Origin of the sequence: Reichenbachiella sp., from assembly GCF_039969095.1 — a bacterium.
GTDB lineage: Bacteria > Bacteroidota > Bacteroidia > Cytophagales > Cyclobacteriaceae > Reichenbachiella.
In genome coordinates this window covers 1-115,343 of the sequence record NZ_JBDVOL010000008.1, presented here as the reverse complement: position 1 = coordinate 115,343, position 115,343 = coordinate 1, and the positions used below count along the sequence as shown (strand labels likewise).

Annotated in this window: 88 protein-coding genes and 1 tRNA gene (1 of these 89 running past the window's edge); 60 read left to right on the top strand and 29 right to left on the bottom strand. The window is 39.8% G+C overall.

Features of this window, described 5'->3' with window-relative positions; genetic code table 11:
* The 3 genes in view from bioA to ABJH98_RS01710 are tightly spaced (each overlapping or abutting the next) and all read right to left on the bottom strand, a layout consistent with a single transcriptional unit that may run on beyond the window.
* Positions 1-479, bottom strand: partial view of an adenosylmethionine--8-amino-7-oxononanoate transaminase gene (gene bioA, locus ABJH98_RS01720; RefSeq protein ID WP_348305884.1) — the beginning only. The gene continues 805 nt to the left of window position 1, outside the view; the window shows 479 of its 1,284 coding nt (coding positions 1-479); it begins with the start codon at positions 477-479; its stop codon lies beyond the left edge, outside the window.
* The gene (bioD, locus tag ABJH98_RS01715) at positions 476-1,075 is read right to left on the bottom strand and encodes a dethiobiotin synthase (RefSeq protein ID WP_348305883.1); all 600 of its coding nucleotides are present in this window, start codon (positions 1,073-1,075) and stop codon (positions 476-478) included. The genes bioA and bioD overlap by 4 nt, the downstream gene beginning before the upstream one ends.
* Positions 1,072-2,205, bottom strand: a complete 1,134-nt coding sequence (locus ABJH98_RS01710) for an 8-amino-7-oxononanoate synthase (RefSeq protein ID WP_348305882.1) — start codon at positions 2,203-2,205, stop codon at positions 1,072-1,074. Before ABJH98_RS01710 ends, bioD begins: the two co-directional genes overlap by 4 nt.
* 112 nt (positions 2,206-2,317) lie before the next feature.
* On the opposite strand from ABJH98_RS01710, the gene ABJH98_RS01705 reads away from it, so the two are divergent.
* The gene (locus ABJH98_RS01705) at positions 2,318-2,875 is read left to right on the top strand and encodes a porin family protein (protein ID WP_348305881.1); all 558 of its coding nucleotides are present in this window, start codon (positions 2,318-2,320) and stop codon (positions 2,873-2,875) included.
* 55 nt (positions 2,876-2,930) lie between these two features.
* Here the strand turns inward: ABJH98_RS01705 and ABJH98_RS01700 are convergent, their stop codons facing one another.
* On the bottom strand, positions 2,931-3,908 hold the full coding sequence (locus tag ABJH98_RS01700; RefSeq protein WP_348305880.1) for a YitT family protein: 978 nt from the start codon (positions 3,906-3,908) through the stop codon (positions 2,931-2,933).
* A gap of 10 nt (positions 3,909-3,918) precedes the next feature.
* Between ABJH98_RS01700 and ABJH98_RS01695 the strand changes: the two genes are divergently transcribed.
* Both ABJH98_RS01695 and ABJH98_RS01690 read left to right on the top strand, forming a co-directional pair.
* Positions 3,919-4,053, top strand: a complete 135-nt coding sequence (locus tag ABJH98_RS01695) for a hypothetical protein (RefSeq protein WP_348305879.1) — start codon at positions 3,919-3,921, stop codon at positions 4,051-4,053.
* Between the two features lie 99 nt (positions 4,054-4,152).
* Entirely contained in the window at positions 4,153-4,815 is a 663-nt protein-coding gene (locus ABJH98_RS01690; RefSeq protein ID WP_348305878.1) for a porin family protein, read from the top strand.
* A 61-nt stretch (positions 4,816-4,876) separates the two neighbouring features.
* Here ABJH98_RS01690 and pfkA read toward each other — a convergent pair whose 3' ends face one another.
* A complete protein-coding gene (pfkA, locus tag ABJH98_RS01685) occupies positions 4,877-5,848 on the bottom strand; it encodes a 6-phosphofructokinase (protein WP_348305877.1) in 972 nt (323 codons plus the stop codon).
* A gap of 276 nt (positions 5,849-6,124) precedes the next feature.
* On the opposite strand from pfkA, the gene ABJH98_RS01680 reads away from it, so the two are divergent.
* Complete coding sequence (locus ABJH98_RS01680; protein WP_348305876.1) at positions 6,125-7,432, top strand: glycosyltransferase family 4 protein; 1,308 nt, start codon at positions 6,125-6,127, stop codon at positions 7,430-7,432.
* A gap of 122 nt (positions 7,433-7,554) precedes the next feature.
* Complete coding sequence (locus ABJH98_RS01675) at positions 7,555-9,603, top strand: ATP-binding protein (protein WP_348305875.1); 2,049 nt, start codon at positions 7,555-7,557, stop codon at positions 9,601-9,603.
* A gap of 56 nt (positions 9,604-9,659) precedes the next feature.
* On the opposite strand, the gene ssb is transcribed toward ABJH98_RS01675, so the two are convergent.
* Positions 9,660-9,998 (bottom strand): single-stranded DNA-binding protein, encoded by a 339-nt coding sequence (ssb, locus tag ABJH98_RS01670; protein WP_348305874.1) that lies wholly within the window; start codon positions 9,996-9,998, stop codon positions 9,660-9,662.
* Between the two features lie 169 nt (positions 9,999-10,167).
* On the opposite strand from ssb, the gene ABJH98_RS01665 reads away from it, so the two are divergent.
* The gene (locus ABJH98_RS01665; RefSeq protein ID WP_348305873.1) at positions 10,168-10,536 is read left to right on the top strand and encodes a hypothetical protein; all 369 of its coding nucleotides are present in this window, start codon (positions 10,168-10,170) and stop codon (positions 10,534-10,536) included.
* On the opposite strand, the gene ABJH98_RS01660 is transcribed toward ABJH98_RS01665, so the two are convergent.
* Entirely contained in the window at positions 10,533-11,327 is a 795-nt protein-coding gene (locus ABJH98_RS01660; protein ID WP_348305872.1) for an MBL fold metallo-hydrolase, read from the bottom strand. The two genes, ABJH98_RS01665 and ABJH98_RS01660, sit on opposite strands and share 4 nt — an antisense overlap.
* A 294-nt stretch (positions 11,328-11,621) precedes the next feature.
* Here ABJH98_RS01660 and ABJH98_RS01655 point away from each other — a divergent pair, with 294 nt between their 5' ends.
* Together ABJH98_RS01655 and ABJH98_RS01650 are read left to right on the top strand one after the other, a co-directional pair.
* A complete protein-coding gene (locus ABJH98_RS01655; RefSeq protein ID WP_348305871.1) occupies positions 11,622-11,957 on the top strand; it encodes a hypothetical protein in 336 nt (111 codons plus the stop codon).
* A 157-nt stretch (positions 11,958-12,114) separates the two neighbouring features.
* A complete protein-coding gene (locus ABJH98_RS01650; RefSeq protein ID WP_348305870.1) occupies positions 12,115-12,642 on the top strand; it encodes a ferritin in 528 nt (175 codons plus the stop codon).
* A gap of 97 nt (positions 12,643-12,739) precedes the next feature.
* Here the strand turns inward: ABJH98_RS01650 and ABJH98_RS01645 are convergent, their stop codons facing one another.
* The 3 genes from ABJH98_RS01645 to tyrS all read right to left on the bottom strand — a co-directional run bounded on the left by ABJH98_RS01645 (position 12,740) and on the right by tyrS (position 16,834).
* Entirely contained in the window at positions 12,740-13,306 is a 567-nt protein-coding gene (locus tag ABJH98_RS01645) for a hypothetical protein (RefSeq protein WP_348305869.1), read from the bottom strand.
* 152 nt (positions 13,307-13,458) lie between these two features.
* A complete protein-coding gene (locus ABJH98_RS01640) occupies positions 13,459-15,483 on the bottom strand; it encodes a thioredoxin domain-containing protein (protein WP_348305868.1) in 2,025 nt (674 codons plus the stop codon).
* Between the two features lie 61 nt (positions 15,484-15,544).
* On the bottom strand, positions 15,545-16,834 hold the full coding sequence (tyrS, locus tag ABJH98_RS01635) for a tyrosine--tRNA ligase (protein ID WP_348305867.1): 1,290 nt from the start codon (positions 16,832-16,834) through the stop codon (positions 15,545-15,547).
* A gap of 228 nt (positions 16,835-17,062) precedes the next feature.
* On the opposite strand from tyrS, the gene ABJH98_RS01630 reads away from it, so the two are divergent.
* The 15 genes from ABJH98_RS01630 to ABJH98_RS01560 all read left to right on the top strand — a co-directional run bounded on the left by ABJH98_RS01630 (position 17,063) and on the right by ABJH98_RS01560 (position 43,188).
* Positions 17,063-18,313, top strand: a complete 1,251-nt coding sequence (locus ABJH98_RS01630; protein WP_348305866.1) for a tetratricopeptide repeat protein — start codon at positions 17,063-17,065, stop codon at positions 18,311-18,313.
* A gap of 122 nt (positions 18,314-18,435) precedes the next feature.
* Positions 18,436-19,311: a DMT family transporter gene (locus ABJH98_RS01625; RefSeq protein ID WP_348305865.1), complete on the top strand. Its 876-nt coding sequence runs from the start codon at positions 18,436-18,438 to the stop codon at positions 19,309-19,311.
* Positions 19,312-19,443: 132 nt separating this feature from the next.
* Positions 19,444-21,105 (top strand): tetratricopeptide repeat protein, encoded by a 1,662-nt coding sequence (locus tag ABJH98_RS01620; protein WP_348305864.1) that lies wholly within the window; start codon positions 19,444-19,446, stop codon positions 21,103-21,105.
* A gap of 316 nt (positions 21,106-21,421) precedes the next feature.
* Positions 21,422-24,544, top strand: a complete 3,123-nt coding sequence (locus tag ABJH98_RS01615) for a TonB-dependent receptor (protein ID WP_348305863.1) — start codon at positions 21,422-21,424, stop codon at positions 24,542-24,544.
* Between the two features lie 11 nt (positions 24,545-24,555).
* Positions 24,556-26,073, top strand: a complete 1,518-nt coding sequence (locus ABJH98_RS01610) for a RagB/SusD family nutrient uptake outer membrane protein (protein ID WP_348305862.1) — start codon at positions 24,556-24,558, stop codon at positions 26,071-26,073.
* A 78-nt stretch (positions 26,074-26,151) separates the two neighbouring features.
* A complete protein-coding gene (locus tag ABJH98_RS01605; RefSeq protein WP_348305861.1) occupies positions 26,152-29,496 on the top strand; it encodes a VCBS repeat-containing protein in 3,345 nt (1,114 codons plus the stop codon).
* On the top strand, positions 29,490-31,337 hold the full coding sequence (locus tag ABJH98_RS01600; protein WP_348305860.1) for a CRTAC1 family protein: 1,848 nt from the start codon (positions 29,490-29,492) through the stop codon (positions 31,335-31,337). The genes ABJH98_RS01605 and ABJH98_RS01600 overlap by 7 nt, the downstream gene beginning before the upstream one ends.
* 18 nt (positions 31,338-31,355) lie before the next feature.
* The gene (locus tag ABJH98_RS01595) at positions 31,356-33,362 is read left to right on the top strand and encodes a trehalase family glycosidase (RefSeq protein WP_348305859.1); all 2,007 of its coding nucleotides are present in this window, start codon (positions 31,356-31,358) and stop codon (positions 33,360-33,362) included.
* Between the two features lie 17 nt (positions 33,363-33,379).
* Positions 33,380-36,469 (top strand): glycoside hydrolase family 2 TIM barrel-domain containing protein, encoded by a 3,090-nt coding sequence (locus ABJH98_RS01590; RefSeq protein WP_348305858.1) that lies wholly within the window; start codon positions 33,380-33,382, stop codon positions 36,467-36,469.
* A gap of 110 nt (positions 36,470-36,579) precedes the next feature.
* Complete coding sequence (locus ABJH98_RS01585) at positions 36,580-37,500, top strand: homoserine kinase (RefSeq protein WP_348305857.1); 921 nt, start codon at positions 36,580-36,582, stop codon at positions 37,498-37,500.
* A 16-nt stretch (positions 37,501-37,516) separates the two neighbouring features.
* Entirely contained in the window at positions 37,517-38,752 is a 1,236-nt protein-coding gene (lysA, locus tag ABJH98_RS01580; protein ID WP_348305856.1) for a diaminopimelate decarboxylase, read from the top strand.
* 88 nt (positions 38,753-38,840) lie between these two features.
* Entirely contained in the window at positions 38,841-39,704 is an 864-nt protein-coding gene (locus ABJH98_RS01575; protein ID WP_348305855.1) for an alpha/beta hydrolase, read from the top strand.
* Positions 39,705-39,975: 271 nt separating this feature from the next.
* Complete coding sequence (locus ABJH98_RS01570; protein ID WP_348305854.1) at positions 39,976-40,923, top strand: hypothetical protein; 948 nt, start codon at positions 39,976-39,978, stop codon at positions 40,921-40,923.
* A 4-nt stretch (positions 40,924-40,927) separates the two neighbouring features.
* Positions 40,928-42,541, top strand: coding sequence for a sodium/sugar symporter (locus ABJH98_RS01565; RefSeq protein WP_348305853.1), 1,614 nt, complete (start codon positions 40,928-40,930; stop codon positions 42,539-42,541).
* A 122-nt stretch (positions 42,542-42,663) separates the two neighbouring features.
* Entirely contained in the window at positions 42,664-43,188 is a 525-nt protein-coding gene (locus tag ABJH98_RS01560; protein ID WP_348305852.1) for a DUF4442 domain-containing protein, read from the top strand.
* A 99-nt stretch (positions 43,189-43,287) separates the two neighbouring features.
* On the opposite strand, the gene ABJH98_RS01555 is transcribed toward ABJH98_RS01560, so the two are convergent.
* Together ABJH98_RS01555 and ABJH98_RS01550 are read right to left on the bottom strand one after the other, a co-directional pair.
* Complete coding sequence (locus ABJH98_RS01555) at positions 43,288-44,877, bottom strand: SulP family inorganic anion transporter (protein WP_348305851.1); 1,590 nt, start codon at positions 44,875-44,877, stop codon at positions 43,288-43,290.
* Positions 44,878-44,950: 73 nt separating this feature from the next.
* Positions 44,951-45,283, bottom strand: a complete 333-nt coding sequence (locus tag ABJH98_RS01550) for a hypothetical protein (RefSeq protein ID WP_348305850.1) — start codon at positions 45,281-45,283, stop codon at positions 44,951-44,953.
* A 185-nt stretch (positions 45,284-45,468) separates the two neighbouring features.
* Between ABJH98_RS01550 and ABJH98_RS01545 the strand changes: the two genes are divergently transcribed.
* The 4 genes from ABJH98_RS01545 (at position 45,469) to ABJH98_RS01530 (ending at position 50,174) form a co-directional block, all read left to right on the top strand.
* A complete protein-coding gene (locus ABJH98_RS01545) occupies positions 45,469-46,341 on the top strand; it encodes a helix-turn-helix domain-containing protein (RefSeq protein WP_348305849.1) in 873 nt (290 codons plus the stop codon).
* Between the two features lie 75 nt (positions 46,342-46,416).
* On the top strand, positions 46,417-46,965 hold the full coding sequence (locus ABJH98_RS01540; protein ID WP_348305848.1) for a carboxymuconolactone decarboxylase family protein: 549 nt from the start codon (positions 46,417-46,419) through the stop codon (positions 46,963-46,965).
* A 174-nt stretch (positions 46,966-47,139) separates the two neighbouring features.
* Complete coding sequence (fabG, locus tag ABJH98_RS01535; RefSeq protein ID WP_348305847.1) at positions 47,140-47,886, top strand: 3-oxoacyl-[acyl-carrier-protein] reductase; 747 nt, start codon at positions 47,140-47,142, stop codon at positions 47,884-47,886.
* A gap of 221 nt (positions 47,887-48,107) precedes the next feature.
* Entirely contained in the window at positions 48,108-50,174 is a 2,067-nt protein-coding gene (locus ABJH98_RS01530) for a VWA domain-containing protein (RefSeq protein WP_348305846.1), read from the top strand.
* 882 nt (positions 50,175-51,056) lie between these two features.
* On the opposite strand, the gene ABJH98_RS01525 is transcribed toward ABJH98_RS01530, so the two are convergent.
* From ABJH98_RS01525 to ABJH98_RS01515, 3 genes are all read right to left on the bottom strand, one after another.
* A complete protein-coding gene (locus ABJH98_RS01525; RefSeq protein ID WP_348305845.1) occupies positions 51,057-53,618 on the bottom strand; it encodes an ATP-dependent Clp protease ATP-binding subunit in 2,562 nt (853 codons plus the stop codon).
* A gap of 101 nt (positions 53,619-53,719) precedes the next feature.
* The gene (locus ABJH98_RS01520; RefSeq protein ID WP_348305844.1) at positions 53,720-54,325 is read right to left on the bottom strand and encodes a WbqC family protein; all 606 of its coding nucleotides are present in this window, start codon (positions 54,323-54,325) and stop codon (positions 53,720-53,722) included.
* Positions 54,322-54,948, bottom strand: a complete 627-nt coding sequence (locus ABJH98_RS01515) for an L-threonylcarbamoyladenylate synthase (RefSeq protein ID WP_348305843.1) — start codon at positions 54,946-54,948, stop codon at positions 54,322-54,324. The genes ABJH98_RS01520 and ABJH98_RS01515 overlap by 4 nt, the downstream gene beginning before the upstream one ends.
* Positions 54,949-55,012: 64 nt before the next feature.
* Between ABJH98_RS01515 and mltG the strand changes: the two genes are divergently transcribed.
* Positions 55,013-56,050: an endolytic transglycosylase MltG gene (mltG, locus tag ABJH98_RS01510; RefSeq protein ID WP_348305842.1), complete on the top strand. Its 1,038-nt coding sequence runs from the start codon at positions 55,013-55,015 to the stop codon at positions 56,048-56,050.
* A gap of 144 nt (positions 56,051-56,194) precedes the next feature.
* Positions 56,195-56,527: an MGMT family protein gene (locus ABJH98_RS01505; protein WP_348305841.1), complete on the top strand. Its 333-nt coding sequence runs from the start codon at positions 56,195-56,197 to the stop codon at positions 56,525-56,527.
* Here ABJH98_RS01505 and ABJH98_RS01500 read toward each other — a convergent pair.
* Positions 56,522-57,955 (bottom strand): sodium:solute symporter, encoded by a 1,434-nt coding sequence (locus ABJH98_RS01500; protein WP_348305840.1) that lies wholly within the window; start codon positions 57,953-57,955, stop codon positions 56,522-56,524. The genes ABJH98_RS01505 and ABJH98_RS01500 overlap by 6 nt on opposite strands.
* Positions 57,956-58,113: 158 nt before the next feature.
* On the opposite strand from ABJH98_RS01500, the gene ABJH98_RS01495 reads away from it, so the two are divergent.
* Positions 58,114-59,235, top strand: a complete 1,122-nt coding sequence (locus ABJH98_RS01495) for an acyl-CoA desaturase (protein ID WP_348305839.1) — start codon at positions 58,114-58,116, stop codon at positions 59,233-59,235.
* Position 59,236: 1 nt separating this feature from the next.
* On the opposite strand, the gene ABJH98_RS01490 is transcribed toward ABJH98_RS01495, so the two are convergent.
* Positions 59,237-60,595, bottom strand: a complete 1,359-nt coding sequence (locus ABJH98_RS01490; protein ID WP_348305838.1) for a hypothetical protein — start codon at positions 60,593-60,595, stop codon at positions 59,237-59,239.
* Positions 60,596-60,783: 188 nt separating this feature from the next.
* Complete coding sequence (locus ABJH98_RS01485; protein ID WP_348305837.1) at positions 60,784-61,965, bottom strand: aminotransferase class I/II-fold pyridoxal phosphate-dependent enzyme; 1,182 nt, start codon at positions 61,963-61,965, stop codon at positions 60,784-60,786.
* Between the two features lie 119 nt (positions 61,966-62,084).
* On the opposite strand from ABJH98_RS01485, the gene metX reads away from it, so the two are divergent.
* Positions 62,085-63,101, top strand: a complete 1,017-nt coding sequence (gene metX / locus ABJH98_RS01480; protein WP_348305836.1) for a homoserine O-acetyltransferase — start codon at positions 62,085-62,087, stop codon at positions 63,099-63,101.
* A gap of 3 nt (positions 63,102-63,104) precedes the next feature.
* Here the strand turns inward: metX and ABJH98_RS01475 are convergent, their stop codons facing one another.
* Entirely contained in the window at positions 63,105-64,226 is a 1,122-nt protein-coding gene (locus ABJH98_RS01475; RefSeq protein WP_348305835.1) for a T9SS type A sorting domain-containing protein, read from the bottom strand.
* A gap of 250 nt (positions 64,227-64,476) precedes the next feature.
* On the opposite strand from ABJH98_RS01475, the gene ABJH98_RS01470 reads away from it, so the two are divergent.
* Genes ABJH98_RS01470 through ABJH98_RS01430 form a run of 9 tightly spaced genes read left to right on the top strand, consistent with a single transcriptional unit; the run spans position 64,477 to position 73,058 of the window.
* Positions 64,477-65,886: an MBL fold metallo-hydrolase gene (locus ABJH98_RS01470; protein WP_348305834.1), complete on the top strand. Its 1,410-nt coding sequence runs from the start codon at positions 64,477-64,479 to the stop codon at positions 65,884-65,886.
* Between the two features lie 6 nt (positions 65,887-65,892).
* On the top strand, positions 65,893-66,207 hold the full coding sequence (locus ABJH98_RS01465; RefSeq protein ID WP_348305833.1) for a rhodanese-like domain-containing protein: 315 nt from the start codon (positions 65,893-65,895) through the stop codon (positions 66,205-66,207).
* Positions 66,208-66,210: 3 nt separating this feature from the next.
* Positions 66,211-66,507 carry a metalloregulator ArsR/SmtB family transcription factor gene (locus tag ABJH98_RS01460; protein ID WP_348305832.1) on the top strand — a complete coding sequence of 99 codons (297 nt, stop codon included), beginning with the start codon at positions 66,211-66,213 and terminating at the stop codon, positions 66,505-66,507.
* A gap of 18 nt (positions 66,508-66,525) precedes the next feature.
* Positions 66,526-67,890 carry a TolC family protein gene (locus ABJH98_RS01455; RefSeq protein WP_348305831.1) on the top strand — a complete coding sequence of 455 codons (1,365 nt, stop codon included), beginning with the start codon at positions 66,526-66,528 and terminating at the stop codon, positions 67,888-67,890.
* A 12-nt stretch (positions 67,891-67,902) separates the two neighbouring features.
* On the top strand, positions 67,903-68,982 hold the full coding sequence (locus tag ABJH98_RS01450; protein WP_348305830.1) for an efflux RND transporter periplasmic adaptor subunit: 1,080 nt from the start codon (positions 67,903-67,905) through the stop codon (positions 68,980-68,982).
* A gap of 1 nt (position 68,983) precedes the next feature.
* A complete protein-coding gene (locus ABJH98_RS01445; protein WP_348305829.1) occupies positions 68,984-72,220 on the top strand; it encodes an efflux RND transporter permease subunit in 3,237 nt (1,078 codons plus the stop codon).
* Positions 72,221-72,231: 11 nt separating this feature from the next.
* Complete coding sequence (locus tag ABJH98_RS01440; RefSeq protein ID WP_348305828.1) at positions 72,232-72,537, top strand: hypothetical protein; 306 nt, start codon at positions 72,232-72,234, stop codon at positions 72,535-72,537.
* Positions 72,538-72,555: 18 nt separating this feature from the next.
* Positions 72,556-72,741 carry a DUF2892 domain-containing protein gene (locus ABJH98_RS01435; RefSeq protein WP_348305827.1) on the top strand — a complete coding sequence of 62 codons (186 nt, stop codon included), beginning with the start codon at positions 72,556-72,558 and terminating at the stop codon, positions 72,739-72,741.
* The gene (locus tag ABJH98_RS01430) at positions 72,741-73,058 is read left to right on the top strand and encodes a rhodanese-like domain-containing protein (protein WP_348305826.1); all 318 of its coding nucleotides are present in this window, start codon (positions 72,741-72,743) and stop codon (positions 73,056-73,058) included. The genes ABJH98_RS01435 and ABJH98_RS01430 overlap by 1 nt, the downstream gene beginning before the upstream one ends.
* A gap of 32 nt (positions 73,059-73,090) precedes the next feature.
* On the opposite strand, the gene ABJH98_RS01425 is transcribed toward ABJH98_RS01430, so the two are convergent.
* Positions 73,091-73,306 carry a hypothetical protein gene (locus tag ABJH98_RS01425; RefSeq protein WP_348305825.1) on the bottom strand — a complete coding sequence of 72 codons (216 nt, stop codon included), beginning with the start codon at positions 73,304-73,306 and terminating at the stop codon, positions 73,091-73,093.
* Between the two features lie 122 nt (positions 73,307-73,428).
* Between ABJH98_RS01425 and ABJH98_RS01420 the strand changes: the two genes are divergently transcribed.
* Together ABJH98_RS01420 and ABJH98_RS01415 are read left to right on the top strand one after the other, a co-directional pair.
* A complete protein-coding gene (locus ABJH98_RS01420) occupies positions 73,429-73,995 on the top strand; it encodes a YeeE/YedE thiosulfate transporter family protein (protein WP_348305824.1) in 567 nt (188 codons plus the stop codon).
* A gap of 19 nt (positions 73,996-74,014) precedes the next feature.
* On the top strand, positions 74,015-74,419 hold the full coding sequence (locus tag ABJH98_RS01415; RefSeq protein ID WP_348305823.1) for a DUF6691 family protein: 405 nt from the start codon (positions 74,015-74,017) through the stop codon (positions 74,417-74,419).
* An 18-nt stretch (positions 74,420-74,437) separates the two neighbouring features.
* Here ABJH98_RS01415 and ABJH98_RS01410 read toward each other — a convergent pair whose 3' ends face one another.
* A complete protein-coding gene (locus tag ABJH98_RS01410) occupies positions 74,438-76,483 on the bottom strand; it encodes a helix-turn-helix domain-containing protein (protein WP_348305822.1) in 2,046 nt (681 codons plus the stop codon).
* A gap of 224 nt (positions 76,484-76,707) precedes the next feature.
* On the opposite strand from ABJH98_RS01410, the gene ABJH98_RS01405 reads away from it, so the two are divergent.
* From ABJH98_RS01405 to ABJH98_RS01395, 3 genes are all read left to right on the top strand, one after another.
* Positions 76,708-77,298 (top strand): ankyrin repeat domain-containing protein, encoded by a 591-nt coding sequence (locus tag ABJH98_RS01405; protein ID WP_348305821.1) that lies wholly within the window; start codon positions 76,708-76,710, stop codon positions 77,296-77,298.
* 11 nt (positions 77,299-77,309) lie between these two features.
* Positions 77,310-78,359 carry an acyltransferase family protein gene (locus ABJH98_RS01400; protein WP_348305820.1) on the top strand — a complete coding sequence of 350 codons (1,050 nt, stop codon included), beginning with the start codon at positions 77,310-77,312 and terminating at the stop codon, positions 78,357-78,359.
* 181 nt (positions 78,360-78,540) lie between these two features.
* Positions 78,541-78,924: a DUF2306 domain-containing protein gene (locus tag ABJH98_RS01395; RefSeq protein WP_348305819.1), complete on the top strand. Its 384-nt coding sequence runs from the start codon at positions 78,541-78,543 to the stop codon at positions 78,922-78,924.
* Positions 78,925-78,943: 19 nt separating this feature from the next.
* On the opposite strand, the gene ABJH98_RS01390 is transcribed toward ABJH98_RS01395, so the two are convergent.
* Both ABJH98_RS01390 and ABJH98_RS01385 read right to left on the bottom strand, forming a co-directional pair.
* Positions 78,944-81,562: an ABC transporter permease gene (locus ABJH98_RS01390; RefSeq protein ID WP_348305818.1), complete on the bottom strand. Its 2,619-nt coding sequence runs from the start codon at positions 81,560-81,562 to the stop codon at positions 78,944-78,946.
* The gene (locus tag ABJH98_RS01385) at positions 81,559-81,882 is read right to left on the bottom strand and encodes a helix-turn-helix transcriptional regulator (protein WP_348305817.1); all 324 of its coding nucleotides are present in this window, start codon (positions 81,880-81,882) and stop codon (positions 81,559-81,561) included. The genes ABJH98_RS01390 and ABJH98_RS01385 overlap by 4 nt, the downstream gene beginning before the upstream one ends.
* Before the next feature lie 135 nt (positions 81,883-82,017).
* Between ABJH98_RS01385 and ABJH98_RS01380 the strand changes: the two genes are divergently transcribed.
* The 4 genes from ABJH98_RS01380 (at position 82,018) to ABJH98_RS01365 (ending at position 86,128) form a co-directional block, all read left to right on the top strand.
* Positions 82,018-82,893 carry a carbonic anhydrase family protein gene (locus ABJH98_RS01380; protein ID WP_348305816.1) on the top strand — a complete coding sequence of 292 codons (876 nt, stop codon included), beginning with the start codon at positions 82,018-82,020 and terminating at the stop codon, positions 82,891-82,893.
* A 45-nt stretch (positions 82,894-82,938) separates the two neighbouring features.
* A complete protein-coding gene (locus tag ABJH98_RS01375; protein ID WP_348305815.1) occupies positions 82,939-84,075 on the top strand; it encodes a DcaP family trimeric outer membrane transporter in 1,137 nt (378 codons plus the stop codon).
* A 203-nt stretch (positions 84,076-84,278) separates the two neighbouring features.
* Positions 84,279-85,400, top strand: coding sequence for a three-Cys-motif partner protein TcmP (tcmP, locus tag ABJH98_RS01370; protein WP_348305814.1), 1,122 nt, complete (start codon positions 84,279-84,281; stop codon positions 85,398-85,400).
* Positions 85,401-85,402: 2 nt separating this feature from the next.
* Positions 85,403-86,128, top strand: a complete 726-nt coding sequence (locus ABJH98_RS01365; RefSeq protein ID WP_348305813.1) for a phage Gp37/Gp68 family protein — start codon at positions 85,403-85,405, stop codon at positions 86,126-86,128.
* A 173-nt stretch (positions 86,129-86,301) separates the two neighbouring features.
* Here the strand turns inward: ABJH98_RS01365 and clpX are convergent, their stop codons facing one another.
* The 4 genes from clpX to ABJH98_RS01345 all read right to left on the bottom strand — a co-directional run bounded on the left by clpX (position 86,302) and on the right by ABJH98_RS01345 (position 89,911).
* Positions 86,302-87,534 carry an ATP-dependent Clp protease ATP-binding subunit ClpX gene (clpX, locus tag ABJH98_RS01360; RefSeq protein WP_348305812.1) on the bottom strand — a complete coding sequence of 411 codons (1,233 nt, stop codon included), beginning with the start codon at positions 87,532-87,534 and terminating at the stop codon, positions 86,302-86,304.
* A 39-nt stretch (positions 87,535-87,573) separates the two neighbouring features.
* On the bottom strand, positions 87,574-88,248 hold the full coding sequence (locus ABJH98_RS01355; RefSeq protein WP_318172652.1) for an ATP-dependent Clp protease proteolytic subunit: 675 nt from the start codon (positions 88,246-88,248) through the stop codon (positions 87,574-87,576).
* A 179-nt stretch (positions 88,249-88,427) separates the two neighbouring features.
* Positions 88,428-89,747, bottom strand: coding sequence for a trigger factor (tig, locus tag ABJH98_RS01350; protein WP_348305811.1), 1,320 nt, complete (start codon positions 89,745-89,747; stop codon positions 88,428-88,430).
* 82 nt (positions 89,748-89,829) lie between these two features.
* Positions 89,830-89,911: transfer RNA gene (locus tag ABJH98_RS01345), tRNA-Leu, on the bottom strand.
* 153 nt (positions 89,912-90,064) lie between these two features.
* Between ABJH98_RS01345 and ABJH98_RS01340 the strand changes: the two genes are divergently transcribed.
* The 5 genes from ABJH98_RS01340 (at position 90,065) to ABJH98_RS01320 (ending at position 95,143) form a co-directional block, all read left to right on the top strand.
* Complete coding sequence (locus ABJH98_RS01340) at positions 90,065-92,302, top strand: RelA/SpoT family protein (RefSeq protein WP_348305810.1); 2,238 nt, start codon at positions 90,065-90,067, stop codon at positions 92,300-92,302.
* A 60-nt stretch (positions 92,303-92,362) separates the two neighbouring features.
* Positions 92,363-92,833, top strand: coding sequence for a transcriptional repressor (locus tag ABJH98_RS01335; protein WP_348305809.1), 471 nt, complete (start codon positions 92,363-92,365; stop codon positions 92,831-92,833).
* A 14-nt stretch (positions 92,834-92,847) separates the two neighbouring features.
* Positions 92,848-93,189, top strand: coding sequence for an STAS domain-containing protein (locus ABJH98_RS01330; protein WP_348305808.1), 342 nt, complete (start codon positions 92,848-92,850; stop codon positions 93,187-93,189).
* 7 nt (positions 93,190-93,196) lie between these two features.
* On the top strand, positions 93,197-94,465 hold the full coding sequence (locus tag ABJH98_RS01325) for an adenylosuccinate synthase (protein WP_348305807.1): 1,269 nt from the start codon (positions 93,197-93,199) through the stop codon (positions 94,463-94,465).
* 225 nt (positions 94,466-94,690) lie between these two features.
* Positions 94,691-95,143, top strand: coding sequence for a hypothetical protein (locus ABJH98_RS01320; protein ID WP_348305806.1), 453 nt, complete (start codon positions 94,691-94,693; stop codon positions 95,141-95,143).
* 95 nt (positions 95,144-95,238) lie between these two features.
* On the opposite strand, the gene ABJH98_RS01315 is transcribed toward ABJH98_RS01320, so the two are convergent.
* On the bottom strand, positions 95,239-96,828 hold the full coding sequence (locus ABJH98_RS01315; protein ID WP_348305805.1) for a sodium:solute symporter: 1,590 nt from the start codon (positions 96,826-96,828) through the stop codon (positions 95,239-95,241).
* Positions 96,829-96,898: 70 nt separating this feature from the next.
* Positions 96,899-99,160: a glycoside hydrolase family 3 N-terminal domain-containing protein gene (locus tag ABJH98_RS01310; RefSeq protein ID WP_348305804.1), complete on the bottom strand. Its 2,262-nt coding sequence runs from the start codon at positions 99,158-99,160 to the stop codon at positions 96,899-96,901.
* Between the two features lie 164 nt (positions 99,161-99,324).
* Between ABJH98_RS01310 and ABJH98_RS01305 the strand changes: the two genes are divergently transcribed.
* From ABJH98_RS01305 to ABJH98_RS01280, 6 genes are all read left to right on the top strand, one after another.
* Positions 99,325-103,467 carry a two-component regulator propeller domain-containing protein gene (locus ABJH98_RS01305; RefSeq protein WP_348305803.1) on the top strand — a complete coding sequence of 1,381 codons (4,143 nt, stop codon included), beginning with the start codon at positions 99,325-99,327 and terminating at the stop codon, positions 103,465-103,467.
* 166 nt (positions 103,468-103,633) lie between these two features.
* A complete protein-coding gene (locus ABJH98_RS01300; RefSeq protein ID WP_348305802.1) occupies positions 103,634-106,753 on the top strand; it encodes a TonB-dependent receptor in 3,120 nt (1,039 codons plus the stop codon).
* A 22-nt stretch (positions 106,754-106,775) separates the two neighbouring features.
* On the top strand, positions 106,776-108,290 hold the full coding sequence (locus tag ABJH98_RS01295; protein WP_348305801.1) for a RagB/SusD family nutrient uptake outer membrane protein: 1,515 nt from the start codon (positions 106,776-106,778) through the stop codon (positions 108,288-108,290).
* Between the two features lie 83 nt (positions 108,291-108,373).
* Entirely contained in the window at positions 108,374-111,694 is a 3,321-nt protein-coding gene (locus ABJH98_RS01290) for a VCBS repeat-containing protein (RefSeq protein WP_348305800.1), read from the top strand.
* Entirely contained in the window at positions 111,691-113,904 is a 2,214-nt protein-coding gene (locus ABJH98_RS01285) for a CRTAC1 family protein (RefSeq protein WP_348305799.1), read from the top strand. Before ABJH98_RS01290 ends, ABJH98_RS01285 begins: the two co-directional genes overlap by 4 nt.
* Positions 113,888-114,949 carry a family 16 glycosylhydrolase gene (locus tag ABJH98_RS01280; protein ID WP_348305798.1) on the top strand — a complete coding sequence of 354 codons (1,062 nt, stop codon included), beginning with the start codon at positions 113,888-113,890 and terminating at the stop codon, positions 114,947-114,949. The genes ABJH98_RS01285 and ABJH98_RS01280 overlap by 17 nt, the downstream gene beginning before the upstream one ends.
* Positions 114,950-115,343: the final 394 nt, after the last annotated feature.

Here is a 115,343-nt window from a genome sequence, read left to right as displayed (position 1 = left end):
CTGCGACCACTTACAGACATCGAACCAAAAGTGTCACCATGATAGGCACCTTCCAAGGAAATGATTTTCCTTTTGTTTTTTGCTCCTTGGTTGTACCAATATTGAAAAGCCATTTTCAATGCCACTTCGATAGAAGTACTGCCATTATCTGAAAAGAAGATTTTCGAATAGTTGTCAGGAAGGATGGTCATGAGATTTTTAGCCAGTCGGACGGCAGGCTCATGGGTAAATCCCGCAAAAATAACGTGTTCTAGTTCTAGTGCCTGTTTGTGAATCGCATCGGCAATTTGTTCATTAGCATGACCATGAATATTGACCCACCAGGAGGAGACCGCATCAATGATGGTTTTGCCTTCGTGAGTGAATAGTTTAGCTCCTTTGGCTGATTTGACTGGAATGTACTCAAATGGATTAATCAGTGGAGCAAATGGGTGCCAGATCAGATCTTTATCAGCTTGTTTGATTTCATCGATGGTCATAGATTGATATTTTTAAGTTGAGATTGAATTGTGGTTGGGTTGATTGCTGATAAAGGCTCGATTCTTCCCAAACAACGCAATTTTGAGTGTTGCAGGATGAATCGTTCTGTTTCAGGGTTGGGTATATCGTTAAAGATAATGCCTGCGATTTTGAACCCATTGTCTTTGAGATAGGCTATAGACAGCATGGTATGGTTGATACTGCCCAGATAGTTTCTAGAAACAAGAATCACTTCAGTGTCAAACTGCTTTGCCAGATTGATTACAAATTCTTCGTCGTTGATGGGTACTAATAATCCACCTGCACCTTCGATGATAAGGTTATTTTCAGTGGCTGGCACCTCTAGCTGGTCTGCCCTTAGATCAATGTTTTCGAGTTTAGCTGCGGCATGAGGAGACATAGGTGCATTTAGCACGATGCCTTCGGGGTGGATCACTCTTTCTGTGCTCACTAGACTCCTTATGGTATCCGAATCTGTTGGCTCACCAGCTTGAATAGGTTTCCAATAGTCTGCTTTTAATTTTTCGACTAAAATGGCGCTGGCTACTGTTTTTCCACTATCAGTATCTATGCCAGTTACAAAGTATTTTTTCATGAGTGTTTGGCTAATTCGGTTATCAATGAAGCTATTTCTTCTTCTGTATTATGGGTGTGGATCGAGATTCTCAATCTTTCTGATCCTTCTTTGACAGTAGGCGACAAGATCGGCCTCACGTCAAATCCATTTTTCTGTAAAGCATTTGCGATGGATTTGACTCTTGCATTTCCTGGGACCACTATGGGTTGGATAGGTGTGTGACTTTCCAATTTGTGCATATTTTCATTCTTTCCAATTTGCTGATTGAAAAGTGAATTGAAATAGAAAATTTTGTCCTTGCTAGATTTTTGCAAATCGATATTTTCTGAAAGGTGGTCAAATGCCGCATCAATAGAAAATAAACTATGAAGGGGTAATGCTGTTGTGTAAATAAATGGTCTGGCGAAATTAACCAGATAGTTGATTAGCTCTTGCGATCCACAAATCACCGCACCATGCACGCCCATCGCTTTACCAAAAGTGTGCACTCTGGCGAATAGATGATCTTCTAGTCCGAGAGCGCATAGTTTTCCTGATCCTGCTCGACCGTATAGTCCGGTGCTATGCGCCTCATCTACGATGATTTTAGCACCATATTTTTCTGCTAATGCTATAATGTCTCCGAAAGGAGCCAGATCGCCATCCATCGAGTACACAGACTCGATGATAATGTAAATATTGCCAGTGGCTTGTTTCAGTTTGACTTCCAAATCCTCACAATCGTTGTGTCGAAATGGGAACCGCTGGGCTTTACTCAAAAAAGCACCTTCTTTTAAACAAACATGAGATAAGTTGTCGTAGAGAATAGTATCTCCTCGCTGGGGTACTGCAGAGATTAGCGCCAAATTGGCTACATAGCCAGAATTGAAAAGAAGGGCGGCTTCGCTTTTGAATATGCCAGCCAATTTACTTTCTAATGCTTGTGCTGTATCAGAATTGCCAGCCAATAATCGAGAACCGGTAGAGCCATTGAGATTTACCTCTTGACTATAATCATAAGATTGAATTCGCTCAAATAGGTCTTTTGATCTACTAAGTCCAAGATAATCATTGGATACAAAATCTGTCAAGCCTTTAGTAGTGAGCAATTTTCGCGTACTATCTGCACGTGCTCTTTCCAGTAGCTTTTGTGAAATGTGATTAGTCATACAGGTATGCAAATCTTTAATATTCTGCTAAGCAACCCAAAGGAAAATCAAGTTTCTTTTGGGGGAAGACATTATATTAGCAGTCTTATCAAAAACATCTAATAAAAGACTTATGAAAAAAATTACATTACTACTCGTTATCGGTGCCTTATTTATGGCTACTGCTTCTCAAGCTCAACTTACTGTAGGATTGAAAGGTGGATTAAACTTCAACTCTGCTGATGTAGATGGACTTTCTACTGAAGTTGATAACAAAACAGGCTATCATTTTGGTGCATACGCTGTTGTCAAAGCAGGCCCAATTGGAATTCAGCCAGAAGCTTATTTCTCAGTTCAAAACTTGAGTACAGATGCCGGTGACATCGATATGAGCTATGTGCAGGTTCCTATCTTATTGAGATTAGGCATTTTGAAAGTTTTGTATTTGAATGCTGGCCCTCAGTTTGGTTTCAATACAAAAGCGAAATTTGATGGCGACGACTTCAAGGAGGACTTGAAAGGCATGGATACATCTATTGCTTTGGGTGCTGGATTGGATTTGCCAATGGGTCTTGGTGCGCAGGTACGTTGGGTAAAATCTTTGGCTAATGTTTCAGATGTATCAGGTGCAGATTGGAAAAACTCAATGATACAGCTATCTGTAACTTTTGCTTTGATCGGTAATAACTAAGATTAGAAAAATCTATTAAGAGGGCTACTTCAATTGTTGAAGTAGCCTTTTTTATTTAATGTAGTGGCCTTTTTTTGATCATGCCCCCTTTGGTGTCTTTGATCGGATATTGAATCACAAAGGCTTTGGGATCTATTTTCTCTACTTCCAATAAGATTTTAGAAATCTCCATTCGTGTAATTGCGCAGAAGAGTATTTTTCTATCGGGTAAATTGTCTCCTTTTTTGCCATAGCCACCATCTGCTCGAAATGCCGTAACACCTCTTCCCAGATCATTGGCAATCGAGGCTTTGACTTGCTCCGCTTCATCCGAAACTATCATCACGCCAATATATTCTTCAATCCCATTGATGATAAAATCAACAGTTTTAGAAGCAGCTAAGTAAGTAAGCATCGAGTACATGGCAGTTTCAAGACTGACTAGCAAAATAGCCACTACAAAAAGCAGAATGTTGAATAAGGCGATGGCATCGCCAACGGTCAAACTGGATTTGCGACTCACAGATACGGCCAATACCTCTGTGCCGTCAATCACAGCACCACCCCGAATGGAAAGCCCGATACCACTACCCAAAAAGAAGCCCCCAAATACGGCAATTAGTAATTTGTCATCAGTAAAAGCAGGTATTTCGATAATATGTACTAAGGATGATAAGGCGATGATGGCTAGGGTGCTTTTTATCGCAAATTGAGGCGAAATTTGTTTGTATCCCATCGCAATAAATGGAGCATTGACCAATATTATGAGAACGGACAGATCAAGAGGAGTCACTAAATCAAAAAGTAGCGCCACTCCCATAGCACCACCGTCTAAAAAATTGTTTGGCAACAAAAATCCTTTCAAGCCTACACTTGCCATACACACACCTGTTAGGATGAAGAAAAAATCTTTGATATTGCTGCGAAGAATGATTCGTTTCTCCAAGATGGTTTTAGTCGCTTCTGAAATTTCTGAATTTTCGATGTATTGCATGGGTCTAAAATACACTTTTTGTATTGTGATTGGAGTTTCTGTAGAATTTAATTGAGACAATTTTTATGAATTGAAAGGCGGAATACTGGTATGGTCAGGTAGGTCTGAAATTTTTGACTACGGCGAATTAGAAGCTTTTGGCCCAACTTATGTGAAGAGACTTTATAAGGAGTTGCTAAAAGAAGCCGTAATTGAGCCAACGTAGCTTTTAATACCAACTACAGTGGTTAAATAGATTTTTGCAATTGATTGGGGTTTTACAAATCTTAGTGGTCATTAGTGTCGGAGTTCAAAACCAAAAACCATGAAAAAACTACTATTCCTATTAGTCTTATTGTCTGTGAGTCAGTTGATGTATGCACAAAATCGATCGAGATCAAGGTCGCGGTCTCAATCAAAAGCTGAAGTAGAGTTTGGCGTAATGGGAGGGGTCAACTTCAATTCGCCTAAAATCAATGCATTTGATACAGGAGGAAGCGAATTGTCTGATGTTGGGTCAGGAGGCATAAGTTTTCATATCGGTATTTATTCAACCATTGATGTCGAGCTTTTTGCCATTCAGCCTGAGATTTACTACTCCATGCAAGGTGGAAAATATAGTATTAATAATACGCAGGAGCACGAATTCAAATTGAACCTGATTCAGATTCCAATACTCGGGAGGTACAATTTCATGGAATATTTTCATGTGCTAGCAGGGCCACAATTTGGTATTCCTATTCAGGCCGAAGTATCTTTTTCTGGAGGCCCCGGAGTAGATGCAAAAGATCAGATCAAAGGATTAGATGTGGCTGCAGTCATCGGAGTGGGCCTCACCATCCCTGAGTATAAAGTGAGTGGCTCATTGAGATGGTCAAAAGGATTTTCAGAAATGATTGATGAAGCGGGGACGAGTGCTGGAAGTGTTACATCCCTAAAAAATTCAATGATTCAAATTTCTGCATCTTACGCTTTTGGTGACAACTAAAAAAAGAGGTTTCAAAATGAAACCTCTCTTCGTAATATCTTGTGTGTGTTTATATTACTTTTTAGATACTCAAGATTTTAGTCAATCTAATCAACTCTTCGTTCAAAGGTTTGGACTTAGATATTGCAAGTTTCAAATTCGTGTAGGTGATTTTGTTGTCAATCACTCCCACCATTACATTTTTCTCCCCGTTCATCAATCCTTCTACTGCGGCTAGCCCAAGACGCGAAGCAAGAATTCTGTCGAATGCAGTAGGTCCTCCACCTCTTTGGATATGACCTAAACTGGTCACCCGTATATCCATCTTAGGTGTTTCTGCTTTTACTCTTTCTGCGATTTGTAAAGCACTACCTTGCTCGTCACCTTCAGCAACTACAATAATGGAAGAAGTTTTCTTGTTGTCTCTTCCTTCTCGTAATTTTTTGATTACATCATCGATAGTGGTGGAAGTTTCAGGTACCATGACCATTTCAGCTCCTCCGCCAATTCCAGACTGGATAGCGATATAGCCACTGTGTCGTCCCATCACTTCTATGAAGAAGACCCTATCGTGCGAAGCTGCCGTGTCTCTGATTTTGTCAATCGCATCAAGTGCGGTATTGACGGCTGTATCGAATCCGATGGTATAATCTGATCCATACAAATCATTGTCGATGGTTCCTGGAGCACCTACTACTGGAATGCCAAACTCGTCATAAAATAAGTTGGCTCCTGTAAACGTACCGTCACCTCCGATGGCGACTAAACCTTCAATGCCATGTTTTTTGAGGTTTTTGTAAGCTTTTTCTCTTCCTTCTTTGGTTCGGAAATCTTCACTTCTTGCTGATTTGAGAATGGTGCCTCCGGTCTGTACGATATTACTCACGGAGTAAGACTCCATTTTTGAAATTTCGCCTCGGATCATCCCATCGTAACCATATTTAATACCATAGACTTCTAAGTCCAGGTATATGGCACTTCTCACTACAGATCTAATGCAGGCATTCATGCCCGGTGCATCGCCCCCTGAGGTAAATAATGCGATTTTTTTCATAAGGTATTTACTAAAATTTTATACTTCATCCGTCCATTCTACTACAATATTCTTAATGACATTCTAGTGAACAAGGCGGGCTTAACCTTTATACCGTTTTTGGGTGTTGTGATGTTTTGGGCATTCAAAGTAAGTCATAAAAAACTAAAATTTCATCAACAATTTGCTTGAATTCTATCATTTCGTCTACTCAATAGGTCTAATCTTTTAAAATTTCATATTTTAATCACATACCGTTCATTTTTGATTTACTTAGCGAAATCTAGTCGATGTCTTATGTCTAAGAAGAAAGTGCTGATAATAACCTACTATTGGCCTCCGAGTGGAGGTGGAGGTGTGCAACGATGGCTCAAGTTCGCTAAGTACCTTCCTCAATTCGGATGGGAACCTATCGTATTTACACCCGAAAATCCTGAGTTTGATTTGAAAGATGATTCCTTGAAAAAGGACATCAGCCCTGAATTGGAAGTGATTAAATTTCCCATTTGGGAACCTTTTGGTGTTTATAAAAAACTATTTAAAAAGAAGGAAAAACTTAAGCAAGGGATTGTGATTGAAAAGGCAAATATGTCTTTCATAGATAAACTGAGTGTTTGGGTAAGAGCTAATTTGTTTGTTCCAGACCCACGTCGATACTGGGTAAAACCATCTGTCGCATTTTTGTCTTCCTATATTGTTGAGAATAAGGTAGATGTAATTGTCACTACAGGGCCACCTCACAGTATGCACTTAATTGGATTGGGGCTTAAAAAGAAATGTAATGTGAAATGGGTGGCCGACTTCAGAGATCCTTGGTCTGACTGGGATTTGTTGGACAAACTTGGAGTCAAAGGCATTGCCCGGCGAATACATGAAAAACTAGAAAAACGAGTTTTGCACCATGCAGATCATGTACTCACAGCCAGCCAAGGCATTCAACGATCTCTACTAGAAAAGCACAGCTCAACTTCTATATCTGTAATCACCAATGGTTTTGATCCCGATGACATAGCTGAAATAACGCCTAATAAATCCAACGAAAAATTCAGAATCACGCATTTGGGTTTACTTAATGAATTAAGAAATCCGGATGTGCTTTGGAATTGCCTAGAAGAAATCTGCGTTGAAATACCGCAATTTGAGAATGATTTGGAATTGTTGTTGGCAGGTATGGTAAGCGATTCGATTTTGAAGAGAATCCAAACTTCACTATCCTTAGGCACAAAACTTTCACATTTGGATTACATTTCTCATCAAGAGGTATTTGAATATTATAGAGATTCAAATATTCTTTTGCTTTTGCTCAATCCTAATGATGACGAGCAGTTGATCATTCCGGGCAAATTGTTCGAATATTTGTTGGTCAAAAAACCTGTATTGGCAATAGGAAAGAAGAAAAGTGAAGTTCACGAGATTCTACAATCCTCAAAAGCCGGCGAAGTTTTTGAAATCGAAGAGCACGAAAAGATCAAAAAAATGATTTTAGATCTTTATAAGCAATTTCAATCAGGTAAGCCTCCAATAGAAATGGAGCTCACAGATCATTTTTCAAGAAAGAATCTAACTGGACGATTGGCAGAGTTGCTCAATGAATTGAGCAATTAAAATTTAAATATTAGAGCATTTAACTATAGTTTTTGAGGATTGATTTAAATTGTGAACTGATACCAATAGGTACAGTGAGGAGCATGAGATACAAGGTGAGGTTTTGTTGTTTTATTTATCTGATGATAACCGGATCTTCCATTGGGTTTGCACAAGAAGTAAAAGAACAATCTCAAAAAAAGGCAGACTTTTACCTAGACCAATCATTCGAAACAGATCAGACAGATTCCATTCTTTTATTACTTGATCTGGCTATTGAATATGCCCAAACTGAACAAAATAATGACGCTTTGATTGAAGCTCTAATCGAAAAAGGATTAGAATTTGTTCGAAGACAAGATGGAGATAGTAGTGCATACTACTTTAAAAAAGCGATAAGGGAAGGGGAGGCACTAGAGCTTTCTACTAAAATAAGAGCGAAACTACATCATCATTATGGCAACTATATTGGAAATCAAAACGAATATTTTAAAGCATTGAGTCACTTAGATTCTGCCGGGCAATTGTATTTGTCGGATTCAGATTCTGCTTCCTATGCTGATATGTGTTCCTACGAAGGAGGTTTACACGACAATAATGGCAATTTGGGAAAGGCACTCAGTAAGTATTTGGAAGCCACAAAGATTTATGAATCAATAAATGATAGCAGCGAATATGCTGGGGTCATCAATAATGTGGCGATAGTGTACAAAAAACTAGGTGATTTTGAAGGGGCATTGGAATATTATGACCGAAGTATTGGTTGGAATGTTAAAGTAAATGACGAATTAGGCTTGGCAATTGCGCTACTCAATCGAGGGATGTTATATAAGGATCAGGAGAGATATGATGATGCACTAAATGGCGTGAGAGCAGGATTGGAGGCTTTTGAGAAAAATAAAATGAGTTATGCTATGGCAATAGCTCATCATAATTTATCTGAGATTCATTTGAAGTTAAACAATTTGGATTCGGTATTATACCATGTAGATAAGTCGGATATTATTGCCATTGACCTACAATATTGGCGGATTGTCGTGAGCAATCAAATTGTATTGGCTAAAGCACTTAAAAGTATGGGTCGCCCAGATATTTCTAATAAATCTGCTTTGCGAGCCTACGATTTGGCTTCAAACCATGGTTTCTTAGAGAAGTTAGAAGAGCTGACAGAACTCTTGGCTCAAAATTATGAGTCGCAAAGTGAACATGAATTAGCACTGAAATATTATAAAGAGTATGGGCAGTTGAAGGATAGTATTCTGAATAATGAATCCCAAGAGCAAATCAACAGGTTGAGGACTGAATACGATTTGGAACAAAAGGAAGAAGACATCAAAGATTTGGAGATAATCAGTAATTATCAACGATCACTGGCAGAAAAAGAGCATAAAATCAGTCAATTCCTTTCTTTCGGAATTTTTCTGGCCCTACTAGTTGTGGCCTTATTTTTCTATCTCTATAGAAGACAAAAGGATTTTTCTATGATACTTTCGGATCAAAAAACGCAATTGACAGCACTAAATAAAGAAAAGGATGACCTGATTGCCATGGTCGCCCATGACTTGCGTAGTCCTTTGAATAATATCAAAGGTTTGCTTGCCATTATCAAAGGTTCAGATGCTGATGACCAAGAGCGTATGATAGAATTAGCTAATCAATCTACAGACGTTTTACGGGAAAGAATCAACCAAATTCTGGATGTTGAGGCTATTAATGTAGGAAAAATCAACCTCAAGATAACTGATGTAAATGTATCTGAGATCTTAACAAAATTAGTGCATCATATCACACCTGAAGCTGAAAGTAAGCAGATTTCATTTTTCGCTAACTCCAGCAAAGAACTGCACTGCACAGCTGATGAAAACTATCTATTGCAGGTACTAGAGAATCTATGCATCAATGCAATAAAATTTTCCAGACAGCATTCTGAAATTTTTGTTTCGGTCAGTGAGCAGGGTGATCATTTAAGATTTTCTGTTCAAGATCAAGGCCAAGGAATTCCTAAATCCGAAATGAAGGAGCTTTTTGCTCGATACGCCAAGATTTCAATTCGGCCAACTGAAAATGAAACCTCTACTGGGCTTGGTCTGCCAATTGTAAAAAAATATGTGGAAGCCATGAAAGGAAGGGTTTGGTGTGAGAGTGAAGTAGGGGTAGGCAGTACCTTTTTTATTGAATTGCCGAAAGCTTAAATAAAAAAAGTCAGCCCAATCAATGAGCTGACTTTGATGAATGTGTTGAATATTTTTTATTCTTCTTTTTTGTCCAGCATCAGCATTTCTCCTAAGCTGATTTCTGTGATATATTTAGTAACACCATCTTTTTCATACTTTCTATTCACCAGTTTGCCCTGAATGGCGATCTCACTGCCTTTTTTCAGATAAGATTCAATGGTTTCAGCTTTTTTGCCCCATGCCACGATATTGTGCCATTGGGTATCCTCTACCTTTTCACCTTTGTTGTTGTAGTAGACTTCGTTGGTGGCTAGCGAGAAGGCAGTCATTTTCTTACCGCTATCGAAAGTTCTCAATTCTGGATCGTTGCCTAATCTGCCAATTAATTGCACGTTGTTTTTTAAAGTAGTCATAATTTTAATAGTTAAGTTTTAATAATGTTTCACCTGATGGCAGATGAATTTGTCGATTGACTTGGCAAATATGGAATGAGCTACAAACTGGAATCGGTTATTAAGCATTTGTAACCGTTTGTAGTCGTTTATTGTTGGATATATATCAGTATTTCAGTACTTTAAAAAAATGAACGAAAATACCGACCAACGCCTTTGTTCTGAATGTGAACGTCCTCTATTTGGCAGAACAGACAAGAAATTTTGTTCTGATGCCTGCCGAAATTCTTACAACAATAGAGTCAATGCCGATGCAACCAATTTTGTACGAAATGTGAATAACGCACTTCGGAAAAATCGAAGAATCCTATTGGATTTAAATAAGGGAAAAGACTCAAAAGCACATCGAGATCAGCTGTTGAGAGCTGGATTCGATTTTGATTTTCATACGAATACAAGAGAAACTCGAACTGGAGAATTATTCTACTACTGCTACGATCAAGGTTATCAGCTGCTGGAAGATGGCCACATCAAGTTGGTCGCCAAGCCAAGTGACTAAAAAGTCACAGACTGTCCAGGTCGCTCAAAAATGATTGCATTGGGCACAAATTTTTTGATTTTGTCGAGCGATTCCTGATTATAATTGTCTGGAATATGCACGGCTACTACTTTTTTGGCAGCAATGTGCTGCCTTACAAATTCTCCACCATAAAAATTGGTCATATACCAGAAGGGCACGAAGGCAATGTCAATTTCTTCAAAGTCCAATTTTAACTCTTCAAATCGATCAGTGTCCATATCTGCATCTCCTAAATGCAGAATTTTTTTACCGTTGATTTCTATGATAAAGATCAAATCTTGAATTTTTGCATTGCTTTTTCCGGCGTGTCTGGCATATGCAGCTTGCACGGTTAATCCCTCTTGAGTATAGGTTTTCCATGATCTTGACAGCGGAAATGTGAGGGTTCGGTCATGAATACTTTCGAAATCATCCATTACGGCTTCAATTGAATCTACTACCTGTGGAGTGGCTAGACAATTCAGCTTTTTATTTGTAAATAGTAATTTTCCGATTTGTTGAGGACTAAAGTGATCTGGATGTGCGTGAGTGGCCAAAGCCAAAGATAGATTATTGTAAGGAGGCCTACCTGCAACCATGGCATCCAACTGTGAGCTTTCGGGGGTTAAGAATCTACCTTTGCCATCTGTAAAAAATGCATCAATCAAAATATTAATACTTCCAGACTGGATCAAAACACCACTATTTGCGATGTAAGTAGCTTTTTGACCGAAAATTGAAAATGGAAGAATTAGGAAAAATGCTAGAAATGATCTTCTCAAATACTGCATGCACTCGTTTAGTTTACTTTAACAATGGTTGGTTTGAAGACAAATTTAATAGATTTAGTAAATCCATGACTCAAAAATGAGCCGTATACCTAAAAATTCTGTAATTAGATCTTCAACTATGAATATAACGGCATGAAGGGAAATTCCCCTATTTATTAGTAATGATCTTTGGTTTAGTACTTGCTATTAAGAAAAACGAGTAATTAATTGAGTATTTGAAGCTTTGAAAAATAAAGTGATTAAACCTCTAAAGTATTATTTGTAATAAGTCTAAATAAGAAGTAGTTTTGCATCGTGATCCACGAGATATATCATACAGCCAACGGGAAAGTGTTACAAAACGATAAAGACAATCGTTTTTACCTTGAGTACAAGGGTAAAGAATATCGAATGGCTGTATGTGCCTTGATAGCCTTCAAAACCAAACTGGATCAACTGAATGTGGAAGAGATGTTGCTAAGTGACGCCTCATTCGACGCCTTAGAAATCATGCCTCTTTGTAATAGGGAACATCTATTAGTGTTGACCTTAGATGAAATTATTGAGATGAAGGATCTGATTCCTGGGACCCTAGTCATGCTGGAACTCAACAGTATCGTGCAGCAACGCCTCGTTCGGGCATTGGTTTAATACAAATCCTATCATAAGTCTAAATTAGACTAGTTCTAAATATCATTTTGTCAGAACTATTTACAAGCGAATTGGTTAGCTATAGTATATATTTATATTGAATAAGAGTAATAATTGATGAATCCGATCTCCTCTTAGGAACATAAAATACTAGAACATGAAAGATCTAATGAGACAAAAAGTAGCTATTCAAGACAATGTCATGAGTATGCTCAATAAGCAAGTGAAGTTGGAAGCTCAATCATCTGCGGCCTATTTGGCTATGGCAGCTTGGTGCGATCAGCATGGATTTGACGATAGTGCTCATTTCTTCTATGAGCAAAGCAATGAAGAGAGAGGACATATGCTCAAGTTATTTCACTATGTCAGTGATATGGGCGGTCAGCCTACAGTGGCAACAATAGATGCGCCACAGAGTGATTTTAGTTCTCTCAGAGAAGTATTTGAATTGGCTTTGGAAAGTGAGATTAATGTCACAGAGTCTATCAATCAGATTGTGTCAGCGTGTAGAAAAGCCAATGATTTTGCAACAGAAAACTTCATGCAATGGTTTGTGAAAGAGCAAGTAGAAGAAGAGTTTGTGGCAAGAAGAGCGCTTGAATTCTTCGAAATGTTGGGAGAAGATCCCGCATCACTATTGCTCATAGATGAGCGTATTCTGAAGATTAAATACACTGAAGAGTAAAAATATTCTCCTTAGTAAAGATAAACCCAGCTTGAGGAATCAGGCTGGGTTTTATTATGATTAAACCTTAAATAATAAAAAATTTTATTTGAGACTTTTATTCTAAAGTCATCAGATTATAGAAGTTGAATAATTTGATCATATCCTCTTGATTAGAGAGAGTCAGTTTGTTTTCTTTGATATAGTTATTTGTTTCTTTTTGGAAGCTATTGTCTAGCTGCTTGAGCATTTCTTTTCTATCAGAACTAAGGGAATAAACTTGATCATTAACGAGGATGAAAAATGGAGGATATTCCGTATCCTCATAAGCACTAAATTTCAATCCTTCTCGATAGAGCAATGTGGTTTGTCCTTCTGCCAATATTTGAAATAAGTATTGTCTGTTATTGAGTCCAAACGAACCCGAGTGATACAATTCTACATTGCCTGTTTTATCATCTATTACTGCTACTTTTTCTATCTGACTCGAAGGGTAGTGTACAATATCATTTCCAGACCGGATGATGGCATCTTCATACGCAAGATTGATATCTGTATCTCCAAAAATCACTTTGCCATGGCTGACGATGTATTCATCTTTGTCATTGATGGAAGCGTTACTAGAGTCGCCATTGGCGAATTGTAAAGAGAAGATGGAAAGAGTTATAAAGATCGAAATTTTCATGAGCTGATTGATAAAGTGATAATCAAATCAACACATTTCCAAGTTCCTAATCTAGCAGTTTAAGCCAGCTTAATGATTTAATAAACAGATGTTAAATTCTGTTGATACGGACGTCACATTGGATTAACCAATGGATAATTTAACCCTGAATATCACTTGAGAATTTGATCCAATGCTTTTTTGGATTCTTGCACTGGAAGCAAACAAGATTTATTCTCGCAAACGTAGATTAGTGTTTGGCCTTCTGACAATTTCCCATCAAGCAACTCAAGAGTACCTTCGTTTGCTCCTCCTAATAAGATTTTGTTTGGAATATAGCTTTTAGCTAAAGCTAATTTTTTGCTTTGAGCTTCTTTTCCAACCACTGCTACTTCAAAGTGCTGTTGTCCCATGAGGCCATACAGTCGTGCCCAATTACTATAGAAAGATGGCTGTGAATTGAATTCCTTTTCCATGTTGGAAACCATCTGAACAGCTCTATCTAAGTCATCTTGGTTATAATAAAACTGGCCTAGCAAATAGAGGGCCTCAGCCATAGCAGAATTGGAAGCTGGGATTACATTATCCGTCAATTCCATTTTTCTGGCAATCAGTTTTTCATCCTGATCAGAAGTATAAAAATACATTTGAGTTTTCTCATCGGAGAAATGCGTATTGACGTATTCTTTCAGTTTATTGGCTTCGGTGAGCCAGGATTCATCGAAAGTAGCTTCGTACAGTTTGGAGAAGGCCAGGATAGTAAATGCGTAATCATCCAAAAAACCACTTATGGTAGATTGGCCTTTTTTGTAATTTCTAAGTATTTGTCCTGAAGACTGAATTTGATTGGTTTGGATGAAAGAGCCAGCCTGCAATGCCCTCTGTAAATAACTTTCATCTTCTAGTGCGAAAAAAGCGTCCACCAACCCAATGATCATCAACCCATTCCAAGAAGTCAAAGTTTTGTCATCGAGTCCAGGGCGAACACGACCATCTCGTACTTTCATCATCTTAGCTTTGGAAGTGTTTATGCGACTTTGAATCTCAGATTCAGAAAGGCTGAATTTCTCCACTAGTTCTTTGAGCGATACTTTGCGTTCAAGAATGTTGTGTCCTTCGAAGTTTCCCTTTTTGCTTACACTATAATAAGCTTTGAAAAGCTCGGCATCAGTACCTAGCGTTTGGTCAATCTCTTCTTCAGACCAAACATAAAACTTGCCTTCTTCACCCTCACTATCGGCATCCAGAGAAGAATAGAACCCACCAGATTCATCTGTCAACTCTCTGTTGCAAAACTCAATAGTTTCTCGGACGGCTTGTGCGTATTTTTCATCTCCAAAGACTTGATAGGCATGACTGTATAAGCTAATCAGCTGGGCATTATCGTACAGCATCTTTTCGAAGTGCGGTACAGTCCAGGTTTCGTCTACTGAGTATCTAGCAAATCCACCCCCCAAATGATCATATATACCGCCATCTGCCATGCCATCTAACGTGACTTTTATAGCATCATTAATTTCTTCACTAGGATGATAGTAGTTTTGTGCTAATAGAAACTCATAAATGACGGGCATTGGAAATTTGGGAGCTCCTTCTCTTCCTCCATATTTTTTGTCAATTGATTCTACTACTTTTTGTCCAGCTGCGATATAAAGTGCAGAGTCAAATTTTGCTCCTGAATCATTCAATTCGGGTACTTCCAATTGATTAATTCCTTCAGTTACTTTTTCGGCCTGCTCTAGCATTTTACCGGGCTGAGTACGGTACATTTCTGCAAAGTAGTCGACTACTTTACCCCAGTTTTCTTTCGGGAAATAAGTGCCGGCAAACACGGGTCTACCGTCTGGGAGAGTAATCACATTAAGTGGCCATCCGCCTCGCCCAGTCATGAGTTGAGCAGCATCCATATAGATTTGATCAATATCAGGCCGTTCTTCACGATCCACCTTGATGGAAATATAGTTGGTATTCATCTTGGCGGCAATTGTAGAATCTTCGAAGGATTCATGCTCCATTACATGGCACCAGTGACAAGCGGCATAGCCAATACTGATGATCATCAGCTTGTCTTCACGCTTGGCCAGGTCCAGAGCTTCTTCTCCCCAGGGAAACCAATCCACGGGATTATGTGCATGCTGAAGCAGGTAGGGACTTGTTTCTGATATTAAATGATTCGTATGTTTTTGTTCTTGTCCCATGTTTTGCGTGCAAGCGTGAATGGATAAAACAATAATTAATAATACAAGTCCGCCGCGCATATTAGTCTTCTACAGTGATCAGGAAGTAATTTTTCTTACCCCTTTGTGCAAGTAAATACTTGTTGTTGAGCAGTTTAAATTCAACATTTTGGTTTTCACTTTCCAATTTGATCTTGTTGATACTGACTCCTCCACCTTTTATCATACGGCGAGCTTCACCTTTTGATGGAAATACAATGCCATTACTATCCTCAGAGAGTAAATCAGTTACATTTTGTGAATTGGCAAAAGTGTTTCTAGATATCGTCGTTTGAGGTACTCCTTCAAACACAGATAGGAACGTGTCTTCATCTAAAGATTCCAAATCTTCCGTTGTAGACTTCCCAAAAAGAATCCCTGATGCTTTGATAGCCATATTATAATCCTCTTCAGAATGCACACGAATGGTAATCTCCTTGCCTAGTTCCTGCTGAAGTATTCTCAGGTGAGGAGCTTCTTCATGTTGAGCAATCAAGGCATCTATTTCTTCTTTATTCTTTAAAGTGAATATCTTGATGTAATTCGTAGCATCTTCATCTGAAGAATTCAACCAATACTGATAGAATTTGTAAGGAGACGTGAGCTTTTTGTCTAACCAAACATTTCCACCCTCAGTCTTGCCAAATTTAGTTCCGTCTGCCTTTTTAATTAGTGGAGTTGTGATAGCCCATGCCTCGCCTTGTCCTTTTCTTCTGATCAGTTCAGTTCCTGTGACGATATTGCCCCATTGGTCAGAACCGCCTAATTGAACTTTACAGTTTTTATTGTTGTACAGCCACCAAAAATCGTAGCCTTGCACTAATTGATAACTAAATTCTGTAAAAGACATTCCAGACTCTAATCGACTTTTTACGGAGTCCTTGGCCATCATGTAATTCACAGAAATGTGCTTGCCGACATCTCTAATGAAATCCAAAAAGTTAAAATTTTTGAACCAATCATAGTTATTGACTACTTCAGCTGAATTATCTCCACAATCAAAATCCAAAAATTGTTCTAGCTGTTTTTTGACACAGGCCAAATTGTGATTCAAAATATCCTCTGACAGTAAATTTCTTTCTGCTGATTTTCCCGAAGGATCCCCCACCATACCAGTAGCTCCACCTACCAGAGCGAACGGTTTGTGTCCTGCTCTTTGAAAATGCACTAAGGTCATGATCTGAACCAAACTACCAATATGTAATGAATCTGCAGTTGGGTCGAAGCCGATATAAGCAGAAGTCATTTCTTTGTTTAGTTGGTCTTGTACTCCGGGCATCATGTCATGTATCATGCCTCTCCATTTCAATTCTTCAACAAAATCCTTAGTCATTGCAATCTTTTCATTTTTCAATAAGTCGACAAAGATAGATGGTTCAAGGATTTTTGGATATGCTTCTTATAATAATCCCAAAAAATAAATTTGTATCACAAATTTTGTAAATTAACCAAGGGAATGAGCAAGGTTACTTTTTTAGTTCATTTTGTAGTTTGAAGAGATTTTTCAAAATTGATCTTCAAACTAATATTGAAGCAAATTTGAAAGATTGACACTATTACGATGAGATTGCAAAAAACACACCTATGGCTATGGATGTTTATTGTTGCTTTCGCTACTGAAGGGTATGCTCAAAGAGCAGACCTGAATGCCAGCCCGGCAGAAAGAAAAAGAGTAGCAGAGGATTATTATCAAAGAGGAAATAGAGCGGGTAGTAGAGGACAGTTTCCGTTAGCTGTATTGTACTACGATAGCGCGATCAGGTTATTTGGAGGTTCTACTGAATATTTCTTTGCCCGTGGTCAGGCCAAAGAACTGGCTGACAACAATATTGGCGCATTGACTGATTTTGAAGCTGCACTTCGCATAGATCCACAGAATTATACGGCGATGTTTAAACGAGCGCTGATTTACCACAAACAGAAAAATTACAAACAAGCGGCTCAGGACTTTACTTTTTTGATCAACAATGTAGAAACCTTTGAGACGAAGGCCATTGTTTTTAAAGGAGCCTCTTATGACGAAAAAGGTGAAATGATATTTTCAGGTATTGCTACACTCGAAGACATGAAAGCTGATGTCTATTTGGCTCGGGCACTGACTTATGAGCAAATGGGCTTTAATACCCCAACAAGACTGGATTTTGACAAGGCCATTGAATTGAATAATCACGAGCCGAATTATTATGTGCAAAGAGGACTTTTTAAACTGAGTAAAGAAGATACAGAAGGAGCGAAAAAGGACTTTAGAAGTGCATTGGAGATAGATCAATATCATCGTTTGGCGCTTTACAACTTGAGCTTTTTGGTAGATGACGAAGAAAAAGATGAAATCAATCAGATACTTTATGGAGTAGGTGATTTTGCGATGGCCTATTCTAGACGCGCTTTCGAAAAATATCAAAAAGGTAAATACGAGGAGGCATTATTGGATTATGATTCTGCTTTGATGATCAAAGGTGACAATGCCAATGATCTAATGAATCGTGGAATGGTCAAAGCCAAACTTGACAGACATAAGGATGCCATCAGAGATTTCGAAAATTCAGTATATACAGACAACACGTTGGTTCGGAATTTTGTTCTAATTGGCAATTCGTATCAAGAATTGAATAACTACCCTCAGGCTGTGACTTACTATCAAAGATATCTCAGGTCAGAGCAAGGTGATGGCGTGGTATATTATAATTTAGGACTTGCCTACATGAAAGCCAAAAAGGATGATGAGGCATGTGAGTCACTTCGTACAGCGTATGATTTGGGCGAAGAGAGAGCTGAGCCAGCCTTGGAGAAAGTGTGTTTTAAACTAGAATAAAGCATTTCGCCTTTTGATCATTAGCTTAATGACTGAAAATTCTATTCTTTAAATATCCGATAAGATTCCTGAAATTAGAGAATGCTTGATTATGTTCACTTTTTGAAATAATTATTGATAGAGTGAATCCATCTAAAAGTCATTTCCCCCAGTTAGTTGCAGCCATTGTAGTGATGAGTACTTCTGGAGTACTTGCCAGAGCTATGAACGTCCCACCTGAATTGGCCATTTGGTTAAGATGTGTGATAGCCGCTGTTGCGCTTGGGTTGGTACTCAAATTCATGAAATTACCACTCTGGGTAAAGGAAGGGAAAGCATTAACTATTATTGTTTTCAGTACCCTACTTTTTGGGATGCATTGGGTGAGTTATTTCTACTCATTGTATTATTCTAGCGTGGCTATTGGCATGCTATCACTCTTTACCTATCCGGTTTTTACTGCCATTTTGGAGCCAATTATATTGAAGGCGAAACCAAAATTAATTGATATTGTACTTTCTTTCGTGGCATTTTTTGGTGTGTTTTTCTTGGTGCCAGATTTTGATTTAACCAATGATGTCACGCTTGGAGTAGTGATTGGCATATTTTCAGCCATCACTTATTCTTTGAGAAATATCTTGTTGAAACTGCATGTGCAAAACCACTCAGGCATCACATTGATGTTTATGCAGGTAGTGGGCCTTTCAGTATTGCTCAGCCCAGTTTTCTTTTTAGGTGATATCAATAGGCAACTTGATTTAATTGTTCTTAATTGGTGGAAATTACTAACGCTAGGATTGCTTACGACAGCAATAGGTCATACTTTATTCGTAATGTCATTCAAAAATTTCTCAATCACCGTCATTAGTATTTTAAGTACACTCACTCCTTTGATTGGCATTGGACTTGGTTTTCTGTTTTTGGATGAGATGCCTCAGGGCAATGTTTGGATAGGTGGGGCACTCATTTCAGTAGCTGTTATAGTAGAGTCATTCAAATCAGCGAAAGGGAAGGACTAGTTATTCTGTTCGATATAAAACTGATACAATATTTACTTGTTTAGTCCGAATTGAGAAGTCTTGGCTTAGCCTGAGGTAAAATTTTGTATTACATCTGATTAATGTACAGCTTTGTTTGCAGCTTTTATCGATATGAGAAAATCTTGGTTTTTGTTTTGTCTGTTTGCCCTCTATTTCATTGACACGAGCTTTGGTTACAGCGAAATAGACAGTACCAGACATGTGGTTGATTCAGCTTCCGATCCGAATATCAAGTTGAAAGCCTTAAATTATTTGGCCGAATTGTATTGGGGCAAAGACCCAAATCAAACCTTGGCGTATGCAAATGAGGCACTGAAAATAGCTCAAGAACAAGCAGACACAGAGCAATTGAGCCAAGTCTATCTTAACCTTTGCCAAGGATACCTCTATAAAGATGACTACGCAAAAGCTTTAGACTTTGGTTTAAAGTGCCTTGACTTAAGACAACAATCTGATGATAAACCTGCTTTAGCATTTATTCTTCGAACAATTGGTTGGTTGTATTATGACATGGAAAACTCAGACATGTCCCTCCAGTATCACAAAGAATCTTTGAAACTATATGAGGAAATAGAAGACTTCAGTCGCATTGGAAATGCGCTCAATGGCCTCGGCTTGGTCTACATGCAAAAGGAGAATTACCAAACTGCCTTGTCTTATTTAGAAAGAGCTTTGGAAATTGAAGAATCTTCAAAAAACAATCATAGAGTAAGCGTTGTATTGAGCAACATGGGCAGCTGCTATCAAAAACTAGGCAGCAACCAAAAGGCTATAGATTATTTGCAAAGATCCTTGAATCTCAATGAGCAGATTGATGATATGGACTTGTTTTCAGAAAGTCTCAATAGGATGGGTAATGCCTATTTGGATTTGAAAAATTATAGGCAAGCTGAAATCCTACTCGATAGCGCAAAAACCATTATAGACCAAAATCAATTGGCAGATAAGCCTGTGCTGTTGATGGAAAACCTTCAGGCCAAATCAATCTTGTATGCGGCAAAACAAGATTTCAAAAAATCACTGGACGCCATGCGTCAGTTCAACAACTTGAGAGAAAATATTCTTTCGGAAGAAAAAAGTTATGCATTGATGGAGCTAAGAGTGGATTATGAATTAGAAAGAAAAGAGGCAGAGATTCAATTGCTGGAACAAGAGAAGCAACTTTCCAATATGCGACGAAATATGCTAATCGGTGGATTGGCCGGTGTGCTTTTGATTGGGTTACTATTGGGTGGTCGATTACGTAGTTCTTACAGAAAGAATAAATTGATTCTAGAAACTAAGCAAGCATTGACAGATGCAGAACTGGAAAAAAGTAAACTAAGTCAGGAAAGACTCAAGAATGAGTTGGAATTTAAAAACAAAGAACTCACTACGTTTGGAATGCATATCGCTCAAAAAAATGAGTTGTTTAGTGAATTCATTGAGCAGTTGACAAACATTGAGAAAACAGATTTTGATAAGTTACATGTGGAGTCAGCTATCAAGTCATTCAAACAGCGATTAGAGATTAATCATGACCTGGAAGAATTCTATAGTCATACAGAGTTGGTGCATCAGGATTTTTTATTCAAACTTTCAGAGAAATTTCCTGATTTGACCGATCATGATAAAAAACTGTCATCACAAATCAGGTTGAACCTTTCCAACAAAGAAATTGCCGCACTCAATAACGTATCTCTAAAATCGGTAGAAGTTGGCCGATCCAGGTTGCGTAAGAAAATGGGCATTGACAGTTCCGTCAACTTCTCTGAGTTCCTTCAGAATATTTAGACCTATACATTTAGTCTTTGAGAAACTACCGTTAGAACTTTTTCGAAGTACGGAGAGCATGTATCTCTTTCATAAATCAGTCAACTTCTCTGAAAAGGCAGTTCACCTCATCTGATACGATATTAACCCAAACGCATATTTTATTAGTCTCAATGAGCTCATGTAGGGGTTTATTCTAAGATATGTAGGGGGTGTGTAGGGGTAATAAATGTAAAATGGACGTTTATAAATCATACTTTTGATTCATGTTAGTTAAGAAAATGGAGACATCAAGTTTCATTTTCACGGACCCATTTAAAAACATAATTGATAAAGTATGATGAATTGTTTACAAAAGAATCAAAAGCTACTGATGCTCCTTTTGGGCCTAAGCTTTTTGAGCTTCAGCACACTTGCACAGTCAAGTAGTGTGTCTGGAACAATCACTTCCTCTTCGGATGGACAGGGATTGCCGGGAGTGAATGTGGTAGTCAAAGGGACTACCGAAGGAACCATCACAGATCTGGATGGTGCTTATAGTATAGAAGTAGAATCTGGGGCGACCTTGGTTTTTAGTTCTATTGGATTTGAAACTCAGGAAATACCTGTGGGATCAAGAAGCACCATTGACATCTCTTTGGTTGAAGATGTACAGCAGCTAGGAGAGGTCGTAGTTGTTGGTTATGGTACACAGAAGAAGAGTGATTTGACTGGAGCTATTTCTTCAGTGAAAGGTGACGAAATTCGTAAGTTTAGTTCAAACTCTCCAGTTGACGCGTTGCAAGGACAAATGGCTGGAGTCAATATAATCAAAGGAAGTGGAGGTCCTACGGCCAATACTCGAATTACCATTCGTGGACTCCGTTCAGTGAATGGTACCAATCCTCTGGTGATTGTGGACGGACTTCAGGGGGACATCAATGCGATCAACCCAGATGATATTGAGAGTGTGGAAGTATTGAAAGATGCAGCTGCCGCTTCTATCTATGGTTCATTAGCGGCCAATGGTGTGATCATTATTACAACCAAGTCTGGTGAGTCTGGAGAACCACAATTGGAGTTTAGCTCGTATTTCGGAGTGGACAAAATTCAGAACACCCTAGATTTTGCTAACGCATCAGAATATACGCAGATTGTTCAGGCAGTAGCATCAAATGGAGGCAGAACAGAACCTGATTTCATAAATCAGAATTGGGCAGCCAATACCAACTGGATGGATGAAATGTTTAGTGATGCAGCGTTCAGCAACTACAACATTACAGTAAAAGGGGGTAGCGAAAAGACCAAATACATGCTTTCTGGTAGTTACAACAAAAGAGAAGGTATTCTGCTAGACGAACAGCGAGACAAGAAGCAAGTAAGAACGAAGCTTGGAACTACCATTGGTAGACTTTCACTTGACGCCAATATATTCTATAGTCAAATGGACGATGATTTCTTTACAGGAAATATCAATAATGGTTATGAGATTATGCCAATCGTTCCAGTGTTAGATTCTTCAAAGGAGTATGGTTATGGATATATCTCGGATGATGACTATGGGGATCAACCAGATCATGAAAACCCGATTGGTGAAAACGCCTACAAGGACGCAACTAGAAGAATCAAAAACCTGGTTACTAACTTCAGTGCAACAGTGGATATCATCGATGGTTTGAAAGCTACAGGTAGAATCGGTATAGACAATAGAGACACTGATAACTACACCAGATTTAGACCACATCAAGTCGCAAATAAGAGACAAACAAGATTTCATTATTTAGAAGAAAGTACAAACCATGAGTTGAATCGGAATATTGAAGGATTCTTGAATTATGACAAGTCATTTGGAGATCATACCATTGGTGTAATGGTCGGTGCCTCTCGACAGGATATAGAAGAGGATTGGATGTCAACTTCAGTTGAGGGCAAACGGATTTTGGATGATGGCACGGAAGAACCCATCGGTTTCAATGAAGAAGATTTCAATACTTTCGATGCTGGAGCAGGTGGAATATTCAATGCTTCAGGTTCGGGATACGAAGTAACTAGAATGTCTCAATATGGAAGATTGAATTATTCGTTTATGGACAGGTATTTTGTTCAAGCTTCAGTACGTCGAGATGGATCTTCAAGATTTGGAGCCAATAATCGATACGGAACATTTCCATCTGCAGCTATGGGTTGGAAAATATCTAATGAATCATTTTTCAATGTTGAGGCCATCAGTTTTTTAAAGCTAAAAGCCAGTTGGGGTAAATTGGGTAGCGAAGCAGCCTTGGGTGCGTACGATTTTGCAGTCTTCACTTCAGGACCTTACCGATACCCATTTGGAGTAAGTGAAACCCAAGGATTCGGTCGCACATTCCGTGCCTTCCCAAATCCTACACTACAGTGGGAAGCGGCTACTACAATAAATGTAGGCGTGAATTTCGGATTGTTTGCTGATCGTTTGGTCGGTGAATTCAATTACTATAAAAGAAACACGGAGGATATGATTATTCCTCAGGTATTACCAGCTTCTTCGGGTTTCTGGGATCCGTTCGTGAATGCGGGCGATGCAGTCAACAAAGGAATAGAACTCGAATTGACTTACAGAAAGAACACTGGTGATTTTCAGTATTCTATAAGTGGAAATATTTCGCATAATACCAATGAGATCACCAAGGTGGTGAGTGAAGGAGATGAGTATTTCGGTGGTCCGACTACGTTGGATGGAACGTCAGCAAACGTCAGTAAGCTAGGGTATCCGATCGGTGCGTTCTTCGTGTATCAGGCAGATGGAATTTTCCAGGATCAGACAGAAGTAGATGCACACACAGGCACAGATGCAGATGGAAACTCAGTAGTAGTGCAGCCTGATGCAGCACCTGGCGACATGAGATTCACTGATGTGAATGGCGACGGAGTACTCAATAATGAAGATTTGGTATATGCAGGTTCTGGTATGCCAAAATTCAACTTTGGGTTGAATTTTACTGCAGATTACAAAGGCTTGGACTTCACAGTTTCTCTTTACGGAGCAAGTGGTCATAAATTGTACAACGCAGTTAGACAGAATTATGAAGGATTCGATAACTATAGAAACCACTTGTCCACAGGAGTGAATGCTTGGACTCCTAGCAACACAAATACCGATATCCCACGTGCTGTTTATGGAGATCCAAACCAGAATGCCAGTAGAAACTCAACTCGATTTATCGAAAGTGGCAATTACGTAAGAGTGAGAAATATCCAATTGGGATACACGATTCCAAGTTTATTGACAGATAAAATTGGCGTATCCAAAGTGAGAGTATATGTGAGTGGGCAGAACTTGTTCACCTTCACTAACTATTCAGGGATTGATCCTGAAATTTCTACTTCTTATTCTAATTATGAGGATTCGAGCAATGCCAATGCTGCGCTTAATATAGGGACAGACTTCGCTACTTATCCGAATATCAAAACGATGTTGGTAGGACTTCAAGTAAACTTCTAAACGAAACAAATATGAAATTGTATAATAAAAACTGGTACAGGTTACTGTTGGCATCGATGGCATTTTTGGCTTTCGGGTGTGATGAATCTGACCTTGAAAAAGTACCATTGGATCAGACCAGTTCTGAGACCTTTTGGGAAAATGAAACCAATGCAACAGATGCATTGACTGCGGCATACACGCAATTGAATGCTGGCTATTGGAGCCACACCGAAGTGGTGTATGTGATAGACAACTTCAGATCTGATTTTTGTCAGGCTGGTGCCGATGTGGTTGCCAATTACCCAGATCAGGAAGCATTTTCTTCTTACAGAGTGACAGACGATAATGGAAGAATGGCCAGCTACTGGGGACAGCAGTATATTGCTATTTCCACAGCGAATCAGGTGATTCATAACGTACCACTCATGACAGATGACCAAGTGCAGGCTGCCAGAAGAACAGAGCTTCTTGCAGAAGCTAAATTTTTACGTGGCTTGTTTCACATGAGATTATTGATGAACTGGGAAGAGATTGTAGTATTCGATTTTCTAGCACAATCGGGTGAAGAGCTGTTCAAAGGGCTTTCTTCAAGAGATGAAGCCTGGGCTGCAATTGAAGCGGATTTTAGTGATGCTGCAGATGGGCTGCCTGTCAGCTACAATGACAACAACAAAGGCAGAGCTACACAGGGTGCAGCTCTTGGATTCTTGGGTAAAGCACAGCTGGAGCAGCATAAATATGAAGAGGCGGCTGCTACATTACTGCAAGTGATCAACCTGAATGAATATAATTTGGAAGCTGATTACGCTTCGTTATTCGATGGATCTAATGAATTGAATAATGAGACCTTGTTCGAGCTAGCTTTTACTAGCAATGAAGTAGGAGGTAGCTCTGTAGAGTACGCAGGTATCTACAATGTGGCCGCAGCTGAAATGGGCGGTTGGGAAGCAATGTTGCCTACGCAGGCACTACTTGATGAGATGCAAGCAGAAGGCAGAACTTCAACAGATGCAGGAAAGTACGATGCCAGATTGTACGGCTCTATCTTTTTTGATGACCCAGATGTAGATATTTATGGATATACCTATGCGGAAGTATTTGGTGCAGGTGCAACCAAACTTGGATGGAAAAAATTCTTATTCAGGGATGTGGCTCCTTGGGATGCGCCAAGATTCGAAGCTTCTGATATCAATACTCCATTACTAAGATATGCGGATGTATTGCTGATGAGAGCTGAAGCTTTGAACGAATCAGGTAGCACTGCAGCCGCTATTCCTCTGATCAATCAGGTAAGAACACGGGCTTTAATGCCAAATACTACTGCCACCACTCAAGCACAGGTTAGAGAGGCCATCATGCACGAGCGAGCAGTTGAGTTTGCACTAGAAGGCAGTAGATTCTACGACCTCAGACGATGGGGCAATAATGTGCTTCAAGATGCAATTGGCAATAGTGGAAAAGATGGAGTCGACAACTTCAATGTATCCAGTGACAGCTATTTGCCAGTGCCTGCGAGTGAAAAGATGAGTAATCCATTAATTGATTAAATATTTAGGTCTGTCTCAAAACTTCAATTTCTCAAAATGACCAAGTTTTGAGACAGACACTTTTAAACCTCATAAACTATGAATATGATAGATACCCCATATCAGCAATTCATGTATTTGGCTAAGTCCTTTAGTTTATTCCTGCTGCTTTTTGGCTTTAGCCAATGTCAAAACAAAGAAACTAATGCAACGCTCTTTCGAGAAATAACAACCCAAGAATCTGGCATTGATTTTATCAATCAACTGCCGTCAGACCATATGATGAACAATATGGTGTATGACTATTATTACAATGGTGGTGGTGTCGCCATTGGTGATATAAACAATGATGACCTACCCGATCTATTCTTTACTGCCAATGTATTACCGAACAGGTTATATCTAAATAAAGGTGGTCTTAAGTTCAAAGACATCACAGAGAAAGCTGGGATCACTCACGCAAAATCCTGGAGTACAGGAGTGACTATGATTGATATCAATTCGGATGGCTGGCTTGATATCTATGTGTGCAAATCAGGTCGACTTTCAGAAGAAAAAAGAGCCAATCAATTATTCGTCAATCAACAGGACGGAACCTTTTCAGAACAAGCTGCAGCTTATGGCCTCAATTCAGTAAGTTATTCCACTCAAATGGCCTTTCTGGATTTCGATTTAGATGGAGATTTGGATGCCTACCTACTTAATCACCCAATAGAAAAAACAACAGTTCATGATTTCTCAGATATAAGAGAAAAAGTTGATGAATTTGGTGGTGATCAGCTTTTCGAAAACCAAAATGGAAAATATGTGGACATTAGTCAAAAATCTGGGATTTTAGGCAATCCTCTTTCATTCGGATTAGGTGTAGCGGTAGGTGACCTCAATGCTGACGGTTGGCCTGATCTGTTTGTTACCAATGATTACTCCGAACCAGATTATCTATACTACAACCAACAGAACGGCACTTTCAAAGATGTAATTCAGGAAAAAACCAGTCAAATCTCCAATTTCTCAATGGGCAATGATATGGCTGATTTCAACAATGATGGCTATTTGGATCTGGTGACTGCGGAAATGTCTCCAGAAGATAATTATAGTATTAAAACCAGCATGAGTGGGATGAACCCAGAACAGTTCTATCGACTGGTGAATAACGGTATGCATCATCAGTATATGTATAATACGCTTCAGGTCAATACTGGAAATGGCCACTTTAGTGAAATTGGGCAGCTGGCACAAATAGCCAATACGGGTTGGAGTTGGGCAGCACTGTTTGCTGATTTTGATTTAGATGGCTACAAAGACCTGTTTATAAGCAATGGCTACAAAGCAGATAACTCAAACAATGATTTTAAAATATGGTATAAATCTGCTCTCAAAGAATTTGAAGATAATAAAGCCACAGATACCGTAGCCTTTATGACTGAGGTGGTCAAAAGAATTCCTTCGGTTCATATTCCCAATTATGCATTCCGTAATTCTCAAAATCATCAATTCGAAAATAAAACGAATGAATGGGGGCTGAACAAGGCTTCCTTTTCTACCGGAGCAGCTTATGCTGATTTGGACAATGATGGTGATTTGGATTTGGTGATCAATAATGTAGATGAACCATCACAGATTTATGAAAATCAATCAATACCTGAGTCTAGAAATTTCTTGAAAATCAAATTGGAAGGGAGCAATAAAAACCCAATAGGAATAGGAGCAAAAATAGAGGTGCAAGCAAACGGACAATTGCAATTTCAGGAGCAATACATGACGAGAGGCTATCAATCATCTGTTGCTCAAGAGTTGTTTTTTGGCTTAGATTCAGCTGAATTCGCAGATCAAATTAGGGTCATATGGCCGGATGGAAAAACAAACCAACTGAAAAATGCAAAGGCTAATCAAACCATAATCATCAATTATTCAGAAGCTCAAAACAAAAATTTTGTTTCACTAGCCAATCGTAAGTCTCTCAATGCTTCGTCACTGGCATTCAAAGATTTCACGATCCAATCCGGAATCGCACATGAGCATATTGAAAACCCATTCGATGATTTCGAGAATGAAAGCCTTTTACCCCATCGTATGAGCCAGTTTGGGCCTGCACTGGCCATTGGAGACATTAATGGTGATGGTAGGGATGATTTTTATGTAGGGGGAGCCAAAGGTTTGGCTGGTGCCATGTATGTCCAGCAAGCTGATGCGACTTTTGAAAAACAAGCATCGAAATTGTGGACTGCAGAAAAGGATTATGAGGACTTAGATGCTGCATTTTTTGATGCGGATGGCGATGAAGATTTCGATTTGTACGTGGTGAGTGGAGGTAGTGAATTTGAAATAAATTCACCGCTCTTACAAGACCGTCTTTATCTCAATGATGGAATGGGTAATTTTTCTGAATCTATTGACCTTCCGAAAAATTTCATTTCTGGAAGCAAGGTAAAACCGCACGATTTTGACCAAGATGGTGATATGGATTTATTTGTAGGTGGTCGACTAGTACCAGGAAAATATCCTTTACCCACTAAGAGTATTTTGTTGCGCAATGACAACGGAAAATTCACTGATGTTACGGCAAGTGCCTGTCCACAGTTGATGGACATCGGTATGGTGACCGATGCCATTTGGACAGATTTCAACCAGGATGGTAAATCGGACTTTATACTTGTGGGCGAATGGATGGCACCCAGATTTTTTACTGGTTCAAACGGAAAATGGAAAGAATTTGAAAATTCAGGAATTCAGGATCAAATGGGCTGGTGGTTTTCAGTCGAACAGGGAGATTTTGATCAGGATGGCGACTTGGACTTCGTAGCTGGCAACCTCGGTCTCAACTACAAATATAAAGCATCAAAAGAGGCACCATTTAGTGTTTATACAAAGGACTTCGACGAAAGCGGGAACCTCGATATCGTTTTGGGTTATTACAATAATGGGGAAGAATTCCCGCTTCGTGGAAGGCAGTGTTCGTCTAATCAAATGCCTTTTATCAAGAAGAAATTTCCTACTTACCACGATTTTGGATCAGCAACTATAGATGAGGTATATGGAATAGAATCATTGCAAGGTTCTACTCACTATGCTGCAACCAATTTTACCAGTTCCTATATTGAAAACTTAGGAAACGGTCAGTTTGCCATTTCGGCTTTGCCTATTGAATCACAGTTCTCTTCAGTCAATGATTTTGTAATCCGAGATTTTAACGAAGATGGGAATTTGGACATCGTCTTGGCAGGAAATCTATATCAGTCTGAGGTAGAAACTCCCAGAAATGATGCAGGCTATGGCTTGTTGCTATTGGGAAATGGCAAAGGTGATTTTAGAACGGCACCATTTAGCGAAAGCGGACTATTCATAAAAGGAGATACCAAAGTCATAAAAACTTTACAAGTAGGCAGCTCCGAGGCTATGATTGTTGGTAAAAACCAAGACTTCCTCCAATTGATCCAATGGTAAAGCGATACAGCATATATATCGTTTTGATTGGGTTAGTGCTTTTGTCTTGCTCTAAAGAACAGCCTGCTACTTCCTTGCTCACGAAGTTATCTGTAGAAGCGACAGGTATAGATTTCGTAAACCGAATTCCAGAAGGAGCCGACATGAATAGTCATGTGTACGAGTATTTTTATAATGGTGGTGGTGTATCTATAGGGGATATTAATAATGATGGGCTACCAGATATATATTTTACGTCCAACATATTTGATAATAAACTATATCTGAACAAAGGTGATCTACGATTCGAAGATATCACCACTAGTGCTGGCGTAGCGGGTACCAAAGGCTGGACTACAGGTACATGCATGGCCGACGTCAATGCGGATGGTTTATTGGATATCTACGTTTGCAAATCCGGACGATTTGGTGCTGAAAAAAGAGCCAATCTTCTTTTTATCAATAACGGAGATCAAACTTTTTCTGAACAAGCCGCCTATTACGGCTTGAACCATTCTGGGTATAGTACGCAAGCATCTTTCTTCGATTACGACTTGGATGGCGACTTGGATATGTATTTACTAAATCACAACATAGATAAGTCCAAACTCACCAATCTTGAGTTGGCCAGACGGATCCCCAATGAATTTGCCGGTGATCAATTGTTTGAAAATGTGAATGGAAAGTATCAAAATGTCACTCATGCTGCAGGCATTATTTCCAATCAGTTTGGATATGGATTGGGAGTGTCTATCGGGGATTTGAACAATGACGGCTGGCCAGATGTCTATGTGGGCAATGACTATATGGAGCATGATTATCTGTATCTAAATAAGGGTGATAAAAATGGTGAACATCAAGGTTTTGAAGAAGTCTCAAAGAAAGTTACTGCCCGTACTTCCAACTTCTCGATGGGTACAGATATGGCCGATATCAATAATGACGGTCTACAAGATATTTTGGTGTTGGATATGTCCGCCCAGGACAACTATGCAATCAAGACCAGCATGAGTGGTATGGATCCAGCTAAATTCAATTTTGCAGTGGATAATGGTTTCCATTATCAATACATGTACAATTCATTTCAACTCAATAGAGGTATTCAAAACAATCAACCTTTTTTCAGTGAAATCGCTCAATTATCTGGGCTGTCTTCTACCGATTGGAGTTGGGCTCCACTCATTGTGGACTTGGATGGCGATGGATTGAAAGATGTATTTGTTACCAATGGGCTGAAACGTGACTTCAGAAATAATGACTACAGGATTTATAAAAAGAAACGAGTAGAAGTAGCTCATACTAACGGAGAAGATTACAAAGAGCTGATGAATGAATTGATCGCCAATACGCCTCAGCGATTGGTAAAAAATAAAATGTATTTGAATCAAGGCAATTTACAATTTAAAGACAGTTCAAATATGGAATATTTACCTCCAACTTTTTCCAATGGGGCTGCATTTGCAGATTTGGATTTAGATGGGGATTTGGATTTAGTACTAAACAATATAGATATGGAAGCGATGATTTTGAGAAATAATTCGGCCTCGGTTCCGGGGTATCAGTATTTGCAGGTGAGATTAAACGGGCCTGTAGGTAATCCTTTCGGGATAGGTGCAAAGGTGAAAGTCATTACCAATGATGGTTTCCAACTGCAAGAGCAGTACCCCACTAGAGGCTACCAATCTTCGGTTGATTATCTTTTGAGTTTTGGTTTGGGAATGGCGAATAAAGCGGATTCAATTATGGTCATTTGGCCAGATGGCAAACAAGAAATTAAGACAGGGAGGAATGCCAATCAAGTGATAACCTTTAATTACACAAGAGCAGTGTACTACCAAACAGGAAAAATTAAGAAGGGATAAGTAAATTGAGTGAAACGAATGAAGAAGACAGCAATGGTTATGAGTAAGTTTTGGATATTATGTATCGGGTGGTATTTGGTGGGTTGCGACGGCCAAACTGAACCAAGTGAAATAAACCTACAATCCGAATATCCAAACACCCTTGATTTATCCGGTATCCCAGCCAACCCAAAAGATCGATCAGTCTATAGCTTTTCAGATTTGGGTGCTTGGCATAGTTATTCTTTAAGTGGAAAACCATCTGGTGGATTTGCTGGACCATTTCTAATGACAGATGAGAATGGCTTGTGGGCATCTAAACAGTTGGTTACCCTTCAGCTTTCCCTTGGGGATCGGGCGCTAGATTGGGCATCAGCGAAAATGGTCAATAGTCAGTATTTTCCTGGACGATTAATTCAAACCTATCTCCTTGACGGAATTACTATCACACAAAAACTAATTTTCATATCCAATAGGTCCACTTTGGTGCAGTTTCAAATCGAAAGCAATGGCAAACAGCCGAAAGTGGTGACGAGCTTGAAAACTTCCACTTGGCTTCCAGATTGGAAATTCAGTGTGGAGGATAGTCAACTGCTTCTACAGTCCGACAGCAGCAAAACCAAGGTGGTGCTCACATTTGATCAGCTGGCTAGTGGTTCAATTGTTTCCAATTCATTCATGGGTCAAGAACAACAATTTGACTTGAACCCAAGCTTTCCTGTCAAGATTAATTACGTTCAGTCCGCTTATTTCACAGAGGAGGAAAGAACAAAAGATCAATTGACAGTCGACAAAGCCTTAGTAAACCCAACATGGGCTTTAGCCAATAATCAAAAAAGATGGAATGAATATTTGGGCAAAACACTCACTAAAATGGATGGTGCGACGATTGACTCTGTATATCAAACAGTTGCAGTCAAGTCTCTTAATACCCTTATCAATAATTGGCGAAGTGCAGCTGGCGAACTCAAACACGATGGATTGTTTCCATCCTATGCTTATCGTGGATTTCATGGTTTTTGGGCTTGGGATTCTTGGAAACACTCCGTAGGATTGGCGGATATAGTACCACAATTGGCCAAGGATCAAATCCTAACCATGTATGATTATCAGGATCTTGATGGCATGATTGCTGACTGTATTTTTAGGGATACGCTGATCGAAAAGCACAACTGGCGCGATACCAAACCGCCACTGTCTGGCTGGGCGATTGCCAAAGTTTTTGAAGCTACGGGAGATACGGTATTTATTCAGGAGCTCTATCCTAAACTCAAAAAATATCATCAGTGGTGGTATGATTTCCGTGATCACGACCAGAATGGTTTGTGTGAGTACGGTTCAACAGATGGTACACGGGTAGCCGCTGCTTGGGAGAGTGGGATGGACAATGCCGTACGCTTCGACGAAGCCACCATGCTCACCAATGAAGGAGGTGGGTATTCATTAGATCAGGAGTCCGTTGATCTCAACGCCTACTTGTATGCAGAGAAACTATATCTAGCAGAGTTGGCTCAGGTGTTGGGTCAATCAGGCGATTCCGAAAGATATGAACAGGAGGCAAAGGAATTGGCCAATCAAATCAAAGAAAAATACTTTGACGCAGAGACTGGCTTTTTCTTCGATGTTATGCTCGATGGTAAGGTTATAGAGGTATTCGGCCCCGAAGGGTGGATTCCGCTGTGGGCGGGATTAGCTTCAGAAGAACAGGCTGGGGCTGTCCTAAAGCGCATCATGGACGCAGCTAAATTCAATACCAAAGTACCGCTACCCACACTCGATGCTTCACACCCTAAATTCAATCCCAAAAATGGTTATTGGCGTGGCCCGGTTTGGTTGGATCAGGTGTATTTCGCCATTCGAGGGTTAGAAAAATACGGTTATCAGGAAGAAGCTGATGAGCTAAAAATGAAATTATTTAACAATGCTCAAGGCTTGATGGCAGATGGTCCGATCAGAGAAAATTATCATCCAATCACAGGAGAAGGTCTAAATGCCAAACATTTTAGTTGGTCTGCCGCTCACTTATTGATGTTGATCAGAGAATAATCAAAATGAAGAAAGGAATGAAAAAAATAGGATGGTTGATCTGTGTATTGGCCCTGGGTTGTACTGCGCCAAATGAGCATCATGATTGGGAAGATGAATCGGTCACAGAGATCAACAAGCTGCCAGCCAGGTCAGATTATTTTCCCTACGAGTCGCTGGAGTTAGCGATGACAAGTGACAAGTCAGCTTCGGAGCGGTATTTATCACTAGATGGTAAATGGAAATTCAACTGGGTGAGAAAGCCTGCTGACCGACCAAAAAATTTTTACGAGTTGAGTTTTAGTGATAGTAAATGGAATTCGATCGACGTGCCGGGTAATTGGGAGCGTCTGGGGTATGGCGTGCCTCATTACCTGGACGTTGATTATCCATTTTCACCCAATCCACCCTACATCCCTAATGATTATAATCCGGTGGGTTCTTATAGAAAGACCTTCGACCTGCCACTTTCGTGGAATGGTAAAGATGTGATAATCCAGTTTGGAGCGGTACGCTCTGCCTTCTATCTCTGGGTTAATGGTGAAAAAGTGGGCTATAGCCAAGGCTCTAAACTTCCGGCGGAATTTGACATTACCTCATTTTTGAAATCAGGTAAAAATCTAGTTGCTATCGAAGTCTATCGCTGGAGCGATGGGAGCTATTTGGAAGACCAAGACATGTGGCGTTTGAGTGGAATCGATCGTTCAGTATTCGTCTATGCTCAGCCCAAATTCCATCTAATCGATCATACCATACTAGCTGGACTTGATGAGAATTATGAAAATGGAATATTGGAAATCGAAGCGAGTGTAGTCGGAGGTTCTGGGTCGCTAGAGGTGCGATTAATGGATGGAGAAAAAGAAATCTCAAATCTCAAATCTCAAATCCCAAGTCACAATACACAAATCTCAAATCTCAAATCAAAAATTTCAAATCCAAAAAAGTGGACAGCAGAAACTCCAAACCTATATACACTTACATTAGACCTAAAAGATAGCTTAGGTAAAACCGTCGAGGCTTATAGCCAGAAAGTTGGCTTTAGAACCGCCGAAATCAAAGACGGCAATTTCAAGATCAATGGACAAACAGTAATGATCAAAGGAGTAAATCGACACGAGCATGATCCTGTGACAGGCCATGTGGTGGACGAAGTATCCATGATCAAGGACATTCAGCTCATGAAGCAGTTCAACATCAATGCGGTACGAGCCAGCCATTACCCTAATGCCACACGTTGGTATGAGCTGTGCGATGAATTTGGATTGTATGTAGTGGACGAAGCCAATATCGAGTCACATGGCATGGAAATCCACAACCCAAAAGTGACTTTAGCCAATCAACCTTCTTGGGAAAAAGCACACCTCGATCGTGTACAACTTATGTATGAACGAGACAAAAATTTCACGAGTATAGTGACCTGGTCATTGGGTAATGAAGCAGGGTTTGGAGTCAATTTCCAAGCGACTTACGATTGGCTCAAAGCACAGGACAAAAGTCGACCAGTCCAGTACGAAATGGCTCAAAATACCAATTACTCAGATATTCAAGCACCCATGTATCATTCGATTGAACGCATCGTGGAATACGCGGAAAAGCACACTGATAAACCGCTAATTCTCTGCGAATATGCCCATGCGATGGGCAATAGCGTAGGAAACCTGCAAGACTATTGGGATGCGATTGAAAAGCACAAGGAATTGCAAGGTGGCTTCATTTGGGACTGGGTAGATCAGGGTTTGTTAGAACAATCCGAAGATGGCGAGGAGTATTTCGCCTACGGGGGAGACTACCCACACGCACCAGTAAAAAGTGACTCCAATTTCTGTATTAATGGATTAGTACAAGCCGATCGAACCATCAATCCTCACATTTGGGAAGTCAAAAAGGTCTATCAGTACATTGAAATCAAAGCTGTTGATTTGGTGAAAGGAAAGTATGAGGTTCAGAATAAATATGATTTTACCAATTTGGATCAGTTCGAATTCAGCTGGGAGCTCAAAGATGAAGATGGCCTGATAGCCAAAGGAGATTTACCGGTGTTGGATGTGTCTCCGCATGAATCCCAAGAGTTTCAAATCTCAAATCTCAAATTACAGAATGCTAAAAAGGAGCTACTACTGACCATTTCGGCTAAAACAAAGGAAGCTACTGTACTCGTACCAGCGGGCCACGAAGTAGCTTGGGATCAGTTTGTTATTCCAGCTATTAGCCCAGTCGTGGATACTACATTGTCTAGTTTGAAGTCCCTGGAACTAGTCGATAATGAATCGAACTTGGTGGTAGGGAATTCAAACTTTGAAATCACTTTTTCAAAAACTACAGGACAAATGGAGAGTTGGAAGATGGATGATAAGGAGATGCTTATTTCAGGGTTGACTCCAGACTTTTGGAGAGCCCCAGTAGACAATGATTTGGGCAATGGTATGCCGGCAAGGAATGGTATTTGGCACTTTGCAGGTAAGAATCAGAAAAATCAAAAATTGGAAGTGGTGATGTCAGAACCGTATGAAGTTGTGATACAAGCTGAGTTCGTTATCCCAGATGCCAATGATTCAAAGTATCTCACGGTTTATACCATACGTGCAGATGGTAGTGTACATGTCAAGAATCAGTTTGTGCCAGTGGGAGATTTACCAGATTTACCAAGATTTGGCATGGCTATGGTATTGCAGCCGGAGTTTGATCAGATGACCTGGTTTGGAAAAGGGCCGCATGAAACCTATTGGGATAAAAACACTGGAGCCAAAGTGGATCAGTATAGTGGTTCTGTTTGGGAGCAATATCATCCTTATGTTCGTCCACAGGAGTTCGGTAACAAGTCCTCCGTCCGCTGGGCAAGCCTGACCAATGCAGATGGATTGGGATTGAAAGTGGTTGGTGATTCCTTGTTGAATGTGCGTGCGATGAATCTGGAACTGGTGGACATAGACCATACGCCAAGACCAAGTCCCAATAGACATACCATAGATATCAAGAATAAACCTTTAGTGACATGGAATATCGACCACCTACAAATGGGCGTAGGAGGAGACACCAGCTGGGGTAGACGGGTGCATGATGAATATACCATCCCAGCCAAAATATACAGTTATGGGTTTACTTTGATCCCTGTGGGTCTGGATAGGTAATGTATATAATTTAAGCACATTTGATTGTCATTTCGACCAAAGGGAGAAATGACAGGCTTAACTTCATGCCATCAAACAAGAGGCTAGGGATTTGAAAGCATTTTTAAAGAATGATAGACGAAAAAATCATATCAAAATATAACTTGGAAAAGGTGATAGGTGTAGAATCCCTAACCCAAGGCTACGCTAATGAAAATTTAAAAGTAATCACGGAACAAGGCCCTGTCCTTTATCGAATCTGCAAGCAACAACCATTGCATCTGTTGAAGTACGAAGTTCGACTGATGGATGCACTGAAAAAAGCAGAAATCAAGACGGCTTTTCCACTGGTAGATGTAGAAGGAAGGTATGTCCAGGAGTCAGATGAAGGCTATGTGATGCTCTACGAGTTCAAAGATGGAACGGAGCCGGAGTTAACTGAGAAAACTGCTTTCCAAATTGGTGCTGAAGTGGGTAAGTTGAGTCAAGTCTCCTTGGCGGAAGGATTAGAAAAGAAGAATGCTGTCCATATCGATAATTGTCATCAGTTGGTTTCTGAATTTGACAACAGCAAAAATCCTATGCCTGAGGTGTTTGAATATTTCGAAGAGCAAACCAATTATTTGACTGCAAAGCTGGATACGTCATTGCCCAAAGGGATAGTACATGGTGATATCTTTCCTAACAATACCATATATGATGGGGAGGAATTGGTGGCTATTATAGACTTCGAAGAAGCCTGTAGTGATCAGCTGATGTTTGATGTAGGTATGACGATTAATGGTTTTTGTTTTGTCAATAATGAATTACAGCCTGACTTACTTCGTGCATTTTTAAAAGCTTATAATCAACAAAGAAAAATGACTACAAAGGAGTGGCAAGCGCTTCCCGTGTACATGCAATGGGGGAGCCACGGCATGTTGAGCTGGCATATGCGCAACGAGCTGATCCATGTACCGAATCAGACACAATTCGAAAGAGTACTGGATCTCATGCGTCGTACGCAATGGATGCGATCCAATGAAAATAAAGTTTTAAACATGGTCAAATGACCAATCCAAGACTGCTATGAAATTAGAAAACAACGTCTATAAGATTCAAGATACTACCGTAAAGGAATTGGCTGAGAAATTCGGAACGCCATTGTATGTCTATGATGCCGAAGTAATCAAAGAACACTTAGATCGCTTTCGTCAAGGGTTTAATAGTGTAGACCTAAAGGTGAAGTACGCATGTAAGGCATTGACCAACATGAGTGTGATGAAGTATCTATTGAAACAAGGCACAGGTCTAGATACGGTTTCCCTGTCGGAAATCCAGATGGGCTTGACCGTAGGCTATCAGCCCAGCGATATCGTATTTACACCCAATTGCGTTGACTTTTCGGAAATAGAAGAGGCTGTTGAGCTGGGTGTGAAGATTAATATCGAGAACTTATCCAATTTGGAAAAGTTTGGGAAAAAGTACGGAGGTGCAGTCCCATTATGTATCAGGCTCAATCCACAAATTGCCGCACAGTCCAATACCGACAAAGTAGACTGGTGGCACAAGCAATCCAAGTTTGGCATTTCTCTAGATCAAATTGAAACAGTGAAAGCACTGGAGTCCAAATATGATATGCACATCGATGGCATACACATTCATTCCAGTTCAGTGATCATGAGTCCAGAGATTTTCATCAATGGAGCGAAAGCGGTTTTTGATATTGCCATGCAGTTTGAAAAATTGGATTTCATTGATTTCGGTGGAGGTATCAAGGTAGATGTGGGAGATGGCAATGAAGTGATCGATGTAGTGGAACTAGGCAAACAATTGGATGTAGAGTTTACTGCTTTCTGCGAGAAGTACGGTCGACGATTGCAGCTGTGGTTTGAGCCGGGCAGGTTTTTGGTTGGTAATGCCGGTTCGTTGATTACGACTTGTGTTGTCCGCAAGCGCAACGGTGGTAGCGAGTTCGTTGGTGTAGATAGTGGATTTAATCAGCTCATTCGTCCGATGATGTATGGTGCCTATCATGAAATTGTGAACGCATCCAACCCTAACGGAGCGAAGGAAAAATACACAGTAGTTGGCAACATCTGTGAGATAGACAATTTTGCGGTAGATCGCATGCTACCCGAAACCAAAGAGGGTGATTTGATCGTGCTTAAAAGCGCTGGAGCCTATGGTTACAGCATGGCGTCTAATTATAACTCAAGATTCAGACCGGTAGAGGTATTTGTAGTGGATGGTCAAGCTCACCTGGTTCGCAAGCGAGACAATTATGAGGACTTGGTGCGGAACCAAATCTTGATCGATGTATAAAGTGCTTCTGTAATGGGTTGGTACTTTGGATCAGAGTTGGAAGAGTATTTACTTTTAGTAAGTTTACTTTTTATTAAAAAAAGCCGAGATGCGATTATTATTTACAAGTGTTTTGTTGTTGTTGTTTTCTGATTTAATTGGACAGTCTTTTCAGACGCTCACCTATTTTGAGAAAGATACAATTAGTTTAGACTTGGATCTTTTTTTACCAGATAAACCGAAGGAAAACTTGCCACTTGTGATTTTTGTTCATGGAGGAGGTTTTGCAACTGGCGATCGTTCTTCTGGTCATGCCTTAGCTAATCATTTAGTTAGTCAAGGCATAGCATGTGCTTCGATAAGCTATACATTGTTTATGAAGGATAAGAGCTTTAGTTGCGATGGGATAACAGCTGAAAAAATTCGAGCAATTCAGATTGCTGCTAACCAATTATGGGAAGCAACGGCTTATCTGATACAAGGTAAAAACCCATACCAGATTGATAAAACAAATATTTATTTGGCTGGGAGTAGTGCAGGAGCGGAGACTGTACTTCATGCCGCCTATTGGAATAGAAAAGAAATGGATCTTTTTGAAACCTCACTTGATTCTAACTTTCGGTATACAGGGATAATTGCTGGAGCTGGTGCAGTGTTAGATCTCAACGCAATCACTAGAGAAAATCATTTACCTACAATGATGTTTCATGGCGACAAGGATGAATTGGTTCCATATGCTACAGCTGCACATCATTATTGTAGGCCGAATGCTTCAGGGTGGATGATGCTTTTTGGTTCATATTCGATCGCACAGCATTTGTCTCAACAAAATGGAACGGTTCAGCTAATTACATTTAAGGGTGGAGGACATGATTTTGCTAATGCGTTTTTTTCGGAGAATCAAGTGGTTGTTTCAGACTTTGTAAAAAGAATTAAATCCAAAGAAGTGTTTTGTGAATACAGATATCATTAAGCAAAAATAAATGAGTTCGAATAGAGCACAATTATTAAATGTAAATTATACGCTTAATAAAATAATCAATTATATTGCTTATTAATCCCGTGGGGAAGAGAGGGGATATAGTTTTTTTAGGTTGGATTGTGTTCAAATTTTTTATTCAAATTTTGAAATAAGCTTGATTTTGGTCACTTTAGCCATCCCCCCAGAACGATTGAAATAAATCTCCCCCCATTTTGAAATATATCTAATCCCATTGCCGGGGTGAATTGGCAAATATTGCGTTGTGTTTAAAATTGAAAAACATAAGTTAGGACAATTTAATACTGTGCGATTGATTAATATGTTGACTGATGAATATTTAGAAGTCCTCACTGATTTTGGTGCGGGACTCAATGATTTGGTGGTCAAAAATGGAAAAAATCAATTGAAATCAGTAATTGACGGCTATCGCTCGGAGCAAGAGGTGGTCAACGATCATTCGACCGCTTTTAAGGGTTCGAAGCTGTCCCCATTTCCTAATCGAATTCTAAATGGAGTTTATAATTTCAATGGTAAAAGCTATCAATTGCCGATCAATGAAGTGGGTGCAAACAATAACTTACACGCTTTATTACATAATCAACCCTTCGAAATATTAGAAGAAAAGGAGTCTGAAAATGAGGCCATTTTGATATTGGGACATGAATACAATGGAACGGATCAAGGTTACCCATTTGTTTATGCTTTAAAGTTGACGTACCAATTTGGAACGGAAGAAGTTTCCATTAAAACTGAAATAGAAAACACGTCTAACACTTCAATCCCAATGGGTGATGGTTGGCATCCTTATTTTCGATTTGATCATTTGGATCATGTTCAAATGAAAATGGGGAAAGCAAATAGATTGTCATCGAACTTTGGAAATCAACTGAATGGGACTCATGGCTTTGAGCAATCTCGAGCTATTGGATCAGAAAGCCTTGATGACTGTTTTGAAGTTAAAGGAGGAGAAAGATTTTCACTTCAATTAAGAGATGAAGCACAGGATTTGGCACTAGAAATTTGGCAAGAAAATGAGAGCCAGAAATACAAATATCTTCAAATTTACACTCCGCCAACGCGAAAATCTATTGCCATAGAACCTGTCACTTGCCTTCCTAATGCTTTCAATACTGGAGAAGGATTAATAATACTAAAACCAAACGAAAAGGTGTCAATGAGTTTTGGCATCAAAAACATACCACTAAATTAAAAATATGAATTTTTCGACCTTAGATTTTATCATTTTTGCTGCCTATTGTGCGGTTATTCTGGGTGTAGGCTTATTCGTGTCGCGAGATAAAAAAGGGCACGAAAAGAATGCTGAAGATTACTTTTTGGCGGGAAAATCCCTCCCATGGTGGGCGATTGGCGCCTCCTTGATAGCCGCGAATATTTCCGCTGAGCAATTCATTGGTATGTCAGGTTCAGGTTTTGCGCTTGGATTGGCCATCGCCTCATACGAATGGATGGCAGCTATTACTTTGATCATTGTAGGTAAATATTTCTTACCCATTTTCATAGAAAAGGGACTTTACACCATTCCTGAATTTGTTGAAAAAAGATTTAGCACCAATCTAAAAACTATTCTGGCGGTCTTCTGGATTGCGCTTTATGTTTTCGTCAACTTGAGTTCCGTACTCTATTTAGGTTCATTAGCTCTCGAAACCATCATGGGTATCCCAATGATGTACGGGGTCATTGGACTAGGGCTTTTTGCAGCCGCCTATTCATTGTATGGTGGCCTTTCAGCTGTTGCCTGGACTGACGTTATTCAAGTAGTTTTCTTGGTACTTGGTGGTTTGGTTACTACCTATTTGGCGCTGGATGTAGTTTCAGATGGTCAAGGCGTCATGGCTGGATTCAATCACTTATTGGCAGCAGCTCCTGATAGTTTCCACATGATTTTGGACGAGTCCAATCCCGAATTCAAAAATTTACCAGGCATCTGGGTTTTGGTAGGAGGTATGTGGGTAGCCAATATCTACTACTGGGGATTCAATCAGTACATTATCCAGAGAACATTGGCAGCTAAGTCGTTGGAAGAATCTCAAAAAGGGATTGCACTAGCGGCGGGGTTGAAATTGATCATTCCTTTTATAGTAGTGATCCCAGGTATTGCGGCATATGTCATGGTCAACGACCCTGAAATCATGGCTCGTTTAGGAGAAGCTGGACAAATGAATTTGCCTGGTACTGGAGCTTCAGATAAGGCCTATCCATGGTTGTTACAGTTGTTGCCTGTTGGGTTGAAAGGTGTGGCTTTTGCAGCTTTGACCGCTGCAGTAGTATCATCATTGGCGTCTATGCTTAACTCTACATCTACCATCTTCACGATGGATATATATAAGCAATACATCAACAAAAATGCCTCTGAGAAGCAATTGGTTTCTACAGGTAGATGGACTGCTGGCGCTGCATTGGTAGTGGCTTGTATCATGGCGCCACTATTGGGAGGAATAGATCAGGCCTTCCAGTTTATTCAAGAGTACACTGGTATTGTAAGCCCGGGTATTCTCGCTGTATTCATTTTAGGTTTGTTCTGGAAAAAGACAACCAACAAAGCTGCGATTTGGGGTGCCATTTTATCTGTGCCAATCGCTATTGGATTGAAAATGGTTCCAGGTATTCCATTCATGAATCAGATGGGATTGACAGCTATAGGCACCATGATTGTGATTGCTATCATTAGCCAAATGGAAAACAAAGGAGCTGACGACGAAAAGGGTATTGACTTGAGTGGAGGTCTTTTCAAAACAAGTCCTACTTTCAACATTGCAGCCTTTGCCATTTTTATTATCACTGCAGTGCTCTATGCCATGTTCTGGTAAAAATTAGTTTTGTTTTACACGTAATAGCCTCTTGGATTAACCACCGAGAGGCTTTTTTATTCGTTCTTATCCAATATTTTCTAACTTTCGTATGATTAGTTTTAACGGACGAATAACGTAACATGGAAAAACTACTTTACAGGCTGGGTGATATTTTTGGAAGAGGAAGGGTATTCAAACTCATGTTTAATCTGTTTCCTGGGTTTAGAAGAACAGGAGCTCGGATGATTGAAGCGAGCGATGATTTTCACTATGCTAAGATCAAATTGCCACTCAATTACAAGACAAGAAATTATGTAGGCACGATCTATGGCGGCTCTATGTACAGCTGTGTGGATGGTATTTACATGGTTCAGTTGATCAACATTTTGGGAAAGGAGTATGTAGTCTGGGATAAGAGTGCTTCCATACGTTTTAGAAGACCGGGAAATACCACTTTGTTTGCGGAATTCTTAATTACAAAGGAGTTTGTATCTCAAATTAAGTTGGAAATTGAGCAGCAAAAAGAAAAAGACTATATGCTCAAGGTGGGTCTAGTAGACGCTGAAGGAAAAGTATATGCCGAAGTGGAAAAAGTACTCTATATCGCTACCAAAGACCACTATAAAGAAAAAAGAAAGGCTAAGAAATTGACTGGGAACGGATGATTAATAGTTCCGTCATTGCGAACAACGTGAAGCAATCTTATTATTCCAAACTGTAATTCGGCTTCAGATTACTTCACGTCGCTCGTGATGATTCTTAGATTATTTTACCACTGACTCTAGTTCTTCAACTACATTGTCGGAGTTTTCGTTTTTGAATCCTACTAATTCAAGTTTGATGCCCTTAGACTTTGCGTTGATTTTAAAGTCATCAATCACTTCCAATACATCCCAGTGAATGTCTTTGTTACGTGTGGCATCTATGATCACATGCGAATTTTCGGGAATAAGCCCAAAAGTTTTGATGAAACCAGCTTTATTCAAAAAACTCACATCTTCGGATAAATCAATTTTAATTGGCTCACCTTCTTTGATTTCATCTGGATCGAAGTGATAAGGTGTTTTGAAGTTATTCCAAAGTATAAACACCATTGCAACAGCCAAGCCAAGCCCGATACCTGTAAGCAAATCTGTAAGTACGATGGCCACTATGGTAACAATGTAGGAATAAAACTGAGAATGCCCAGTTTTATACATTGCTTTAAAAATAGCCGGCTTTACTAATTTATAACCCACTACTAAAAGCACCGCAGCCAAACTAGCTAGCGGTATCAAATTCAAAATGTGAGGGATGGCCACGACACATACTAAAAGCATAACACCATGAAAAAATGCAGAGGCTCTCGTTTTGCCACCAGATTGTACGTTGGCAGAACTTCTTACAATAACCTGAGTAACAGGGAGGCCACCAATTAAACCAGAAATAGAATTTCCAATACCCTGTGCAATCAACTCTCTATTTGTAGGAGTGATACGTCTTTCAGGGTCCATCTTATCTGCGGCTTCCACACTAAGCAAAGTCTCGATACTTGCAATAATTGCAATGGTTAGAGCAACTACGTATGTTTTTTTATTGGCCAATACAGCGAAATTTGGTGAAGTAAATTGACCAAGAAAATCATTCAGACTCTCATTGACAGGTATATTTACTACATGATCTCCATGCAAAGAAAAGTATTCGTTTCCTTCGAAAAAGAGATTTAAACCTATTCCTGTTGCAACGGCCAAAAGCGGACCATTTAATATTTTAGAAAAGCTGAATTTTTTGATGATAGGTTGTTCCCAAAGAATAAGAATGGCCAATCCTACGACGCTGATTACCAAAGCACCCGGCGTGATATTTTCCCAGGCATAAAATAATTCGGAGAAGGTATTGTGACCATCTGGCTGGAAGAAGTCCATGTCTCCTTCTGGATCTGCATCATATCCAAAGGCATGAGGAATTTGCTTAAGAATAATAATAACGCCAATTCCAGATAACATCCCTTTGATGACTGATGAAGGCAGGTAATAAGCAAAAACTCCCGTTTTGAAAATACCAAGCAGTATTTGAAAAATCCCAGCAATTACAACAGCCGCTAAAAAATTTTCGAAGCTACCCATATCGCCAATGGCAGTCAATACAATAACCGCCAGACCCGCTGCTGGCCCACTTACTCCAAGTTGAGATTTACTGATCAGCGCTACAACGATACCACCAACAATCCCAGCAATAATTCCTGAAAATAATGGCGCTCCTGACGCCAAGGCAATTCCTAAACAAAGCGGAACAGCAACTAAAAACACGACCAAACTGGCCGGAAGATCACTACCCAAGTGATCGAAAAATCCATGATTTCCTGATTTCTTCATGATGCGTAAAAGATTAGACTCTTTGAGTCTGATTGAACAATTGACTTTAGCTTAAGGGATAATAATAGTTGACTTAACAGTCAGCAGTCAATTGATCTGGGGGAGGGGTGATTACTGGTAGGCAAAGTTCTTGTAGGGTTAGTACATTTAGTAAATGACTGAGTTTGCCCTGTTGTATAAAAAGCATGCTGTTACCGTGAGCAACGTCTTGTTGAAAGTTTTCTTTTTGCTCTTTATTTTCCTTTTTCTCTTCACTGGATTCTTCACCATCTAAATCGGCTTCTTCCATGTTGACTGTTTGTCGTTCGAGAGAGTAATCTGGAAAAACAGAAGAAATCACAAAAGTGACCATGAGCAGCATGATCAGCGTGTTTATCGCAGTATCTGTAATTTTCTTTCGTCGCATTTTACTTTTTCTAATAGCAGATCCATTGGATCGATTGCTAAAATCTTGCTTTTTTAACTGATATACAAGCAAAAGGTTCTATTTGGTCTGACTTCTTTGTGAGTGGTTATCATTCAAACGTTCAAGAAAAGCTAAGTCAAAGAACCAAATTTTGTAAGATGTGTTTAAGAAGGAAATGAAAAGAAATGTATTTCGATTATAAAGACAATCAACTCAATGCCCTACTTCGAATGACCGACAATGTCGGACTGATCGTTGAAGATAGTAGTATACAAAAAGGATTGATTCATATTATATGGAATCGGGGGTTGCAAAAGGTAACTTTCAGCGTTGATGGTTCCTCTATTTCCTTAGCTTCAAATGAAATGACCACAGTGACCTATGTACATTTGGTCCAGTTTCAAGGGCCGCTTCCAAAGCTTACCATCATATCCTTCAATCGAGAGTTTTATTGCATCAAAGACCATGACTATGAAGTTTCGTGCAATGGTCTGTTGTTTATGGGTGCGAGGGATTTGCCTATTATTTCGTTGGACGAACGAGAAAGGTCAAGCTTACAATCCCTCATTCATGTGTTTGAAGATGAGTTTCAAAATAAGGACAACATTCAAGGTGAAATGCTTCAAATGTTATTGAAAAGACTCATCATCAAATGTACACGTCTGGCAAGAGCACAGACACTGGGTGTTTCTGTAGCAAATGAGTCATCCGAAACCATCAGGAAGTTTAATGTCTTAGTTGATGAGCACTATAAGTCATTGAAACAAGTGGCTGATTATGCGGAGATGATGTTTAAGTCACCTAAAACTTTGTCAAATGTTTTTAAACAACATGGGAGTAAACCACCGCTTCAAGTGATTCATGAAAGAGTGATCATAGAAGCTAGACGTCAATTATTGAAAACAGATAAAACGGCCAAAGAAATTGCGTTTGACCTTGGATTCGAAAATGTATCATCGTTCAATAAATTGTTTAAAAAATGCACAAACCTCACGCCTGTCGAATTTAAAAAACATAATACATTAGATAGGGAAAAATCGACAATCATTCGGGAATAATAGCCTATTACCAATCAATACTTATCCAGTTTATATGATTAGAAATTAAAATTTTAAATCATAAACAAACAAAAAATGGAAAGCTTTAACGTACCATCAAGAGAAGAAGTATCAGCTAACAATCAAGCAATTTTTGACAATCTAAAAAGTCAAGTTGGATTTGTACCAAACCTATATGCCACTTATACCCATTCAGAAAATGCTCTAGCTGATTATTTGGCTTTGTCCGGAAGAAAAACTTCGCTATCAGGAAAAGAAAAGGAAGTAGTAAACTTAGTAGTTAGTGAAGTGAATAACTGCGATTACTGTAAGGCTGCTCATACGGCTATCGGAAAAATGAATGGATTTACTGAAGACGAGATTTTAGAAATCAGAACAGGAGAGGCTTCATTCGATTCCAAATTGGATGCGCTAGCTAAATATGTAAAAAGTGCCGTAGTTAACCGTAGTAATCCCGAACAAACTGCGATTGATGGGTTTTTCAATGCTGGATATACAAAAGAGAATTTAGTAGATACAGTATTGCTTATTGGAGACAAGACAATCAGTAACTTCTTGTTTGGATCAACTCAAATTCCAGTTGATTTTCCAGCGGCCAAGGAATTGGAAGCAGCGACTTTGTAAAGAAAAGGTAGGTTATGTTGTTGGATATCCCACAAGTTAGATCTTGTGGGATTTTTGTTTTTACTGATTTGTGGTTTATAAACCAATATTTTCGAAGTGGATAAGGCACATTTAGCGAAAGCGATTACTTTTGAGGCTTTAAGAAAATCTAACGAGATACAAATCAAATCAAACATGGGTTTATTACAAGGGAAAACTGCTTTGGTAACGGGTGCTTCTAAAGGTATCGGACGAGCCATCGCGATGAAATATGCCGAACAAGGCGCAAACGTAGCATTTACCTACTTGTCAAGTGTGGAAAAAGGGGCGGCTTTGGTGAAAGAATTGGAAGCCAAAGGTGTGAAAGCCAAAGGTTATCGCTCAGATGCTTCTGATTTTGCCGCAGCTGAAGAACTGATCAACAACGTGGTAACGGATTTCGGGAGTTTGGATATTTTGGTCAACAATGCTGGGATTACGAAGGATAACCTATTAATGAGAATGACGGTTGAGATGTGGGATGATGTAATCAATATCAATTTGAGATCTTGCTTTAATACTGTAAAGGCAGCTACTCGAACTTTCATGAAGCAAAAAGCTGGATCGATCATCAATATTACTTCTGTGGTAGGTGTAAAAGGAAATGCGGGTCAGGCGAACTACGCGGCTTCTAAAGCAGGTATTATTGGATTCACAAAATCTGTGGCTTTGGAATTGGGTTCTAGAAACATTAGATGCAACGCAGTAGCTCCGGGCTTCATTGAAACGGACATGACAGATGCCTTGGATGAAAAAACGGTACAAGGCTGGAGAGACGCTATCCCTATGAAAAGAGGAGGTCAACCAGAAGAAGTGGCAGATTGTTGCGTGTTCTTAGGTGGCGATCAGTCTACATACATCTCAGGTCAGGTGATCCAGGTGGATGGAGCGATGTTGACGTAAGAGAAAATATCTAGCAGTCGTCATCACCCGGCGGTAGTCCGGGTGATCCGTCTGTTAAATGACTGCCTCTTTGGGTCATGCTGCAAGCCGAAAGGGATAGCCCTGATAAACAGGGCTATGACGACGTGTTACATTTAATAAAGCCCACCCCCTTTTCTTTTCCACTACCAATCATTATCTTCATTTTTTCGTTAGTACTCTTTCCATTAGAAGTTTAGAAATTGCCTGAATTAACTTTTGAACAATCCATTTGGTACGTGCCACTGTGCCTGCTTATCGCAGCAGCCATTTCCTATTTGGTTTATACCAAAAAGTCGCCTTGGAATGGATGGACTAATTGGCTGCTGACAAGTTTAAGGTTTCTTTTAATCTTCGTTTTACTAATTCTGCTCCTTAATCCATTATTGAACCAATTGGTGAATGAGGTAGAGCAGCCTTCTTTTGTTTTAGCGGTAGACAATTCCACCTCGATGATCCAAGGATTGGATTCTGTGGCGCAGCAAAAACTATTGGCAGATGCAGGCGAACTAAAAACAAAGCTTGAAGCTAAAAATTATGAGGTGTTTATTCACACCCTGGACGACAAACCTGCTCAGGTAAGTCAAATTATATTTGATCAGAAAATCACAAATCTGGATCGGTGGTTGAGAGATATGCAGTCTAATTATGAGGGCAAAAACTTGGGTGGTGTATATCTCATCTCTGATGGCAAATACAACCAAGGCACATCTCCGGCCTTTTTTCCATACAATTATCCTGTGTATGCGATTGGTGTAGGGGATACGTTGCAGAAGCAAGATTTGGTGTTGCAGAATGTGTTGTACAACAAGATTGCCTATCAGGGCAACAAGTTTCCAGTAGTAGCAGAAGTGGTCAATCATGGATTTGCGGGCAAAGAAGCCAGACTCGAAATCAGGGGCAATGGAAAAGTGCTGGCTAGCCAAAATCTAAAATTGAGTAGTAATGAAGGTCTTTCCAGAATAGAACTTGAAATAGAAGCAGGCGAAAATGGCATGCAGCAATTAGACCTTAGACTTAAAGTGTTGGAAGGTGAATCTGTCACTTCTAACAACTTTCGAAGGATTTTTGTGGACGTTGTCGATGGCAAGCAAAAGATCCTTTTAGTCGCTCCAGCTCCTCATCCGGATATCAAAACTTTGGCGGCTGTGATCGAACAAAATCAAAATTATGAATTGACTACCTATATTCCTGGGGTTAATGAATTGAAAGAAGACAAATACGATTTAGTCATTTCACATCAGGCCTACAGCCGATACAAACAAGCCAATGAAGCGATTCAAAAACAAAGAGAGCAAGGCGTGCCAGCACTGCTCATCTTTGGAGGTAGATCTAATATTTTGATGGCGAGTAGAACAGAGGAACTATTTACTTTCAAACAAAAAGGAGCCAAAAGAGACGTCGTCTTTGGGGCGCTCAATGAAGATTTTAATCTGTTTTCATTGAATGAAGATGCTCGAGAAAACTTCCGTAGTTTTCCTCCAGTAAGTGTGCCCTATGGAGAAGGAGTAGTACCTGCCAATGCAGAAGTCTTGATATACCAAAGAGTTGGGAGTATTCAAACGGACAAGCCATTGCTGTATCTGATGGAGCAAAATGGACAGAAGTCAGCTTTTTTACTAGCAGACGGCATTTGGAAATGGCGCATGCAGGAGTTCGCAACTACAGATGCTTCAGCCGCATTCGATGACTTATTCTTGAAAACCATTCAATACTTAAGTACCAAGGTTGACAAAAGAAAATTTAAGTTCTACCCTGAGAGCAATACTTACTTCGAAAACCAAACCGTAAAATTCCATGCAGAAATCTACAATCAGATCTATGAACGAATCTATGGTGAGCAGGTGCAAGTGGTAGTATCTAAAGATGACGGATTCAGAAAAGAATACAACTTCACCCCAAGCTCGGCCTATTCAAAATTAGAAGCCAGCAACTTCGAACCCGGACTTTACAACTACCAAGCGAAGGTGACACTCAACGGCAAAACAGAAACCGTCTATGGCAAATTCTCAGTCAAAGAACTCCAGCTCGAAGAACTAGACCAAGTTGCAGACTTCAACTTGCTCAGACAGCTAGCATACAATACCGAAGGCAAGTTTTACGCTGATACCCAAACTCCTCTTTCTGACATCGACAACTTCCAACTCAAAGGCATCATCCACTCGCAGGAAGATATCTTCCCTGTCATTCACCTCCAATGGATCTTGTTTGTGCTGTTGACTTTAGTGTCTATCGAGTGGTTTGTGAGGAAGTATAATGGGGGGTATTAAGAATGATCTCCTTTTTCGAATGGTCATTATTTATGAAAAGTGTTTTGGACTTACGGTTGGTTATTGGATTTGTAGTATTGTCAGTGTCAATTATCTGGTCTAATATTTTATACAATTCTATCATAGATTTTAATCTATATCAGGATGTGGAAATTACACTTTTGATGTGTCTGAAATATATTTTTTATTCAAATAGATACGTCCAATTAATAATCATAATTATTGCAATACTTGGTTTATTTAAATCTAATTACATCGGTTGGATTGCCATTGCGAATATTTTCTATTTTTCATTGTTTGATATGATTTTCGTGGCATTGCCGCAAGTTCTGAGTCAATATTCTCCTTCTTTTTTGGAGTATTTAGTGGTTCTGATTCCATTAATCATTATTGCCATTTTAAACTCCTTTCAAATACTTTCAAAGTATAATATCAGATCTCGAGATAAACTCAAACTTAATGTCAATGCAATGACATTAAGTTTGCTTTTTGTAAGTTACCGAGCTTATTTGCTTCTCTACTTTAATTTTGGTTACTGGGAAATACTGGAAAAAATAAAGTAAGCTATTCTCCGCCATTCTTGGTCTTGTCCCTAAGGGATGCCTTTGGGGTGACCAACAATTCTCCACAGCCTTTCGATCCAGTCTTTCAATTTCAATAAGATTACTCTCTTCACCTCCCTGTTGGTCGGCTTGTTCGAAATGACAATAAAAATGTGAGTGTGAAAATAAAATGTCATCTCGACGGTAGGAGAGATCTTAACGTCATTATATGTGTGAACAAAAAAATAGCTCAAGGTTTAAACCCTGAGCTATTTTTTGATTTTGTTACGAGCGGATCGAGATATCTCATTGATATTTCTCCCGCTGGTCTAAATGACAACTACTCCTCTTCTTTCTTCTCTTTCTTAGAAGCTTTTTTCTTCTTTATGGAGATGGTTAGTTCATCTGCTTTAGCCTTGTGATCCGCTACTAAGGTTTCACCTTCAGCGACTTCGCCTTTAAGGATCTCCTCAGCGATTGGGTCCTCCAAGTACTTCTGGATTGCTCGATTCAGTGGCCTTGCACCGTATTGAGAATCGTAGCCCTTGTCAGACAAGAAATCCTTGGCTTTATCCGTCAATTCGATGTTGTAGCCCAAGTCGATGATTCGCTCTAGCAACTTATCCAACGTGATATCGATGATCTTGTGAATATGCTGTCTTTCCAATGAATTGAAAGTAATCACGTCATCCAATCTATTCAAGAACTCCGGACTGAAAGTCTTCTTCAAAGCACTTTGAATCGTTGACTTCATCACCTCATCCAAGTTGTCCTGCTTATTTTTATTCATGAAGCCGATGCCAGCTCCAAAATCTTTCAAGTCACGAACACCTATATTTGAAGTCATGATGATAATGGTATTACGAAAATCTACTTTTCGTCCCAAACCATCAGTGAGAATTCCATCGTCGAGCACTTGTAGCAAGATGTTGAATACATCAGGGTGCGCTTTTTCGATCTCATCCAATAGCACCACGCTATATGGCTTTCTTCTTACTTTCTCAGTCAACTGACCACCTTCTTCGTATCCCACGTATCCTGGAGGTGCTCCTACGAGTCTCGATACAGAGAATTTCTCCATATACTCACTCATGTCGATTCTTACGAGCGCATCATCTTTATCGAATAGATATTGTGAAAGCACTTTCGCCAGCTCAGTTTTACCTACGCCAGTAGGACCCAAGAATACAAATGAACCGATGGGTTTCTTTGGATCTTTCAAGCCTACTCTGGTCCGCTGAATGGCTTTCGCCAATTTCTCAATAATCTCATCTTGACCAATGATCTTTTTCTTAAGATCATCTTTCATGCCGAGCAACTTGTTGCTTTCTTTCTGAGCAACACGCTTGGCCGGCACACCAGTCATCATGGCGATTACTTCAGCCACGCTGTCTTCGTCTACTGTGAATCGTTGAGACTTGGTCTCTTCTTCCCATTTCGCTTTAGCTGTTTCCAGTTGCTCGATGAGTTTTTTCTCTTTGTCGCGAAGTTGCGCTGCTTCTTCGTATTTCTGGCTTTTCACCACCTGATTTTTTTGCACCTTGATGTCTTCTATAGACTCTTCGAGGCTTACAATTTCGTCAGGCACATAAATATTGTTAATGTGAACTCTTGATCCTGCTTCGTCCATCACATCGATGGCCTTGTCCGGCAAGAATCTGTCGCTGATATAGCGGTCTGATAAATTCACACAAGCTTCGATCGCCTCTTCTGTGTAGTTCACATTGTGGTGACTTTCGTACTTGTCTTTGATATTATTCAAGATCTGCTTGGTCTCATCCGGCGTCGTGGCATCTACCATTACGATCTGGAATCTACGAGCCAAAGCCCCATCTTTTTCTATATACTGTCTGTATTCGTCCAGCGTAGTCGCCCCGATGCATTGAATTTCTCCACGAGCCAAGGCTGGTTTAAACATGTTGGAAGCATCTAGTGAGCCAGAAGCTCCACCAGCACCAACTATGGTGTGTAATTCGTCAATAAAAAGAATCACTTCAGGAGATTTTTCAATCTCATTCATGACCGCTTTCATTCTTTCCTCGAATTGACCTCTATATTTTGTGCCTGCAACTAATGAGGCCAAATCAAGTGTGACCACTCTTTTGCCAAACAATACACGAGATACTTTTTTCTGAATGATTCGTAGGGCTAGACCTTCCGCAATGGCAGTTTTACCTACACCAGGCTCTCCAATCAGAATAGGATTATTTTTCTTTCTTCGACTCAATACCTGAGCGACTCGCTCAATTTCTTTATCACGACCAACGATAGGATCCAAAGCGTCATCTTCAGCCATTTTCGTCAAATCACGCCCAAAGTTGTCTAAAACAGGTGTTCTTGACTTATCGCCACCTTTGGCTGATTCTTTGCTCGATGAGGAACCTCCTCCAGCACCGCTTCCAGAACCAAAGAGTCTAGAGGAGTCTTCGTCCGGTTCGTCCGTATCAGACGATCCCATTGGATGCTCGGTTTGATATTCTAGTAGTTCTTTCACTACATCGTAGGCCACATCAAATTTGTCCAATATCTGAGTGCCAATATTATCTTCATCTCTTAAAATAGAAAGCAACAAATGCTCGGTGCCAATCAAATGACTCTTGAAGATTTTTGCTTCTAGGTAAGTGATCTTTAAAACTTTCTCTGATTGGCGAGTAAGTGGAATGTTGGCTAAGTTCTTCACATTGTTTGTGGCAGAACCTTTAGTCGCCTTTTCTATAGAAGCTCTCAGCTCGTCCAAAGACACACCTAGTTTTTTCAATAAGCTCACTGCTACTCCTTCTCCTTCGCGGATCATGCCTAATATCAGATGCTCAGTTCCGATATAATCATGACCCAGTCTCAACGCTTCTTCTCTGCTCAGCGAAATGACTTCCTTTACCCTATTTGAAAACTTTGCTTCCATATGCTACTTAGTGTGTAGTAAAAATAAATTTTAATCTTATAAAATCTAAACATTAATCCAAAAACGAAATAATTAATTGTTTCGTTTCCTGACTTTAGAATTTATAAGTATTTGTTTGCATCCGGCCCAACGCAGCTGAGTAAATCCAGAATACTCAGGTTAGCTGCAAATTTGCTACCAAACAATTGTTGATACGGAATTGGCGTGAAATACGCTCTGCAAATATAATCTGATTTGGGATGGATTACCGAACGAATATCCTCCATTTCGTCGAATGGCCCTTTTTCATAGGTGGATGTGTATTTTATCTTGGCGTCAATATTGAGCACTTTGAGACAGAATGTCAGCACTTCGTTGTTTAAAGCTAAAAGCGTTTCGTGTTTTTTGAATAAAATTTTATGGAGATAGGGCTCATAAAATTCAAAAAAAGGGGATTTGTTGTAGGCTGAGATGATAGCTCGCCAATGGTTGTTGAGCCACTTTTGTCCATAATCGATTTTGATTTCGTCCATGGGAATATTCTTATTTCCACCGATCATTGGAATGGCCAGAGGTAAAATTCGGTTCGCGTCTAATATGTAACAGCGATTACGATAAGTCTGTTTGACGAAGTGTTCTTTGGTTTCAATCCAAACTTCCTTTCGGTTTTTGATAACACTGAAATACTCTAAACAGGGGAAATATTGGCTCTCTATTAGTGTTTTCATAGATAATCCCCCAAATCTCCGAGCCCTTCTCTGACCAGCTCTGGTTCATCAGAAGTGCAGTCTACCACGGTACTGGCCACCACTTCTCCGTAGCCACCATCTATGACGATATCTACCAGACCCTCATATTTCTCATAAATGAGTTCTGGATCTGTTGAATATTCTAAAACTTCATCGTCGTCATGTATGGAAGTGGTGATGATCGGATTACCCAATACTCTCACAATTTCTCTTGGAATATTATTGTTTGGGACTCTGATACCAACGGTTTTTTTTGATGCATTCAGCAATTTCGGGACCTTGTTGCTGGCATTGAGAATGAAGGTAAATGGACCAGGTAAGGCCTTTTTCATGAGCTTGAAGACTGGATTTGGCAAAGATTTGGTATACTCTGAAATGTGGCTCAAGTCATAGCAGATAAAAGAGAAATTCGATTTTCCTTTGATTTGCTTAAGTCTTCTAATTTTATCAATGGCCTTGGTATTAAAAATACTGCAACCCATGCCATACACCGTGTCAGTGGGATAAATGATCACCCCTCCATTTTTAAGTGTTTTTACAATGGTGTCTATTTTTTGAGGGTCGGGGTTTTCCTCGTATAGCTTGATGAGTTGTGTCTCCATGATTTCGAGGCTAAATTTAAAACAAATGGTTCAAGATTATTCTAAATAATTACTTTTGCCGCCGATGGATAAAAAGAAAATAGTATTGGGCTCGGCAATTGTGGCTTTCTCCATGATGCTTTCCTCTTTTGGATTTTACTTTTGGCAGATGATCTATTCTCCGAATTTTTTGGTAGAGCAGGATTCAAAGCCACTGATGATTCGTACAGGATCATCCTTTAAAGATGTACAGAATCAATTGTACAGTGGCCGTTACGTGAATGATTTGGTGTCATTCAGTTTCTTGTCTAAGATGATGGATTATGATAAACTCGTAAAACCAGGGCTGTATCTGATCGAACCAGAAATGACAAATATCCAGGTCATTCGAATGCTTCGGTCTGGGGATCAAACGGAAGTGAATGTGACTTTCAACAATGCACGATTATTGGCTGATTTGCCAGAAAAGCTCACCAGAAACCTGGAAATGACTGAAGAGCAATTGGCTGAGCTAATTCTCAATGATTCCATTCAGCAATTACTAGGATTTGATAGTTTGAATTTTATTGGGATGTTTATTCCAAATACCTACAAAATGTGGTGGACTACCAATCCGGAGAATTTACTTGGTCGCCTCAAAAAGGAATATGATAAATTTTGGAATGAAGAGCGTTTGGCGAAAGCAGCAAAAATGGGACTAACACCTAAAGAAATTTCGGTTTTAGCGTCTATCGTTCAAGCCGAAACGATCCAAAGCGATGAGTTAAAAGTGGTGGCTGGACTTTATTATAATAGAATTCGCAGAGGTATTCCTTTGATGGCGGATCCTACTTTGGTATTTGCTAGTGGAGATTTTGAAATTCGTCGAGTATTGAACAAGCACAAAAAAATAAATTCTCCTTACAACACCTATTTGAACGCTGGTTTGCCTCCGGGACCAATCAATATGCCGAATATCAATTCTTTGGATGCAGTATTGAATTACGACAAACACAAATATTTATATATGTGTGCTAAGGAAGACTTTTCTGGGAGGCATAATTTTGCCACCAACTTAATCGATCACAATCGAAACGCAGAGAAATTTCAGCGAGCGATGAATAAGGCTGGGATTTATAAGTGAGAGTGAATGCTCAAAACAATATTGTCATTTCGTAGCGCAGCGGAGAAATCTCATTAGCGTAACGCAGAATGATAAAATTTCTCCCACCGGTCGAAATGACAAGACTTGTGATTTGTTTATTGTAATTTGGAGATTTATTCTACCATGAAAGAACACTCGTTTTTCAATGACGTCTATGAAGTCGTAAAACTCATCCCAGAAGGAAGGGTGACCAATTATGGTGCGATTGGGAAATATTTGGGTTCCGGATTGAGTGCGAGAATGGTAGGCTGGGCGATGAATGCGGCTCATGGTCAGCATGATGTGCCCGCTCATAGAGTAGTGAATGCACAAGGTTTGCTCACAGGCAAAATGCATTTTGCGACACCGTCATTGATGCAGGAAAAACTGGAGGCTGAAGGATTGACTATTATCAAAGACAAAATCCAAAACTTCAAAACGCACTTTTGGGATCCAGCTTTGGAGCTCGAATTATGATTTTTTGATTAGGGCTATGAGTCCGATGAAAGTTAAAAGTCCATTTAATAAGAGCAGTTCAAAACCGAATTTGTAACCTCCAAGCCACTCCATGGAGTTTTCATTAATGATATAGGTCAGTATCGGAGCGGCAACGCAAACTATCGGAATCCATTGATCTTCGACCTTATTTTTGGTAAATAACCCGAAAGCATACAAACCAAGTAGTGGGCCATAAGTATAGCCTGCAACACGGAAAACTGAGTTGATCACACTGTCGTCATTGATGGCCTGAAAAATCAGAATGACTAAAAAAATCAAAACAGAAAAGCCAAGATGAACAAGCATCCTGTTTTTGCTATCGCTTTTGCTCGGATCTTTGTCCAGAAAGTCAATATAGAAGGAGGTCGTCAAAGCTGTCAAAGCAGAATCAGCACTTGAGTACGCAGCAGCAGTTACACCTAGTAAAAACACAACGCCACCAAAAATGCCGAAATGATTTAAAGCCAAATAAGGAAAAAGCGCATCAGTGGTATTGGTTAAATCAATTTGATTGATTTCTACGAAATGATAAAGTAGAACGCCTAAAGAAAGAAATAGAAGATTGGCAAAAATCAAAACTACGCTAAACCAGAATACATTCTTCTGGGCGTCGCCTAGTGATCGACAAGTCAAATTCTTTTGCATCATGTCCTGATCCAACCCAGTCATGACTATGGCAATGAAAGCTCCTGCAAAAAATTGTTTGAAAAAGTTACGGGGAGCTTGCCAGTCCCAAATGAATGTGTCTGATAATTCGCTGGATTGAACCACTTGCATCAAACCTCCAAAAGACAAGTCCAGCTGACTACCAATTATAGAAATACTGATGCCTACGGCTAGAAGCATAAATAGCGTTTGAAGTGTATCTGTCCAAACGATGGTCTTTATTCCGCCCTTGAAAGTATAGAGCCAGATCAATGCGATCGTTGCAAATACAGAAACAGAGAATGGAATATTGAACGCATCGAAAAAGGCAATCTGTAAGACTGTGGCAACTAAAAATAACCTGAAGGAAGCGCCTATAACTCTTGAAATAAGAAAGAAGAAAGCACCGGTTTTGTAGGCACTTTTGCCAAACCTGGAATCCAAATATTGATAAATGGAAACCAGATTCATTTTATAATATAGCGGCAGCAAGACCGTAGCAATTACAAAATAACCCAACAGATAACCAATCACCATTTGAAAATACGCCCAATGGCTATTCCCAACTTCTCCTGGAACAGAGATAAAAGTAACTCCCGAAAGCGAAGCACCAATCATCCCAAAGGCAACCAAATACCAAGGAGATTGTCTATTGGCTGTAAAAAATGATTCGGCGTCCGAATTTTTGGAAGTGAAATGAGCAATGGTCATCAGCAGGATAAAATATCCAGCAATGACAGAAAACACCAATAATGGACTCATGGGTAAGCTATTGTTTTTTGATTGTGGCAAACATACTGATTCTTGTCATAGGAAGTAATCAATGCATTTCTGACGATCTTCGGTTTAATGAATTAAATTGCGAGTCGGTTTGTTGGTAAGGCAATACGGAAAAGTGAAAACGAAGAATTGAGATTATAATGGCAGAAGTAACAAATATATATTTCAACAATGAGGATCCTCATTGTAAAGAATTTGCTAAGGTGTTGAATGGAAGAGTGAACGAATACTTTAAGACCAAGGGGATCTCAAAATACGGAAATGGAGAAATGTACTTCAAAACTTTTTTTATGCTCACTCTGTTTTTTGCTCCTTTTGCAGCCATTATTTATTTTGAGCCAGTTTGGTACATCGCTTTAGGGTTGGCCATTTTGATGGGGCTGGGAATGGCTGGAATTGGTTTGGGTATCATGCATGATGGAAACCATGGTTCTTATTCCAAGCACAAATGGGTGAACAACCTGATGGGCTACACGCTCAACTTAGTAGGTGCTAATGCCATGAATTGGAAAATTCAGCACAATGTGAAGCACCACACCTATACCAACATCGAAGACCACGATGAAGACATTGAACCAAAGGCTATACTTAGGTTTTCTCCTGCTACACCACTTAAAAAAGTGCATAAATATCAATACTTGTATGTCTGGTTTTTCTATTCTTTGGGTACTTTCTTTTGGGTGACCATCAAGGATTTTGCGAAAATCACGAGATACAAGAAGGAAGGCATTTTACATAAAAATGTAGGAAGTGTAGCTAAAGAGTATGCCATTCTAATTGCAACAAAGATCATCTATTTCTCATGGGTGATTGGTATTCCAGTATTGTTTACCTCTTATTCTGGTGGAGAGATTTTTCTAGGCTATTTCATCATGCACTTGGCTGCGGGTTTGGGAGTGGGTGTCATATTCCAACCGGCACATTTATTGCCAGAAGTTGAGTATCCAGAGCCGGATGAAAATGGCAAAATGAAATACTCTCGTTTTGTACATCAGCTGTATACTTCCGTGAATTTTGCTAATGGCAGCAAATTGGTGACTTGGTATGGAGGTGGTTTGAATTTTCAAGTAGAGCATCATTTGTTTCCACATATCTGTCATGTGCACTATGTGAATATCGCTCCGATTGTGAAAGAAACGGCTGCTGAATTTAACATCCCATATCATGCCAAGAAAGGTTTCTTTGAAACACTAAGTGAGCACACAAAAATGCTCAAGTGGCTAGGAACACCTGACAGTCAACTGGCAGCAGTGAAGGCCTGATTTATTTCTCGTACCAAAAGGGAATGGTAGCGAGCCATTCATACTCCGGTGTCTTTTCCGAATCAAGATAGATTTGCTCGATTTTTAAAATATTCTCCCCTTTTTTGAATCGATCTGTTGGGATAGTTGTAATAATTCCCTTTTGATCCTTAGAAGGATGGATATAGAATCGGTACTTCAAGTCTGAATAGACAGAATCATTAATTGACAGACGATAGAAATCACTTAGGCAATTAATCAATTGATCAAAATTTTCATCTGAAAATCGTTGACTTCCTATATTTAAGTTTCCGTCTTTAAATTTTGTGCTAAATCGCCAGTTGAGACCATCTTCTTTTAAAGGGATGAAATCGTCACAATGCTTTTTTATTTCAGGGTTGTCAGCCGCATCGTATCTTAGAAATACTCTGAAGTAAGGTTTGTCCAAATAATCAGAACTGATACTTGCCCGATTGATGTAATCGTCAGACGAACGTTGATCATCATAATAATTTGCTGACACAACATATTCATTTGTTTTGTCCGGAAAATACTGGTGCTGGTCAAATTTGAATATTAAGGAAAGAAATAGAAGAAAACCCACAAGGGTATATACCATTCGAATTCTGCGTTTGGAGAATTTGCTAATCATGTAGTAGTAGATACTTCTACTGAGTACAGACAACGTTATGATATTATAGAACCGATAAAAGGGGTAATAGACCTTGGCAATCCATTTGAATTTCTTGAAAAAACCGAGTGTAAAATAATCGATCATATAGATCAATCCAGTAATCAATAAAACCGGAAAGACTACTAGGGCAGTAAGGACAATGGCTGGATCAAGCCAATCAGGAGTGATGTCTGAGACGAAGTTGAGTACTAGAGCCGTTAGCCCGAAGAGTAAGAGATATAAACCGAAGGCCATTAAAATGGAAATGACTAAAAAAGCAAAGGCAAAAATGACACTGCAGATTTCATCTAGTTTGATGACTAACTGATCCAAGCTGATTACTTTCTTCTTCAATCGCTCAGTAAAAAAAAAAGAGTAATTAAGATCAGTGAAATTAATCTTTGACTGAACGGAACGAAGTCCAATAGTTCCAATCCAAAAACCACGAAGCATCAAATGAGTAATTAAGCAAAATGTAAGAGCTTCTAAGGACTTGTATACCAGTCCGATAAATAGGTAAAGCATACTGTATTGCCCCGATCTAAAATCGAATTGATACTCTAACTCAGTAATGAACCCCTCAAATGAAATGGTAGCTTGTATCAATAAAAAAATGGTGAATGCAGATACAAGCAGTTCAAGCTGCCAACTTTCGCGCTCCAGTTTGTTGAGCCAATCACTGATCTGATCTTTGCTTTTGTCGCTCATTTAGATTTTGGTTTTCCTAAATTTAGCAGAAGCGTGACTTAATCCAATTGGCCTGAGAATAATATTTTTATGGTCTACTTTCATAGCAAACCTCAAACGACTGATTATTTAATGTCTGGCCAGTCATTTGACATTAATAAATACTCATCCTTGGATAAGGAGGGTGGGAGGATTGATGTGTAGATAAATTATTGATGAGACCCTTCAAAAGCCTGCTTCAAGTCAGCAATAATATCCTCGATGTGCTCTAGACCAGCAGAAATTCGAATGAGATTTGGAGCGATTCCAGTTGCTGCCCTCTCTTCATCCGTCAATCGGGCGTGTGTGGTAGAAGCTGGATGAGTCACTATCGTACGGGTGTCTCCGAGGTTTGCAGTAAGGCTGCACATTTCTATGCTGTTGAGAAATTGACGACCTCTTTCTACACCTCCTTTGATCCCAAAACACACCATGCCACCACCACTTTTCATTTGTTTTTTGGCAATTTCATATTGAGGGTGAGAAGGTAGGAAAGGATAGCGTACCCACTCTACATGCTCATTGGCCTCAAGCCATTCGGCTAATTTTATGGCATTGTCGCCGTGCTTATCCATTCGAACGGCTAAGGTTTCCAAACTTTTTGACAAGACCCAAGCATTGAAAGGGGAAAGCGCTGGTCCTGTGCTACGGCTGAAAGTGTAAATTTCTTTGATCAAATTTGCTCTGCCTACGATCATGCCTCCCATGACACGGCCTTGACCATCGAGATATTTGGTAGCAGAATGTATCACTAAATCCGCACCGTATTCAATTGGTAATTGTAAATAGGGCGTGGCAAAGCAGTTGTCTACAATGAGAATCAAATTGTTTTTTTTGGCAAAAGCTCCCGCAAACTCCAAGTCGATGAGTTCAATGCCAGGGTTAGTCGGCGTTTCTAAAAATAAGACTTTGGAGTTGGGCTGAACTTTGCTCTGCCAGCTGTCTGTATCGTCTAGATCCAAATAAGTGCTTTCTATTTGGTACTTAGGTAGGAATTTGGTTATGACCGAATGCGAAGATCCAAAAATAGAGCGACAAGAAAGCAAATGATCTCCAGCATTCAATAGCGTAGCGAAGGTAGAAAATACAGCCGCCATGCCAGTAGCCGTGGCATAGCCTGCTTCAGCTCCTTCCAGCGCACACATTTTGTCAATGAATTCGGTGGTGTTGGGGTTGGTGAATCGACTGTAAGTATTTCGGTCTATTTCTTCGGCAAAAGTGGCTCGCATTTCTTCGGCATCATCAAATACGAAACTAGAAGTGAGATACATGGGCGAGGAATGTTCCTTCTCATGTGTGGTTTCAATTTGAGTTCTGATGGCGTTGGTTTCGAAATGTTTATACTTTTTCATAGAAAGGCCTTCAATAATTCTAACAGTTTTTTGCAAATATGTGAAGTTCGTATCTAAAATGGATTCTTACCGTGAACTATTATGGTACATTTATTAGGTTTGCGCCTTCAAATTTTACTATGAGCCAAACAGCCTCTATATATCAGTACAAGGAACCTTTTGAACTAGAAAGAGGTGGCGTGCTTCCACAACTTGAAATAGCATATCACACCTATGGCGAAATGAATTCAGATAAATCCAATGTGGTTTGGGTGTTTCATGCGCTTACAGCTAGTTCTGATGCTTTGGATTGGTGGCCCGGCCTATTTGATGCTGATTGTGCAATCAACCCAGATAAACATTTCATTGTTTGTGCGAATATTTTAGGTTCAACCTATGGTACTACAGGTCCTCATTCAGTAAATCCAGAAACTGGTAAACCTTATTTTTCTGATTTCCCGATGATTACAATCAGGGATATGGTCAAAGCACATCAAGTGTTGAGAGACTATTTAGGGATTAAAAAAATTGCTATTGGTATAGGTGGGTCGATGGGTGGCTTTCAGACTTTTGAATGGGCTGTGCAAGAACCGGATACTTTTGAGAAGTTGATATTGGTAGCTACAGCTCCTAAGGAATCTCCTTGGAGAATAGGTACACACGCGACGCAGCGTCTGGCAATAGAAGCGGATGCAACTTGGAAGGGTCATTCTGTCAATGCTGGAGCCAAAGGAGTGGCAGCATCTAGAGCAATTGGTATATTGTCTTATCGAAATCACAGAATATTTGAACAAACGCAGTCGGATACTGAGGAGAAAGTCGATGATTTCAGAGCGGAATCTTATATCCGCTACCAAGGTGACAAATTGGTGAATCGAGGCTTTAGTGGTTATATGTTGTGGAATTTATCTAAGGCGTTAGATAGTCATGATATAGGACGAGGTCGTGGCGGATTGATAGAAACGCTTGAACGTTTGAAAACGCCCATCTTACAAATCGGAATTTCTTCTGATCTATTGTTTGCAATAGAAGAACAACGTACAATTTCAGATCATTTGATCAATGTCTATTATCATGAAATTCATTCCAAATTTGGTCATGATGGGTTTCTTACAGAAACTGAGAAGATCAATGAGTTGATTGCTGATTTTATTTGAATACTATATCTTTTCTATTCTTTTTACCAATGATTCGCGTCCGTTGTCTATTCTTATCAAATAGATGCTTGGTTTTAAGTCAGATAAGAACTCATTGATTTCGTTCTCCAAACCTTCAAAAGTTAAAGCAGTCGATGTCCATAGGGTTTGACCAGTCAGATTTGTAATTGTCAACTTGTTGACCAGCCCAGAATGGCCTCTCAGTTTCATATAATTGGAAACGGGGTTTGGATAAATATCTAACTGACGTCCAAGTTCATCAGATACATAAATGGTTTTACTGTACTCAAAAGCACCATCGTAATCTATCTGCTTTAATCTGTAGTACCAGTTCGATGGTGTAATTGCATGGAAAGTATAATTCTTTGTAGTATTGATAGTTCCATATCCCTCCACAAACCCGATGTTCTCAAAAGATATTCCATCTAAGCTATTTTGAACATAAAATCCTTTGTTGTTAATTTCACTGGCTGTTTGCCAATTGAGTAGTGTAGAACCATCCATCGCTATTTGACCTGTAAAACTTGTGAGTTCCACAGGTAAATCATCGCAAGTTCCAGAGCACGATTCATTGCCGGTCCACCCTGTATCATCGCCGCCATTGTCATTAATATCTTCAGTTACCGTAATTGTGCCTGACCCACTAATTGTCCCCATACCATTTAGGTTTAAAGAACCTCCAACTTGTGCATTTCCATCTAATTGAATGGATCCAGAGTTAGAACCTGCCGGATTACCAATGTTCAGATTGCCTGTAGTTTGAAGAGATCCCCCTGGTGTTCCTCCTTCAACTATTAGGGAGCCTCCATTGACTATTACTAATAATCCACCGGATCCGTTGACAATGAGTGTGCCACCGTTTTCAACTAATATAGTCGCCCCATTAACTCTGTACCGAGTGGTTACAGTCAAAGTCAGCGTAGCACCATTTTCTATTGTAATGTCTTCAGTTCCATTCATGCTATCACCAGAATCACTACAAGGAGATATTGCTGAAGTAATTGTATGAGGCCCTCCAGTCGTGATATCTGCTGGGCACTGAGCTTGCAAATTATTTTTAGATCCTAATAGAATGGCTACCAAGAAAATGGCTAATAAGGGAAGAAATAATTTAGTCTCTTTCATTTTTTCAAAATTTAAAAGTACTAAAAAAATAATACAACTTGGACTGAGCTAATAATAATCTCTTTTTAATGCATATTATTGATGCTATGACTGTAATATTCGATGAACTTAAGAATTGAAAGGCTGTTGATTTGGTGTAGGGTTTTCCTGCCGTTTCCAAAAGGTTATTTTATCTTCGTGTGACAAAAGTTACAAACCCATAGTTTTGACTAGCGTACATTTGCAATAAGATATCCAAAAAGGAATTACTATGAAAATAGAACAGATATACACAGGTTGCCTTGCACAAGGTGCTTACTACATTCAAAGTGGAAATGAAGCAGTTATTATTGACCCCTTGAGAGAAGTTGATTCTTATATAGAAAAGGCGAAGGAGAATGGAGCAACCATAAAATACATCTTTGAAACTCACTTTCACGCAGATTTCGTTTCAGGTCATGTAGACTTGGCAAAGAAGACAGGAGCCGAAATTGTATTTGGTCCAACAGCGACTACCGAGTTTGATAGCTATATTGGAACTGATGATGAAATTTTCGAGGTGGGAAAAGCAAAAATTAAATTGCTGCACACGCCTGGACATACCATGGAGAGTAGTACTTTTTTGCTCATAGATGAAGACGGAAAAGAAAAAGCTATTTTCTCAGGAGATACTTTGTTTATAGGAGATGTAGGAAGACCAGATCTAGCTGTGAAATCGGATTTAACTGAAGAGGATCTTGCAGGTTTTTTATTTGACAGTCTACGAAATAAAATCATGACTTTGCCAGATCATGTGGTGGTATATCCAGCCCATGGAGCTGGTTCGGCATGTGGTAAAAATATGTCGTCCGAGACGTGGGACACGCTGGGCAATCAAAAGAAAACAAACTACGCCTTGCGAGCAGATATGAGCAAGAAAGAGTTTATCAAAGAAGTAACTGAGGGAATTATGCCGCCACCACAGTATTTTGCTAAAAATGCCATGATGAACAAGTCGGGCTATGAAAGTATAGATACTGTGATGGAAACCGGAACAGTGGCCTTGGACGTAGAGACTTTCGAAGCCATGGCCAACCATGAAGGAGCGATGGTTCTTGATACGCGTCACCAAAATGACTTTGTAAAAGGACATATCCCTAACTCTATTTTTATTGGTATTGACGGAAACTTTGCCCCATGGGTAGGTGCTTTGATTACAGATTTGAAACAACCGATTGTGTTTTTAGCTGATGAGGGACGTGAAGAAGAAGTAGTCACGCGTCTGTCCAGAGTAGGGTATGACAATACGTTAGGGTATTTGAAAGGTGGTTTGGCCGCTTGGGAAGCTGCCGGTAAAGAAACTGACACGTTGGAATCTATTACTCCACAAGAATTTGAAGGTAGAATGAGTGAGGGCAATTTGGATGTGCTTGACGTAAGGAAACCAAGTGAATTTGAGGCAGAACACGTGGAAGAGTCGGCTATTTTCCCATTAGACTTTATCAATACACACATGAGTGAGGTAGACACCAATCATAAATATTATGTGTATTGCGCTGGTGGATATCGATCTGTGATTGCTTCTTCTATTATGAAATCACGTGGTATTCACGATTTAGTGAATGTGGAAGAGGGTTTCAAAGGAATCAGCCAAACTGGAATAAAAACAACGGAATATGTTTGTCCGTCAACTTTAAAATAGAATAGGATGTATCAGAATATTGATGAAATAGATTTTGCAGAGAAGTTTGAAGCAGATGCCAACGGCGTGTTGCTTGATGTGAGAACTCAGGAAGAATACGATGGCGGATTCATCGCTGGCTGTGAGTTGATGGATATTTTCCAGCCAGACTTCAAAAGCAAACTAGAAGGACTGGACAAGTCCAAAAACTACTATGTGTACTGCCGGAGTGGCAATCGTAGTGGACAGGCTTGCGGCTTGATGGCTCAGATGGGTTTCACTGGAGAACTCTATAACCTTGAAGGAGGAGTTTTGGGTTGGACACAGGATTTAGAATATTGAAAAATGAGTCAATTGATTGAAGAAGAGGATAAGCTGGAAAAAGTGGCCTTCATACTGAAGACTATCGGTCATCCGGTGAGATTAAAAATTCTTTCGTTGTTATCCGAATTTCAGCAAATGAGCGTCAATGAGATTAGTGAAAAATGTGAGGTAGAGCAATCGCTCATCTCACATCACTTGACCAACATGAAGCTCAAAGGTGTACTTCAGAGCGAAAGAGAAGGTAAGAGTATTTACTACAGCATCAAGTTGATGGAGGTACTCAATGTGATAGACTGTATGTCTAAATGTAAGATTTAAAAAAATTTACACTTAAATATGAAAATATTAACATATATACATAATAATATATCAAAGTTACTGACAGTGATTTTGATTATAGCAACGGCCTATCAGAGCCTGGCTCAGGCTAAGAAGCCTATGACTATAGAAGAGGTCATTGGAAAAGTACAGCAGCAAAATTGGGATTTGAAAAAGATGAACCAGCAAGTAGGCATGGCTTCATCAGAAAGTAAATCCGCCAATTCCGTGTTTTTGCCGTCAGTCAATTTTACGGAGACATTTACCAATACCACAGATCCTATGTTGGCTTTTGGAACCAAATTAGGTCAATCGTCGATCGAACAAGCTGATTTTATTCCTGCTGTTTTGAATGACCCAGATCAGATTTCAAATTTCAGTACTAGCATCAATGTTGAGCAGCCACTTTTTAATCTGGATGGTCTTTATGGACGAAAGGCTGCTCGCAAACAATCGGAAGCAAGCCTTTATAATAGGGAATGGATTCAAAAGATGATGGTCATCAAGGCCAAAAGCCTCTATTATCAATTGGTGCTGTCGAAACGTGCTGAGCAGGTGATGATGCAAATGAAAAGTGCGTCAGCTGCTAATCAAGAAGTGGCTCAGGGATTATTTGATCAGGGGATCATTACTCTTGCTGATTTACTCGGGGCTCAATTGCGATTGAAGCAAGTAGAAAGCGAATGGCTTAAGGCCAAACATCAAGTAGAACGATCTAATTCGGAATTGCTCCAACAAATGGGTGAAACGGATTCGTATCAAATCGACCCTGTGGATTCATTGCCTATTCCTCTGGAGGCTCAAAGTATGTTGTCAGATTCCAAGATTTCTCAGGAAAGGGCTGACTTGAAAGCATTGAAACTCAAGGCAGAAGCCGCGGAATTTGGATGGCTATCTCAGAAGGGGAGTTTTGCTCCTAGGATCAATGCTTTTGGTAGGTACACTTTCAATGATACACAGTTTTTCGGTACGCAAGGCAATAATTACCTAGTTGGTGTACAACTCAAATGGGATATTTTCAATGGAGGAAAGCAACTAGGAGCCACTCAAAAAGCTCGATACGAAAGTCAGTTTGCACAAATTGAATTGGAAGAAACGCAAAGCCGAGCTCATCATGAGTTGCACCAACTCAAAAATGATTTCGAGCTTTCTATCAAACAAATTGAGTTGGCGGGTTTAAGTGCCGATCAAGCTAGAGAGTTGCTCCAAATCCGTCAAGATAGATTTGGCCAAGGAATGGAAAAAACTTCTGATCTGCTCATGGCAGAATCTAATTACATGAATCAGGAAATACAATTATTAAAAGCACAGCATGCCTATCTGCAATTGATGTTTCAGTTGGAGGCGGCTATATCAGAAAATCTAACAGATGAAAATCTTTAAAACGCATAAACGATGAAATCAATATTTAGAATATCAACCACACTAGCTGCAGTGATTTGGTTAGTCGCCTGTGGCACTGAAAATAAGCCAGAAAGCACTGAAAAGATTCCAATGAAAGTAGTAGTTCAGCAAGTGGAAGAGCAAGACTTTACCAGTACATTATTGTATGCAGGTCAAGTGGTTTCACTTAACCAATCAGTATTAAGTACAAAAACAATGGGACAGGTGAGTCAAGTTCTTGTAAAAGCTGGGGATCATGTTTCAGTAGGAGACTTGTTGGTTACGATTAAAAGCAAAGGCGTGAATGCACAATTAGCTTCTGCTAAAGCTATGTTGGATGAGGCTATTGCTGTTCAAGCAAATGCCGACAAATCAATGGAACGAATGAGTAACCTTAAAGCTCAAGGCAGTGCGACACAGGAACAGTTGGATCAAGCAATGACAGCCAGGGATATGGCGAATGCAAGGGTAAATTCAGCTCGTCATCAAGTGGCAAATGTGGAAGAGTTATTGTCCTATGCGAATATTAGGTCACATATTGATGGATTTGTATCTGCAAAATATGTGAACCCTGGAGATATGGCCAATCCTGGCAGTCCACTGCTTGCCTTAGAATCTACGCAGCAGCTTAAGATTGACATTAACGTACCCGAGTTTGAAGTGGGTTTATTCAATGAAGGTGATGAGGTTACAATCTATTTGAATGCATTCAAGGATCAAACTTTTAAAGGTTTCGTCGATAAGGTTATACCGTCTTCGGCTTATTCTGGAACGCAATTTAAAGTATCCGTCCTTATGGAAAATGCTCCGAAGTCTGTAATGCCAGGCATGTTTGGTCGGGTAGAACGTCAGGGTGCCAGTATCAAGAAAGTCATTATTCCAGCATCTGCTTTGAATAGTAGAGGCCAACTGACAGGCGTGTTTGTAATTAGTGATCAAAATGAGGCCATGCAGAGATGGTTGAGACTGGGACGAGAATCAGGTCAAGGGTATGAAGTGCTCGCTGGTCTTGACTTAGGAGAACAGTTCATTGTTTCTAGCGAAGGGCTCTTGAAAGATGGTATGAAAGTTACAACTACAAAATCAAAATAAAATGAGTGGATTAGCAGGGAATTTGGCCAGTCAATTCATCAACTCTAAGCTTACGCCGTTGTTGATGATTGCCTTCATGGCCATAGGAATATACAGTGCAATGCTAACACCTAAAGAGGAGGAGCCGCAAATTGATGTACCCATAGCAGATATCTTTTTGCAGTTTCCAGGTGCTGGAAGTGTAGAGGTAGAGTCAAGAATAGTTAAACCTTTAGAGGCCTTAATAGCTGATATACCAGGTGTAGAATATGTCTATTCTCAATCTATGGAAGGACAGGCATTTTTAGTCGTGCGGTATTATGTAGGAGAGGATATTGAGCGGAGTATAGTCAAACTCTACAACGAAATTGAGAAACACATGGATCAAATGCCTGCGGGAGTAAGCATGCCGCTGATCAAGACGCGTTCTATTGATGATGTGCCGATGCTGAGTTTGTCATTTTTTGGTGAGCGTTATTCAGATTATGAAATCAAGCGACTCGTGGAACAAGTCTCATTGGAAGTGGAAAAGGTTGAAGATGTGAGTACAGTGAAATTATATGGAGGACGAAGTCGCAATATTCAGGTGATTCTCAATCCACAGCAGATGACCTTACATCGAGTTGATTTTAGCTCTGTATCTCAAGCGATCCAAGGGGCAAACCAACAGCGACATGCAGGGAACTTCAATAAAAGAAACTATACTTATCGAGTTCAAGCAGGCAATTTTATTAAAAATGCTGAAGAATTAGAAAGCCTTGTCGTAGGAGTGGAGGGTAATTCTCCGGTTTATTTGAAGCAGATAGCGAAAGTCTTAGATGGCCCAGAAGAACCTTCAGAATATGTAACCTTCGGATATGGTGAAGCCAGTTCGATGGAGAAAGCTAAGATGCCATTAGACTATTCGGCGGTTTCTTTATCTGTAGCCAAAAGAAGAGGTTCGGATGCCATGCAGATTGCTAGTCAGGTGCTGAATAAGATTGAAAACCTAAAAGGAGATTTGATTCCGTCAGATGTTCGAGTAGAAGTCACTAGAAATTATGGAGAGACTGCTTCTCACAAGGTAAGTGAGCTAATGGTACACTTAGCATCTGCTATTCTTGCGGTGACTATCGTTGTCGCGTTAGCGATGGGTTGGCGAGGAGGTTTGGTAGTTTTTCTATCTGTGCCAGTCACTTTTGCATTGACACTTTTTGTGTATTATTTATTCGGATACACACTGAACAGAATCACACTTTTCGCATTGGTTTTTGTGACTGGTATAGTCGTCGATGACTCTATCATCATTGCAGAAAACATGCACAGGCATTTCAGAATGAAGAAAAAGCCATTTATGCAAGCGGCCATAGCCTCCATCAATGAAGTTGGCAATCCTACGATCTTAGCAACATTCACAGTCATTGCTGCAGTACTTCCGATGATCTTCGTGTCTGGTTTGATGGGGCCATATATGAGCCCAATGCCAATAGGAGCATCTATGGCTATGTTCTTCTCGTTATTGGTGGCTTTGATCATCACACCGTATTTGGCTTACCATTTATTGAAGAATGACAATAGTGAAGAAGCTCATTTTGTATTGGAAGATACTTTCATCTATAGATGGTATCAGCGTATGGTTCAGCCGCTGATTGATAGCCCGGCTAAACGTTGGTCGTTTATTGGTGCGATATCCCTACTCATGTTTGCCTCTTTTACGCTGGTATATTTCAAAATGGTAGCGGTAAAGATGTTGCCGTTTGATAACAAAAATGAATTTCAAGTGGTCATTGATATGCCAGAAGGAAGCCCGCTGGAAAAGACAGCTGCTGTAACAAAGGAAATCGCTTTGTATCTAAAGAATCAACCCGAAGTGGTTAATTATCAAACCTATGTAGGCACTGCGGCTCCTATCAATTTTAATGGATTGGTTCGACACTATGATTTGAGAAAATCTGGTCATGTGGGAGATATTCAAGTCAATCTTTTACCGAAAGGGGAAAGAGACTTGCAGAGTCATGATATCGCTAAGATCGTTCGTCCTGAAGTGCAGCGAATTGCGATGAAATATGGTGCGAACGCCAAGGTAGTAGAAGTGCCTCCTGGGCCACCCGTAATTTCTACCATCGTGGCGGAAGTTTATGGTGGAAATACCGATGAGCAGGTAGAAATCGCAAGACAGATCAAAGAGAAGCTATCAGGAATTGATGATGTGGTAGATGTGGATTGGATGGTAGAGTCGGATCAGATCACTTATGACTTTGTAGTGGATAAGGAACGTGCAATGATGAACGGAATTTCTACTGGTGGCATTATAAATGAAATTCAGACCGCATTGAACGGTTTTGATGCGACATTCCTACACGATGTCAATGAAGTGAGCCCAACGCCAATACACCTTCGGGTGAATGAGGCAGGTCGCTCATCAGTCAATGATTTGAATAAATTAACCATTAGAACCCAGACAGGAGATATGATAGCTGTAGGTGACTTGGTGAAAGTAGAAGAACGATTGCAAGACAAAAGCATCTTCAGAAAAAATCAGAAACGTGTGGTATATGTGGTGGCTGATATGGCGGGACAATTAGAATCACCAGTTTATGCGATCCTTACAGCTTCCGAACAGCTAAAGGAAATCAATGTGCCAGAGGGTTATGAACTGAAAGAGTTCTTTGCGACGCAGCCCTTTATGGAAGAAGATTTTGGAGTCAAATGGGATGGAGAGTGGCATATTACCTACGAGGTATTTCGTGATTTGGGCAGTGCCTTTGCAGTGGTTCTCATCATTATTTACTTACTGATTGTCGGCTGGTTTCAAGATTTTAAAGTGCCATTCGTCATGATGATTGCCATTCCACTTTCGCTGGTTGGAATATTGGTGGGCCATTGGTGGTTGGGTGCTTTTTTTACTGCCACTTCCATGATCGGGATGATAGCCTTGGCCGGTATCATGGTTAGAAATTCCATTTTACTCATCGATTTTATCAATATCAGATTGGATGACGGGGTGCCGTTGGCACAAGCAGTCATAGAAGCTGGAGCCGTACGTACAACTCCAATCTTGCTAACGGCAGGGACAGTAGTGATCGGAGCTTTTGTGATTTTGTTTGATCCTATTTTTCAAGGATTGGCGATTTCACTCATGGGTGGTTCGATCGCATCAACCATTCTGACTTTACTGATCGTACCATTGATCTATTATATGACCGAAAGACATAAATATTTGGATCGTGAAACAGATACAGTAGCAGTTGAAAAGCCTAATCAAGTAGACCATAACTAAAGAATTCAATAATGAAACAAGTCGTTGTATTATCAGTCAAAGATTTTGAGTCTGAATTGCAGACCATGCTGAAAGGATTGGAAATTCCAATTTTCAGTAAAGTAGATATCGAAGGATGTAAAAGTACTCATGGGAGTGTTGATTTATCCAATTGGTTTGCCAGTAGTCGAGACTCAGATTTTTCAGTCATGTATTTCGCTTTTGTTCCAGACGAAGTAGGACATCAGATTTTGGATGCCATTCAGGATTGGAACATCAATCAGCAGGCAATGAGTCCAATGCATGCTTTTCTTCAACCAGTAGAAAGAAGTGTTTAATTTTTAAATTTTAATAAAATGAGAGAAAGAATAATAAGAGCCATCGCTGGCATATTTATATTGACCAGCTTAGTATTAGGTATTTGGGTCAATCCCAATTGGTTTTGGATGACGGGATTTGTGGGAGTCAATCTCTTGCAGTCTTCCATGACTAAATGGTGTTTGCTAAATGACATCCTTGCAAAATTAAACGTAGAAAAATAATGGGATTATTGGATCTGTTTGGATTTGGAAAAAGGAAAGAACAAATGAAAGAAGCTATAAAAAATGGGGCGCTCATCGTTGATGTACGCACACCTGGAGAGTTTATGGGAGGTCACGTAGATGGCTCAGAAAACATTCCTTTGGGATCGGTGGGTGCTCAGTTGGCCAGCCTGAAAGCAAAAGGTAAACCAGTTGTATTTTGTTGTGCCAGTGGAATGAGAAGTGGATCAGCTGCCAGCCAAGCCAAAAGTGCAGGCATCGAAGCCTACAATGGCGGAGGTTGGATGAGCCTCAATGGATTAATGCTAAATTTGTAAAAAAAGCAACCGATGTCTTTGTTAGATGTCGGTTACTTACTTTTTAATGCTTTTTTGAATCCAAAGAAAATCAATCCCACCCAAGGTACTCCATGCAGGCCTAGATCAAAATAATCCATGGGTTGCATGCCTACACCACCACCCAGAATCCAACGAATTTTGCCTACTAAGTGTGGTTCTGGAAAGAAGGGAGCTAGTCCAAGTGTAAGTGACAATAGTAGGAATAGTGTAAGATAGGATTGTTTCATGAAGTGATTTTTTAATTGGCTTAATGATACAAACTACATATCAAGTGAAAGGTAACATTTGTTACATAAGGGTCTGATATATTCTCTTACTTTTGTCGGTTCACAAATGGAATAAGGATTAGATGTTAGATTGGATTAGCCAGCCTTGGCCATGGTATGTCGCCGGGCCATTGATTTCGGTAGTGATGTTCTTAATGCTCTATTTTGGTAAAAAGTTTGGCGTTTCGAGCAATTTGCGCACCATGTGCAGTATGGTAGGTGCAGGAAAAGTGAGTGAATTCTTTCGATTCAATTGGAAGGAGGATATTTGGAACCTTGTGTTTGTCTTAGGAGGGCTGATTGGCGGATACATAGCCAAGGAATATCTGAGTGTTTCGGAATCTGTGGGCATTTCAGAAGCTACCATTATCCAGCTAAAAGCTTTAGGTATTGAAAACCCTGGCTCCACATATCTTCCAGAATCTATTTTTACGTGGGAGGCGCTTTCTACTCCGAAATATGCCTTGATGTTAATTATTGGAGGCGTACTGGTTGGATTCGGAACGCGCTATGCTGGCGGTTGCACTTCTGGTCATGCGATCAGTGGATTGAGCAATCTACAATGGCCTTCTTTGATTGCAGTAATTGGCTTCTTCATTGGAGGACTGATTATGACTCATTTTATCCTACCATTTCTCTTGACTACTTAATTCAGGCACAATGAAATTCATGAAATACTTATTTACTGGTATCCTATTCGGAATTGTGCTTACCAAAGCAGAAGTGATCTCCTGGTATCGGATATATGAAATGTTTAGTTTTCAGTCTTTTCATATGTATGGTGTCATCGGTTCGGCTGTGCTACTGGGTGTTGTAATTACACAAAGCATTAAACATTTTAAATTGAAGTCTATTGAAGGTGAACCTATAAAGGTCGAATCCAAGTTTCCTGACTTTTGGAGATATCTCATAGGCGGCACTTGTTTTGGCTTGGGATGGGCCATGACTGGTGCATGTCCAGGACCTATGTTTATTTTGGTAGGCTATGGAGCATCAGTTTTTGGTCTTGTCATTCTATCAGCTATGTTCGGTACATTCCTTTATGGAGTATTGAGAAAACATTTGCCACATTGATTTAAGTTTTTTGTTTCCTCAAATTTGACCTTTCAGCAGATCAGCCGTCTTTTTGTGTTTATTCCAGAATTTATCCTTGATCTTTTTGGTAATTTTTTTAAAGTCAGGATGGCCATACAATTGCTCCATAATAGGATCCTTTTCTAGAAATAGAATAAACCAATAATGATAGTTTTCTTGTTCAGAAAAAGCAGCGTAGTGCCCCATGGCTTTTCCTGTATCCTCAATACAAGCGTAATAAGCAGTTAGAATGAGGTCGTGATAGATGGACTCGTCCTCTTGGGCAAAGTCTAAATAAGAGGCCAAATATTTTTTTGATTCTTCTATTTCTCCAAGCTGCTTCAGCACATAAGCTATCTTAATATCCTCACCTTGATAGATGTTCAAATCCAGCGATTGTTTGATTTGGATCAACTTTTCATAATAGTGCCAAGCAGTTTCATAATCTCTTAGCGCATAAGATGTCTTGGCGACTTCCTGAATGAGGTCTATGCGAGTGGTGTCTTTGTTCAACGTCTGAATGAGCGATTTTTGAGCGATTTTCAGATTAAAATTTTCGGCCAAGCGCAAGTATGTGTATAGCGTCTCGGAATAGAGATTGTCTGGGTTGTAGGCAAGTGATTTTTTGATATACCGCTCTGATTCCTTTATAAATCCAGATTGTGCTAAAGCATTGCTCAGATGTAAATAAGTAAAACTGGCTATGGTGGAGTCTTGTCCGGCTACACCCGCTTGAATGCCCTGTAGTGCGTGTTTCAGATACAGCTCAGCATTAGGTAAGTAAGTCGTGTAAATGTCGGATAAGCAGTTGTGTACCCATCCCGCATGAGGATTGCGTTCTAGCACTTTCTCATAATACTGAGCAGCCAAGGTGTATTGACGATCTTGCATATAAAACGAAGCTTTGGCAATCAGGCTTTCGCCGAGTTCGGGGTCTAGTAGCATGGCCCGATCCGCGTAGGTATTGATCTCTAACCCATATTGCTTATCAGTTTGAAAAAGATCCAGGTAGTAATAGCATATGGCGATGTAGGCATAGGCTGCAGCAAATTGCTCATCTTCAGCTATAGCTTTTTCGAAAAAACCGAGTGCAGCCGTCAACCCTTCGCTTGTTTCTTGACGTGCGAACTCCAATCCCTGTAAATAATAATCGTATGCGATCATGTTTTCAGTTGGGATTTTCTCGATTCGTTGCTCTTCTTCGGGTGTGATCACAGCTTCTATCTCCATGGCAATATTTTTGGCTACTTCCATCTGGAGTTGAAAGATGTCTTTCGACTTCCTTTCGTAGCGCTGAGACCAAATCGGGTGGTCATTTCTGGCATCAATTAATTGAATAGACAGCAAAATCTGATCGCCAATTTTTTGGCCGCTACCCTCTATAAAGTAGTTGACGTTCAATTCTTCGGAAAGTTCAGGGATGGTTCTGATGACTTCACGATACTTTTCGACGGTAGTTCTACTCGTTACTTTGAGGTCTTCAATTTTTTGAAGGTTATTCAGAATGGCATCTGTGAGCCCGTTGATCAGGTAAACATTGGTAGCATCATCGCTGTTGTTTTTGAAAGGCAATACTGCAATGGATTTTTCCAGCAGGAGGGTTGTTTCATTTATATCTTGGGTGTAGAAAAAAAGTAGTGATCCTACGATCAATAAACCAATGACAATGCCAATGAAAATAGTGGGTTTAGATTTTTTAGGCGGAGGGACTTCTGATTGTTCTAAGCTTCTCTTGCCCTCTTCTCCCGGAGGATAACCGTAATGCTCACGAAAGCATTTGGTGAAATAGGAGGTGCTGCTAAATCCAACTTTGTAAGAAATTTCAGAAACATTCAAATTTCCTTCATTCAGCAATTCCTTGGCGTGGTGCAGGCGAACCTGACGGATCAAAAGACTTACGGATAGCCCCGTAGCACTTTTTACTTTACGCAGTAGATTGGAACGACTCATGCTGATTTGATCAGCCAGTTCTGTTACACCAAAATTTTCATCAGATAGATTTTCTTCAATAGCGGCAATCACTTTGTTCAGAAACTCATTTTTGGCATATGGAAATTCCGACATCTATCTATGTTTAGGTGGCTACAATACTCGACAAGAATACGGCCATTTGCAAGTATTATCTAGGGTCAAAAAGAACCATTTGCGTCATAGTTTATAGTCGTGAGTCATAGTTTTCAATGAATATGCATAGTTGACAAACCCTGCTTCATGGTTGATTTTCGAATGATTTTGCCATTCCGACCTTTGTCTTATCAAAATCTAAATAAAAAATTAAAATCAAAATCATGAAAAATTTAAAAATGAATTCAATTGAAAACTGGTGTAACATAATGATTGTAGTAGTCATTTTAGGGTTAGGATCTTGTGATACTAAGAAGGAGACATCTGACAATCAAGAGTCAAAAAATCAAGCACCAAATATGACCATACATGAAGCTACTTTCATGGGGGACTTTGATGCTGTGCAAGCACATATAGCTGCCAAATCTGATTTAAATGAAAAAGATGCTTATGGTTCAGCACCTTTGACAGTCGCAGCTACATTTGGAAAAACAGAAATAGCCAAGCTGTTGATTCAATCTGGAGCAGATCTGAATGTGACAGGTGGAGACGGTTCTACGCCATTACATACATCAGCTTTCTTCTGTCGGGTAGAGATTGTGAAGGCGCTATTGGAAAAAGGAGCTGATGTAACCATTAGAAACAACTTTGGAGCTACTGCGCTGGAGTCTGTTACTGGTCCGTTCGAAAATGTAAAAATGATTTATGAGCAATTCAGTAAAAATTTGGGGCCAATGGGGCTTAAACTCGATTATGATTATATAGAAAAGACCAGACCTGAAATCGCAAAATTGATAAGCGCACAAGGTAAATAATTATCTCTGATATGTCATTAGATAATAGAAGATACGATATTGACTGGTTGCGAGTCATTGCCATTGCGCTCTTACTGATATATCACATCGCTATTGGCTTTCAGCCATGGGGAGTGTTTATCGGATTTATTCAAAACAACGATTCATTAGAGAGCATCTGGATTCCCATGTCTATGCTCAACGTTTGGAGAATTCCATTGCTCTTTTTTGTGTCGGGGATGGGCGTGTATTTTGCCATCCAAAGACGAGACTGGAAGGAGCTGTTGATCGAAAGATCCAAAAGAATACTTGTGCCATTCCTGTTTGGGATGGCAGCTATCGTGCCGCTTCATATTTTCTTGTGGCAAGGGTATTACCATCAAGATAGTAACTATGTATTTAACCCTGCTCACTTGTGGTTTTTAGGAAATATTTTCATTTACGTGCTGGTACTTTCTCCATTATTCTTCTACCTCAAGAAAAATAGTGAGAGGGCCATTCATCTTTTTTTGAAAAAAGTACTAGGTCATCCCGCTGGGCTCCTCTTAGTCATGATTCCATTCGTATTAGAGGCGGTAATTGTTCAGCCTACTAATTTCGAATTGTATGCCATGACCATGCATGGGTTCTGGCTTGGGCTAGTTGCTTTTCTTGTCGGCTTTTGCTGTGTGTACAGCGGCGCGTCTTTTTGGAAAATGGTCACCTCGTATCGATATCCGCTACTCGTTTTAGCCTTGGGGTTATATCTGGTAAGGCTTGCATTTTTTGAACTTAAAAGTCCTGACTACCTCATCGCCATAGAATCCAACTTTTGGATATTCACCGTATTTGGATTTGGACATAAGTACCTCAATCGCCCAAGCAATTTGCTCAGCTACCTGAGCCAAGCGGCCTACCCGATATATATCATTCACATGGTGTATCTCTACTTAGGGTCGGTGTTTTTATTCGGGTTGGAGCTACCGGCTATGAGTAAGTATTTGATCCTCATCGCATTCACCAATGTCGCTTGTTTTCTTACCTATGAGTTTGTTATTCGCAGAATTCGAGTATTAAGACCCTTGTTTGGACTCAAGGTGTAACACAATTTCTTTTCAACCATCTCTATATTAGACACCTCTCGCAAGACCGAATATACAGTTCTTGCGAGAGGTTTTTTCTTGACCCATTTGATGCTAATGCAAAAAGTTCTATCATTAAGTAAATGAAGTCCAACTATGGCTTTTCGAAACTCGATTGAAGCAATAAAACGATAAAAAGCGAATGACTTATTACGATTTGATGTATGCCCATCTGGCGACTGTTGTGCCTTGTTTCATCATAGGAACGATCCTGTTGATTATCAAAAAGGGAACCAATATCCATAAAAACCTGGGAAGAGTCTATATGATCCTCATGCTGATCACAGCAGGCATTACGCTTTTTATGCCCGCAGAAGTGGGGCCAAGAATGCTGAATCATTTCGGCTGGATACACAGCTTTAGTTTCTTGACTATTTATACCGTGCCCACAGCTTATTGGGCTGTAAAAAGGGGAGATATAAAGTCTCACAAGAGAAAGATGATTTTGCTCTACTTTGGTGCTATCCTGATTGCTGGCGGCTTCACATTTACGCCAGGCAGGTTTTTGTACTCCTTGTTTTTTTAAAACCAATAAGATTGTCCTGTTATTCACTTCGCAAATACTTCATGGGACTGATTAATGAGGCTTTTACTAACTGATATCCGATGGTAGCCATCGCTAAGACGAACAAGGCAAAACCAGATGCTATAAAAAGAATAGGTTCTATAGAAATGCGATAAGCAAAATCTTCTAGCCATCCAGCAGCCAATAAATAAGTGATTGGCCAGGCAATCAAATTGGCGATAGCAATTAGCATTATATATTTTTTGGCGAGCAATAAGACCAAGTGATTTAATGGTGCTCCTAATGTCTTTCTAATGCCTATTTCTTTGAGCCTGTTTTGAATCGAAAACGCCACCAAAGCATACAGACCTAGACAAGCCAATGCCACGGCTAATGTCGAAGAGGTGGAGATTAATTTGGCGATCTTTTCTTCTTTCTCATACAGGGCTCGGATGCTGTCTTCCACGAAGCCCGCTTCAAAAGGTAAATCACCAGCTACTTCATGCCAATCGCTTTCCAAGGATAACATGGTTTGCCTCAAATCGTTGCCCTCTACTTTGATCAGAATCTGCTCCAAATTGACGAAAGGCATGACAATACCCATAGGCCCAATGGGAGTATGTAGCGAACCAAAATGAAAGTCCTCAACGACCCCAATCACGATGCGTTCACGATTGTGAAAGTTTACCTTTTGACCAATCGGATCTGAGAGTCCAAGTTCATTTACGGCAGATTGATTGAGTACCAAGGACGATTCTTCGTCAGTAGAGAAATCCGTTGAAAAAAATCTGCCTGCCAATAACTTTACACCAGAGACATCGAGGAAGTCGTATTCCGTTTGATAGTAGGATAGCTGATGAGCATCGTTGCGAGATTGGCCATTGAGCCAGGCCGGTCCGCTTGAGGCTGATCCGTTAAAGGCGTGACTGTGCTTGGTTAACCCAATGACTCGTGAATTGGCAAGGAGCCTGTTGCGCAGGGCTTCATAATGTCCTTCTTCGGTTCCTATCCGGAGCTTAACCAGATTTTCTTTATCAAATCCTAATGACTTGTTTTGGATGTATTCTATCTGAGCGGTGACAATAACAGTGGAAATGATTAGGCCTACTGCTATAACGAACTGAAAAACAATAAGCCCTTTTCTAAGCCATGCACCAGATTTAAAACTGATGTGACCACCTTTCAGTGCCAGTATGGGACTAAAAGCAGCTAAGACAAAAGAAGGATAAATCCCTGCTATAAGACCAATGAGAACTGTACCAACAATGAAAAATGGAAGCGACTTCATTAACTCCAAATTGGAATATTCTAGCTCTAGGGCGAACAATTGATTGAAATATGGTCCGAACAGTATGAGAATAACCAAAGCTAAGCCCAGACTAATCAAACTGATCAAAACAGATTCTATCAAAAACTGTTTGGACACTCTGGATTTAACTGCCCCCAACACTTTTCTAATACCAATCTCTTTGCCGCGTCTTAGAGACATGGCCGTAGAAAGGTTCATAAAATTGCAACTAGCCACTAGCAGAATTAAGAATACCACCACACTCAATCCCAATATGGTAGTTCGATTGCCGACCCTTATAGACTCACCTATGTTCGAATAGTTAGAGGAACCTAGATATAAGTCCTTTAGTGGCTGAAGAAAGACTTCTATTTTGACTTCAGATGAGTTTTGATAGTTGGCTTTATACAATTCAGCTATTGGTGCTTGAAGTGCTATAGGGGAGGTGTTTTTTTCTAGTTCTACATAAGTCCAAAATCCAGCCCACCCCCAGCTATTTAGGTCGGCCAAATAACCTTCGGGAACCACATAGGTGGGAAAAGAGATCAGTAAATCGAAGGTGATATGTGAGTCGAAGGGAATGGGCTCAAGAATGCCGGTGACTTTCAGCGGAGTTTCGTTTTCCAGAATAATGAGCTGCCCCAAGGGGTCTTGGTTTCCAAAGAATTTTTTAGCCATTTTTTCTGTTAATACAATGTTTCCAGGCTCATCTAATGCTGTATGGCGATTACCTGCTACAAGAGGGAAGTCAAACATTTCAAGAAAAAGAGAATCTGCATAAAACCCATTGCCTTGATAAAATGATTGGTCATTGACAGTATACAGGACATCGTCTGTATAGCGCAACCTGGTGGTTCGTTCGATACCGGTAAAATTGGCTCGAATGGCTGGAGCAAGGGCAGGAGGAGTCCGCGCCCATAGATTTGTGCGGTTGGGTCGTTCGAAACGATTGGTTACCCGATAGATGTTCTCAGCTTTACTATGAAACTGGTCGAAAGTCAACTCCTTTTTTACAAAGGAAAAGATGAGGAAGCAACTGGCCAGCCCAAGTGCCAGTCCAATGATGTTGATGCTGGCGAATACTTTGGTTTTCTTTAGCCCTCTCATGGCCACAAGGATGTAATTTTTAATCATAGGAGTAGTGTTGAGTGGAGTGTATGGATTTGAGTTTTTTCTTTTGAGTGTGAATCTGTTGATGAACTTCAGCACATTAAGCCAATAAAGAAGGCGAGCTCGAAAGAGTCCTTTCCTTTCTACCTGGTCATCGAACCATTCATGCAAATCGCCCAAAATGGATTCGGCCAGTTCATTCTGGCAGTACCAGCTGAAAAAACGATCTGCCCATTGAGGTGGTTGATGCTGCTTTTTCATTCTAAGACAAAATTTGGAATCATATTCCACAGCAGATTTCTTGAAGCTCTGGATTCTTGTAAGGCTGACTTGCCGGTGGCGGTAATGGTAAATAGGCGTTTCCTTCTGCCGCCCCGTGCCGTGCTGCTACCACCAATCTGAGATTTCACATAACCTTTTTCTTCCAGACGATAGAGGGCTGTGTGCACACTACTGAGCGTGACGGAGCGTTCGAGCTTTTCTTCGATAGCCCTAGTGATGGATAGACCATAAGCCTTGTCGTGCTGGGCTGCCACCAGCAGCAATACAATTTCTTCAAATTCTCCTAACGAGTGTTTCATTATTTACCTATTTGTAAAACAACTAACTATCCAACGACAAGATCAAGAGAAATGTTACAAGCAACGATTCAATTCTTCAAAACCAGATTTTACACCTATATTTAACTATCAATTAATCTAAACTTAAAAAGAACCATGTTGAAATTAAATGCAAATCACCAGACGATCCTATCGGTCAGTTTGGTAGCCTTTCTATTCTCTTGCAATCCTGCTTCAAAACAAGATTCTCAAGCGCCTGAAACGGAAACCTCAGCACCCGAAGAAAAAGAATCAACTTCTGTTCGACCAGCACATTGGGGATATGGTGGTGAAGTAGGTCCATCTGAATGGGGGAAACTGAGTCCTGTTTATGCGCTATGTGAAGAAGGAAATGGACAATCACCAATAAATATTTCAGATACTGAAATTGGGGATGAGGCCCAATTCATTCTGGATTATGGTTCTACGCCATTAAAAATAGCTTTCAATGAACATGTTGATAATATAGTGGACAATGGTCATACAATTCAAGTAAATGTGGATGAAGGCAGTACGATGACCTTTGGGGAGAAGTCTTACGATTTAAAACAATTTCATTTTCATACACCAAGTGAGCATACTATCGACGGAGAAAATTTACCATTAGAAATGCATTTTGTTCACCAAAGCAAAGATGAAAGTTTGGCTGTGCTTAGCGTGATGTTTAAAGAAGGTGCTGAAAATGACAACTTCTCTAAAATTGTACCGAACCTACCTAAAACAAAAGGGGAAAGTAAGCATCTATCTGATGAAATTTTGCAACTTCATATGCACATTCCAGAGGATGTGAGCGGATATTTTTACAATGGTTCTTTGACCACTCCTCCTTGTAGCGAAGAGGTACAATGGGTAGTTTTGAAAGAAAACCCAACCATGTCCGCAGAGCAAATTAAAGCTATTTCTGATATCATAGGTCCAAACAATCGTCCGGTTCAGGCATTGAATGGAAGAACACTTCAAACGGGTGGTTTGGTAGAAACCGCTGCGGAATAAATTTCATTCAATAGACTTTTATAACTAGACAGACCCCTCAGATTTATGAGACATTTATTGATTGTTGCATGTGTCATATCGTCTATGATACATGTGAATGCACAGACTACTACGCCAGATGCAGAAGAGCTTCCTCCAGGTTGGTGGCTAATTCCTAAGACCAATACTCAATTTAAAATCGGTGGCTATGTGAAATTTGACATGATCCACGACTTCAATCCTATAGGATCCACAGATTATTTTGATGTCGCTACGATCCCTACCGATGGGTCGGAAGGAGAAAGAACAACACTTCATGCGAAGGAAACCAGGCTTTACATAGACACCAAGACACCGACAAAAGTCGGCGTATTGAGGACTTATATAGAAGGAGACTTTTATGGAACCAGTGGAGCCTTTAGACTCAGACATGCTTTTGTAGATATCGGTGATAAATGGAGGGCAGGTCAGTGGTGGTCAAATTTCATGGATGAATCCATCATCCCAAGTACGCTTGATTTTGAAAAACCAGCGGCTTATGTTTTTGCTCGTCACCCGATGTTGAGGTACACACAAGCATTGTCGGAAGATGCCTACATCGCCGTTGCATTGGAAAATCCCAATGAGCGAGCGCAAGCACCTGCCACACCAGGTGTTTTTGAAAGTCCATATCCCGATTTGACTGGACGATATAGAATCACTAAAGATTGGGGTCACTTTCAACTTTCAGCATTTGCTGCTCAAATCAGATACCGACAAGATGATGGACAAACGCAGGACGTGGGGCTCTATGGAGCAAATCTTTCTGGACAGTTCAATATAGGTGAAAAAGACAAGCTGATCTATCAAGGCGTATATGGTCCTGGGGTTGGTCGTTTTAGAGGTGGCCTTTCCACAGGATTAGATGCTAATGGCAACTTGGAAGCCATTGTAGATACAGGGGTCACGCTAGGGTATCAACATTATTGGTCATCAGCCTTCTCCTCGCTGTTGGTTTATAACCAAGGCACCAACAACAACACCGACGGACAACCTGGGACTGATTTAAAACACACCAATTACTTTGCAGCCAATTTACTTTGGCATTTCGTAGAGAATGCCTTCGCTGGAGTGGAATACCTCAGAGGTACAAGAGAAGACAAAAGTGAGCAGGACGGCACCGCCAATCGCTTGCAATTTAGTGTAAAGTATAAGTTTAATTAGAGAGGAATTTACTTCCTCGTGTTATTTCGTGGCGAAGAAATATCCTCATTTGAAGGCAGCCAATTTTGACCATGCCAATTTGATCTCATTTCAAAAAGGTGTATTATTATGGTTCTAAGACTGGTTCAGCAGCTGGTCTTTCGCAGCACTTCGGAGAATTATTATTGCAATTTAATATTACCAAAAATTGAATAATATAAGAAATGAGTTCTAAGAATATTCATGAAGAACCATTCGATCGTGGGACAATTACAAAATTGGAAATTTTTCAAGATTATGCTCAAGCTTGGATTCCTACTTTTGTAATGCAGAGTTATGTTAAGGAAATTCATATTTTCGATTTCTTTTCTGGCCCTGGTTATGATTGCAATGAAGTGCCTGGCAGTCCAATCAGAATTCTAAAGAAAATAAATGAGCACCTAGGCCAAATTCTTAAGACAAGGACAAATATTGTCTTGCATTTTAATGAATTTGAACCAAAACTCAAGTCACAGAGAAAATTCGAAATGTTGAAAGAGAACTGTTTGAATTTTGTGCACGAGAATCCTAAGTTTAAATATTTCTTAGATATTAATTTTTACAATAAAAATGCTGAAGAATTGTTTTTTGAACTTCTTCCCTTAATAACGAAGTATCCATCACTAGTTTATCTGGATCAAAACGGGGTTAAGTTTATTTCAAAAGAATATGTGGATGAATTGGATAATATAAAAAAATCTGATTTTCTCTATTTTGTGTCTTCTTCGTTTTTTAAAAGGTATGGAAAGACTGAAGAGTTTAAAAAGGCTTTGGAAATTGATATTAATGAATTGGAATCGGAACAATATTGTAATATGCATCGACTCGTAGTAAGTAATATAAAATCACGTCTTCCGATAAATTCTGAACTAAAGCTTTTTCCGTTTTCGATAAAGAAAAATTCAAATATCTATGGAATAATTTTTGGTTCAAAAAATTATGCGGCCGTTGATAAATTTTTAAGTATCGCATGGAAAAGGAATGAATTAAATGGTGAGGCTGATTTCGACATTGATGAAGATTCTGGTAAAGGTCAGCTTAATATTTTTGGTAGTAAGGATTTGACAAAAAAAGAGAAATTTCAGATCGACTTGGAAGGTTTAATATTAAAAAGTAAAGATATTTCTAATAAAGATGTTCTTATCTATACTTATGAAAATGGACACATTCCTGCCCATGCCGTGGAAGTATTAAAAAAATTAAAAAGTGAGAAGAAAATATATTACGCTTCATCCTCTCCATACTTGACTTACGTAAATGTATTTCGCAATGAGAATATTATAACTTACAGAGTTATTAAAAAATAAACATGGCTCAATCAAGTATAGAATGGACAGAAATGACTTGGAATCCAACAACTGGATGTTCAAAAATTTCAGCTGGATGTAAGTTTTGTTATGCTGAAATTATGTCTCGAAGGTTACAGGCAATGGGCATTGAAAAATATAAGGACAATTTTGAAGTTAGAATTCATCCTGAAGCATTGAAAACACCTTACTCTTGGAAAAAGTCCAAAGTTGTATTTGTAAATTCAATGAGTGACTTATTTCATGAAGATGTTCCGTTAGAGTTTATTCAAAAGGTATTCAAGGTGATGCGAGAAAACCCTCAGCATGTATTTCAAGTCTTGACAAAAAGAGCAGAAAGGTTGCATAAACTAAGTGAGCATTTGAAATGGTCTCATAACATTTGGATGGGTGTATCTGTGGAAGATGAAAGGGTTGTAGAGCGGGTTTCATTTCTTAGAAATACGGAAGCAAAGGTTAAATTTTTGTCGCTAGAACCATTAATTGGCCCATTGCAAAACCTTAATTTAAAAGGTATGGATTGGGTGATAGTTGGAGGAGAAAGTGGGCATAAACCTAGACCAATGAATACTGATTGGGTTGTTGATATTCAAGAACAATGTGAAAAAAATGATGTAGCATTCTTTTTCAAACAATGGGGAGGGAAAAACAAGAAAAAGGCCGGTCGTGAACTTAATGGGAAAACTTACGATGAAATGCCGGAAATTGAATTGCAATTAAGTGTTTGAAGTACGCATCTGTGATGCGTGACTGATCTTAACCAACTGCCATAAAAAAGCCCATCCCGATAGTTATCGAGATGGGCTTTGATATTTTAAATCGTCGAAATGGATTGTTTGAAAAGCAGTCTGCTAGTCCGCCAGGGATTACCCGAACTTACGTCGGGTAATGACGGATCGACTTACCCCGCCACTCTCAATTTATTCAATTTAGATTTTTCGAATTTCTGCTCGGCGTAAGCACGGGTGATGACTAGTTTTTTAGCATCCTTTTGAGATGGCATTTCAAACATCGCATCATTGATGATCGCTTCGCAGATTGATCGCAGTCCACGAGCTCCCAGTTTGAATTCTAAAGCTTTGTCTACCACATAGTCCAAAGCGCCTTTTTTGAATTCTACCTCGATCCCTTCCATAGTGAAAAGTTTCGTGTATTGTTTTACTAAAGCGTTTTTGGGCTCAGTCAAAATCTGACGAAGCGCCGTACCATCCAATGGATTCAAGTGCGTCAATACAGGTAGACGACCAATCAACTCTGGAATCAATCCAAAGCTTTTCAAGTCCATCGCCGTGATGTACTGAAGTAAGTTCTCCTTGTTTACCTCTCCGTAGGTGTCCGTCTTCTTATTGTTGAAACCTAATGGGCGAGTATTCAATCGAGTAGCAATATTTCTGGCGATACCGTCAAATGCTCCACCGCAGATAAACAGAATGTTTTCTGTATTCACAGAAATCATCTTCTGATCTGGGTGCTTACGTCCACCTTGTGGGGGCACATTCACAGAAGTACCTTCTAAGAGTTTTAGTAAGGCTTGCTGCACACCTTCTCCACTCACATCCCTGGTGATTGACGGGTTGTCAGACTTACGAGAAATCTTATCTAATTCATCAATATATACGATGCCACGCTCGGCTGCTTCCACATCGTAGTCAGCCGCCTGAAGGAGTCGGGTCAAGATGCTTTCTACATCTTCACCTACATAGCCAGCTTCGGTCAATACCGTAGCATCTGCAATACAGAAGGGCACTTGAAGAATTTTAGCGAGTGAGCGAGCCAGATAAGTTTTACCTGTTCCGGTTTCTCCTACCATCACAATATTCGATTTTTCAATCGTCACCTCATCATCGTCTGCTGGTTGAGAGAGCCTCTTGTAGTGGTTGTACACTGCCACAGAGATCACTCGCTTGGCTTCATCCTGACCAATGACAAACTGGTCAAGGTGTTCCTTCATTTCGACAGGTTTGATAAGGTTGAAGTTCGGAGCATCCAGATTACTCTTGGTGCTCGACTCTTCATTCAATATCTGATTGGCTTGCGCAATACATTTATCACAAATGTGAGCATGTATTCCTGAGATCATCAAATCAACATCTTTCTTATTCCTTCCGCAAAATGAACAGGTTACTTGAGCCATATCCTCCCTTTAATATTAAAAATTTTTCAAAGATAACGATTAATCGTCAGCTTTTCGTTCTAGTACTTCATCGATTAATCCATATTTTTTGGCTTCAGATGCTTTCATCCAGTAGTCACGATCAGAGTCTTTCTCAATTTGATCATAAGTTTTGCCACTATGCTTAGCTAGGATGTCGTACAAGTCCTTCTTCACGGATAGTGTCTGTTTCAAAGAGATCTCCATGTCAGAAGCTTGCCCTTGCATGCCAGCCATCGGTTGGTGAATCATAATTCTTGAATGAGGCAACGCAGCTCTTTTGCCTGCTGCTCCACCAGCCAACAATACTGCGCCCATAGAAGCCGCTAGTCCTGTGCAAATGGTGTTTACGTCAGGGTTGACGTAGTTCATGGTGTCATAGATGCCAAGTCCAGCGTACACAGAACCACCCGGGCTATTGACATAAAGCAAGATATCTTTCTTAGCATCTACTGATTCTAAAAATAGCAACTGAGCGGTGATAATGTTGGCGATGTTGTCATCCACACCCATACCAAGGAAGATGATTCTGTCCATGATGAGTCTTGAAAATACATCTATCTCACGGAAGTTAGTTGGGCGCTCTTCGATGACTGCACGTGTCATGTTTTCGATATGACCGGTGTATTGGTCGAAAGTGTTACCATTTATGTTTTGACCTTTTACGGCGAAATCTCTGAATTCTTTTTTATCCATTTCTAATAGGTGTTATATGTAGGTACAAAAAAACTAAAAAAGTCCATAATACAAAGGGCTTTGTTTAAAGACGATAGACTAAGGTAAAAGTTTATTCCTAAATCGACTTTGAAATAAAAAACCTGTCTATCACCATAATGAATGACTAGACAGGTTTCTAATAAAACAAGGTATTTTTCTTAAGCTTTTTCTCTGTATTCGTCAGCAGTTACTTCTTTGGCCTTGATGGTGATGTTTTCTTTGATGAAAGCCATCACTTTGTCGTTGAATACTTTTTCGTTCAACTTCATATAGTTCTGTCCTTCTTCGCCTTTCAAGTAATTGTCCGCAAAAGAATCGATGTTTTGTTCCATCGCGTCAGACATGCCCATGGAGCCAAATTGCACTCTGATCATGTTTTTTGCTTCGTTTACCACATCTTCATGTTCTGTCTTGATCTCATTATCCGTAGCGATTTTGTTTTTGATCAATGACCATTTCAAGTCATTGGCATACAAAGGATAATCGGTGTCAATTTGCTCTTTCGTCAAATTGTTTTTGTTTGAGAGCTCCAACCATTTCTTTAAGAAGGTATCAGGCAATTCCATTTTAGTCTTCTCAATGAATTTGTCTCTGATTTTCAACTCCGTATAACCTTCCGTTTCTTTCACGTAGTTTTCACCAATAGAAACTTTGATCTTCTCTTTAAATTCTTCCTCAGTTTTCACCGCATCTTTGCCAAAAGTCTTGTCGAACATATCCTGGTTGATTTCAGCAGGTGTAATTCTGTTCACTTTTTTGACTTCGAATTTGATTTTGCCAGTCAATCCTTGATTGGTAGCTAGGAAGGCATTTCTTTGATCTTCGTTTTTGATGGCTTTGGCTGGGTCAAATTCAATCACATCTCCAGCTTTTTTGCCTGCCATTTCTTTCTGCACTTTTTTGTCTACATGATCGAAATCCAGGAGTGTGCCAGCAGCATTCTCGTCATCACCTTCGATTACGATTTCACCATAGAGTGAATCTCCGCTTTCAGAAACATCAGGATTGGTGGTTTCGCCAAATTGTTTTTGCAGATTGTTTACCGTTTCAGCAATCAATTTATCCTCGATCTTAATAGAGAAAGTATCAACTTTGATTTTGCTATCTACTTTGAGGTCAAACTCTGGCGCAATACCGATTTCGTACTCAAATTCAAAATCCTTGCTGTTTTCCCAATCCATGTTAGCTGCTTTTTCAGCATTTGGAAGTGGATCACCTAAGATTTGGATGTCATTCTCCTTGATGTAGTCCATCACTTTGTGAGAAACCATCGTGTTGATTTCTTCAACCTGAACGGATTTGCCGTACATTTTTGTAATTAAGCTCTTTGGAACTTTTCCTGGACGGAATCCTTTGATCTGAGCTTTCTTACTGTACTCCTTAAGTTTTTCTTCAACTTTGGGTTGATAATCAGCCTCCTTTAAATTAATTTTAATAAGAGCCTCTGTTTTTGAAATTTGATCTAACTGAATGTCCAAAATTGTGATCTTTTATGGTATGTATTCAAAAAATTAAAAACCCTCTTTCCTGAATATTCACAAGAAAGAGGGTGTCTGTTTGTGCGGATGGAGGGACTCGAACCCCCATGCCTCGCGGCGCTAGATCCTAAGTCTAGTGCGTCTACCAATTTCGCCACATCCGCATGCGTGAAATTTTTGGAAGTGCAAAGCTAAGGAGATAATTCAATTTGACAATAGGTGATTGGAAATATTTTTTTGTTTTTTTCAGGTTCGAAAATGAAGGCGATTACAATTAAATTTGTCAGGTGTATTTTATGCCATGAAATGAAGACCAAATGATGGATACAACAGTGACGATTGACGAAGAGGAAGAGAAGAAGGAGATCATCCGTCGCTACCGAAAGCTACTGCGTCATGCCAAGCCCTTTCTTAAAGACAACGATGCCAAGGAAATAAAAAAAGCATTTTATGTGTCTTTAGAAGCGCATAAAGACATGCGAAGAAAATCTGGCGAACCTTATATCTACCATCCGCTAGAAGTAGCCGACATCTGTGTCCATGAAATTGGATTAGGTACTACTTCGATTATATCAGCACTGCTTCATGACGTAGTAGAAGATACAGATTGGGAATTGGATGATATCAATCGAGAGTTTGGTCCTAAGATCATGCGCATTATCGACGGGCTGACCAAGATATCTGGTGTGCCTGGTGAAAATGTGTCAGAGCAAGCGGAGAATTTCCGAAAGATGTTGCTCACCTTATCCAGTGATACACGTGTGATTCTCATCAAATTGGCTGATCGACTGCATAACATGCGGACTTTAGAGAGCATGCCGCGTCACAAACAATTGAAGATTGCTTCAGAGACTTTTTATTTATATGCGCCATTGGCTCACCGTTTAGGGCTTTACGCCATCAAAACGGAGTTGGAAGACCTTTCTATGAAGTATCGGGAGGCTGACGAATATGAAGCTATAGCTAAGAAAATTGAGCAGTCTAAAGACGACCGTAATAAATTCATTAGAAACTTTGTTAGACCCATTCAGAAATCTATTAATGATCAAGGGTATACCGTAGAAGTAAAGGGTCGTAACAAATCCATCTACTCCATTGCGCAGAAGATGAAAAAGCAGGACATACCTTATGAAGAGGTATATGATCTTTTTGCGATTAGAATCATCATTGATACAGATTTAGAGAAGGAAAAAGCAGCCTGCTGGCATGTTTATTCTATAGTGACTGATTTCTATCAGCCTAATCCAGATCGGTTAAGAGACTGGGTGAGTATTCCTAAGGCCAACGGCTACGAATCACTGCACACTACCGTCATGACCAAGAAAGGTCAATGGGTAGAAGTTCAGATTCGAACTCGTCGGATGGATGATATTGCTGAGAAAGGGTATGCAGCGCACTGGAAATATAAAGATGGTTCTGCTAAAGAAAACGAATCTGCTCTTGACTTGTGGATCAATAGTGTCCGTGAGTCCTTGGAGCAGAATGATATTTCGGCCATAGAGTTTGTGGATGATTTTAGGTCAAATCTATTTCTCGAAGAGGTTTATGCTTTTACCCCAATGGGTAAATTGATTACCCTGCCAAATGGTTCTACTGCTCTTGATTTTGCTTTTGATGTACATTCAGAAGTAGGAGCTGGATGTATTGGCGCCAAAATCAATCACAAATTGGTACCCATAAATACCAAACTAAAGAATGGAGATCAGGTGGAGATTCTTACCTCTTCCAAGCAGAAGCCGAAAGAAGATTGGCTTCGTTTTGTGGTCAGTTCTAAGGCCAAGTCAGCGATTAAGGATTTTCTGAAAGAAGAAAAGAAAAAAGCTGCCTTTGAAGGAAAAGAAATTGTCATTAGAAAACTGAAGCAAATTAAGCTCACGTTGAACAATGAAACGATCAATAAGCTAGTCGCCTACTTTGGTGCAAAAAGTCCGCTAGATTTCTTCTACGCTGTTGGTACTGAGAAGATTAATTCAAAGGATATCAAGAAGATCAGCGAGATCAAGAAAGAAGCTTCAAAGAAACCGAAAAAGACTAAACTGGAAAGTGCGGAGGATGTTAAAAAAACTATAAAAAAAGTTCACGATACCGGGACAGCCGATATGCTCCTGATTGGAGAGGATATGGATGTGGTGGACTACAAATTTGCCAATTGTTGTAAACCTATCCCTGGCGATGACGTTTTTGGTTTTGTGACTGTAAGTGAAGGGATCAAGATTCATCGAACCACCTGTCCCAATGCGACGGAGCTCATGTCTAATTATGGTTATAGGATCATTAAAGCCAAATGGACGTCGCAGCAACAAATTGCATTTTTAGCAGGTATCAAAGTGATTGGTACAGATAGAATAGGCATGGTCAATGACATTACATCTATTATATCTACCGACCTGAAAGTTAATATGCGATCGTTGACTATTGACACGGATCATGGCATTTTTGAAGGTAATATTTCCGTATATGTAGACGATACGAGTCACCTCAATACCATGCTGGATAAGCTAAAAAATGTAGAAGGAATAGAAAGTGTGAGTCGCTTTGACTTATATGATAAATAATATCTTTAATAGGCTATATTTGCCCGCGGAAAAACAACCGTGCTTTAGAAAGTTCGAATAGTGAGCGAAATCAAACATCATATCGATCCTAAGACCAAGATTTACGAAGAAGTAAAAAACATTTTTACTGAATTTCTTGAATCCAAAGCTTTGCGTAAAACGCCAGAACGTTATGCGATTCTGGAAGAGATTTATAGCAAATCAGGTCATTTTGATGTGGAGACTTTGTACATCAGTATGAAGAACAAAAACTATCGCGTGAGTCGAGCTACAGTATACAACTCACTCGACCTTTTAGTAGAGTGCAATTTGGTTACCAGACATCAGTTTGGTCAGAATTTGGCACAATACGAGAAGTCTTATGGCTTCAGACAGCACGATCATATTTTGATGGCGGGTAGCGGAAAAGTATTGGAGTTTTGCGACCCACGAATTCAAAACATCAAACAAACCCTGGAGGATATGTTTGATATTGATATTACCCATCATTCGTTGTATTTCTTTGCAAAAGAAAGGACTAACAAAAAGTAAATTATACTCACCCTATGAATTATAAAATAAATCACGAAGGTGACTTGGTGTTCATTAATTTTGAAGGCGATCTCATTGGAGAAGAAAACGGCCCAGAGATTATTGAAGCTGTAAACGACACATTAAGCAACAACATCGTGAAATGCGCTGTAGATATCTCCGAAGTGAGGTATATCAACAGTAGCGGCATTGGTGTTTTGATCACAATCCTGACCAAATTTAGAAATAAAGGTGGCGAGGTCGTACTTGTGAACCCATCCGAACATGTTAAAAAACTATTGGCTATCACTAAGCTTAATGCCATTTTCACTGTAGTGGAAAGCGTAGCCGGAGCGAAAGAAGAACTAAATAAATAATTACCACATGTCTGTAGATGTATTGCTTGGACTTCAATGGGGAGATGAAGGAAAAGGTAAAATTGTAGATTATCTCACACCAAAATATAACGTAATTGCTCGTTTCCAGGGTGGCCCCAATGCTGGGCACACTTTGAAATTCGGAGATACCAAACACGTATTGCACCAGATCCCTTCTGGTATTTTTCATAAAGGAGCCGAAAATGTAATTGGTAATGGCGTAGTGCTAGATCCAGCTATTTTCAAAAAAGAAATTTTGGCTTTGGAACAGTTTGAAAATTACGACAAAAACAGCCTTTTGATTTCTAAAAAAGTGCAACTGATTCTGCCGACCCACAGAATCTTGGATGGTGCTTATGAAAATGCCAAAGGGGACAAAAAAATTGGTTCTACCCTAAAAGGAATCGGCCCAACTTACGAAGATAAAATCTCAAGAGTAGGACTAAGAGCTGGAGATATTTTGAGTCCAGATTTCGATGCGAAATACAAGGCATTGAAGCAGCGTCACTTGGATATCTTGTCTCGATATGATTTCCAATTTGAATTGGAAGAATTGGAAACTGCTTTCATGGAAGGAGTAGAATTTTTGAAAACATTCCAATTGATTGATAGTGAATATCACTTGAACAAGAAATTAGCTGATGGTCAGTCTATTTTGGCTGAAGGTGCGCAGGGCTCATTGCTAGATATTGACTTCGGAAGCTATCCATTTGTGACGAGCTCTAATACGACTACAGCCGCGGCTTGTACAGGACTAGGTGTAGCAGTCAACAAAATTGGCGATGTATTTGGTGTATTCAAGGCATATTGTACCAGAGTAGGTAGCGGACCTTTCCCTACAGAACTTCACGACGAAACTGGCGAATTACTAAGAAAAAATGGGGGTGAGTTTGGTGCGACTACCGGTCGTCCTCGTAGATGTGGATGGTTGGATTTGCCAGCATTGAAGTATGCGATCATGGTGAATGGTGCCACTCGGCTATACATGATGAAAGCAGATGTGCTTTCTGGTTTTGATACGATTCAGGTTTGTACTACGTACAAGGATGCTGATGGCATTCTAACTGATCAAATGCCGTATGATTTGAATGACAATACGGCAACTCCAGTATACGAATCATTCGAAGGGTGGTCAGAAGATTTGACTGAAATATCTTCATACAATGATCTTCCGGCTTCATTGAAATCTTATGTAGAGTTCATTGAAAGGCATGTGGGCTTACCGATCGATATCGTATCTGTTGGACCCGACAGAAAACAAACTTTATTGAAATAATAGAAACGCACAGCGTTCCAGAAAATACAAACCAGATGAGGATACTCGTCTGGTTTTTTCGCTTTAAACCTATAAGGTTTCCAAAACCTTATAGGTTTGTGAAATTTACCCCTCCGAATTGAAATACGGATAGTTCATCTAATGTAAAAAAGACTATATTTTTGATTCTGATAAAGAAGCTTTTGGATGTTCCAGAAGGCCAGGTAAATCATAATCAAAAAATTAATGAAACATTTTGTCTTTGTACTTTTCTGTGCTCTTGGTGCCTGCGCACCAAAGCAGGAAAATATTTCCAATCAACGAAGCCCTATCGAAGGCACCTGGCAGTTACTTTCCGCTCAGAATATCACGGGTGAGGATACCGTATTCACCGATTACACCATTGGCATGAAAGGGATCAAAATGATCAACCAAAACTATTTTGCTTTTTTCCAGCATGACCTCAGCAAGGGCACAGATAGTTTAGCTAAGTTTTCTGCAGGCAGTGGCTCTTATACTTTTGAAAATGGACATTACATAGAAAACTTAGAATACTGCACTGGACGTCAATGGGAAGGCAATACTTTCGAGTTTGAGTTGAAGATCAAAGGCGATACTTTGATTCAGGAGGGCAGAGAGAAGATCGAAGACCTGGATGTTGATCGGGTGATCAGAGAGATTTATGTCAAATTAGAATAAGAAAAAGGTCAAATGCTGCCTTTGTTGGAGTTGACTCGAACAAACTTCTGTAGCCAACACTTCTTACTCCTACCATTTAGGAATGACAAACAGTTCTAACTAAAATAAACCCAAATAGAAGCCAGGATACAAACGAGAATACCGGACAGAATCAAATCCTGGCGGGTATCTACCATAGACATCTTGTGAAAAGTAACGCCCTCGATTTGCGCATAATCTGGACTGTTTGTCAATAGACTGACTAGAATCAACACTGCTACACAGATGACAAATAAGAAAATGGCGAAATGCAAGAAGTTAATGTCGCAGAAGTAGAAAAAGGCTCCTTGTAAGTCGGTTTTGTTCACTTCACCGATCAGTCTTGCAATCCCCAGTACAAATCCAGTTACCATAGAAGCCATGGCACCTTTGGAATTGAGCCGCTTGAAGAAGATACCCAATAGAAATACAGCAGCAATAGGCGGTGAAATATAAGCTTGGACACTCTGCAAGTACTTAAATAACTGATCAGAGATATTGTCGATAAACTGTACCCAGAGCAGACCGAAGAATACCAAACCAACGGTGGCGATTCGGCCGACAAGCACTAAGTGCTTTTCCGTGGATTCAGGTTTAATCTTCTTGTAGATATCAAGTGTGAAAATCGTAGAACAGGAATTGAAAACAGACGACAATGAGCTCATCAGAGCAGCTAAGAGTCCTGCGATCACCAGTCCTTTCAATCCCACTGGCATCAAGACTTTGATAAGCATCGGCAAGGCATCATCTGGCGTGTTGAGCAACAGTTCACCTTTTTGGCTCAAAGCCAATGCGATTATCCCTGGGATTACGAAGATAAGCAGTGGCAGCATTTTGAGATAGCCCCCGAAAATGCTGCCTTTCCTAGCTTGTTGGATATTTTTAGCGGCCAATACACGCTGTACAATAAACTGATCTGTACACCAGTACCAAACACCTAGAATAGGAGCTCCAAAGATGATACCCGTCCAAGGGAAGTCAGGATTTGAAATGGGTTTCCAAAGGCTGAAGTAGCTAGCGTCTAACCCAGCGGTAAAGGCCGACCAGCCCCCCAAATGATAAAGTCCTACCGCGGTAACTGTTAGGGAACCCGCTATCAGCACAAACATTTGGATCATATCTGTATAGATGACAGCTTTCAATCCACCGATCGTGGTGTAGATACCAGTAATGACAACTATCACAACGGCACCTGTCCAGAAGTCCATGCCCATGGCTTGGAAGATGATGCCTCCCGCCGCGATAGTGACTGATATTTTTGTCAGGATGTAGGCCACAATTGAAATGACCGAAAGGTACGCTCTGGTGTTTTTGGAATAGCGTTTCTCCAGAAATTCAGGCATGGTGAACACACCACTTCGAATATAAAAGGGAACAAACACCCAACCCAATAGCAGAAGCACAATACCTGCCAACAATTCAAATTGCGCGACGGCTACGCCGCTGCTCGCCGCCGTGCCAGCCAGTCCGATCAAGTGCTCTGATCCTATGTTAGAAGCGAAGAGGGAAGCTCCGATGACAAACCAGCCCATATCTTTGCCGCCAAGGAAATAACCAGTGGAATCGTGTCCGTTTTTACTTTTTTTAGCTACTCTGATCGCGATTAAAAAGATACAAACAAAGTAGACAGCAATGACGGCTATATCTAATAGTTCTAAGTCGAGCATTGGGTTATCAAGTACTTATAAAAATAAGTGCCGCCCCTTACGAGGCGACACTGTGAACGGTATAAAGACCTTATTTCTTATAAAAGAAATTTTCCTGCTGATCTCCTATTATCAAGGTGAATTCACCTTCTTCAGTCACTCTCTCGCTATTCTGATTGATGAATGATAGATCAGCTACAGCTAGTTGAAAATCTACTTGTGTAGAAGTTCCTGATTTGATCTCTACCTTCTTGAATTTTTTTAATCGTTTTTCCCCTGGTGTGACAGATGCGTATAGGTCGGCTACATACAATTCAACTGCTACTTTACCATCTCTGCTGCCTGTATTGTTTACAGTCACTGAAACATTGATTTTTCCATTGGCATCCAGTGTGGTTTTATCCAGTTTCAGGTCGCTGTAGCTAAATGTGGTATAACTCAACCCATGACCAAAAGACCACTGAGGAGAAAATCCACCCAGTCCATAGGTGTCTGGTTCTGATTCTTTATAGTTTTCTGAGTGTTTGCGATCGTAAAGCACGAGGTCTCCTGTGTTTTTAGGATAGGTGAATGACTGTCGACCATTCGGGTTATAGTCTCCAAATAGAATTTCCATTGTCGCCTTAGCTCCCTGGCTTGCAGGTCGATAAAGATTCAAAATGCCCTTGACGCCAGGTTCTACAGATGAGATCACTCTCGGTCGACCTTGGGCAAGAAGTAAAACAACAGGCTTGCCAGTAGCTACAGCGGCTTCTACCAATTGCAATTGATTTTCATCCAATGTCAAATCATCGATACCTCCTGGTGATTCTGCATACGCCTTTTCCCCAATAGCCAAAACAATCACATCTGCTTTAGCAGCATTGTTTTTCACGAATGTGGTATTCGTATTGGTTGGATCATTATAATCAGCTATTGCATTGGTGATGACCTGGCTTGCGCCAATTTTTTCAATCATGGCATCTTTCAACGTCAATGTTCCTTCGTTGTAGGCAGACTCAGCATCTCCCTGCCAGGTGTAGGACCACGAACCGTGCAAAGCACCAATGTTATTGGCACCTGGGCCTGTGAACAGTACTTTGGAACTTTTGCTCAATGGCAATACATCTTCTTCATTTTTCAGGAGTGTAATGGATTCTAAGGCAGCGTTGAGCGCAACATCGGCATATTCTGCTTTCCCAAAATTGGCAATCGCCGCTTCTTCAGGATAGGCATTGTCAAAAAGCCCAACGTCGAATTTGAGTTTCAGAATTCTATAAACGGCTTCATCTATGCGCTTCATACTTACTTCGCCTTCGTTGACCAGTTCCACCAAATAGTCGTAGAACGAGTAGTCCGTAGGCACCATGCTCATGTCGATTCCAGCATTTACGGCAATTTTGACGGCCTCTTTTGGAGTAGCCGCTACTTGATGACGAATATGAAGTCTGATAATATCTTCCCAGTCAGAAACCGCCAAGCCTTCAAATCCTAATTCACCTCTCAAAATGTCTTGTAGGTAATACTTGCTGGCATGCACAGGCACACCGTTTACTTCGCCAGAATTAATCATCACAGTAGACGTACCGTTGGCGACAGCCGCCTCGAAAGGAGGTAAATAGTATTCCCTGAGTTGAATGTCTGGGATATAGGCTGGTGTCCTGTCTTTTCCACTTTGTGGGGTAGAGTAGCCAATGAAATGCTTCATACAGCTGGCGACAGCAGTGATGTTTTTCAGTCCATCTTCTTCATAAGCGTTGATAGCGGCTCCTCCCAGTGTAGAAGTGAGATAGACATCTTCTCCAAAAGTCTCTTCAAATCTCGACCAAAGTGGCTGACGACCGATCCCAAGCGTAGGGTCGAAGTTCCAACGGATACCAGAGGCACGCACTTCCATTCCCGTAATTTTAGCCGCTTGCGCTACCAAAGCTGGGTTTCGGGCAGCTCCCATACCAATATTATGAGGGAAAAGTGTTGAACCTTTGGTATAAGAAGTACCATGAATGGCATCTATGCCATATAGGATTGGTATTTTAAGTTCAGTTTCTTTAGCGGCAATGTCTTGAATGGCTATTAATAATTTGTGCCATTCTGCTACAGTCAATGGACTACCATTGGTATTGAGTATAGAGCCGACGTTTTTATCAATGATTGCTTCTCTGAGGAGATCAAGGTTTAAATTTCCATCTTCATGAAATTTGCTCAAAGTAATTTGAGTCATCTGTCCCACTTTCTGCTCGACAGACATTTTACTCATGAGTTCAAGCACCTCTGGATCTTTTGCTTTCGAAGTTTTTGGGCTAGAAGTACAAGAGTAAAATGTACCGATAGCTAGAATGGGAAGTATATATTTTTTAAATTGAATAAGCTTCATTGATTTTAATATGTTAAGAAGTGAAGAATTTTATCACTATACAAAACTCAATCATTTATCTCCTAGATTGCTAGGCATATCTCTCAATGAGCAGGGGTAATTGTATCAGGGGTAGGCTGGTGTAAAATATTATTGAAATATTTACATCTATTAATGTGAGCGGTATGAGAAAGTATAAGTTACTAATGTGGGTGCTAGTCTGGCACAGTTTTGCTTGCTTGGGTCAAAACCGAAGTAGCAAGTTCATTTCTATCAAAGCGGAGTTGTCACAAAACACAGTGGCCTCCATTGTTCAGGATCATAATGGATTTTTGTGGATAGGCACGCGCAATGGCCTCAACCGATACGACGGTATCAATATGACTTCGTACGAATATGATGGGTCTGATACTACGAGTTTGAGCAATGACTATATTCGATTAGTTTTCGAAGATTCAGACAATCAATTGTGGGTGGGTACAATGGGCGGAGGTATCTGCTTATACAATGAGGATTTAGATTCTTTTGAAAGATTCCATGTACCAGGAATGCCAGCTTATCTTAAAAAAGCCAGTGTCAAGTCCTTCTTGGAAGATGAGTTTAATAATATTTGGTTTGGCACGGAGAAGTATGGCCTTCATTATTATAATAGAACCACGGGAGAAATCAAGTCTTATCAAAAGAACCTGGATGATCCTTTTAGTATTTCAGCCAATCACATTACTGGCATTGTAAAAGATAATATTGGAAATCTCTGGATATCTACATGGGGCGGAGGTATGAATCTATTTGACCACAATAGTCAAAGGTTTATTGTTTATAAGCACGATAAAGACAAGCCAGAATCTATAGCGTCTAACATCATTAGAAAACTTTACAAAACTAAGGAAGGTGATATCTGGCTAGGTACCCATGGTGGATTGGATAAATTAGAGTATCACGAAAGTGGCAGATTTGTTTTTCATCATCAAAAGTTGGATACAGAATTAGGAAAGTCAGGCACACGAGTTATACTTTCGATTTTGGAGGACGATAGCAATCAACTGTGGATTGGCACAGAAAATGGAGGTTTGAATGTAATTAGCCTAGAGACAGGAAATTCAATCCTATACACTTTTGACCCGCGTCGAGAATACTCACTTCAGAATAATTCTATTTGGAGTTTGTATCAAGATAATACTGGAATCATATGGGTGGGGACATTCAATAAGGGAATTTTCAAGATAGACCGAAACGCCAGCAAATTCGAACACTTCCAGCACAATCCACACTTTTCTAATTCCCTGAGCAACAATGCAGTGAGCTGCTTTGTAGAGGATAAACTTGGCAATGTTTGGATAGGAACTGATGGAGGAGGTTTGAACTACTGGAATGTGAAAAAAAATACATTCAAGTCATTTACCACAAAGGACAAATCAAATCCGATCTCTAAGGATGCTATTTTGTCTCTGCTTTTAGACAGTAATGAAAACTTGTGGATTGGTACGTGGGATGGAGGAATAAACCTGAAAAGAAAAGGATCTGACAAATTTGAGAGGTTCACATTAGATCACCCACTGAATTCGAGTCAAGGATTTGAAAATGTTTTCGCTATCCATGAAGATAAAAAGGGCCGAATTTGGTTTAGCGCTTTTAGAGATGGACTTTTCGCTTATGATCCATCCGATAGGTCCTTCATTGGATTCAACCATGACAGCGATAATCCACATAGCATTAGTTCGGACTATGTACGTGCTATTATGGAAGATAAAAATGGCACACTTTGGATAGGAACAGAGGGGGGAGGTTTGAATCAAATGTTTGAAACTAATGGCCAATATAGTTTCAAAAGATACATGACCGATGAGAACAATGATAAAGGGATATCAAGTAACACAGTGATTTCTCTAATGCAAGATCAGGAGGGTATTATTTGGGTGGGTACATTTTCAGGCTTGGACCGATTAGACTCTAAAAAAGAAGAATTCACCAAAATTGGAAAAAAGCAGGGATTGCCTAACGAAGTGATATATGGAATAGAGCAGGATGAAAAAAAGAATCTTTGGTTAAGTTCTAATAGAGGGTTGTCTAAATATGATCCAATTTCTGGTGATGTTCAGAACTATAGGAAAGCTGATGGCCTACAAGGCATGGAGTTTTTCAAAAATTCGAGCTATACATTAAGCTCTGGAGAAATGCTTTTTGGTGGAGTAGATGGCTTCAACAGATTCAGACCAGATCAGATTAAAAAGAATACTTATGAGCCAAAAGTGTTTTTTAGTGATTTCCGATTGTACAATCAGTCTGTCAAAGTGGGAGAAGATTCGCCTCTCAAAAAGAATATTCGAAAAACTGAGAAGATCAATCTTAATTACGATGAGAATGATTTCAGTTTTGAGTTTGCTGTGCTAAGCTTTTCACAAACCTCCAAAAATGAATATGCCTTCCAGTTGGTAAATCATGACGAAGGATGGCAAAAAGTCGGTAATCGTCGCGAAGCTTATTACACCAATGTTCCACCAGGATATTATGTATTCAAGGTAAAAGGGACTAACAATGACGGAATATGGAGTAGTCATGAGTCCGCTGTAGAAATTGTAATTTCCCCGGCATGGTACAGTACTTATTGGGCCTACTCCTTATATATAGTCATCATCACCGCTTTATTGGTTTGGGGAATTCAAACGATCGTGAATCGCGAAAGATTGCAGACTCAGTTGCATGTAGAGCACATGGAGTTATCCAAAATGCAAGAATTAGATGAAATGAAATCCAGCTTCTTTGCCAATATCTCTCATGAGTTTCGTTCGCCACTTACATTGATACTTGGACCACTCAAAGCCATGTATGATAATGTGGAATTCAGCAGCATCAAGGAGCAAGTCAGTATGATGATTCGTAATGCTGAAAGTTTACTCAATTTGATTAACCAGTTGTTAGAGCTTTCTAAGCTAGAATCAGGAAAAATGAGACTTGAAGCGGTAGAGCAAGATGTCTGTAAGTTTCTCAAGCCAGTCATTCATTCTTTTTCATCTTTTGCCGCAAGAAAAAACATTAGTTACAAAGTAACTGTACCGAAGCATGAGATTGCTCTGTTTTTCGATAGAGAAAAACTAGAAAAAATAGTTGTAAACCTACTTTCAAATGCTTTTAAATACACTGCTGAATTCGGGCATGTCGAATTTGAACTGGTAGAAGATAAAGGTCAGGTAACACTGATTGTTAAAGATGATGGTATTGGAATCCCTGAAGATGAGATGGAATATATCTTCAACAGGTATTACCGAGTAAGAGATGCTAAAAATAAGAAGAGCAAAGGTACAGGAATCGGACTGTCATTGACCAAGGAATTGGTTGAGCTGCATAGAGGCGTGATTGACTTGGAAAGCAAAGAGAATGAAGGCTCGGTGTTTACAGTCTTCCTTAAGAAAGGTACTGATCACTTAAATCCTGAAGATTTTTCTAGCCCGGGATCAGAATACCAATACGAAAATCAAGAACTTTTCAAATCTGACCAACAAGCCAATGCCCAGCCTTTGGCAGAAAGCTTAGAAAGCTTAGAGGATCAGGAGAAGCAGCCGTTGATATTGGTCATAGAAGACAACAATGATATCAGAGGGTACATAAAACAAATCTTGGAACCTGATTATAGAGTGATCGAAGCTGACAATGGCATGGATGGCTCAGAGTTAGCGCTGGAGCGCATTCCTGATTTGATCATCTCAGATATTATGATGCCAAGCCTAGATGGGTTTGAGGTCTGTAAAAAAGTAAAGAACGACACCAAGACCAGTCATATCCCAGTGATTCTACTTACCGCAAAGGCATCCAATGATAGCGCTCTCGAAGGATTTGAAAAAGGAGCTGATTACTATATCACCAAACCTTTCAATCCAAAATTACTTGCGCTGAGAGTACGTAACGTACTCAATATTCATGATCATATCAAAAATAACATTCTTAATAGAAAAACGCTCAATATCGAACCTTCCAATGTAAAGATCGCTTCACGTGACGAGGATTTTATTAAAAAAGCGGTCAAGATTGTGGAGGACAATATGTCCAATTCAGAATTCTATGTTGACGACCTAGGTAGAGAGCTTGGCTTGAGTAGAATGCAATTGTATAGGAAATTGAAGGGGCTGATCGGCCAGTCAGCAAATGAATTTGTTCGATCCATAAGACTTAAAAGAGCAGCACAGCTCATACGTCAAAATCAACTAACCATCTCTGAGATTACCTACCAGGTAGGTTTCAATGATTTGCAGTATTTTAGAGATTGCTTCAAAAAACAATTTGGGGTAAATCCTTCAGAATATGCAAGTGATACTGAGGAAAAAGCATCGTAAAATCGCTGTTTCAAGTGTTTAAACACTATTTGAAACAATTACCATCCGCCTTTGTGATAAATGCCCAACGCAAGTAGGGTTTGTATTTAAGAAGTTTGAGTATCAATTTTTATTAAAACTATTCACTAAAATCAAAAAATTGAAAGGCATGATAAAACTTAGACAAATGAAGATCAGACTGCAAGGTCTGATGAAAATGTCTCTGATGCTGGTAGCGCTAATTTCATTTAGCGCTCAGGCTCAGAACAGAACAGTAACCGGTAAGGTTACTTCCGTCACTACAGGAGAGTCCCTCCCAGGAGTGAGTGTATTAATTAAGGGTACGGCCAATGGAACCGTGACTAATTTGGAAGGTGAGTATACGCTATCTGTAAATTCAGATAGTGATGTATTAGTTTATTCTTTCATCGGTATGAAACCGATAGAGATGTCAGTAGGTGGGCGCTCAACTATTGATATCAAAATGGAAGATGACGTTACTTCCTTAGAAGAAATAGTGGTCGTAGGATACGGTGAGCAGAAGAAAAGTGTTTTGACTGCAGCTATTTCTAGTGTAAAAGCAGAAGACTTGGCCAACTTCTCTGCTGGTTCTGTTGATCAAGCTTTACAAGGAAGAATGTCCGGTGTTCAAATCACACCAAGTTCTGGATCACCAGGGAGTGGCTTCAATATCAAAATTAGAGGTGCGGGCTCTAATGGAAGTACTCAGCCCTTGTATATTGTAGATGGGATGAGAATGGAGTTTATCGATTATCTTGATCCGTTCGAAATTCAATCCGTCGAAGTGCTAAAGGATGCAGCCTCTGCAGCTATTTATGGTGCTGAGGGAGCAAATGGTGTAGTATTGGTTACTACTAAAGAAGGAAAAGACGGAGCAGGCCAGATTAGTTACGATTTTCAGTATGGAGTTCAAAATTTCAATTCCAAATTGGAAGTAATGAATCTTCAACAATTTGAGGAGTACAATGCTGAAGCTGGTATTAACAGAGATCCGAATGAGCAATTACCTTCAACGGGAACAGATTGGGTAGACGAAATATTCCAGTCTGCTGCCATGCAGAGACATTCGATTACATTTTCTGGCGGTACGGATAAGACTACTTATTTAATTGGTGGTAACTATTTTACTCAAGAAGGTATTGTAGGTGGAGAACAGGCCAAATTTGATCGTCTGTCATTAAGATTCAATATGAAGCATCAGGTGAATGATTGGTTAGAGGTTGGAAATAAATTCTCTTTCGCACAATTCAATCGTTCTTCGATTCAAGAAAACACTGAATTTGGTAGTATCGTACAAAGTGGTATATTGATGGATCCAGCCACGCCTGTGGTGTATAACAATGGATTACCTTCTTGGGTACTGAACAATACGGACTACGGAGTTCAAAATTATCCAGTGGATGACAATGGAAAATACTACGGTGTATCTACACTCATGCAAGGAGAAATGGCCAATCCCGTTGCACGGATGAATCAGTCTCACGGAGGATTAAACCAAAATCTTTTTTCAGGATCTGGTTATGCAAAAATTAGTCCTTTAAAAGGATTGAACATTACTTCAAGAATTGGTTTGTTTATTGGGAATGGAAAAGATCGTTCATGGACGAACTCTTATTTCCTCAACCCTAGAGCCATTGGAACTAATGGTGTTTCTCAAACCATGTTTGAAAGAATTAATTACCAGTGGGAAAACTTTGCCTCTTATGATATTAATGTAGGAGATCATAAAGTTAACATAATGGGTGGTACTTCTATTTATAGTAAGGAAGATTCATATGTATCTGGCTACGGAGCACCTCTTTTGAATGAGATAGAGGAATTGGCTTATTTAGATGCTGTTCCTGATCCACAAAGCAATACTATCGCCAACGGTAACTCACAGTTGGAAACATTGAATTCTTATTTTGGTAGAATTCAGTACAACTTTAAAGACAAGTATCTTTTAGGTGTAACTATGAGAGCAGATGGATCTTCACTATTGGCTGAAGGAAAGCAGTGGGGATACTTCCCTTCTATATCTGGGGGATGGGTTTTGTCTAATGAAGACTTCTTTTCTGCAGGCCCATTGAATTTTATGAAAATAAGAGCGAGTTGGGGTATCAATGGTAGCTTATCTAATGTAAATCCTGGTGAGTCTTTGGCAAAAGTATCAGCTGGCTTTATTTATACGGATGACTTAGGCAATTTCCAAATTGGAGCTGAGCCAACAACAGTAGCCAACCCAGACTTAACATGGGAGACTACCACACAAACAGACATCGGTATTGACTTTGGATTCTTTGATGACAAGTTTACAGGTACTTTTGACTATTTTATCAAGACTACAGAAGATCTATTGGTACCAGGAACGCCTCCATCATTTGTAGGTAATCCTGCTGGACTCGTTAACAATGGTACAGTAGAGAACAAGGGTATTGAGTTAGAATTAGGATACCAGGATGAATCTGGTCCTCTTAAATATGCGATTGATTTAAACTTTACTAAAATTAACAATAAGGTTACTGAGGTTGATCCAAACAAAATTTATGAGCGAGGAGCTAACATCGGTATCGATTGGAATAGTGCTACCGCCATGCAAGAAGGTAAGCCAATCTGGTTTTTCAGAGGCTATGAAACAGCAGGAATCTTCCAGGATCAAACGGAAGTTAATGCTTACACAAGTGGTGTAAGTGGATATACGCCTGAGCCTGGAGATCCGATCATAGTAGATCAATTGACAGTAGATACAGATGATGATGGTGTGCCAGATGCGACTGATGGAATGATTTCTGAAGCAGATTTTGTTGAAATAGGTTCTCCTCACCCTGATTTTATGTTAGGTGCAAGGGTTAAATTAGAATACAAAGGATTTGATTTTCAAGTCTTTGCTCAAGGCTCTTTCGGTAACGACGTGATCATGGGCTTCAACAGATCAGATAGAATCGAATCTAACAAGCCTTCATTCTTTTATGAAGATAGATGGACAGAATCTGGCAGTACAAATAGCTGGTTTAGAGCTGGAACTGCTACTCAGGCATATACAAGTGATCTAATGGTTTTTGATGGGTCTTTCCTTAAAATCAGACAAGTACAATTGGGTTATAATTTACCAAAATCCTTGATTGGAAACATCGGAGTATCAAAAGTTCGAGTTTATGTGTCACTGGACAACTTCTTCACCTTCACGGATTACAAAGGGTTTGACCCTGAAGTGGGTGGAAGTAACACACCATCGAGTCTTGGAATTGATAGAGGCTCATATCCAGTGCCTAAGACATTCCTTACTGGTTTAACTGTACAGTTTTAATCAATATTAAAATTTTAATAAGATGAATAAGAAATTAGCAATATTAGGTATGGTAGGATTGATCATGACTGTAGTAGTTACAGCATGTTCAGACTTCCTAGACACCGATGTAAATGGCGTTTCTTCGATCGAGACTTTCTATCAGACCGATGAAGATGCTGAGTTGGCAATTATTGCCACCTATGATATTTTGACCTGGCACGAAAACAGCTGGGGTTGGGCAAGTCCTACATTTATAAAAACATTACCTTCTGATGAAGGGACTTGTGGAGGAGCTAACGATACGGATCAACCGCCATATCAGGCATTGGATGATTACGAATGGGATGCAACAAATAACGCATTGCTTGGAACTTGGAACGTCAATTATTATGGTGTATTTAGAGCCAATATGGTAATTGAGAACATCGTTCCTGACAATGACTTGAAAAAGAGAATTGTCGCTGAAGCAAAAGGATTAAGAGCATTCTTCTATCTGGAGCTTGTGACGCAGTTTGGAGATTTGCCATTGGTATTGACAGGATTGACGCCTGCCGAGTACAATCAGGCAAGAGTATCTACTGCTGCCGTATATGAGCAGATTGAAACTGATTTGACTGAAGCAATACCAGATTTACCTACAAAAGCACAATATGCTGCTGGCGATAAGTTTAGAGTTTCTAAAGGTGTAGCTTATTCTATTTTAGGTAAAGCTCAATTGTACCAAGGAAAGTATTCAGAAGCAATTAATTCATTTAATAGCGTGACTGGCTATAGTTTGGAACCCAATTATGCTGACGTATTCGTAGAAAGTGGTGAGTTCGGTGTAGAGTCCATCTTTGAAGCTTCATACTCCTCTTTAGGTAAGTCAAATTGGGATAATTACCCTTGGGGGTCAAGACATGAAGATAATATACATATCCAATTGATGGGTCCAAGATCAGGAAACATAGATGGATTAGGTATGCTTGGAGGTTGGGGGTTCAACTACCCTTCTGAAAAGATGGCTCAGGCTTTCATAGACGAAGGAGATACTGAGCGATACAACGCTACCATTCTTTCTGAGGCTGATTATCTCACTATTTCTGGAGATACTGAATTCGATCCAAGTGCATGGTGGGATTACGATGGTTACTTCAGATTGAAGTATGGACCTTATACATCAGAAACAATCTTGACTGATCCTGCTTCTACGCCTGAGCTTAATTATGGCACGAATTGGAGATTGATTAGATATGCTGATATACTATTGTTGTTGGCAGAAGCTCATTATTTTGATAATAACGAAAACGCTGCTAGAACTGCTTTAAACGAAGTTAGATCAAGAGTTGGTCTTCCTGATGTAACTGCTTCAGGCAATGCTTTATTCAATGCGATTGTTAAAGAAAGACAATTAGAACTAGCTTTCGAAGGTCATAGATACTTTGATTTGGTACGTTGGGGACTCGCAGAACAAGAGCTTGGAAGTTTAGGATATACTGCTAAACATGCTGTATTCCCTATTCCAGCTTCAGAATTGGCTGCAGCGACTAATATGACGCAAAACGACGGCTATTGATTCGGAGTTTAAATATGAAATAAATTGTTGTTTACAAAGGCTACCTTTATGTGGGTAGCCTTTGTTGTTTTAAAACTGTTTTTATGAGAAGAATTTTTACACTTGCTGGCATAGTAGCTTTTTATATCACTTCCTGTACTACAACAACCAAAGAAAAAAATGAGAAGATTTTTGAAAGTATCGATCCTGAAGTATCTGGTGTAACTTTCTCTAACAACATCACTGTCAATGACTCTGTCAACTTCTTCAAATATGGCTATTTATATATGGGAGGCGGTGTATCTACTGGCGATATCAACAACGATGGGCTTGTTGACATCTATTTTACAGGAAATCAGGTGTCGAACAAGTTATATTTAAATAAAGGGAACCTTCAATTTGAAGACATTACAGAACAATCTGGTGTAGGCGCTGACGACCGTTGGATTACAGGTGTGTCTATGCACGATGTGAATGCTGATGGATGGCTAGATATGTATGTGTCGGTGTCTGGTATCTGGACAAGTACTAAAAACATTCTTTATATCAATCAGGGATTGAACGAAAAAGGGATTCCGACTTTCAAGGATGAAGCTGAATTACGTGGTGTAGCAGATGAAGGTAAAAGTATTCAAACCTGTTTTTTTGATTATGACCAAGATGGTGATATAGATATTTATGTTGCCAATTACGAAAAAATGTCTTTTGGAAGCTTTATCGCAGAATACAAACAAAAAGTGGATAATCCTGTACTAGAGACATCAGACCATCTTTGGGTCAACGACGGCAATGGTTACTTCACAGATGGTACAGTAGATGCGGGCCTCCTGAATTTCGGATTGGCTGTAGGTGTCATCGCCACCGATTTCAATAACGACAATCTCACTGATCTATACGTGTCGAATGATTTTAATACACCAGACAACTTCTATTTCAATAATGGAGATGGCACATTTACCGACCTAATCAAAGAAACTACCCAGCATACTGCCTTTTACGGGATGGGTGTAGATGCTGCCGATATCAACAACGATGGGCTCATGGATATTGTGCAGGTAGACATGACACCGGCAGACAATTTCCGATCTAAGGCCAACATGGCTAGTATGAACATTCCAGATTTCTGGAAAAATATTGCCGCCGGTTTTCATTATCAGTACATGTACAATACACTACAAGTCAATCAAGGCATCCGACCCAATGGGGAACCATTCTTTGCAGATGTGGCAAAGATGTCTGCAATTGATAAAACAGATTGGAGTTGGGCGGCTCTCTTTGCAGATTTCGACAATGATGGATTCAATGATTTGTATGTAACGAATGGAACTAGAAGAGATATTAATAATAAAGACTTTTTCAATTGGCTAGATCGCTTAGATATCAAAATGAAGGTGAAGTATGAAGAGCTTACTTTTAATGACTTGACAGAAAAACTACCTTCAAAAAAGGTGGATAATTACATGTTCAAAAATACCGATGGAAAGAGTTTCGAGAAATCAAATGCTGCATGGGGAATTGAATATGAAGGATTTTCTAATGGGGCTGCTTACGCTGACCTAGACAATGACGGCGATCTAGAGATAATAGTCAACAACATAGATTCTACCGCAAGTATTTTTAAAAACAATAGTATTGAAAATGCTCATGGTAATTTCTTGAAAATTAAACTCGTTGGGTCAGATCAAAACCCATTAGGGTTGGGAGCCAAAGTGAGAGTGAAAGTGGGGGATCAGATCTTCCTGAAAGAACAAACACTTGTGCGAGGCTATCAGTCTTCTATCGATCCCATCTTGCATTTTGGATTGGGAAATGCAATGAAAGTGGATGCCGTTGAAGTCATTTGGCCAAAAGGCAAAACTAGTCAGCATATGGAGGTGGCGTCTAATCAACAGATAAGCATTGCTATTGTAGATAGCCAACCAAGCCAAAAAGCAGAAGAGCAATCAAATCCAGCTTTTGAAGAAATGTCAATAGATGGATTGAATGTATATGAACATATTGAAAATGACTTTGACGATTACGAACATCAAATCTTATTACCACACATGATGTCCAGATTAGGTCCTGCTCTTGCGAAAGCAGATGTCAATGGAGATGGATTAGAAGATTTATTTATAGGTGGGGCTGCAGGTCAGCTAGCAGAGTTTTTTTATCAAAGAGTTGATGGTAGTTTTGAGAGGAAGCCTTTTCAATCATCAGAAGCTGTTTATGAAGATGTGTCTGCCACATTTTTTGACGCTGATAGTGATGGTGATCAAGATTTGTATGTGGTTAGTGGTGGAAATGACTTTGAGAATGGATCTGAATTTTATCAAGATAGGCTATATCTCAATGTGCAGGGTGTTATGACTCGCTCTGACGTAATTCCCGATTTTCTAATCAGTGGTAGTGTAGCAGTTGCTGAAGACTATGACGGCGATGGAGATTTAGATTTATTTGTTGGAGGACGTCAATCACCCAGAAGTTACCCACTACCAGTTTCCAGTATATTATTAGAAAACAAGTCCGAGAAAGGAGAAGTCAGATTTGAAATTTCCTCTCAAGAGGCTTTTGAGAATTTGGGTATGGTGACATCCGCAGTCTGGATAGATCTGAACCAAGACGGTATACAGGAGCTGATAGTAGTAGGAGAATGGATGCCTATCACAGTATTTGAGCAGTCGAGTGGCGAGTTTACAAATGTTACTGCTGATTATCAATTAGAAAACACAGTAGGCTGGTGGAATACCATTCAAAAAGCAGATTTTGATCAAGATGGTGATGATGATCTGGTAGCGGGTAATCTTGGACTGAATTACAAGTATAAAGCGAAACCTGAGAAGACCTTCGATGTGTATGCCAATGACTACGACGAGAATGGAAACCTTGATATTGTATTGGGTTATTACCAAGACGATCAACAATTTCCTGTCAGAGGTCTATCTTGCAGTTCAGCTCAAATTCCTGAAATTAAGAAAAAGTTTAAAAACAAATACAACGTCTTTGCAGAAGCGACACTCTCAGACATTTATGGAGATCAAAATCTAGGAGAAGGGATACATTACAAAGCGCAGGAATTTGCAAGTGTCTATATAGAAAATATTGGAGAAAGTCAGTTGGAGATGACCCGATTGCCTTTTGCGGCTCAAACTTCATCCCTCAATTCAATGGCAATTATGGATTATAACCAAGATGGAAACTTAGACATCGTAGCCGGAGGAAATAATTTTACTTCAGAAGTGGAAACGCCTAGAAACGACGCTTGTTATGGATGGCTATTGCAAGGTAACGGTCAAGGTCAGTTCACAACAATTGATTATGCTAGGAGTGGTTTTTATGTTCCTTTTGATATTCGGCATGTGATGAATATTCAAACGAATGATGGGAATATTACCTTGTTTGTTTCTAACTCTGGTCCACTCAAAGCTTTTCGTCAGGTGAAATGAGAATTAGAATTTGTATTATTTTTTTGATTGCACTGAATGCTTGTAAGCTGAATAATGACTCAAGAACTGCTTCAACAAAAGAAATGGCTGACGAGCTCAGTACCATAGCTGAGAAAGCTAAAGTTAGTGGTACTTATCCCTACTTTACTGATGGACTGATTAAAAAACTGAAATCAGGCTTGGTAGGATTACCATATACCATTCGCCAAGGCAATTGGTTGGATTACATGCTTATGCTTGTGTTGAAAGGTGATAATGAAGAATGCATCCGTCTCATTGATGAATATTATAGAGCTACTGGTGGTGAAGAAGTTAATCCTCAATCAATAGCCTTTCATAAAATTCGGGCATTGGCACTTCTTCGAAAGGGCGAAGTTGAGAATTGCATCAACAATCATTCTGGGCAGTCTTGCATTATGCCCATCAAAGGTGATGGCGTACATCAAATACTCGAACCTGTACAGCAAGCAATCATTGAGTATGAACAACTACTGAAATATGATCCCAATGACTTACAGTCAAAATGGTTTCTAAATTTATGTCATCAAGCCATTGGAACTTACCCAAAAAAGGTTCCAATTGAGTTTTTGATTCCACAGGAAGTATTTGAATCTGAAGTGGACTTTCCAGTTTTCAAGAATATCAGCATGGAGTTGGGAGTAGCTGTCAATAACCATGCAGGCGGAGCCAGCGTCGAAGATTTCAACAACGATGGTCTGCTCGATATATTTACTACTTCATATAGCTTGGGAGAGCAATCTCATCTATTTATAAATGACGGGCAAGGTGGATTCATGGATCAAACTGAGGCCTACGGTTTGATAGGCATGGTTGGCGGTCTTAACAATATTCACGCAGACTTCAATAACGATGGGCTGACAGACATCTATATTATGCGTGGTGCTTGGTTGGCCCAAAATGGTCAAATCCCAAATTCCTTATTGATTAATCAAAATGGAAGCTTCTCTGACAAAACCAAAGTTGCTGGATTATACGCTAAAGCTCCTACAGGATCAATTGCTGCCGCCGATGTCAATTTGGATGGCCATTTAGATTTGTTTGTTGGCAATGAAAGCAGGAGAGGCAGTAAAAATCCTTCGCAACTCTACATCAATCAAGGTGACGGTACATTCAAGGATTGGGCGCCGCAACTTGGGTTGGAAATCAATCAGTTCATTAAGGGAGCCGTTTGGGGCGATGTTAACAATGATAGGTTACCAGATTTGTATTTATCTATATATGGAGGCAAAAATTTGTTATATATAAATAGAGGGGGTACGGATATGGCTAACTGGTCCTTTGAAGAAGTTTCAATCAAAGCAGGAGTGAACGAGCCAATCATGAGTTTCACCACATGGTTTTGGGATTATAACCAGGATGGATATCAGGACATAATGGTTTTTGGCTATGATAATAATTATCCGCACCTCATTGCCAGTGAAGTTACCAAAGACTACATGGGAGAGCCTTTTGAAGGCGAAAAGCCAAGACTATATAAAAACAATGGTGATGAAACATTCACTGATGTTAGCAAGCAGGTCGGATTGGAAAAGTTATTGTATGTGATGGGAGGTAACTATGGCGATTTAAATAATGATGGCTATCCTGATTTTTATTTAGGCACAGGAGAATTTAACATCTGGGCATCAGTACCTAATCGTGCTTTTCTCAATGTTGGTGGAAACAAATTCGCGGATGTCACTACAGCAGGCGAGTTTGGCCAAATCCAAAAAGGCCATGGCGTAGCTTTTGGCGATGTGGACAATGATGGTGATCAGGATATCTACCATCAGGTAGGAGGTGCAGCAGAGAGTGATGTGTTCCAAAATATGCTTTTTCAAAATCCAGGCTTTCAAAATAATTGGTTAACACTAAAGTTGGAAGGCACGACTTCCAATCGTTCTGCCATTGGAGCAAAAATTGAAGTCCAAATTATTCTACCTTCTGGCGAACAAAGAAAGGTTTATCATTATGTTGGTACCGGAGGTTCATTTGGAGCAAATGCACTTCGAGCGGAAATAGGTTTAGCTGATGCCAAAAATGTTGTTCAGGTAATTATCGAATGGCCAGACATTGAAAAAACAAGACAGGTTATTAAAAACATTGAGATCAATCATTCCTATCGCATAAAACAAGGGGTTGAGCCTCAGATTCAAAATTTGAATTCTATAGAACTAAATTCAGAAACTACTCATGTACACCATCATTAGAATAATAGGTTTCATTTTTATTTCCCATTCACTATTAGGACAAGATGGTTTCGAATTGGTTTGGTCTGATGAATTCAACTACACAGGATTGCCTGATGAAAAAAAATGGAGCTATGATGTGGGCGATGGTTGTCCTAATGTTTGTGGTTGGGGTAATAATGAACTAGAATACTATACAGAAAAGAGACTTAAAAATGCTAGAGTGGAAGATGGTCATTTGATCATTACTGCCCTTAAAGAGCAGATGGGAACCAAAGAGTATAGTTCAGCCAGATTAGTGACGAGAGAGAAAGGAGATTGGAGGTATGGCCGTATTGAAGTTAGAGCTAAGCTTCCTTCTGGAAGAGGTACTTGGCCAGCCATCTGGATGCTGTCCACAGATTGGTCATATGGCGGCTGGCCAGAAAGTGGGGAAATTGATATCATGGAACATGTCGGCTTTGAGCCTAATAAAATATATGGTACAGTACATTCAAAGGCTTATCATCATTCTATCGGCACGCAAAAGGGAGGAGAGATTGCCATTGAAGATTGTGAAGATGAATTTCACACCTACGTGATAGAGTGGTCGCATGGCAAAATTGATTTCTATGTTGATGATATTAAATACTTCACATTCGTGAAAGAAACGGGTTCGGACAAGTGGCCATTCGACAAGAGATTTCATCTGTTGCTCAATATTGCTGTTGGAGGCAATTGGGGTGGAGTAGAAGGCGTAGATGAATCTGTCTTTCCACAGGAAATGAAAGTCGATTATGTTCGGGTGTATCAACTTGTAACTAATACAGGAAGTAAATTAGGTACAGGTGAATTATTGTTGGTGCCAAACCCCGCGGAAGCTGGACGCTTTTCTATCTATTCTACAAGCCTTGATTTAGGCGAAATTGAAATTTATAGTTTATCTGGAAAGAGAATTCCACATAATAAGTCCGTTCATGATCTAGGTGTAGATATAGATGTCTATTCTTCTAGTAGACAGATGGTCATGGTTGTGGTGAAAAATGATAGAAATACAAGATCGCTGGGTAAAATTCTAATCAACTAAAGTGCCTTCAGTTCGTGTTTGGTGGGATTCTGGATTATTCTAAAAATAATATTAACAAACTTTGCTTTTGTGCTTGGATTTGAAAGTAATAGTTCTCTATCTTTGCGTCCCGTTTGAGAGGAACGGGCTTCAGAAATGAAGAAATTGAAATGTTGAGGTAATGAATCTGACTTCTTTTGATGTTGATTTTTAGAGTTGAAATTAATTTTAAAAATTATCTGTAAAGAGTTTAGGAATTGAAAAATTAAGTTCATTATCTTTGCGTCCCGTTAAGGGGAAAGGGTATTGAAAGAGGTACTTTTTAGATTGACATGATGAGAGGTAGGATTAGGTTTTTGGCGTTGGATATTAGTGTTAAAAAATGTCGAAAGGCGAGCCTAAAAAACTTTTAAAA

Bases quoted from the DNA above. Each gene is read 5' to 3' on its own strand.
- metX (WP_348305836.1), top strand. From the start codon at position 62,085: ATGAGCCAAACAGCCTCTATATATCAGTACAAGGAACCTTTTGAACTA.
- ABJH98_RS01485 (WP_348305837.1), bottom strand. From the start codon at position 61,965: ATGAAAAAGTATAAACATTTCGAAACCAACGCCATCAGAACTCAAATT.
- ABJH98_RS01665 (WP_348305873.1), top strand. From the start codon at position 10,168: ATGAACGAAAATACCGACCAACGCCTTTGTTCTGAATGTGAACGTCCT.
- ABJH98_RS01425 (WP_348305825.1), bottom strand. From the start codon at position 73,306: ATGAAACAATCCTATCTTACACTATTCCTACTATTGTCACTTACACTT.
- ABJH98_RS01710 (WP_348305882.1), bottom strand. From the start codon at position 2,205: ATGACTAATCACATTTCACAAAAGCTACTGGAAAGAGCACGTGCAGAT.
- ABJH98_RS01405 (WP_348305821.1), top strand. From the start codon at position 76,708: ATGAAAAATTTAAAAATGAATTCAATTGAAAACTGGTGTAACATAATG.
- ABJH98_RS01330 (WP_348305808.1), top strand. From the start codon at position 92,848: ATGAATTATAAAATAAATCACGAAGGTGACTTGGTGTTCATTAATTTT.
- ssb (WP_348305874.1), bottom strand. From the start codon at position 9,998: ATGACTACTTTAAAAAACAACGTGCAATTAATTGGCAGATTAGGCAAC.
- ABJH98_RS01675 (WP_348305875.1), top strand. From the start codon at position 7,555: ATGATAACCGGATCTTCCATTGGGTTTGCACAAGAAGTAAAAGAACAA.
- ABJH98_RS01430 (WP_348305826.1), top strand. From the start codon at position 72,741: ATGGGATTATTGGATCTGTTTGGATTTGGAAAAAGGAAAGAACAAATG.
- ABJH98_RS01325 (WP_348305807.1), top strand. From the start codon at position 93,197: ATGTCTGTAGATGTATTGCTTGGACTTCAATGGGGAGATGAAGGAAAA.
- ABJH98_RS01395 (WP_348305819.1), top strand. From the start codon at position 78,541: ATGACTTATTACGATTTGATGTATGCCCATCTGGCGACTGTTGTGCCT.
- ABJH98_RS01660 (WP_348305872.1), bottom strand. From the start codon at position 11,327: ATGCAGTATTTGAGAAGATCATTTCTAGCATTTTTCCTAATTCTTCCA.
- ABJH98_RS01470 (WP_348305834.1), top strand. From the start codon at position 64,477: ATGAAAATAGAACAGATATACACAGGTTGCCTTGCACAAGGTGCTTAC.
- ABJH98_RS01555 (WP_348305851.1), bottom strand. From the start codon at position 44,877: ATGAAGAAATCAGGAAATCATGGATTTTTCGATCACTTGGGTAGTGAT.
- bioD (WP_348305883.1), bottom strand. From the start codon at position 1,075: ATGAAAAAATACTTTGTAACTGGCATAGATACTGATAGTGGAAAAACA.
- ABJH98_RS01615 (WP_348305863.1), top strand. From the start codon at position 21,422: ATGATGAATTGTTTACAAAAGAATCAAAAGCTACTGATGCTCCTTTTG.
- ABJH98_RS01340 (WP_348305810.1), top strand. From the start codon at position 90,065: ATGATGGATACAACAGTGACGATTGACGAAGAGGAAGAGAAGAAGGAG.
- ABJH98_RS01590 (WP_348305858.1), top strand. From the start codon at position 33,380: ATGAAAAAAATAGGATGGTTGATCTGTGTATTGGCCCTGGGTTGTACT.
- ABJH98_RS01410 (WP_348305822.1), bottom strand. From the start codon at position 76,483: ATGTCGGAATTTCCATATGCCAAAAATGAGTTTCTGAACAAAGTGATT.
- ABJH98_RS01375 (WP_348305815.1), top strand. From the start codon at position 82,939: ATGAGACATTTATTGATTGTTGCATGTGTCATATCGTCTATGATACAT.
- ABJH98_RS01525 (WP_348305845.1), bottom strand. From the start codon at position 53,618: ATGGAAGCAAAGTTTTCAAATAGGGTAAAGGAAGTCATTTCGCTGAGC.
- ABJH98_RS01640 (WP_348305868.1), bottom strand. From the start codon at position 15,483: ATGGGACAAGAACAAAAACATACGAATCATTTAATATCAGAAACAAGT.
- ABJH98_RS01290 (WP_348305800.1), top strand. From the start codon at position 108,374: ATGAGAAGAATTTTTACACTTGCTGGCATAGTAGCTTTTTATATCACT.
- ABJH98_RS01595 (WP_348305859.1), top strand. From the start codon at position 31,356: ATGAAGAAGACAGCAATGGTTATGAGTAAGTTTTGGATATTATGTATC.
- ABJH98_RS01390 (WP_348305818.1), bottom strand. From the start codon at position 81,562: ATGAAAAAGCAGCATCAACCACCTCAATGGGCAGATCGTTTTTTCAGC.
- ABJH98_RS01365 (WP_348305813.1), top strand. From the start codon at position 85,403: ATGGCTCAATCAAGTATAGAATGGACAGAAATGACTTGGAATCCAACA.
- lysA (WP_348305856.1), top strand. From the start codon at position 37,517: ATGAAATTAGAAAACAACGTCTATAAGATTCAAGATACTACCGTAAAG.
- ABJH98_RS01540 (WP_348305848.1), top strand. From the start codon at position 46,417: ATGGAAAGCTTTAACGTACCATCAAGAGAAGAAGTATCAGCTAACAAT.
- ABJH98_RS01610 (WP_348305862.1), top strand. From the start codon at position 24,556: ATGAAATTGTATAATAAAAACTGGTACAGGTTACTGTTGGCATCGATG.
- ABJH98_RS01320 (WP_348305806.1), top strand. From the start codon at position 94,691: ATGAAACATTTTGTCTTTGTACTTTTCTGTGCTCTTGGTGCCTGCGCA.
- ABJH98_RS01455 (WP_348305831.1), top strand. From the start codon at position 66,526: ATGAAAATATTAACATATATACATAATAATATATCAAAGTTACTGACA.
- ABJH98_RS01385 (WP_348305817.1), bottom strand. From the start codon at position 81,882: ATGAAACACTCGTTAGGAGAATTTGAAGAAATTGTATTGCTGCTGGTG.
- clpX (WP_348305812.1), bottom strand. From the start codon at position 87,534: ATGGCTCAAGTAACCTGTTCATTTTGCGGAAGGAATAAGAAAGATGTT.
- ABJH98_RS01300 (WP_348305802.1), top strand. From the start codon at position 103,634: ATGAAGATCAGACTGCAAGGTCTGATGAAAATGTCTCTGATGCTGGTA.
- ABJH98_RS01475 (WP_348305835.1), bottom strand. From the start codon at position 64,226: ATGAAAGAGACTAAATTATTTCTTCCCTTATTAGCCATTTTCTTGGTA.
- ABJH98_RS01585 (WP_348305857.1), top strand. From the start codon at position 36,580: ATGATAGACGAAAAAATCATATCAAAATATAACTTGGAAAAGGTGATA.
- ABJH98_RS01490 (WP_348305838.1), bottom strand. From the start codon at position 60,595: ATGAGCGACAAAAGCAAAGATCAGATCAGTGATTGGCTCAACAAACTG.
- ABJH98_RS01560 (WP_348305852.1), top strand. From the start codon at position 42,664: ATGGAAAAACTACTTTACAGGCTGGGTGATATTTTTGGAAGAGGAAGG.
- mltG (WP_348305842.1), top strand. From the start codon at position 55,013: ATGGATAAAAAGAAAATAGTATTGGGCTCGGCAATTGTGGCTTTCTCC.
- ABJH98_RS01415 (WP_348305823.1), top strand. From the start codon at position 74,015: ATGAAATACTTATTTACTGGTATCCTATTCGGAATTGTGCTTACCAAA.
- ABJH98_RS01575 (WP_348305855.1), top strand. From the start codon at position 38,841: ATGCGATTATTATTTACAAGTGTTTTGTTGTTGTTGTTTTCTGATTTA.
- ABJH98_RS01435 (WP_348305827.1), top strand. From the start codon at position 72,556: ATGAGAGAAAGAATAATAAGAGCCATCGCTGGCATATTTATATTGACC.
- ABJH98_RS01650 (WP_348305870.1), top strand. From the start codon at position 12,115: ATGAAAGATCTAATGAGACAAAAAGTAGCTATTCAAGACAATGTCATG.
- ABJH98_RS01505 (WP_348305841.1), top strand. From the start codon at position 56,195: ATGAAAGAACACTCGTTTTTCAATGACGTCTATGAAGTCGTAAAACTC.
- ABJH98_RS01515 (WP_348305843.1), bottom strand. From the start codon at position 54,948: ATGGAGACACAACTCATCAAGCTATACGAGGAAAACCCCGACCCTCAA.
- ABJH98_RS01630 (WP_348305866.1), top strand. From the start codon at position 17,063: ATGAGATTGCAAAAAACACACCTATGGCTATGGATGTTTATTGTTGCT.
- ABJH98_RS01285 (WP_348305799.1), top strand. From the start codon at position 111,691: ATGAGAATTAGAATTTGTATTATTTTTTTGATTGCACTGAATGCTTGT.
- ABJH98_RS01705 (WP_348305881.1), top strand. From the start codon at position 2,318: ATGAAAAAAATTACATTACTACTCGTTATCGGTGCCTTATTTATGGCT.
- ABJH98_RS01465 (WP_348305833.1), top strand. From the start codon at position 65,893: ATGTATCAGAATATTGATGAAATAGATTTTGCAGAGAAGTTTGAAGCA.
- ABJH98_RS01460 (WP_348305832.1), top strand. From the start codon at position 66,211: ATGAGTCAATTGATTGAAGAAGAGGATAAGCTGGAAAAAGTGGCCTTC.
- ABJH98_RS01680 (WP_348305876.1), top strand. From the start codon at position 6,125: ATGTCTAAGAAGAAAGTGCTGATAATAACCTACTATTGGCCTCCGAGT.
- tcmP (WP_348305814.1), top strand. From the start codon at position 84,279: ATGAGTTCTAAGAATATTCATGAAGAACCATTCGATCGTGGGACAATT.
- pfkA (WP_348305877.1), bottom strand. From the start codon at position 5,848: ATGAAAAAAATCGCATTATTTACCTCAGGGGGCGATGCACCGGGCATG.
- ABJH98_RS01620 (WP_348305864.1), top strand. From the start codon at position 19,444: ATGAGAAAATCTTGGTTTTTGTTTTGTCTGTTTGCCCTCTATTTCATT.
- ABJH98_RS01280 (WP_348305798.1), top strand. From the start codon at position 113,888: ATGTACACCATCATTAGAATAATAGGTTTCATTTTTATTTCCCATTCA.
- ABJH98_RS01380 (WP_348305816.1), top strand. From the start codon at position 82,018: ATGTTGAAATTAAATGCAAATCACCAGACGATCCTATCGGTCAGTTTG.
- ABJH98_RS01440 (WP_348305828.1), top strand. From the start codon at position 72,232: ATGAAACAAGTCGTTGTATTATCAGTCAAAGATTTTGAGTCTGAATTG.
- fabG (WP_348305847.1), top strand. From the start codon at position 47,140: ATGGGTTTATTACAAGGGAAAACTGCTTTGGTAACGGGTGCTTCTAAA.
- ABJH98_RS01450 (WP_348305830.1), top strand. From the start codon at position 67,903: ATGAAATCAATATTTAGAATATCAACCACACTAGCTGCAGTGATTTGG.
- ABJH98_RS01400 (WP_348305820.1), top strand. From the start codon at position 77,310: ATGTCATTAGATAATAGAAGATACGATATTGACTGGTTGCGAGTCATT.
- ABJH98_RS01295 (WP_348305801.1), top strand. From the start codon at position 106,776: ATGAATAAGAAATTAGCAATATTAGGTATGGTAGGATTGATCATGACT.
- ABJH98_RS01420 (WP_348305824.1), top strand. From the start codon at position 73,429: ATGTTAGATTGGATTAGCCAGCCTTGGCCATGGTATGTCGCCGGGCCA.
- ABJH98_RS01520 (WP_348305844.1), bottom strand. From the start codon at position 54,325: ATGAAAACACTAATAGAGAGCCAATATTTCCCCTGTTTAGAGTATTTC.
- ABJH98_RS01310 (WP_348305804.1), bottom strand. From the start codon at position 99,160: ATGAAGCTTATTCAATTTAAAAAATATATACTTCCCATTCTAGCTATC.
- ABJH98_RS01605 (WP_348305861.1), top strand. From the start codon at position 26,152: ATGAATATGATAGATACCCCATATCAGCAATTCATGTATTTGGCTAAG.
- ABJH98_RS01565 (WP_348305853.1), top strand. From the start codon at position 40,928: ATGAATTTTTCGACCTTAGATTTTATCATTTTTGCTGCCTATTGTGCG.
- ABJH98_RS01550 (WP_348305850.1), bottom strand. From the start codon at position 45,283: ATGCGACGAAAGAAAATTACAGATACTGCGATAAACACGCTGATCATG.
- ABJH98_RS01690 (WP_348305878.1), top strand. From the start codon at position 4,153: ATGAAAAAACTACTATTCCTATTAGTCTTATTGTCTGTGAGTCAGTTG.
- ABJH98_RS01355 (WP_318172652.1), bottom strand. From the start codon at position 88,248: ATGGATAAAAAAGAATTCAGAGATTTCGCCGTAAAAGGTCAAAACATA.
- ABJH98_RS01545 (WP_348305849.1), top strand. From the start codon at position 45,469: ATGTATTTCGATTATAAAGACAATCAACTCAATGCCCTACTTCGAATG.
- ABJH98_RS01445 (WP_348305829.1), top strand. From the start codon at position 68,984: ATGAGTGGATTAGCAGGGAATTTGGCCAGTCAATTCATCAACTCTAAG.
- ABJH98_RS01495 (WP_348305839.1), top strand. From the start codon at position 58,114: ATGGCAGAAGTAACAAATATATATTTCAACAATGAGGATCCTCATTGT.
- ABJH98_RS01305 (WP_348305803.1), top strand. From the start codon at position 99,325: ATGAGAAAGTATAAGTTACTAATGTGGGTGCTAGTCTGGCACAGTTTT.
- ABJH98_RS01315 (WP_348305805.1), bottom strand. From the start codon at position 96,828: ATGCTCGACTTAGAACTATTAGATATAGCCGTCATTGCTGTCTACTTT.
- ABJH98_RS01500 (WP_348305840.1), bottom strand. From the start codon at position 57,955: ATGAGTCCATTATTGGTGTTTTCTGTCATTGCTGGATATTTTATCCTG.
- ABJH98_RS01645 (WP_348305869.1), bottom strand. From the start codon at position 13,306: ATGAAAATTTCGATCTTTATAACTCTTTCCATCTTCTCTTTACAATTC.
- ABJH98_RS01600 (WP_348305860.1), top strand. From the start codon at position 29,490: ATGGTAAAGCGATACAGCATATATATCGTTTTGATTGGGTTAGTGCTT.
- tyrS (WP_348305867.1), bottom strand. From the start codon at position 16,834: ATGACTAAGGATTTTGTTGAAGAATTGAAATGGAGAGGCATGATACAT.